This is a genomic window from Pseudomonas sp. 13B_2.1_Bac1, from assembly GCF_025466155.1.
Classification (GTDB): domain Bacteria; phylum Pseudomonadota; class Gammaproteobacteria; order Pseudomonadales; family Pseudomonadaceae; genus Aquipseudomonas; species Aquipseudomonas aylmerensis.
In genome coordinates this window covers 1-115,343 of the sequence record NZ_JANLOH010000035.1, presented here as the reverse complement: position 1 = coordinate 115,343, position 115,343 = coordinate 1, and the positions used below count along the sequence as shown (strand labels likewise).

Annotated in this window: 97 protein-coding genes and 1 pseudogene (1 of these 98 running past the window's edge); 60 read left to right on the top strand and 38 right to left on the bottom strand. The window is 62.6% G+C overall.

Annotated features, from left to right (window positions below; all coding sequences use genetic code 11):
* Window positions 1-1,863, top strand: partial view of a TonB-dependent siderophore receptor gene (locus tag NTD80_RS07310; protein WP_262132898.1) — the 3' portion only. 564 nt of this gene lie to the left of the window's left edge; only the last 1,863 of its 2,427 coding nucleotides appear in the window; its start codon lies beyond the left edge, outside the window; its stop codon occupies window positions 1,861-1,863.
* Window positions 1,864-2,121: 258 nt separating this feature from the next.
* A complete protein-coding gene (gene dacB / locus NTD80_RS07305; protein WP_262132895.1) occupies window positions 2,122-3,579 on the top strand; it encodes a D-alanyl-D-alanine carboxypeptidase/D-alanyl-D-alanine-endopeptidase in 1,458 nt (485 codons plus the stop codon).
* Between the two features lie 6 nt (window positions 3,580-3,585).
* Here dacB and NTD80_RS07300 read toward each other — a convergent pair whose 3' ends face one another.
* Window positions 3,586-4,365, bottom strand: a complete 780-nt coding sequence (locus tag NTD80_RS07300; RefSeq protein ID WP_106805085.1) for an IclR family transcriptional regulator — start codon at window positions 4,363-4,365, stop codon at window positions 3,586-3,588.
* 119 nt (window positions 4,366-4,484) lie between these two features.
* Here NTD80_RS07300 and hmgA point away from each other — a divergent pair, with 119 nt between their 5' ends.
* The 4 genes from hmgA to NTD80_RS07280 all read left to right on the top strand — a co-directional run bounded on the left by hmgA (window position 4,485) and on the right by NTD80_RS07280 (window position 9,239).
* On the top strand, window positions 4,485-5,768 hold the full coding sequence (hmgA, locus tag NTD80_RS07295) for a homogentisate 1,2-dioxygenase (RefSeq protein WP_262132894.1): 1,284 nt from the start codon (window positions 4,485-4,487) through the stop codon (window positions 5,766-5,768).
* A 3-nt stretch (window positions 5,769-5,771) separates the two neighbouring features.
* Window positions 5,772-7,058: a fumarylacetoacetase gene (fahA, locus tag NTD80_RS07290; protein WP_262132893.1), complete on the top strand. Its 1,287-nt coding sequence runs from the start codon at window positions 5,772-5,774 to the stop codon at window positions 7,056-7,058.
* A gap of 12 nt (window positions 7,059-7,070) precedes the next feature.
* Complete coding sequence (gene maiA / locus NTD80_RS07285) at window positions 7,071-7,715, top strand: maleylacetoacetate isomerase (RefSeq protein ID WP_262132892.1); 645 nt, start codon at window positions 7,071-7,073, stop codon at window positions 7,713-7,715.
* Window positions 7,716-7,877: 162 nt separating this feature from the next.
* Entirely contained in the window at window positions 7,878-9,239 is a 1,362-nt protein-coding gene (locus NTD80_RS07280) for an MFS transporter (protein WP_262132890.1), read from the top strand.
* A 246-nt stretch (window positions 9,240-9,485) separates the two neighbouring features.
* On the opposite strand, the gene NTD80_RS07275 is transcribed toward NTD80_RS07280, so the two are convergent.
* Window positions 9,486-10,289 (bottom strand): SirB1 family protein, encoded by an 804-nt coding sequence (locus NTD80_RS07275; protein ID WP_106805080.1) that lies wholly within the window; start codon window positions 10,287-10,289, stop codon window positions 9,486-9,488.
* A gap of 188 nt (window positions 10,290-10,477) precedes the next feature.
* Between NTD80_RS07275 and NTD80_RS07270 the strand changes: the two genes are divergently transcribed.
* Window positions 10,478-11,497: a Glu/Leu/Phe/Val dehydrogenase family protein gene (locus NTD80_RS07270; protein ID WP_065906967.1), complete on the top strand. Its 1,020-nt coding sequence runs from the start codon at window positions 10,478-10,480 to the stop codon at window positions 11,495-11,497.
* A 55-nt stretch (window positions 11,498-11,552) separates the two neighbouring features.
* Here the strand turns inward: NTD80_RS07270 and NTD80_RS07265 are convergent, their stop codons facing one another.
* Window positions 11,553-11,813: a YebG family protein gene (locus NTD80_RS07265; protein WP_012722374.1), complete on the bottom strand. Its 261-nt coding sequence runs from the start codon at window positions 11,811-11,813 to the stop codon at window positions 11,553-11,555.
* Window positions 11,814-12,061: 248 nt separating this feature from the next.
* Here NTD80_RS07265 and NTD80_RS07260 point away from each other — a divergent pair, with 248 nt between their 5' ends.
* Window positions 12,062-12,550: a phosphate-starvation-inducible protein PsiE gene (locus NTD80_RS07260; protein WP_262132886.1), complete on the top strand. Its 489-nt coding sequence runs from the start codon at window positions 12,062-12,064 to the stop codon at window positions 12,548-12,550.
* On the opposite strand, the gene NTD80_RS07255 is transcribed toward NTD80_RS07260, so the two are convergent.
* The 3 genes from NTD80_RS07255 to NTD80_RS07245 form a co-directional block, all read right to left on the bottom strand.
* Window positions 12,547-12,864, bottom strand: coding sequence for a DUF3509 domain-containing protein (locus NTD80_RS07255; RefSeq protein ID WP_065906965.1), 318 nt, complete (start codon window positions 12,862-12,864; stop codon window positions 12,547-12,549). The two genes, NTD80_RS07260 and NTD80_RS07255, sit on opposite strands and share 4 nt — an antisense overlap.
* A gap of 299 nt (window positions 12,865-13,163) precedes the next feature.
* Complete coding sequence (locus NTD80_RS07250; protein WP_262132885.1) at window positions 13,164-14,456, bottom strand: serine/threonine transporter; 1,293 nt, start codon at window positions 14,454-14,456, stop codon at window positions 13,164-13,166.
* Between the two features lie 60 nt (window positions 14,457-14,516).
* Window positions 14,517-15,893 (bottom strand): L-serine ammonia-lyase, encoded by a 1,377-nt coding sequence (locus tag NTD80_RS07245; protein ID WP_106805078.1) that lies wholly within the window; start codon window positions 15,891-15,893, stop codon window positions 14,517-14,519.
* Between the two features lie 137 nt (window positions 15,894-16,030).
* Here NTD80_RS07245 and NTD80_RS07240 point away from each other — a divergent pair, with 137 nt between their 5' ends.
* Window positions 16,031-16,978, top strand: coding sequence for a LysR substrate-binding domain-containing protein (locus NTD80_RS07240; protein WP_065906960.1), 948 nt, complete (start codon window positions 16,031-16,033; stop codon window positions 16,976-16,978).
* 212 nt (window positions 16,979-17,190) lie between these two features.
* On the top strand, window positions 17,191-17,601 hold the full coding sequence (locus NTD80_RS07235; protein WP_065906958.1) for an HPF/RaiA family ribosome-associated protein: 411 nt from the start codon (window positions 17,191-17,193) through the stop codon (window positions 17,599-17,601).
* A 59-nt stretch (window positions 17,602-17,660) separates the two neighbouring features.
* Here the strand turns inward: NTD80_RS07235 and NTD80_RS07230 are convergent, their stop codons facing one another.
* Window positions 17,661-19,172 (bottom strand): MFS transporter, encoded by a 1,512-nt coding sequence (locus NTD80_RS07230; RefSeq protein ID WP_262132881.1) that lies wholly within the window; start codon window positions 19,170-19,172, stop codon window positions 17,661-17,663.
* 104 nt (window positions 19,173-19,276) lie between these two features.
* Here NTD80_RS07230 and NTD80_RS07225 point away from each other — a divergent pair, with 104 nt between their 5' ends.
* Window positions 19,277-20,188, top strand: coding sequence for a LysR family transcriptional regulator (locus tag NTD80_RS07225; RefSeq protein ID WP_106805076.1), 912 nt, complete (start codon window positions 19,277-19,279; stop codon window positions 20,186-20,188).
* A 165-nt stretch (window positions 20,189-20,353) separates the two neighbouring features.
* Here the strand turns inward: NTD80_RS07225 and fecA are convergent, their stop codons facing one another.
* The 3 genes from fecA to NTD80_RS07210 form a co-directional block, all read right to left on the bottom strand.
* Window positions 20,354-22,690, bottom strand: coding sequence for a TonB-dependent Fe(3+) dicitrate receptor FecA (fecA, locus tag NTD80_RS07220; protein WP_262132878.1), 2,337 nt, complete (start codon window positions 22,688-22,690; stop codon window positions 20,354-20,356).
* A gap of 91 nt (window positions 22,691-22,781) precedes the next feature.
* Window positions 22,782-23,723, bottom strand: coding sequence for a FecR domain-containing protein (locus tag NTD80_RS07215; protein ID WP_262132876.1), 942 nt, complete (start codon window positions 23,721-23,723; stop codon window positions 22,782-22,784).
* On the bottom strand, window positions 23,720-24,208 hold the full coding sequence (locus tag NTD80_RS07210; RefSeq protein ID WP_120447691.1) for a sigma-70 family RNA polymerase sigma factor: 489 nt from the start codon (window positions 24,206-24,208) through the stop codon (window positions 23,720-23,722). Before NTD80_RS07210 ends, NTD80_RS07215 begins: the two co-directional genes overlap by 4 nt.
* Before the next feature lie 170 nt (window positions 24,209-24,378).
* Here NTD80_RS07210 and NTD80_RS07205 point away from each other — a divergent pair, with 170 nt between their 5' ends.
* From NTD80_RS07205 to NTD80_RS07185, 5 genes are read left to right on the top strand one after another with little or no spacing between them, the layout of a single operon-like run.
* Complete coding sequence (locus NTD80_RS07205) at window positions 24,379-24,681, top strand: DUF3649 domain-containing protein (protein WP_065906949.1); 303 nt, start codon at window positions 24,379-24,381, stop codon at window positions 24,679-24,681.
* Window positions 24,678-26,252, top strand: coding sequence for a PepSY-associated TM helix domain-containing protein (locus tag NTD80_RS07200; RefSeq protein ID WP_120447692.1), 1,575 nt, complete (start codon window positions 24,678-24,680; stop codon window positions 26,250-26,252). The genes NTD80_RS07205 and NTD80_RS07200 overlap by 4 nt, the downstream gene beginning before the upstream one ends.
* The gene (locus tag NTD80_RS07195; protein WP_262132873.1) at window positions 26,252-26,578 is read left to right on the top strand and encodes a DUF3325 domain-containing protein; all 327 of its coding nucleotides are present in this window, start codon (window positions 26,252-26,254) and stop codon (window positions 26,576-26,578) included. The genes NTD80_RS07200 and NTD80_RS07195 overlap by 1 nt, the downstream gene beginning before the upstream one ends.
* A gap of 9 nt (window positions 26,579-26,587) precedes the next feature.
* Window positions 26,588-27,166, top strand: coding sequence for an RNA polymerase sigma factor (locus NTD80_RS07190; RefSeq protein ID WP_120447694.1), 579 nt, complete (start codon window positions 26,588-26,590; stop codon window positions 27,164-27,166).
* Window positions 27,163-28,140 carry a FecR family protein gene (locus NTD80_RS07185; protein ID WP_213552963.1) on the top strand — a complete coding sequence of 326 codons (978 nt, stop codon included), beginning with the start codon at window positions 27,163-27,165 and terminating at the stop codon, window positions 28,138-28,140. The genes NTD80_RS07190 and NTD80_RS07185 overlap by 4 nt, the downstream gene beginning before the upstream one ends.
* Here NTD80_RS07185 and NTD80_RS07180 read toward each other — a convergent pair whose 3' ends face one another.
* Entirely contained in the window at window positions 28,141-28,494 is a 354-nt protein-coding gene (locus tag NTD80_RS07180; RefSeq protein WP_065906939.1) for a glutaredoxin family protein, read from the bottom strand.
* Complete coding sequence (gene yejK / locus NTD80_RS07175; protein ID WP_010212893.1) at window positions 28,494-29,498, bottom strand: nucleoid-associated protein YejK; 1,005 nt, start codon at window positions 29,496-29,498, stop codon at window positions 28,494-28,496. Before yejK ends, NTD80_RS07180 begins: the two co-directional genes overlap by 1 nt.
* A gap of 397 nt (window positions 29,499-29,895) precedes the next feature.
* Between yejK and NTD80_RS07170 the strand changes: the two genes are divergently transcribed.
* Window positions 29,896-30,177, top strand: a complete 282-nt coding sequence (locus tag NTD80_RS07170) for an HU family DNA-binding protein (RefSeq protein ID WP_003188840.1) — start codon at window positions 29,896-29,898, stop codon at window positions 30,175-30,177.
* A 73-nt stretch (window positions 30,178-30,250) separates the two neighbouring features.
* On the opposite strand, the gene rlmF is transcribed toward NTD80_RS07170, so the two are convergent.
* From rlmF to NTD80_RS07145, 5 genes are all read right to left on the bottom strand, one after another.
* The gene (gene rlmF / locus NTD80_RS07165) at window positions 30,251-31,267 is read right to left on the bottom strand and encodes a 23S rRNA (adenine(1618)-N(6))-methyltransferase RlmF (protein ID WP_065906937.1); all 1,017 of its coding nucleotides are present in this window, start codon (window positions 31,265-31,267) and stop codon (window positions 30,251-30,253) included.
* A 218-nt stretch (window positions 31,268-31,485) separates the two neighbouring features.
* On the bottom strand, window positions 31,486-34,332 hold the full coding sequence (locus tag NTD80_RS07160) for a valine--tRNA ligase (RefSeq protein WP_120447697.1): 2,847 nt from the start codon (window positions 34,330-34,332) through the stop codon (window positions 31,486-31,488).
* 130 nt (window positions 34,333-34,462) lie between these two features.
* The gene (locus NTD80_RS07155) at window positions 34,463-34,861 is read right to left on the bottom strand and encodes a DNA polymerase III subunit chi (RefSeq protein WP_065906933.1); all 399 of its coding nucleotides are present in this window, start codon (window positions 34,859-34,861) and stop codon (window positions 34,463-34,465) included.
* Window positions 34,862-34,868: 7 nt separating this feature from the next.
* A complete protein-coding gene (locus NTD80_RS07150) occupies window positions 34,869-35,297 on the bottom strand; it encodes a DNA polymerase III subunit chi (protein ID WP_106805068.1) in 429 nt (142 codons plus the stop codon).
* 124 nt (window positions 35,298-35,421) lie between these two features.
* Window positions 35,422-36,912: a leucyl aminopeptidase gene (locus NTD80_RS07145; RefSeq protein WP_262132864.1), complete on the bottom strand. Its 1,491-nt coding sequence runs from the start codon at window positions 36,910-36,912 to the stop codon at window positions 35,422-35,424.
* A 283-nt stretch (window positions 36,913-37,195) separates the two neighbouring features.
* On the opposite strand from NTD80_RS07145, the gene lptF reads away from it, so the two are divergent.
* The 10 genes from lptF (at window position 37,196) to tadA (ending at window position 47,757) form a co-directional block, all read left to right on the top strand.
* Entirely contained in the window at window positions 37,196-38,314 is a 1,119-nt protein-coding gene (lptF, locus tag NTD80_RS07140; RefSeq protein WP_016978267.1) for an LPS export ABC transporter permease LptF, read from the top strand.
* The gene (lptG, locus tag NTD80_RS07135; protein WP_065906929.1) at window positions 38,307-39,386 is read left to right on the top strand and encodes an LPS export ABC transporter permease LptG; all 1,080 of its coding nucleotides are present in this window, start codon (window positions 38,307-38,309) and stop codon (window positions 39,384-39,386) included. Before lptF ends, lptG begins: the two co-directional genes overlap by 8 nt.
* Window positions 39,387-39,537: 151 nt before the next feature.
* Window positions 39,538-41,337: a translation elongation factor 4 gene (lepA, locus tag NTD80_RS07130; protein WP_028618986.1), complete on the top strand. Its 1,800-nt coding sequence runs from the start codon at window positions 39,538-39,540 to the stop codon at window positions 41,335-41,337.
* Window positions 41,338-41,342: 5 nt separating this feature from the next.
* Window positions 41,343-42,197, top strand: coding sequence for a signal peptidase I (gene lepB / locus NTD80_RS07125; protein ID WP_262132860.1), 855 nt, complete (start codon window positions 41,343-41,345; stop codon window positions 42,195-42,197).
* A 150-nt stretch (window positions 42,198-42,347) separates the two neighbouring features.
* Window positions 42,348-43,037, top strand: a complete 690-nt coding sequence (gene rnc, locus NTD80_RS07120) for a ribonuclease III (RefSeq protein ID WP_016978270.1) — start codon at window positions 42,348-42,350, stop codon at window positions 43,035-43,037.
* Entirely contained in the window at window positions 43,030-43,932 is a 903-nt protein-coding gene (era, locus tag NTD80_RS07115; RefSeq protein WP_016978271.1) for a GTPase Era, read from the top strand. The genes rnc and era overlap by 8 nt, the downstream gene beginning before the upstream one ends.
* Before the next feature lie 164 nt (window positions 43,933-44,096).
* Window positions 44,097-44,786, top strand: a complete 690-nt coding sequence (recO, locus tag NTD80_RS07110) for a DNA repair protein RecO (RefSeq protein WP_016978272.1) — start codon at window positions 44,097-44,099, stop codon at window positions 44,784-44,786.
* 51 nt (window positions 44,787-44,837) lie between these two features.
* Window positions 44,838-45,581, top strand: a complete 744-nt coding sequence (gene pdxJ / locus NTD80_RS07105; RefSeq protein WP_065906925.1) for a pyridoxine 5'-phosphate synthase — start codon at window positions 44,838-44,840, stop codon at window positions 45,579-45,581.
* A 296-nt stretch (window positions 45,582-45,877) separates the two neighbouring features.
* On the top strand, window positions 45,878-47,260 hold the full coding sequence (locus tag NTD80_RS07100) for a multicopper oxidase family protein (protein ID WP_262132859.1): 1,383 nt from the start codon (window positions 45,878-45,880) through the stop codon (window positions 47,258-47,260).
* A complete protein-coding gene (gene tadA, locus NTD80_RS07095; RefSeq protein WP_065906923.1) occupies window positions 47,260-47,757 on the top strand; it encodes a tRNA adenosine(34) deaminase TadA in 498 nt (165 codons plus the stop codon). The genes NTD80_RS07100 and tadA overlap by 1 nt, the downstream gene beginning before the upstream one ends.
* Before the next feature lie 138 nt (window positions 47,758-47,895).
* Here tadA and cmoB read toward each other — a convergent pair whose 3' ends face one another.
* The 6 genes from cmoB to NTD80_RS07065 all read right to left on the bottom strand — a co-directional run bounded on the left by cmoB (window position 47,896) and on the right by NTD80_RS07065 (window position 54,455).
* Window positions 47,896-48,852, bottom strand: coding sequence for a tRNA 5-methoxyuridine(34)/uridine 5-oxyacetic acid(34) synthase CmoB (cmoB, locus tag NTD80_RS07090; RefSeq protein ID WP_262132857.1), 957 nt, complete (start codon window positions 48,850-48,852; stop codon window positions 47,896-47,898).
* Window positions 48,849-49,592, bottom strand: a complete 744-nt coding sequence (gene cmoA, locus NTD80_RS07085; protein WP_065906921.1) for a carboxy-S-adenosyl-L-methionine synthase CmoA — start codon at window positions 49,590-49,592, stop codon at window positions 48,849-48,851. The genes cmoB and cmoA overlap by 4 nt, the downstream gene beginning before the upstream one ends.
* Window positions 49,593-49,627: 35 nt before the next feature.
* The gene (locus tag NTD80_RS07080; protein ID WP_262132855.1) at window positions 49,628-50,284 is read right to left on the bottom strand and encodes a lysoplasmalogenase; all 657 of its coding nucleotides are present in this window, start codon (window positions 50,282-50,284) and stop codon (window positions 49,628-49,630) included.
* Between the two features lies 1 nt (window position 50,285).
* On the bottom strand, window positions 50,286-50,675 hold the full coding sequence (locus tag NTD80_RS07075; protein WP_106805063.1) for a protease inhibitor I42 family protein: 390 nt from the start codon (window positions 50,673-50,675) through the stop codon (window positions 50,286-50,288).
* A gap of 231 nt (window positions 50,676-50,906) precedes the next feature.
* Window positions 50,907-53,330: an endopeptidase La gene (gene lon, locus NTD80_RS07070; RefSeq protein ID WP_262132854.1), complete on the bottom strand. Its 2,424-nt coding sequence runs from the start codon at window positions 53,328-53,330 to the stop codon at window positions 50,907-50,909.
* 135 nt (window positions 53,331-53,465) lie between these two features.
* The gene (locus NTD80_RS07065) at window positions 53,466-54,455 is read right to left on the bottom strand and encodes a GntR family transcriptional regulator (RefSeq protein WP_065906913.1); all 990 of its coding nucleotides are present in this window, start codon (window positions 54,453-54,455) and stop codon (window positions 53,466-53,468) included.
* A gap of 336 nt (window positions 54,456-54,791) precedes the next feature.
* Between NTD80_RS07065 and NTD80_RS07060 the strand changes: the two genes are divergently transcribed.
* From NTD80_RS07060 to NTD80_RS07020, 9 genes are all read left to right on the top strand, one after another.
* On the top strand, window positions 54,792-56,123 hold the full coding sequence (locus NTD80_RS07060) for an amidase (protein WP_262132852.1): 1,332 nt from the start codon (window positions 54,792-54,794) through the stop codon (window positions 56,121-56,123).
* 11 nt (window positions 56,124-56,134) lie between these two features.
* Window positions 56,135-57,013, top strand: a complete 879-nt coding sequence (locus tag NTD80_RS07055) for a polysaccharide deacetylase family protein (protein WP_065906905.1) — start codon at window positions 56,135-56,137, stop codon at window positions 57,011-57,013.
* A gap of 61 nt (window positions 57,014-57,074) precedes the next feature.
* Window positions 57,075-58,415, top strand: coding sequence for an MFS transporter (locus NTD80_RS07050; protein WP_262132851.1), 1,341 nt, complete (start codon window positions 57,075-57,077; stop codon window positions 58,413-58,415).
* 10 nt (window positions 58,416-58,425) lie between these two features.
* Window positions 58,426-59,187, top strand: a complete 762-nt coding sequence (locus NTD80_RS07045; protein WP_262132850.1) for an SDR family NAD(P)-dependent oxidoreductase — start codon at window positions 58,426-58,428, stop codon at window positions 59,185-59,187.
* 156 nt (window positions 59,188-59,343) lie between these two features.
* Window positions 59,344-60,093 carry an SDR family NAD(P)-dependent oxidoreductase gene (locus tag NTD80_RS07040; RefSeq protein WP_106805060.1) on the top strand — a complete coding sequence of 250 codons (750 nt, stop codon included), beginning with the start codon at window positions 59,344-59,346 and terminating at the stop codon, window positions 60,091-60,093.
* A gap of 13 nt (window positions 60,094-60,106) precedes the next feature.
* Window positions 60,107-60,409: a hypothetical protein gene (locus NTD80_RS07035; protein ID WP_106805059.1), complete on the top strand. Its 303-nt coding sequence runs from the start codon at window positions 60,107-60,109 to the stop codon at window positions 60,407-60,409.
* Window positions 60,410-60,421: 12 nt separating this feature from the next.
* A complete protein-coding gene (locus NTD80_RS07030) occupies window positions 60,422-61,396 on the top strand; it encodes a CobW family GTP-binding protein (RefSeq protein ID WP_262132849.1) in 975 nt (324 codons plus the stop codon).
* Complete coding sequence (locus NTD80_RS07025) at window positions 61,393-62,565, top strand: PotD/PotF family extracellular solute-binding protein (protein WP_106805057.1); 1,173 nt, start codon at window positions 61,393-61,395, stop codon at window positions 62,563-62,565. Before NTD80_RS07030 ends, NTD80_RS07025 begins: the two co-directional genes overlap by 4 nt.
* A gap of 208 nt (window positions 62,566-62,773) precedes the next feature.
* Entirely contained in the window at window positions 62,774-65,110 is a 2,337-nt protein-coding gene (locus NTD80_RS07020; protein ID WP_262132848.1) for a putative bifunctional diguanylate cyclase/phosphodiesterase, read from the top strand.
* Between the two features lie 64 nt (window positions 65,111-65,174).
* Here the strand turns inward: NTD80_RS07020 and NTD80_RS07015 are convergent, their stop codons facing one another.
* Together NTD80_RS07015 and NTD80_RS07010 are read right to left on the bottom strand one after the other, a co-directional pair.
* Window positions 65,175-67,592 carry a glucose/quinate/shikimate family membrane-bound PQQ-dependent dehydrogenase gene (locus NTD80_RS07015; RefSeq protein WP_065906886.1) on the bottom strand — a complete coding sequence of 806 codons (2,418 nt, stop codon included), beginning with the start codon at window positions 67,590-67,592 and terminating at the stop codon, window positions 65,175-65,177.
* A gap of 400 nt (window positions 67,593-67,992) precedes the next feature.
* Window positions 67,993-70,011, bottom strand: a complete 2,019-nt coding sequence (locus NTD80_RS07010; RefSeq protein ID WP_262132847.1) for a TonB-dependent receptor — start codon at window positions 70,009-70,011, stop codon at window positions 67,993-67,995.
* Between the two features lie 212 nt (window positions 70,012-70,223).
* On the opposite strand from NTD80_RS07010, the gene NTD80_RS07005 reads away from it, so the two are divergent.
* The gene (locus NTD80_RS07005) at window positions 70,224-70,457 is read left to right on the top strand and encodes a VF530 family DNA-binding protein (protein WP_012722427.1); all 234 of its coding nucleotides are present in this window, start codon (window positions 70,224-70,226) and stop codon (window positions 70,455-70,457) included.
* Window positions 70,458-70,461: 4 nt separating this feature from the next.
* The gene (locus tag NTD80_RS07000) at window positions 70,462-71,088 is read left to right on the top strand and encodes a Pr6Pr family membrane protein (protein ID WP_262132845.1); all 627 of its coding nucleotides are present in this window, start codon (window positions 70,462-70,464) and stop codon (window positions 71,086-71,088) included.
* 43 nt (window positions 71,089-71,131) lie between these two features.
* Here the strand turns inward: NTD80_RS07000 and NTD80_RS06995 are convergent, their stop codons facing one another.
* On the bottom strand, window positions 71,132-71,899 hold the full coding sequence (locus NTD80_RS06995; protein WP_262132843.1) for a siderophore-interacting protein: 768 nt from the start codon (window positions 71,897-71,899) through the stop codon (window positions 71,132-71,134).
* Complete coding sequence (locus NTD80_RS06990) at window positions 71,896-72,444, bottom strand: PadR family transcriptional regulator (RefSeq protein ID WP_262132841.1); 549 nt, start codon at window positions 72,442-72,444, stop codon at window positions 71,896-71,898. Before NTD80_RS06990 ends, NTD80_RS06995 begins: the two co-directional genes overlap by 4 nt.
* A gap of 519 nt (window positions 72,445-72,963) precedes the next feature.
* On the opposite strand from NTD80_RS06990, the gene NTD80_RS06985 reads away from it, so the two are divergent.
* The 6 genes from NTD80_RS06985 to NTD80_RS06960 all read left to right on the top strand — a co-directional run bounded on the left by NTD80_RS06985 (window position 72,964) and on the right by NTD80_RS06960 (window position 79,384).
* Complete coding sequence (locus NTD80_RS06985) at window positions 72,964-73,455, top strand: CS1 type fimbrial major subunit (protein ID WP_262132839.1); 492 nt, start codon at window positions 72,964-72,966, stop codon at window positions 73,453-73,455.
* Between the two features lie 109 nt (window positions 73,456-73,564).
* Window positions 73,565-76,090 (top strand): CS1-pili formation C-terminal domain-containing protein, encoded by a 2,526-nt coding sequence (locus tag NTD80_RS06980; RefSeq protein ID WP_262132838.1) that lies wholly within the window; start codon window positions 73,565-73,567, stop codon window positions 76,088-76,090.
* Window positions 76,091-76,116: 26 nt separating this feature from the next.
* Window positions 76,117-77,337 carry a hypothetical protein gene (locus NTD80_RS06975; protein ID WP_262132836.1) on the top strand — a complete coding sequence of 407 codons (1,221 nt, stop codon included), beginning with the start codon at window positions 76,117-76,119 and terminating at the stop codon, window positions 77,335-77,337.
* Between the two features lie 15 nt (window positions 77,338-77,352).
* Entirely contained in the window at window positions 77,353-78,093 is a 741-nt protein-coding gene (locus NTD80_RS06970) for a molecular chaperone (RefSeq protein WP_262132924.1), read from the top strand.
* A 68-nt stretch (window positions 78,094-78,161) separates the two neighbouring features.
* Entirely contained in the window at window positions 78,162-78,623 is a 462-nt protein-coding gene (locus NTD80_RS06965; RefSeq protein WP_262132834.1) for a fimbrial protein, read from the top strand.
* Window positions 78,624-78,643: 20 nt separating this feature from the next.
* A complete protein-coding gene (locus tag NTD80_RS06960; RefSeq protein ID WP_262132833.1) occupies window positions 78,644-79,384 on the top strand; it encodes a molecular chaperone in 741 nt (246 codons plus the stop codon).
* Here the strand turns inward: NTD80_RS06960 and NTD80_RS06955 are convergent.
* Window positions 79,374-84,395 (bottom strand): NEL-type E3 ubiquitin ligase domain-containing protein, encoded by a 5,022-nt coding sequence (locus tag NTD80_RS06955; protein WP_262132832.1) that lies wholly within the window; start codon window positions 84,393-84,395, stop codon window positions 79,374-79,376. The two genes, NTD80_RS06960 and NTD80_RS06955, sit on opposite strands and share 11 nt — an antisense overlap.
* Before the next feature lie 118 nt (window positions 84,396-84,513).
* Window positions 84,514-87,645, bottom strand: a complete 3,132-nt coding sequence (locus NTD80_RS06950) for a transglycosylase domain-containing protein (protein ID WP_262132831.1) — start codon at window positions 87,643-87,645, stop codon at window positions 84,514-84,516.
* A gap of 551 nt (window positions 87,646-88,196) precedes the next feature.
* Between NTD80_RS06950 and NTD80_RS06945 the strand changes: the two genes are divergently transcribed.
* Entirely contained in the window at window positions 88,197-89,615 is a 1,419-nt protein-coding gene (locus NTD80_RS06945; RefSeq protein WP_106805036.1) for an amino acid permease, read from the top strand.
* An 81-nt stretch (window positions 89,616-89,696) separates the two neighbouring features.
* On the opposite strand, the gene NTD80_RS06940 is transcribed toward NTD80_RS06945, so the two are convergent.
* The 4 genes from NTD80_RS06940 to NTD80_RS06925 all read right to left on the bottom strand — a co-directional run bounded on the left by NTD80_RS06940 (window position 89,697) and on the right by NTD80_RS06925 (window position 94,091).
* Entirely contained in the window at window positions 89,697-90,836 is a 1,140-nt protein-coding gene (locus tag NTD80_RS06940) for an OpgC family protein (RefSeq protein WP_262132830.1), read from the bottom strand.
* Between the two features lie 132 nt (window positions 90,837-90,968).
* Entirely contained in the window at window positions 90,969-91,265 is a 297-nt protein-coding gene (locus NTD80_RS06935; RefSeq protein ID WP_262132829.1) for a cupin domain-containing protein, read from the bottom strand.
* A 68-nt stretch (window positions 91,266-91,333) separates the two neighbouring features.
* Window positions 91,334-92,953: an FMN-binding glutamate synthase family protein gene (locus NTD80_RS06930; RefSeq protein ID WP_106805033.1), complete on the bottom strand. Its 1,620-nt coding sequence runs from the start codon at window positions 92,951-92,953 to the stop codon at window positions 91,334-91,336.
* A 373-nt stretch (window positions 92,954-93,326) separates the two neighbouring features.
* Window positions 93,327-94,091, bottom strand: a complete 765-nt coding sequence (locus tag NTD80_RS06925) for a helix-turn-helix transcriptional regulator (RefSeq protein ID WP_106805031.1) — start codon at window positions 94,089-94,091, stop codon at window positions 93,327-93,329.
* Window positions 94,092-94,184: 93 nt separating this feature from the next.
* Here NTD80_RS06925 and NTD80_RS06920 point away from each other — a divergent pair, with 93 nt between their 5' ends.
* From NTD80_RS06920 to NTD80_RS06890, 7 genes are all read left to right on the top strand, one after another.
* Window positions 94,185-95,006, top strand: a complete 822-nt coding sequence (locus NTD80_RS06920; protein ID WP_262132828.1) for a carbon-nitrogen hydrolase family protein — start codon at window positions 94,185-94,187, stop codon at window positions 95,004-95,006.
* A gap of 267 nt (window positions 95,007-95,273) precedes the next feature.
* Complete coding sequence (locus NTD80_RS06915; protein ID WP_262132826.1) at window positions 95,274-96,626, top strand: APC family permease; 1,353 nt, start codon at window positions 95,274-95,276, stop codon at window positions 96,624-96,626.
* 100 nt (window positions 96,627-96,726) lie between these two features.
* Window positions 96,727-96,999: a type B 50S ribosomal protein L31 gene (locus NTD80_RS06910; RefSeq protein ID WP_025858669.1), complete on the top strand. Its 273-nt coding sequence runs from the start codon at window positions 96,727-96,729 to the stop codon at window positions 96,997-96,999.
* 164 nt (window positions 97,000-97,163) lie between these two features.
* Window positions 97,164-97,442, top strand: a complete 279-nt coding sequence (locus NTD80_RS06905; RefSeq protein WP_120447727.1) for a type II toxin-antitoxin system RelE/ParE family toxin — start codon at window positions 97,164-97,166, stop codon at window positions 97,440-97,442.
* An 8-nt stretch (window positions 97,443-97,450) separates the two neighbouring features.
* Window positions 97,451-97,756 carry a HigA family addiction module antitoxin gene (locus tag NTD80_RS06900; protein WP_120447728.1) on the top strand — a complete coding sequence of 102 codons (306 nt, stop codon included), beginning with the start codon at window positions 97,451-97,453 and terminating at the stop codon, window positions 97,754-97,756.
* A gap of 177 nt (window positions 97,757-97,933) precedes the next feature.
* Window positions 97,934-99,283: an HD domain-containing phosphohydrolase gene (locus tag NTD80_RS06895; RefSeq protein WP_262132823.1), complete on the top strand. Its 1,350-nt coding sequence runs from the start codon at window positions 97,934-97,936 to the stop codon at window positions 99,281-99,283.
* A 96-nt stretch (window positions 99,284-99,379) separates the two neighbouring features.
* Window positions 99,380-99,793, top strand: a complete 414-nt coding sequence (locus NTD80_RS06890; protein WP_262132822.1) for an NUDIX hydrolase — start codon at window positions 99,380-99,382, stop codon at window positions 99,791-99,793.
* A gap of 14 nt (window positions 99,794-99,807) precedes the next feature.
* Here NTD80_RS06890 and metR read toward each other — a convergent pair whose 3' ends face one another.
* Window positions 99,808-100,725 (bottom strand): transcriptional regulator MetR, encoded by a 918-nt coding sequence (gene metR, locus NTD80_RS06885; protein ID WP_065906818.1) that lies wholly within the window; start codon window positions 100,723-100,725, stop codon window positions 99,808-99,810.
* A 182-nt stretch (window positions 100,726-100,907) separates the two neighbouring features.
* On the opposite strand from metR, the gene NTD80_RS06880 reads away from it, so the two are divergent.
* The gene (locus NTD80_RS06880; RefSeq protein WP_262132820.1) at window positions 100,908-101,927 is read left to right on the top strand and encodes an alpha/beta fold hydrolase; all 1,020 of its coding nucleotides are present in this window, start codon (window positions 100,908-100,910) and stop codon (window positions 101,925-101,927) included.
* A gap of 52 nt (window positions 101,928-101,979) precedes the next feature.
* Window positions 101,980-102,633: a DsbA family oxidoreductase gene (locus tag NTD80_RS06875; RefSeq protein ID WP_262132819.1), complete on the top strand. Its 654-nt coding sequence runs from the start codon at window positions 101,980-101,982 to the stop codon at window positions 102,631-102,633.
* Window positions 102,634-102,684: 51 nt separating this feature from the next.
* Here NTD80_RS06875 and NTD80_RS06870 read toward each other — a convergent pair whose 3' ends face one another.
* Window positions 102,685-103,455 carry a MipA/OmpV family protein gene (locus NTD80_RS06870; protein ID WP_065906810.1) on the bottom strand — a complete coding sequence of 257 codons (771 nt, stop codon included), beginning with the start codon at window positions 103,453-103,455 and terminating at the stop codon, window positions 102,685-102,687.
* Between the two features lie 239 nt (window positions 103,456-103,694).
* Here NTD80_RS06870 and NTD80_RS06865 point away from each other — a divergent pair, with 239 nt between their 5' ends.
* From NTD80_RS06865 to NTD80_RS06840, 6 genes and pseudogenes are all read left to right on the top strand, one after another.
* Window positions 103,695-104,405: an MtnX-like HAD-IB family phosphatase gene (locus tag NTD80_RS06865; protein ID WP_065906809.1), complete on the top strand. Its 711-nt coding sequence runs from the start codon at window positions 103,695-103,697 to the stop codon at window positions 104,403-104,405.
* The gene (locus tag NTD80_RS06860) at window positions 104,398-105,792 is read left to right on the top strand and encodes an aspartate aminotransferase family protein (RefSeq protein ID WP_107338926.1); all 1,395 of its coding nucleotides are present in this window, start codon (window positions 104,398-104,400) and stop codon (window positions 105,790-105,792) included. The genes NTD80_RS06865 and NTD80_RS06860 overlap by 8 nt, the downstream gene beginning before the upstream one ends.
* Window positions 105,789-106,667 (top strand): annotated as a pseudogene (locus NTD80_RS06855) (alpha/beta hydrolase); the annotation flags it as partial. The gene NTD80_RS06860 and the pseudogene NTD80_RS06855, both read left to right, overlap by 4 nt.
* Before the next feature lie 394 nt (window positions 106,668-107,061).
* The gene (locus NTD80_RS06850) at window positions 107,062-108,186 is read left to right on the top strand and encodes a GNAT family N-acetyltransferase (RefSeq protein WP_106805026.1); all 1,125 of its coding nucleotides are present in this window, start codon (window positions 107,062-107,064) and stop codon (window positions 108,184-108,186) included.
* Entirely contained in the window at window positions 108,186-109,955 is a 1,770-nt protein-coding gene (locus NTD80_RS06845) for a HAMP domain-containing sensor histidine kinase (protein WP_262132816.1), read from the top strand. The genes NTD80_RS06850 and NTD80_RS06845 overlap by 1 nt, the downstream gene beginning before the upstream one ends.
* Complete coding sequence (locus NTD80_RS06840) at window positions 109,945-111,342, top strand: sigma-54-dependent transcriptional regulator (protein ID WP_065906804.1); 1,398 nt, start codon at window positions 109,945-109,947, stop codon at window positions 111,340-111,342. Before NTD80_RS06845 ends, NTD80_RS06840 begins: the two co-directional genes overlap by 11 nt.
* Before the next feature lie 358 nt (window positions 111,343-111,700).
* Here NTD80_RS06840 and NTD80_RS06835 read toward each other — a convergent pair whose 3' ends face one another.
* From NTD80_RS06835 to NTD80_RS06825, 3 genes are read right to left on the bottom strand one after another with little or no spacing between them, the layout of a single operon-like run.
* Complete coding sequence (locus NTD80_RS06835) at window positions 111,701-112,039, bottom strand: GlpM family protein (protein WP_065906802.1); 339 nt, start codon at window positions 112,037-112,039, stop codon at window positions 111,701-111,703.
* 10 nt (window positions 112,040-112,049) lie between these two features.
* On the bottom strand, window positions 112,050-113,387 hold the full coding sequence (locus NTD80_RS06830; protein WP_106805024.1) for a sigma-54-dependent transcriptional regulator: 1,338 nt from the start codon (window positions 113,385-113,387) through the stop codon (window positions 112,050-112,052).
* On the bottom strand, window positions 113,384-115,285 hold the full coding sequence (locus NTD80_RS06825) for a sensor histidine kinase (RefSeq protein WP_262132814.1): 1,902 nt from the start codon (window positions 115,283-115,285) through the stop codon (window positions 113,384-113,386). The genes NTD80_RS06830 and NTD80_RS06825 overlap by 4 nt, the downstream gene beginning before the upstream one ends.
* Window positions 115,286-115,343 lie beyond the last annotated feature (58 nt).

Genomic DNA, 115,343 nt, shown 5'->3' with positions numbered 1-115,343 from the left:
ATCACCCAGGCCAACACGTTGGCCAGCACCCAGGATGCGGTGATGCTGCGCGGCTTTGGCGACAACCGTAACGGCTCGATCATGCAGGACGGCATGCCGGTGGTGCAGGGCCGGGCGCTGAACTCCACGGCCGAACGCGTCGAAGTGCTCAAGGGCCCGTCCTCGCTGCTGTACGGCATCCAGGACCCGGGCGGCGTGGTCAATATCGTCAGCAAGAAGCCGCAATTGACCCAGGCCACGTCGCTGACCGTACGCGGCTCGACCTTTGGCGACGGCAAGAATGGCAGCGGCGGCAACCTCGACACCACCGGGCCGATTGGCGATTCGGGCCTTGCCTACCGCCTGATCGTCGACCATGAAGACGAAGATTACTGGCGCAACTTCGGCACCCGCCGCGAATCGTTGGTGGCGCCGTCGCTGGCCTGGTATGGCGACACCACCCAAGTGGTATTCGCTTACGAGCATCGCGAATTTCTCTCGCCATTTGACCGGGGTACCGCCATCGACCCCAAGACCAACCACCCGTTGGATATCCCGTCGACCCGTCGCCTGGACGAGCCGTTCAACAATATGGAAGGCCGTTCCGACCTGTACCGTTTTGAAGTCGATCACGAACTCAATGACGACTGGAAAGCCCACTTTGGCTACAGCTGGAACCGTGAAACCTACGACGCCAGCCAGGTGCGCACGGTGTCCGTCAACGCCAACGGCACCCTGACGCGCAGCATGGACGGCACCCACGGCGCCCTGACCACCGACCGCTTCGCCACGGCGAGTCTGGAAGGCAAGGTCAACCTGGGCGGCATGCAGCACGACCTGGTGTTCGGCCTGGACGACGAGTACCGCAAGATCTACCGCGCCGACCTGATTCGCCAGGCGCAGCGCAGCGTCTTCAGCTACGTCAATCCGGTCTACGGCAGGGACGTGGAAGGCACCGCCGTCAGCGCCAAGGACAGTGCCCAGACCGACCTGCTGCGCAGCGACTCGCTGTTCTTCCAGGACTCCGTTCACCTGACCGACCAGTGGATCTTCGTCGCGGGTGCGCGCTATCAGATGTACGACCAGTACGCCGGCAAGGGCGTGCCATTCAGCGTCAACACCAACGGCAACGGCCAGGCCTGGGTGCCACGTGCCGGCCTGGTGTACCGCTACACCGATGAGCTGTCGTTCTACGGCAGCTACACCGAATCCTTCAAGCCCAACTCCACCATTGCGCCTTTGGCCGATGGCAGCAAACTGACCGGCGACCTGACGCCGGAGCAGTCCAAATCCTGGGAACTGGGCGCCAAGCTCGACATCCCCGGACGCATCACTGCCAGCGCAGCATTGTTCAACATCGACAAGCGTAACGTGTTGGTATCGGTGGGTTCGGGCGCGAATACCATCTACAGCATCGCCGGCCAGGTGCGTTCGCGTGGCCTGGAACTGGACGCCACTGGCCAGTTGACCGACCAATGGAGCGTGATCGGCAGCTATGCCTACACCGACGCCGAAGACGTAAAAGACAAAGACCCGACCCTGGAAGGCAACCGCCTGCAGAACGTGGCCAAGCACACCGGCTCGCTGGCGCTGGCCTATGACTTCGGCAACGTTTTTGGCGGCGACCAACTGCGCGTCGGCACCGGCGCACGGTATGTCGGCGCCCGCGCAGGCGACGCCGCCAACGATTTCACCTTGCCGGGCTACACCGTGGCGGACGCGTTCGCCACCTACGACACCAAGATCGAAGGGCAGAAGGTCAAGTTCCAGCTCAACGTGAAGAACCTGTTCGACCGCACCTACTACACCTCGGCGGCCAGCCGGGTGTTTGTATCCCTTGGCGATGCGCGACAGGTATCGGTCTCGAGCACGCTGGAGTTCTAAAGATCCACCGTTGTGGAGAGCGGGCTGCCTGTGGCAAGCAAGCCTTTTTTGGGGCCGACATGCTTCCTGTGGTGAGCGGGCTTGTCCCGCGTTGGGCTGCGCAGCAGCCCCAAATCCAGGCACCGCGATACCCCTGAAAAAAACGCGGTGGCTTTATTGGGGCCGCTTCGCCGCCCAACGCGGGGCAAGCCCGCTCGCCACAAACACCTTGAGCTGTTAGCGTTGCCGCCACCTGGAGCTTTGCGGAACACGATACTGATGCACTTTGGACGATGGTTACACACCGGCACGCTGTGGGTCGGCTTGAGCTTTTTACTGGGAGGTTGCGCGAGTGTTTCGCCGACCTCCACCCCAGCGACCCTGGACCAACTCCTGGCCGACCCGGCCCTCAACGGCGCCACCGTCTCAGTGATGGTGCGCGACGCCCGCAGTGGCACCACCCTCTATCAGCACAACCCGCGCACGCGGTTGATCCCGGCCTCCAACCTCAAGCTGCTGACCACTGCTGCAGCGATGGATGTGCTCGGCCCGCAATATCGCTTTTCCACCCAGCTCTTGAGCAACGGCACCCGCCAAGGCGAGCGCCTCAGCGGCAACCTGTACCTGCGTGGCCTGGGCGACCCGACCATGCAGTTCGCCGAATACCAGGCGCTGGCCGCCCAGCTGGCGAGCCAGGGCGTGCGCCAGGTGCAGGGCGATTTGGTGTTCGACGACACCTGGTTCGACGCCGAGCGCCTCGGCGTGGACTGGGCCCAGGATGACGAAAGCACCTACTACGGCGCACAGATTTCGGCGCTGACGGTGTCGCCCAACAGCGATTTTGATGCGGGCACTTTGCTCGTTACCGCCCGCGCGCCGGTGGCAGTCGGGCAACCGGTGAGTGTCGCGGTGAGCCCGGCCACCGATTATGTGCAGCTCAGCAATCGTGCGGTGAGCGGAGCGGGCAACAGCTACGCGATCACTCGCCAGCACGGCACCAACCTGCTGCAACTCAGCGGCGCGTTGGCGCCGGGCAAGCAAAGCCGGCAGTGGGTGAGTGTGTGGGAGCCGACACAACTGGTGGCCAATCTGTTCGAACAGGCGCTGGCGCAGCAGGGCATCCAGGTGCTGGGGCGGCGTGTGATCGGTGGGAGCAGCCCTGCGACGGCCACTGTGCTGGCGGAGCATCAATCGGCACCGCTGCAGGACCTGATCACGCCGTTGCTCAAGCTCTCGAACAACAACATGTCCGAAGCCTTGCTCAAGGCCATGGGCCGCAAGACCTCCAATGCCGGCACGGCAGCGGCGGGCGTGGCGGCGGTGGCGGGCTTTCTGCAGCGCCAGGGGCTGGACCCGGCGACGCTGAGCCAGGTGGACGGCTCGGGCTTGTCGCGACGCAACCTGGTGTCGTCGCAGACCCTCACCGACCTGCTGCTGGCCACGTCCAGACAGCCGTGGTTCGAGGCCTGGTACAACGCCTTGCCGATTGCCGGGAATGCCGACCGCATGACCGGTGGCAGCCTGCGTTATCGCCTGCGTGGCAGCGCTGCCGAAAACAACCTGCACGCCAAGACCGGCTCGATGGCCGGCGTGTCATCGCTGAGTGGCTACATCACCGACGCCAAGGGCCGGCGCCTGGTGTTCTCGATGATCAGCAATAACTACGTGAGTGATGCCGCGCCTATTCGCGCTGTGGAAAACCGCGTGGCGCTGGCCTTGAGCCAATGGCACGAGTGAGTTGACTCAGGGCTGATAGCCCATGCGCCAACTCACGGCCCGAGTGGCGGCCAGCAAGTGCTGGGCCGCCGGGCCATCTTCATCGGCGTGAAACAGTGAGGTGGGGCCGACCACGGTCATCACCGCCGCCACTTGCCCGACCGCGTTGAACACCGGCGCCGACAACGCATCCACCCCTGGCATCAGCAGGCCGTGCACAAAGTGCAGGCCGCGCTGGCGGATCTGCTCGCAGGTGCGCGCATAGGCCTGATCGTCTGCCAGGGCATGAGCGATGCCGGCCTGGACCTCACGCTCACGCAACTCCACGGTTTCCCGCGAAGGCAGGAAGGCGCTGAATACCAGCCCGGTCGACGAACTGAGCAACGGCAACACCGACCCCAACTGCGTCACCACGGTGATGGCGCGCACCGCCGGCTCGATGTGCACGACGGTCGCGCCTTGATTGCCCCACACCGCCAAAAAGCAGGTTTCATTCAATTCATCGCGCAGTTCCGCCAGCGGCATCGCGCCGACTTTCAGCACATCCATGCTGCCCAGCGCGGCCAGGCCGACACGCAGCGCCTCGCGGCCGAGACCGTAGTGGTTGGTGGCGGTGTTCTGTTCGGCAAACCCCGAGGCGATCAGCGCCTGCAGGTAACGGTGCACCTTGCTCGCCGGCATTTGCACATGATCGGCCAGGCGTGACAGCGACGTGGCCGGCGACAATTCGGCCAGGGCCTTGAGGATATCGGTGCCCACTTCGGCCGAGCGGACTTTCTGTTTACCGGTGTCGCGGGGCTTTTCCATGGAGGGGCGAGAATCCGAGAGATGAATGGGCGTCTTTATAGCTTGACGGTCGACAGTGATCAAATTACGTTATGCGTAACTGGATTACGATAAAAACAACTTCCGTCAGAGGATGATCCATGAACCTCGAATACCTCTCGGGCTTCGGCAATGAATTCGCCAGCGAAGCCCTGCCCGGCGCATTGCCGGTCGGCCAGAACTCCCCGCAAAAAGCGCCCTACGGGCTGTACACCGAACTCTTCTCCGGCACTGCCTTCACCATGGCGCGCAGCGAAGCCCGCCGCACCTGGTTGTATCGCATCCAGCCGTCGGCCAATCATCCGGCGTTCGCCAAGCTGGAGCGGCAATTGGCCGGAGGACCATTGGGCGCGGTAACGCCCAATCGCCTGCGCTGGAACCCGTTGGATATTCCGAGTGAGCCGACGGACTTTATCGACGGACTGGTCGGCATGGTCGCTAACGCCGGCTCGGAAAAGCCTTCAGGTATCAGCATCTACCACTACCGCGCCAACCGCTCGATGGACCGCGTGTTCTTCAACGCCGATGGCGAGTTGTTGCTCGTCCCCGAGCAGGGGCGCCTGCGCATCGCCACCGAACTCGGTGTGCTGGACGTCGAGCCGCTGGAAATCGTGGTGCTGCCGCGCGGCCTTAAATTCCGCGTCGAACTGCTGGATACGCAAGCGCGCGGCTACGTCGCCGAAAACCACGGCGCACCGCTGCGCCTGCCGGACCTGGGGCCCATCGGCAGCAACGGCCTGGCCAATCCACGCGACTTCCTAAGCCCCGTCGCCCACTACGAAGACTTGAAACAGCCGACAACGCTGGTGCAGAAATTCCTCGGTGAACTGTGGGCCTGCGAGCTCGACCACTCGCCGCTGAACGTGGTGGCCTGGCACGGCAACAACGTGCCGTACAAGTACGACCTGCGCCGCTTCAACACCATCGGCACGGTGAGTTTCGATCACCCGGACCCGTCGATCTTCACCGTGTTGACCTCGCCCACCAGCACCCACGGGCTGGCCAACCTCGACTTCGTGATCTTCCCGCCGCGCTGGATGGTGGCCGAGAACACCTTCCGTCCGCCGTGGTTCCACCGCAACCTGATGAACGAATACATGGGCCTGATCCAGGGCGCCTACGATGCCAAGGCCGAAGGTTTCCTGCCCGGCGGCGCCTCGCTGCACAGCTGCATGAGTGCCCACGGCCCGGACGGTGAGACCTGCACCAAGGCCATCAATGCGGACCTGGCGCCGCACAAGATCGACAACACCATGGCCTTCATGTTCGAGACCAGCCAGGTCCTGCGGCCCACGCAATTCGCGCTGCAATGCCCGCAGCTGCAACCTTCCTACGACGCGTGCTGGGCCTCGTTGCCTGCCACCTTCAACCCGAATCGGAGATAACCCATGACGCAATCAACCCTCACCCGCAGTTGGGTAGCCTCCGCCAACGGTCATCGCGATTTTCCCCTGCAGAACCTGCCGCTGGGCGTGTTCAGTATCAACGGCTCGGCACCGCGCAGTGGTGTGGCGATCGGCGACGCGATCCTCGACCTGCACGCGGCCGTGGACGAGTTCGACGGTGAAGCCCGGCGTGCAGTTGAAGCCACCGCCGGCGGCCAACTGAACGCCTTTTTCGAACTCGGCCGAGGCCCGCGCGTGGCGTTGCGCGAACGGCTGCTGGAACTGCTCGCGGAGGGCAGCAAACTGCAAACCCGTGAAGCGCAGGTGTTGCATCGCGCCGCTGATTGCCAGATGCACCTGCCAGCCAAGATCCACGACTACACCGACTTCTACGTCGGCATCGAGCACGCGCAGAACGTTGGCAAACTATTCCGCCCGGATAACCCGCTGCTGCCGAACTACAAGTACGTGCCGATTGGTTATCACGGACGTGCCTCGACCATTCGCACCTCGGGCGCCGAAGTCCGCCGTCCCAAAGGCCAGACCCTGCCGGCCGGGCAGACCGAACCCAGCTTCGGCCCCTGCGCACGCCTGGACTATGAGTTGGAACTGGGCATCTGGATCGGCCAGGGCAATGCCATGGGCGACTCGATTGCGATTGGCGATGCGGCCGAGCATATCGCCGGTTTCTGCCTGCTCAATGATTGGTCGGCGCGGGATATCCAGGCCTGGGAATACCAGCCGTTGGGGCCGTTCCTGTCGAAAAGCTTTATCACCACGATCTCGCCCTGGGTAGTGACGGCCGAAGCGCTGGCGCCGTTCCGCAAGGCGCAACCGGCGCGTCCCGAAGGCGACCCGCAACCGCTGCCGTACCTGCTGGATAAGCGCGACCAGGCGGGCGGGGCCCTCGATATCGAACTGGAAGTGCTGCTCACCACCGCATCGATGCGTGAGCAGAACCTGCCGGCCCACCGCCTGGCCCTGAGCAACAGCCTGCATATGTACTGGACCGTGGCGCAGTTGGTTGCGCACCACAGCGTCAACGGCTGTCAGTTGCAGGCCGGTGACCTGTTCGGTTCGGGCACCTTGTCAGGGCCGCAGGCCGGGCAATTTGGCAGCCTGCTGGAGATGACCGAAGGTGGCAAAAAACCGATCGAATTGCCCTCCGGCGAGGTGCGCAAGTTCCTCGAAGATGGCGACGAAATCATCCTGCGTGCGCGTTGCAGTCGCGAAGGCCATGCCTCGATTGGCTTCGGCGAATGCCGCGGCACCGTGGTCGCCGCGCGCTAGGAGGGCAGGGCGATGGAACTCTATACCTACTACCGCTCCACCGCGTCGTACCGGGTGCGCATCGCCCTGGCGCTCAAGGGCCTGGATTTCACTGCGCTGCCAGTGAATCTACTGGTGCCGGCGGGCGGCGCCAATCGCCAGCCGGAGTACCTGGCCATCAACCCGCAGGGCCGCGTGCCGGCCTTGCGCACGGATGACGGCGAGTTGTTGATCCAGTCTCAGGCGATCATCGAATACCTGGACGAACGTTATCCACAGGTGCCGCTGTTGTCCGAAGACCTGGCCACCCGTGCGCACGAGCGCGCGGTCGCCTCGATCATTGCCTGTGACATTCACCCGCTGCACAACTCCAGCACACAGAACCTGCTGCGCCAGTGGGGACATGACGAGGCGCAGTTGCTGGAATGGATCGGGCACTGGATCAGCCAGGGCCTGGGCGCGGTGGAGCAGTTGATTGGCGACGAGGGTTATTGCTTTGGCGCGCAGCCGGGGCTGGCGGATGCGTTTCTACTGCCGCAGGTGTATGCGGCAGAGCGCTTCAAGGTGGCGTTGACGGCGTACCCGCGTATCGGGCGGGTAATGGCGTTGGCGGCTGGGCATCCGGCGTTCCTTCAGGCTCATCCCGCAAATCAGCCGGATACCCCTGCCACCCCGTGAATCTGAAGGCTTGCACCGATCAAATGTGAGAGCGGGCTTGCTCGCGAATGCGCTGTATCAGTCACAGAGTCGACGACTGACAATCTGCTTTCGCGAGCAAGCCCGCTCCCACATGGGGTCTCCAGCGTGTCCAGAATATAAAAACAATACAGGTACCTTGCGATGCACAATCAGATTGCCAGCTTTCGCGCGGCACTCGACGCCCGTCCGGTGTCGCGCTATCAGTGGTTGATCCTCCTGTTGCTGGCGCTGCTGCTGGTGACCGATGGCTACGACGCCCAGGTGCTGGGCTATGTAGTGCCTGCGCTGGCCAAGGATTGGGGCCTGGAAAAAGCCGCCTTCGGCCCGGTGTTCAGCGCCAACCTGTTGGGCCTGACCCTCGGCTCGCTGCTGGTGACGCCCCTGGCGGATCGGTTTGGTGTGCGGCGCATCCTGCTCGGCTGCGTCCTGATCTACGCCAGCCTCACGGTACTGATGGTGTTCGCCAACTCGTTGACGACGCTGATGGCCGCGCGGTTTATCTGCGGCATTGGCATGGGCGGGGCGATGCCCAGCGCCATGGCCTTGATGTCGGAATATTCGCCGCCGCGCCTGCGCACCCTGATGGTGACCCTGGCGGCGTGCGGTTTCTCGTTCGGCGGCGCCGCGGGCGGGTTTGTGGCGGCGGGCTTTATCGAGGGGTATGGCTGGCAGGCGGTATTCCTGGCGGGCGGTGTCACGCCGTTGCTGCTGTTTCCTTTCCTGGTGTGGCTGCTGCCGGAATCACTGCCGCGCCTGCTGCGTGATGCGCCGCCGTATGCGCGGCTGCAGAAGGTCACCGCGCACATGCTGCCCGGCTGGCAGGCCCCGCCGGCAAGCGCGGCGGAAAACGCTCAAGAGCAAGTCAGTAAGCTGACGGTGGTGGAGTTGTTTCGCAATGGCTACGCGCGTCCGACCGTGCTGATCTGGGCGACCTTCTTCGTCAGCCTGATCCTGCTGTACTTCATGATCAGTTGGTTGCCGTCGCTGTTGCTGGAAAGCGGCCTGGCCCTCAAGCAAGCCAACCTGGTGACCTCGATGTTCCTGTTTGCCGGCACCTTGGGCGCGATTGGCATGGCGTGGTTTGCCGACCGGTTGAAGAGCAAGGTCCGGCTGTTGTCCGGCGTACTCGCGGCAGCAGCCGTGTGCACTGTGCTGCTGGGCTTGAACCACGACAATCCGCGTTACCTGGTGGCCTGCGTGTTCGCGGCCGGGTTCTGCATCATCGGTGGGCAACTGACCCTGAATGCCTTCGCCAGCAACTTCTACCCGGCGCACGTACGCGCCACGGGCACCGGCTGGGCATTGGGCGTGGGGCGGTTTGGCTCGATCCTCGGGCCGCTGTTTGGCAGCATGCTGCTGGCGATGCAGATTCCGGTGCAGCAGATTTTTTTCTTCTGCGCGATTCCGGCGGTGATTGCCGCATTACTGATTATCCAGGTGCGCTCGCCGGGTGTGGGGTCGGCGGAACGCCCGGTGCCGGGCGATATTCTCAAGACCCCTTGAGGCCAGGCGCGAGTCACGGTGGCGAGCGGGCTTGCCCCGCGTTGGGCGGCGAAGCCGCCCCAAACCTGACGCCGGGGTATATCTGACACTCCGCATGGGTTTTTGATGGGGCTGCTGCGCAGCCCAACGCGGGGCAAGCCCGCTCGCCACAACAAGCCCGCTCGCCACAGTCATTGATATAGCCACAGTCACTGCCATAGCCACTGCCTCAGCACCCAGAACTCACCACCAACGGATCCGGCAGCGTCAATGCACCACTGTATTCGGCGGTAAGTGTCCCAGGCGCTCCGTCAGGCGCAGGCGCTGGATCGGATCTTCACTGAGCAGCAGTGCGTGTTCCAGGTCAAAGCGCTCGGCGTTCGGGCAGTCCAGGCGCTGATACAGGCTGGCACGGGCGAGGTAGTCGGCGGCACTCGCATTGCCCAGTTCCAGCACGCGCTCGGCGTCGATCAGGGCTGACAACGGGTTGTCATTGGAAAGGTGCAGCTGGCGCAGGTTGCGCGACAGGCGCTGCAGGATCGAGCGCGGTCCGGCGGTGTGCAGATGGTCGGCCTGCAACTTGAGGTTGGGGCCGTATTGGCGTTGCAACAGTTCGCGGCAATCATTGGGGTACAGGCGCCGACCGCCGCAAGGGTCGAGCAGGTGATCGGCGCCGGGCACGCGCAGCAGGAAGTGGCCCGGAAAGTTGACGCCGACCATGGGGATGTCCAGGCGTCGCGCCAGCTCCATTGCAATCAACCCCATGGCCAGCGGCTGTCCGCGCTTGCGCTGCAGGACCTTGTCCAGCAGGGCGGCGGCGGGGCGCAGGGGGGTGAAGTCATCCTGGGCGAATCCGAGGTCATTCATTCGCCGCAGCAGTGGTTGACCCAGTTCATCGGCCGGCAACATTGGCATGCCCAGGCTCACCTGTTGTTGCAGCAACCCCAGCTCCTGGAGGATCACCAACGGCTGCACCGCCGGGTCATGCTCGGCAGCAATCCACAGCGCGGCTTCAAACAGCGCAGGGGGTGAACGTTCCAGGCAGGCGAAAAAGGCTTTGCGGGGGTTCATTGCATTCTCCGGCGGATGCCCTCCCGTTTTAGCCTTGCTGGGAATTTTCGTCCAGTGGCTTAGAAAATATCCTCCGTGCTTATGTCGCAAGCCCCGTAAAACCGGGCGGCTTATTCCAGCGTACTTCGGCAGTTTTCTGCCGCACGCCTATACTTGGCGACTACAAAGAGTGATTCGGGAGCTCGACGATGTTTGCTCTCATGCACAGCACCCGCCTTGAATCGCTGCACCTGAGCATTGACCCGGTGACGGGGTTGAAGGCGGTCATAGCCATTCACAACAGCCGCCTGGGCCCTGCCCTGGGCGGCTGTCGCTACCTTGCCTACCCCGACGACGAAAGCGCCGTGGCCGATGCCGCGCGCCTGGCCCAGGGCATGAGCTACAAGGCTGCCCTGGCCGGGCTGGCGGTGGGTGGCGGGACGGCGGTAATCATCCGCCCCGTGCACGTGGAAAGCCGCGCCGCCTTGTTTGAAGCCTTTGGCCGTTGCATCGAAAAACTCGACGGCCGCTTCATCACCTCGATTGACAGCGGCACGTCAGTCGCCGACATGGATTGCATCGCCCAACACACGCGCTTCGTCACCAGCACCACGGCGGCAGGTGACCCGGCTCCGCATGCCGCCATGGGTGTATTCACCGGCATCCGCACCACCGCCATGGCCCGCCTGGGCAGCGACAACCTCGAAGGCCTGCGCGTAGCGGTGCAGGGCCTGGGCAATGTGGGTTATGCCCTGGCCGAACAGCTGCACGCCGCCGGCGCCGAACTGCTGGTCAGCGACATCGACCATGGCAAGGTGCAACTGGCCATGGAGCAATTGGGTGCGCATCCTATCGCGAATGACGCCTTGCTCAGCACACCCTGCGACATCCTTGCGCCGTGCGGTGTGGGGGCGGTGTTCAATCGGCACAGCGTTGGCCAACTGCGCTGCGCCGCCGTGGCCGGCTCCGCCAGTGCGCAACTCACCAACCTGCAAGTGGCCGACCAACTGGAAGGGCGCGGCATCCTCTACGCCCCGGACTACGTGATCAACTCCGGCGGCCTGATCTACGTCGCTCTCAAGCACGGCGGCGCCGAGTTGCCGACCATCACCGCGCACCTGTCCAACATCGGCACGCGCCTTACCGAAATCTTCGCCCACGCCCAGGCCGAAAAACGCTCGCCTGCACGGGTCGCGGATGAGCTGGCCGAGCGCCTGCTGTACAAATAGGCCGGGTATTAAAAAGGCCCTGAATCCATGATTCAGGGCCTGTTCAATTCGGGCTTTATTCCGCCGGCGCGTTGAGCAATTCGGACAGCGCGTCCGGTTGGCTCTTGAACGCCTTGGCAAATACATCGCGGTTCTTCGCCATGTAGATCCCGGCTTCTTCAACCTGCTGCTCGCTCAGCGACGGCACGGCTTTTTGCAACACTTCTGCCAGCAACTCAGCGAGTTCAAGCATCTTGTCATGACGGTCAGCTTCGGCTTTATCCATGAACAAACGCTCCAGATCTCGGCTGCTGCGGTATACCACTTCGACGGCCATTCACCACCTCACATGCCTTCACGATAGTTGTCTTTTGCGACTACTGTATTTATATACAGCGAAAAGGGTAAGCCAAACCACGGGGTTTGGGTAGCAGTTTTTTAATCTAGCCCGTAAATACAGGTTGAGCGTGCCTCATGTCACCCCGCCATCATCTTATACCTGCCTCTGGCCTTTTTTCTGCATGCAGAACAACCGTCACGTCCAACCCGCATTATCCGGTCGAGTCGACCTAAGGAAGCATCATCGTGAAAATCAACTGGGCCGAAAAGCTGCGCCAGAACGTCCATGGGCTGGCTGAGTCCCTGGGCAATCTGTTTGTCGAGTCATTCCACTACCTGGCGCTGTTCGCCATTGGTGCAGTGACCGCCTGGGCAGCGGTGATGGAGTTTCTGGGGATGCTGGAAACCGGGCACATCAAGATCGATGACATCTTGCTGTTGTTCATCTACCTGGAATTGGGGGCGATGGTCGGGATCTACTTCAAGACCAACCACATGCCGGTGCGCTTCCTGATCTACGTGGCGATCACCGCGCTGACGCGCCTGCTGATTTCCAACGTGTCGCACCACAACCCGCCCGATATCGGCATCATCTACCTGTGCGGTGGGATTCTGCTGTTGGCGTTCGCGATTCTGGTGGTGCGCTATGCCTCGTCGGCCTTCCCGTCGGTGAAGGTCGAAAGCCCGCGTCGCAAGGGCGAGACGAGCCTGGAAACCGAGAAGGGCGAGCTTTAAAGCCCGACGCTGAAGGGCAGGGCGCGGGTCGGTGGCCGCTGCAACAGTTTGTGGCTGTCGCCGTCGGTCATCACCGCGAGGATTTCCATGGCGCTGTGGCCCTGCTCGATGGCAATTCCGAATTGGATGCTTTGCACCAGGCGTTTGAGGCGTTGCGGGTCGTTGCGCTGTTCGGCGCTGATCATGCGCTTGGCGACGACGCCGGTGTCATCCGAGAGGGTGAGCATGATGCTGCCATCCAGCCGCTGGATGCTCAGGTTGACGCGGTACTGGGGGGTGAAAGTGTCGGTGATGATCTGAAAAGGATTGTCCATGGTGCGTTACCGCCTGATAAGAACATGCAGTCATTGACGACCGGTGTCTGGATTAGTTCGCATTGCCTGACCACCGGCCACTCCGTCGCTGAGGGTGTACAAATTCCGTTTGCCTCATAAGCTGTACAGCAAGGGGCGTGCCGTACAGCGACTTCCCAGGCTATGGGGCCTGAATGTGGGAGCGGGCTTGCCCGCGAATTCGGTCCTTTAGCTGAGTATTTATTAGCTGAAAGACTGCATTCGCGAGCAAGCCCGCTCCCACATTTATCTTGGGTTGATCTTCAGGTCTGTGGGCTATTTCAGGGCAGTACCGAGAAAACGATCGCAGACAGCGCAATCAGCCCGATCACCACCACAAACACGTTCGACAGCTGGCCCGAATACTGGCGCAGGGATGGCACGCGGCGGATCGCGTACATCGGCATCAGGAACAGCAGGCACGCGATGATCGGCCCGCCGAGCGTCTCGATCATGCCGAGGATGCTGGGGTTGAACGTCGCCACGGCCCAGCAGGTCAGCACCATGAACAGCGCGGTGCAGCGCTCCAGGCCTTTGGACGACATCGAACGGTTGCGCCCGCGCAGGGATTTGACGATCAACCCCTGGAAGCCTTCGCTGGCGCCGATGTAGTGGCCCAGGAAGGATTTGGTAATCGCTACCAGCGCGATCAATGGCGCGGCATAGGCAATGACCGGCGTCTGGAAGTGGTTGGCCAGGTACGACAGGATCGAGATGTTCTGGGCCTTGGCCGCCGCCAGGTCAGCCGGCGACAGCGCCAGCACGCAACTGAAGCAGAAGAACATCACGGTCAGCACCATCATGCCGTGGGCTGTGGCCAGGATGCCGCTGCTCTTGCGCTCGGCCTGCGCGCCGTACACGCGTTTCTGGTCGACGGCAAAGGCGGAGATGATCGGCGAATGGTTGAACGAAAACACCATCACCGGGATTGCCAGCCACAGGGTCTTGAAGAACATCGGCAGCGGCATGCCGTCGCCCGCTGAGGCGAAGAATGCACCGTTCCAGTTGGGGATCAGGCTCACCGCCAGCAACAGCAGGGCGGCGACGAACGGGTAGACCAGCACGCTCATGGCCTTGACGATCACACCCTGGCCGCAGCGTACGATGGCCATCAGGCCGAGGATCAGCACCAGCGACAGGATCGCCCGGGGCGGCGGCGCCATGTGCAGTTGATGTTCCATGAAGCTGCCGAGGGTGTTGGTCAGCGCCACGCTGTACACCAGCAGGATCGGGAAGATCGCGAAGAAATACAGCAGGGTGATCAGCTTGCCCGCACCCACGCCGAAATGTTCTTCGACGACTTCTGTGATGTCACCGGATTTGCCCGACAGCACAAAGCGCGTCAGCCCACGGTGGGCGAAGAAGGTCATCGGGAAGGCCAGCAGTGCCAGCACGATCAGCGGCCAGAAACCACCGACGCCGGCGTTGATCGGCAGGAACAGGGTGCCCGCCCCGATGGCGGTGCCGTAGAGGCCAAGCATCCAGGTGGTGTCGTGTTTGTTCCAGCCTTTTGTAACGGGGGTCGTCAGGTCTACAGCGGGATTTTCGGCAGCAGGTGTACGTACATCGGTCATCGTTATTGCCTCGTTATTATTTTTGCGCGGGCTCACGTTGGGGCGGTCAGGGAATGCTCCTCAGCACTCCACCCAGTTCACGGCCAGGCCGCCCCGTGAAGTTTCTTTGTATTTGTCATGCATATCGGCGCCGGTATCGCGCATGGTGCGGATCACCCGGTCGAGGGAAATGAAGTGTTTGCCGTCACCGCGCAGGGCCATCTGCGTGGCATTGATCGCCTTGACTGCCGCGATGGCGTTGCGCTCGATGCACGGCACCTGTACCAGGCCACCGACCGGGTCGCAGGTCAGGCCGAGGTTGTGCTCCAGGCCAATTTCGGCGGCGTTTTCCAGTTGCTCGGGCGTGGCGCCCAGCACATCGGCCAAACCGGCGGCGGCCATGGCACAGGCCGAGCCGACCTCGCCCTGGCAGCCGACTTCGGCGCCGGAGATCGAGGCGTTTTTCTTGCAGAGGATGCCGACGGCGGCCGCAGCCAGGAAGAAATTGACTACGTCGTCGTCAGACGCGTCGGGGTTGAACTTCATGTAGTAATGCAAGACCGCCGGGATGATGCCGGCCGCGCCATTGGTCGGCGCGGTAACCATACGCCCGCCGGCGGCGTTTTCTTCGTTGACGGCGAGGGCGAACAGGTTGACCCATTCCATCGCCGACAAGGTCGAAGTGATCACATTCGGTTTACCGATTTCCAGCAGGCTGCGGTGCAATTTCGCAGCGCGGCGCGGCACGTCCAGGCCGCCGGGCAGGATGCCTTCATCGCGCAGACCCTGCTCGACGCATTCGCGCATCACCGACCAGATATGCAGCAGTCCGCTGCGGATCTCCTCGTCACTGCGCCACGCGCGCTCGTTGGCCATCATCAGTTCCGAAACCCGCAGCCCGTGCTGGTTGCACAGGGCCAGCAGTTCGACAGCGCTGGAAAAGTCGTAGGGCAACTCCACGTCACTGGTCGGCGCAATGCCCGAAGCCGCTTCAGCCGCTTCGATGATGAAACCGCCGCCCACCGAGTAATAGGTTTGTTCGCTCAGCAGGCCATTGTCGCCGTAGGCATGCAGGGACATGGCGTTGGGGTGGTAGGGCAGGCTTTCGTCGAGCAGCAACAGGTCGCCGTGCCAGTTGAAGGCAATGTCCTGCTGGCCGGCGAGCAGCAGCCGGCCGCTCTCGCGCAGTTGCTGGATACGGGCGTTGATCGAGGTGGGGTCGATCTGGTCTGGCCATTCGCCCATCAGCCCCATCACGCAGGCGCGGTCGGTGGCGTGGCCCACGCCGGTCGCCGACAGCGAGCCGTACAAGCGCACTTCGACGCGACGGGTTTCGCTGAGTAGCTGTTGGTCGATGAGGGCTTGGGCAAACGTCGCCGCTGCGCGCATCGGGCCGACGGTATGGGAACTGGATGGGCCGATGCCCACCTTGAATAGATCGAAAACACTGATAGCCATGCTAAAGCCTTACAAGCAATGGAGTAGAAATCGCTGCCATGTTTTGTAGGACGAGCGCAATTGGCGCGATACTGAGCCTCTGGAACGGCACTGACCAACGAATTATCCTAAGACACCCTTTAGCAGGACTAAACCCTATGACCCGGCCCCTTCATGGCCAGACGTATGTCTGGTTGCACGTTTTTTCCTGCGCGGCGCGGCATTTGTCGTTCACTCGTTGCGCCGAGGAACTGCACATCACGCCGGGGGCGGTGAGCCAGCAGATTCGCCAGTTGGAAGAGCGCCTGGGTTTCCGCCTGTTCCATCGGCGCGCGCGCGGCGTGGAGTTGAGCGCAGAGGGGCAGCGGCTGGCGACCACGGTGGGGGAGGCCTACGGCAGCATTGATGCCGAGTTGCAGCGCCTGGATGCAGGGATGATCAGCGGCACCTTGCGCCTGCGTTCGATCCCCTCGTTTCTGGGCAAATGGCTGACGCCGCGCTTGCCCCGCCTGCAGCAGCGGTTCCCGGATATTCAGCTGCGCATGGTTGCCGAAGACAGCAGCATTGCGCTGCACGAGGGCGACTTCGACCTGGCGATCGACCTGAACGACGGTAGCTACCCCGGCCTGTTATCCACAGCCTTGCTGGATGAACAGATTTTCCCGGTGTGCGCGCCCAGCCTGCTGCGCGGCCGTCCGCCGTTGCATGGGCCGGCTGACCTGGTGCATTTCCCATTGCTGCATGACATTACCGCGTGGCGTGGGAGTTATGAGTACGCCGAGTGGGAGTTTTACCTGAATGCCATCGGCTATCACCACGCCGACGTACGGCGCGGGCACACGTTCAACCGCAATCACCTGACCATCGAGGCCGCCATCGCCGGCATGGGCGTGGCCATCGCGCGGCGCACCTTGCTCAACGATGAGTTGGAGCGCGGCACCTTGATCGTGCCGTTCGGCCTGGCCGTGCCCAACCATAAACGCTACGTTCTGCTGTATGCACCGGGCGCGCTGAGCCATCCGGGCGTGCGGGCAGTGCATGATTGGCTGGTGGAGGAAGCAGGGATTTTTCGCAGCTTGCACCCGTTGGGAGAGGGGCAATTGTGAGGATTGTCGGGCGTAAGAAGATGTAACTAACTCCCCACCCTACCAGCGTTTTTGCTCGTAGTCAGAGTTAATTTGTAATGTGTGATTTATCTTTGCAAAGGGGTTGAATTGTTCTGCTGACTGCTCAATTGTGTAATCAAGAGGTCATGGTTTCACCACACCGGTGTTGCAGTTGTGACCTCTCGCGAGCTAGCTGAAATAAGGGAAGAACTATGCAAATCCAAGTCAATAGCGATAACCATATTGAAAGCAGCATCCGACTGGAGGAGTGGGTACGTAATACCATTGAAAGCACGCTCGAACGTTATGAAGAAGACCTGACCCGTGTCGAGGTCTACCTGCGGGATGAGAACGGCGACAAGCCCGGTCCCCACGATCTGAGTTGCCGCCTGGAAGCGCGGCCAAAAGGCCATCAACCGCTGTCGGTGCTGCACAAGGCCGATACCTTGGAGCAGGCGATCGACGGCGCTGCGACCAAGCTGGACCATGCGTTGGAACATTTATTCGGCAAACTGCAAGGCAAGCCACGCGCTGCCGGGAAAAGTCTGTCGGACACCAAAGTGAATGAAGATGAGCTTGAACAGGAGTTTCTGGAAAAAGAACGTGCCGTGTTTAACAGCTGATCGCTGAAGGTTTTTACCCTCCGACTGAAACGGGCCTGCACATGCAGGCCCGTTTTCGTTTAGCGGCCGCGTCGGAAGAAATACCCGCTGAGCAGTGCCAGGACGCCAGCCCCCAAGCCGGCAAAAAGCATCGCCCATCCGGCCCCTTGGCGCAGCCCCGCCTGTGCCTGGGAGACTGCCAGCCCAGGCACTTCCAGTTTGCCTGCCGCAATCTCCTGGCTGAGGGCCGGCCACTGTGAGGCCGTGGTGGCGGGCAGTACTTCGGCCAGGTAATGGCTGATCCCCAACAACAGCACCAGTCCCATCAACGCGATGTTGAGTGCCAAGGTAATCAGGCGTGCACTCAGGTCGATGCCCGAGGCCATGCCCGCGCGATCAGCCGAGACTGCGCCAGTGGTGGTGTTGGTGGTTGGTGAGTTGGTCAACGCCAGGCCCACGCCGGCGATCACACAACTGGCCAGCATCCAGGAGAGGCTCGGATGCCCGGTTCCATTCGCGGTGGCCATGGCCAGGAAGCCTGCGCCCATCAGGCCCAACCCCAGCGGGATAATGCGCTCGGCACCGTAGCGCAGCGCCAGGCGTTCGGCGAGCGGCGGCACCAGCAAGGTGGGCAAGGTGTAGGCGAGCAGGGCGCCGCCGGTGGTCAAGGTGTCGTAGCCGAGGCCGGCCTGGAAGTAGAGCGGCAGGTAGATCATGAACGGCCAGAAGCTGAAGTTCATGCCGATGGAGCCCATCAGCGCGCCGTTGAAACGCTGGATTCGAAACACCGAGAAATCGAACATCGGCTGCGCACTGCGGCGCTCGACCACGATGAACAGCAGTAACCCGCCGATCGCCAACCCGGCCCAGCCGAGCATGGCCGCCGTGCCGAAGCCTTGCTCGGTGCCCTGGGTAATGAAGTACACCAGCGCAAAGACCGACAGCGTCAACGTGAGCATGCCGGCGATGTCCAGCCGATGGGCCGCCGGATCGCGGGATTCCTGCACGCTGATGTGCAGCAGCGCCAGGGTGAACAACGTCAGAGGCACATGCACGAGGAAGACCCAGCGCCAATCCGCGATCGCCAGGATCAACGCGCCCACCATCGGCCCGAAACCCAGGCCGATGCCGGCAATCACGCCCCATATCGCAAACGCCCGCGCCCGTGCCGCCGGCTCGCGGAACAGGTGCGAAAGAATCGCGAACTGGCAGATCATCATCGCCCCGGCGCCCACGCCTTGTACGAAACGTGCCGCGATCAGTGTCGGCGCATGATCGGCCAATCCACAGGCCAGCGATGCCAGGCCGAACACCCATAGACACAGCACCAGCATGCGCCGCCGCCCGAAGCGGTCGGCCAGCGTGCCCGCCGCCATCAGCACACTGGTGCAGGCCAGGGTGTAGGCATTCATGATCCACTGAGCATCCTGAAAGCCGGTGCCCAGCTCTCGTTCAAGCGTCGGGAGGATGACGGGCACACTGGAAATCTCCAGGCCGAACATGAGGGCGACGAGGCACACGGCGGTGAGGGCCAGGCCGTTCCTGGCGGTAAGCGCAGGCGTGGCGGCGGATAACGTAGCGGCGGGTGGCATGGGATTCTCCTGTCGATGGCAATCGGGTTATTTTCAGGGGAATCTGTTTCTTTATTCGTGATAAGTTTTCTTCTTATCAGGGAATCAAGAGCGACAATCGAATCATGGCCACTCCGCGTTTTGATGGCGTCGAGCTGTTTTTACAGATCGTCGAAAGCGGCAACCTGACCGAAGCCGCCGAGCGGCTTAACCTCACGCGCTCTGCGGTCGGCAAAGGGCTGGCGCGATTGGAGGCGCGCCTGGGCACCTGTTTGCTGCAGCGTTCCACGCGCCGCCAGCGGTTGACCGAGGACGGCCAGGCCTATTACGAGCATTGTCTGCGCGCGCTGGCGGAGCTGGAGGCCGCCGAGTCGGTGCTGGAGAGCGGTCGGCAGCAGCCACGCGGACGCCTGCGCGCGAGCCTGCCGCTGGCGTTCGGGCACCACTATGCCGCGCCTGCGCTGTGGCGGTTGATGGACCGGTTTGCTGAGCTGGAGATCGAGATTTCGTTCTCGGATCGGCTGATCGATGTGGCGCAGGAGGGTTTTGACCTGGCGGTGCGTATTGGCCCGCTGCCCGACACTGATCGCTTGAGTGCTCGCCGCCTGGGCGAACAGGCCATCGGCCTGGCGGCGTCATCTGCGTATTTGCAGCGCAGCGGCCGGATCGAGTGCATCGAGGATTTGGCGGGGCATCGCGGTATTGCCTACCGCTGCAGTGCTCCACGCCTGGAATGGGAGTTGAAGGATGCGCAAGGGCGCGCGCACCGTGCGCGGGTGGCCTCGCCGTTGATGATGGACGACCTCCAGGCCGTGGCCGATGCCGCGATCGCGGGGGTGGGCCTGGCCTGGTTGCCGAGTTGGTTGATTGCCCACTATGTTTTGCGTGGGCAACTGGAGGCGGTTTTGCCGAGCTACCGCGACCAGCCTGCGCCCATCCATGTGATTTGGCCGACGGCGGCGCATATGCCTGCCAAGACGCGTTGTGCCATTGATGCCTTGGTTGCTGCGACGCCTAGTTGTTTGGCGGGGAGTTAGATGTCAGGGCTTTTTGGGGTTGCTTCGCAACCCAACGCGGGGCAAGCCCGCTCGCCACAGGAAGCCTTCTCACCACAGGAAGCCTTCTCACCACAGGAAGCATGCTCTCCACAGTAAGCCTGCTTGCCACGGGAGGCCCGCGTGGGCTTTGCTCTCTGGCGGCAGTCAGAACGCGATAGACGTTTGCACGTATACCGTACGCGGCTCGCCGACATACTTGCCCTTGTTGTTGTCGTCGAACGAACGGGTGAAGTACTGGGTGTTGAAGATGTTTTTTACCCCGACGGCCACGTTCAAGTCCGATAGTTGCGGGCCGAAGTCATACGCCGCGCGGCTGCTGAACAGCATGTAGCCGGGGATGCGACCGGTAGCACCGTTGGCGCTTTCGGCCTCGGTGTTGGCGTTGTCGGCGAACTGGCTGCTCTGGAAGCTGCTGTCCAGGTTGAGCTTCCAGCGGCCTTCGGTGTAGCCCACGCCGAGGGTGCCTTTGTGCTTGGACGAGAAGGGCACGCGGTTGCCTTTGTTCGGGCCGTCTTCGCGGATGGTGGCGTCGACATAGGCATAGGTGGCGTACACATCAAACCCCGCCAGCGCCGGGCTCAGGCCGTCGAGTGCATAGTTGACGCTGGTCTCGATGCCCTGGTGGCGGGTTTCGCCACGGGCGATCACCGAGTCATCGGTCTGGTTGCTTTCGTACTGGTTGTCGAAGTTGATCAGGAACGCGCCGATCTCTGCACGCAAGGTGCCGTCGTCGTAGCGGGTACCGAGTTCCCAGGTGCGGGCCTTTTCCGGTTGCACTTCGCCCTTGGGCACGCGCTTGGCCATCTGGCTGTATTGCACGCTGCCGAACGAACCTTCGGTGTTGGCGTACAGGTTCCAGCTGTCGGTGAGGTGATAGAGCACGTTCAACGCCGGCAGTGCGGTGTTGTAGTCACCTTTGTAGTTCAGGTTGTTGATGTGGTCGGTCTGCTCGGACTTGATCATTTCGTAGCGCACGCCCGGGGTGATGGTCCACTTGCCGATATCAATCCGGTCATCGAGGAACAGTGCATTGGCCTCGGTGCTGCCGCGGGTGTCCCGGTCGTTGCGGCTGTCGGTGGTGGGGATCTGCTGGTTGGCGGCGATCGGTGTGCGGTAGCGCAGTTCGTGGCCGGCTTCGTTGATGTAGCGGTAGCCGATGCCCACTTCGTGGCTGGTCGGGCCGAGGTCGAAGCCTTGGGCGAAGCGCGTTTCGAGGCCGCGCACCCAGTATTCGCGTGGCGACAGCGAGAGGAAGTTGCCCTGGTCCAGGTAGCCGTTGCGCAAGGTGGTGGTGAAGAAAGTGTTGGCGGTGAATTCGCGGCGATCTTCCTGGTAGCGGTAGCCGGCGTTGAACATGGTGCGCCGGCCCCAGAACTTGTCGTAGGGACGGGTGGATTGGTACGGGTCGGCCTTGTAGTCCTTGACGTTCAACCCCCCAGGCATATCGGCCTGGCCTTCGTAGTATTGCGCCATGGCGTTGAAGCTGTTGGCGTCGTCGAGCTGGTATTTGCCTTTGAGAATGAGGTCGTCAATGCGCGTATTGCTGTTTTCGCGCCAGTCGCCGCCACGGGTCCCAGAGTACAGGATCGCGCCGCCGAGGCCGTTGTCGGCAGTGCCGCCGGCGAGCAAATTGCCGGTGGTCTTGAACCCGTCGTGGCTGGAGGACGGGCTGGTTTCAGTCTGCAGGCCGCCTTTGACGGTTGGCGCGTCGGGAATCGCGCGGGTCACGAAGTTGACCACGCCGCCGACGTTCTGCGGGCCATAGCGCACGGCGCCGCCGCCGCGCACCACGTCCACCGCGTCCATGTTGCCCATGCTGATCGGTGCAAACGACAGTTGCGGCTGGCCATACGGCGCGAATGGCACCGGGATGCCGTCCATCAGCACGGTCGAACGTGAGGCCAGGCGCGGGTTGAGGCCACGAATGCCGAAGTTCAGCGCCATGTCATGGCTGCCGGTGCCGTTGTTTTCCGGAGCGTTGACGCCGGGAATACGGTTGAGCACATCACGGGCCTGGGTCGCGCCCTGGCGTTCGAATTCTTCGCGACGGATCACGTCGCGGGCGCCGGGGTGTTCGAATACGTTGGTCTGCGCTGCATCGCCGAGCCAGTCGCCCACCACGCTGGAGGTGCCCAGTTCAATGCTGGCCGGGGCGTTGGCCGGTTGCAGGCTGTAGGCATTGTCGCCTTCGGCACGCGCTTGCAGGCCGGTGCCTTCGAGAAGTTTCTGCAGGCCGTCAGCGGCGCCGTAATTGCCCGACAACCCGCGACTCTGCATGCCCGCCGTGACTTCGGAACCGAAGGAAATCAGCACGCCGGCTTCGCGACCAAACTGGTTTAGTGCGGCTTCCAGCGACGCCGGGGCGATGTGGTAGGGCTTGGCGTCAGCGGCCATTGCCGGTGGCAGCACGGTCAGGCCGAGGCTGGCGCCGAGCAGGAGTTGGCGCAGGGTGCGGGCGAGAAGGGTGGGTTGCTGGGGCATGAAGAGCGGTCCTGAGAAGGAAGGATCAAGGTGGCTTTCCTTCTCTGTCACGCGAGGTGTGGAAAACGGCTCACAGGGATTGAAAATAATTTCAGGCGCGTGCCTGCACGGTCACCCAGTAGCGGGTAAAGCGCCGCACTTTCACCGGCAGGCTGACTTCGAGCAGGTCGAGAATGCGCTCGCTGTCGTCCAGCGGGTAGCTGCCGGAAATCAGCAAATTGGCGACTTGCGGGTCACAGTTGAGCTGGCCACGGCGGTAGCGGCCCAGTTCGGCGAGGAAGTCCTCCAGGCGCATGTGCGCGGCCATCAGCATGCCATCGGCCCAGGCGCCGCTGTTGGCGTCGGTGGCGCGCGGGGTGTCCCAACCCTTGCGGGTAAAGTTGACCTGGCGCGCGGCCTCGACCGTCAGCGGCAGGCCGCTGTAGTGGTTGGGCATCACCTCGACACGCCCGCTGAAGACCGCCACTTGGGTGTGGTCGTTGAACTGGCGCACATTCAGGCGCGCTGCCTGGCTGCTGAGCAGGCCCTGGCCGGTCAGCACGTGCAGCGGTGTCGCGCCGGCGATGCCCGTCAGCAGGATCTCGCCTTCGAGCAGGCGGATCAGCCGTTGCTGGCCATCGAAATGTACATCCACCGCGCTGCCGGTATTGAGCTGCAACTGACTGCCATCGGCCAATTGCACCTTGCGCCGCTGGCCGACGGGGCTGCGGTAATCGGCCGTCAGCGGTGGCAGGATATGTTGCTGGCGCAGACTCCAGGCCGCCGCCGAGCCGGCCCCCAGGATCAACAGCAACTTCAGTGCCTGGCGCCGGCTGGTGGACGTCGGCGCGTTCAACGCCGCGTGCGCCAGTGGCGAGGGCATGCCGCGCAGGCGCTGGTTGACGCGCTGGATATGGTCCCAGGCGCGCTGGTGTTCGCTGTGGGCATTCAGCCAATGCTGCCAGGCCGCCTGCTGGCGCGGGTTGAGTGCGCCTTGCTGCATTTCCATCAGCCAATGCACGGCTTGTTCGGCAACCTGGGTCGAGAAGTTCATAGGGCGAAGTAGCAGCGCATCGCTGCTTTATTCAGGTGGCGCTTGACGGTGGCGATGGAGATGCCCAGCTCCGCGCCAATTTGTGCGTAGGTGAGGCCGTCGAGCTGGGCCAGCAGGAATGCACGCTTGACCTGCACGGGCAGGCCGTCGAGCAATTGGTCCAGTTCAATCAGGGTCTGCAGGATGATCGCGCGTTCTTCTTCCGACGGCGCCACGTGCTCAGGCATTTGCGCCAGTGCATCGAGGTAGGCGCGCTCGAGGTCCTGGCGGCGGTAGAAATTGAACAGCACGCGCTTGGCGACGGTGGTGAGGAATGCGCGCGGTTCGATCAGCGTGGGGGCTTCCCGGGCGGTCAGCACGCGGATGAACGTGTCTTGTGCCAGGTCGGCGGCACTTTCCGGGCAGCCGAGCTTGCGTCGCAACCAGCCGGTGAGCCAGTGGTGATGGTCGTGGTACAACACTTCGACGGTGTGGGACGGGCTCAACGAAGACACTCCACAAGCACCCATGTACTTTAGAGAACAAGAATTGTTCGCATTGTAGGGCGCGAGACCGGCTTCGGCAATCGGCCTGGGCAGGTGATTCATCCGTTCTGTTTTGCTTATGAGAATATTTATCATTAATATTGCGCGCTGATGAACCTGGCGCCTCCCGCATGAAAAGCAAAACCTCGCTGCCTGTCTCTTATCGTCTTGCCGTGACCTCCCGCGTGCTGGCTGCCGTGGTCGGCGGCTACCTGATGGCTTCGCTCGCCAGTATCTGCCTGGCGCTGTGGATGCCCACCAGCCGCGCCGATGCGGTGATCACCGGGATGATGAGTTCATTTGTGTTCTATCTGCTGGCGGTGCTCTGGTGTTTCGCCTGTCGCAGTGCCGCGCGCGCCTGGTTCGGCGTGATGTTGCCGAGTGCGGCGTTTGCCACCCTGGCGGGTGTGGGGTTCTGGATGACACGCACATGAAAGAGGGATTTCGCCAGGCCATGGCCTGGCTGCACACCTGGGCCGGCTTGATCTTTGGCTGGCTGCTGTTCGCGATTTTCCTGACCGGCACCTTGTCGTATTTCAAGGATGAGATCAGCCACTGGATGCAGCCTGAAGTGCAGGCGCATCCGCTGGACGATGCGCGCAGCCTGAGCGTCGCGCAAACCTACCTGCAGCAGGTGGCGCCGTCCGCCGCGCGCTGGTTCATCACCTTGCCCGACAGCCGTGACCCCGGCCTGTCCGTGATGTGGCAAGACAAGGTCGACCCCGGCAAGCGTGGCAACTTCATCCAGAAAACCCTCGACCCGGTCAGCGGCCAGGCAGTGCAGGCCCGCGAAAGCATGGGCGGCGAGTTCTTCTATCGTTTCCATTTCCAGCTGCAGATGCCTCATCCCTGGGGACGCTGGCTGTCGACGATTGCCGCGATGGTGATGTTTGTCGCGTTGATCACCGGCATCATCACCCACAAGAAAATCTTCAAGGACTTCTTCACCTTCCGCCCCCGCAAAGGCCAGCGCTCCTGGCTCGACGGGCACAATGCGGTCGGGGTGCTGGTGCTGCCGTTCCACTTGATGATCACCTACAGCAGCCTGGTGATTTTCATGAGCCTGGTCATGCCGGCGCCGATCCTGGCCTCCTATGGCAATGACACCCGTGCCTTTTTCAATGAGGTGTTCCCGGCCTCCAACAATGCGCCCGCGCTGGGCCAGCCCGCCGAACTGCTGCCGCTGGTGCCGATGTATGAGCAAGCGCGGGCGCAGTGGGCGGGCGGTCATGTCGGGCGGTTGGCGGTGAATAACCCCGGTGATGTCAACGCGTCGGTGAATGTGTTCCGCGCCGGCTCCGACCGCGTGGTCCATGATTTCGGCAGCACCGTGTCGTTCAACGGCAGCACCGGCGAGCTGCTGCGGGTGAGCGGCGAGCAGTCGCTGCCGGCGGTGATCGGCGGCAGTTTCTACGGTTTGCACATGGGTCATTTCGCCGGCCCGGTGCTGCGCTGGTTGTACTTTATCTGCGGCCTGGCGGGCACGGCGATGATCGGCACGGGGCTGGTGATCTGGCTGGGCAAGCGCCAGCTCAAGCATGCAAAGGCCTCGGTCATGCCGTTTGAATTGCGCCTGGTCGAAGTGCTGAACATGGCCAGCATGTCCGGGCTGATGATCGCGATCGCGGCATTTTTCTGGGCCAATCGCCTGTTGCCGGTGAGCTTCGCCGAACGCTCCGACTGGGAAGTACAAACCTTCTTCATCGCCTGGGGCTTGAGTCTGTTGCACGCGATCCTGCGTCGCGGCCGTCAGGGTTGGGTCGAGCAGTTGAGTGTTGGCGCGCTGCTGTTTGTCGCCATCCCTGTGCTCAACGCACTGACCACGTCCAGCCACCTGGGTGTGTCCCTGGTCACCGGCGACTGGGCCATGGCCGGTTTCGACCTGACTTGCCTGGCCAGCGGCGTGTTCCTGACCTGGGCCGCCTGGAAGATGCAACACCGCACTGCGCCCGTGGCCAAGGCCGAACGTGCGCGCCCGATGACCCTCAAGCGCGAGGCGAACTGATGCTGCTCGCCCTGTTGATGTGCTACGCCGGTTTCACTGCCTTGTGCCTGTCCACCGACCGTCATCATGGCGAATTGCTCCACAGCAAGCCTTCGGCGCGTCGGCGTGTGGGGCTGCGGGTGATCGGCTGGTTGCTGTTGAGTGTGTCGATCTGGCCGGCCGTCAGCATCGCCGGTTGGGGCCAGGGCCTGGTGGAGTGGTGCGCCGTGTTGATGCTCAGCGCACTCCTGCTGGTGCTGTTGTTGCCGTATCGGCCACGGCTGGCCTTGATCCTGGCGGGTGTCGGACTGCTGGCCAGCCCCGTCGCGGCCTTTGCCACCCTCTGAGCCCCAGCCATGATGATCAGCACGCCGCCCGAATCCCAGGACAGCCAGCACGCTGAAGCGGCGGGCGGGCGTGCGCATTTTCTGCAAGTGTTCCTGTCCCAGCGTTCGCAGATGGAAGCCCTGGTGAGCCGCCGCGTCGGCTGCCGTGCGACAGCGGCCGACCTGGTGCAGGACTTGTTCCTGCGTTTCTGGCGCCGGCCGCTGGTGCAGGTCGAAGAACTCAGCACCTACCTGTTGCGCTGCGCCGGCAATATCGCCATCGACCACTTGCGCAGCGAAGGCGCGCGGGTGCGCAGCAGCGAGGGCTGGTTGCCCGAACAGCAGGATAACCAGGGCTGCGAGCCCCAGGCTGCACTGGAAGCGGGCAATGACCTGCGCCATGTCGAGGCCGCGCTGCGCAGTTTGCCGGAGCGCACCCGACAGATCTTCCTGCTCAACCGCATCCATGGCCGCAAATACGCACAGATCGCCAAGGCGATGGGCTTGTCCCAAAGTGCCGTGGAAAAACATATGATGCGTGCCCTCGAAGCCTGCAAGGCCAGCCTTCGCGAACCCTCACCCCCACGCACGCCAGGGAAAGCACCGTGAACGCCAGCCCCACGCCCGACCAGGAACAGGCCGCTCTCGCCTGGCTGAGCCTGCTGCATGATCAGCCCAGCAGCGGCGACCAGGCCACGTTCAGCCGCTGGCTGCGCGCCGACCCCGCGCACGTCGAGGCCTATTCCCAGGCCCAGGTCCTGTGGGAACTGAGCGAAGTGCCAGCGCGCAAGCTGGCGGACGAAGACGCCCTGGCGCTGCAGGGCTACCTGAATGCAATGAACGCTCCGACGCGTTCGCGAGTGCTGCGCTGGTCCGGCGCCCTGGCCATGGCCGCCTGCTTGCTGGTGATGGTGTCGATGGGCGCTGGCTGGCAGCCTTCGCGCTGGGTCGATGACTTCGGCGCGGACTACGTGACCGCGCCAGGCGAGGTGAAGACCGTCACCCTGGCTGATCAATCCCAGGTCACCCTGGATGCCGACAGCGCCATCGCCGTGGATTTCAGCCACGGCGAGCGGCATATCCAGCTACGTCGAGGCGCAGGATTTTTCCGCGTGACCCACACCGGCGAGTCGTTTGTCGTGGGCGCGGGCAGTGGCGAGGCGCGGGTGTTGGGCACGCAGTTTGAAGTGCGCCTGCAACCGGCGGGGGCCCAGGTGACGGTGTTGTCGGGGCGGGTTGGGGTGACGCCGTCGAAGCAGGGCCAGCAGCAAATACTGACGGCAGGCCAGCAAGTGGCCTACGCCGATGGCATCGCAGAGCCCCTGCATGCGGTCGACAGCGAGTCACGCCTGGCGTGGCGCGACGGCTGGCTCAACTATTACAAGGCGCCGCTGGCGGACGTGCTCAAGGATCTGGGCCGCTACTACCCTGGCCGCATCCTGTTGCTCAACGAAGAGATGGGCGCCAAGCGCGTCAGCGGCAGCTTCCCGAGCAAGGACCCGCAAGCCGTATTGAATGCCTTGCAGGCGGTGTTGGGCTTTGAACAACACCAGCTGCTGGGCCGGATGATCGTGGTGCGCTGATTACTGAGTCAGCGCCGCCATGATTTTCTCGGGGCTGTACTCGCGGATCAGCGTGCCGTTCACCGCCACAAACGGAATTCCGCCGCCGCCCAGCGCCTCATACGCCTTGCGGGCCTGGGCGTCCTTTTCGATATCAAACGCCTGGTAGGGAATGGCTTTCTGGTCGAGGAAGCGGCGAATCTGCTTGCAGTAGCCGCACCACTCGGTGGTGTAGAGCACCACCTGCGCCGACTCACGCAGGTGTTCGGGCGCCACCTGCGAAGGGTTGAACACCCGCTCGATCTTGCCCCAGTTCTGGATCACCACGACCACCAGCAACACCAGCAGGACTTTCTTGAAAACCCCGCCGAGCATCAGTTACGGCGCTTGAGCTGATCGGTCAGTTGCGTTGGCAGGCCCTTGATGATCAAGGTGCCAGCGGCTTCGTCGTACTCGATCTTGTCGCCCAGCAGGTGCGCTTCAAAGCTGATGGACAGTCCCTCGGCGCGTCCGGTGAAACGGCGGAACTGGTTGAGAGTGCGCTTATCCGCCGGGATTTCCGGCGACAGGCCGTAGTCCTTGTTGCGGATGTGGTCGTAAAACGCCTTTGGCCGATCTTCATCGATCAAACCCGATAATTCTTCAAGGCCCATCGGCTCGCCGAGCTTGGCCTGGCTGCTGGCGTAATCGACCAGGGTCTTGGTTTTCTCGCGGGCGGACTCGTCCGGCAAGTCTTCGCTTTCGACGAAGTCGCTGAAGGCCTTGAGCAGGGTGCGCGTCTCGCCCGGGCCGTCGACACCTTCCTGGCAGCCGATGAAGTCGCGGAAGTACTCCGAGACCTTCTTGCCGTTCTTGCCCTTGATAAACGAGATGTACTGCTTGGACTGCTTGTTGTTCTGCCACTCGGAGACGTTGATGCGCGCCGCCAGGTGCAACTGGCCCAGGTCGAGGTGGCGCGAGGGGGTCACGTCCAGCTCGTCGGTCACCGCCACGCCTTCACTGTGGTGCAGCAGGGCGATGGCCAGGTAATCGGTCATGCCTTGCTGGTAGTGGGCAAACAGCACGTGGCCGCCGGTGGACAGGTTGGACTCCTCCATCAGCTTTTGCAGGTGCTCGACAGCGGTGCGGCTGAAGGTGGTGAAATCCTGGCCACCGTCGAAATATTCCTTCAACCAGCCGCTGAACGGGTGCGCGCCGGACTCGGCATGGAAGAAACCCCAGGCCTTGCCTTGTTTGGCGTTGTAGCTCTCGTTGAGGTCGGCAAGCATGTTCTCGATGGCGGCCGACTCGGCGAGTTCGGAGTCGCGGGCGTGGAGAACTGCGGGTGTGCCGTCGGGTTTTTTGTCGATCAGGTGGACGATGCAATGACGGATCGGCATAGGCTTCTCGGCTGGTTGAGCGGGGAGCGGTTGGCCTCCCCGAAAAGTCGCCCAGTGTACCGCACCCATTGGCCAAGACACCTGTCGAAGGGCATTTTGCAGGCTCTCCGACGGGGCATATGCCTTTTTTTCACGGTTTAGAGCGATAAAGCTGACCAAATGGGTAGGTAGAAGCGGATATTTCCCCGTCTCTGTGCTAGTTTTGCCCCGTCTTACGCCAAGTCTCGGCGATAAGCGTGCATTCAGCATCTGTCAGGTCGAACCAATCCCCGTTTCAAGCATCTATAACCCCGATCTCCGTGGTTATAGCCGGGGGTGCCAGGCCATGACGGCCAGGCTCGACGGCTGACACTGCACTCTGCAATCCATATGAATTTGATAGGGAAGGAACACCACAATGGCTATTACTAAAGACCAACTGATCGCTGACCTGGCTGAAGCAGTAGACGCACCGAAAACTACCGTGCGCGCTCTGCTGGACCAACTGAGCCAAGTTGTTGCTGACCAGCTGGAAAACGGCGGCGAAATCACTCTGCCAGGCGTTGGCAAACTGAAAGTGACCGAGCGTCCTGCCCGTACTGGCCGTAACCCTTCGACTGGCGCTGCCATCGAAATCGCTGCCAAGAAAGTTATCAAGCTGGTTGTGGCCAAAGGCCTGACCGACGCTGTTAACAAGTAAGACGCAGCAAAAAAAACCGTGCTCCGGAGCGATCCGGGCACGGTTTTTTGTTGCCTGCGATTTGTTGCCGGTCCTAGCGAACCCAGCGCTGGCGCCAGATCTGCTGTTCGTTCTTGGTCTGGAAAGTCCAGGCCACGAAGCGGCTTTGCTTCTGCCCCTGGGACATTTCCACCACCTGGCTTTCCAGCACGCCAGCCTTTTTCAGGGCTGTCTCGATCGCGGGCAAATTTGACGCTTTTGACACCAATGTGCTGAACCACAACACCTTGTGGGCAAAATGCGCACTCTCGGCAATCAGTTGCGTCACAAACCGCGCCTCGCCGCCTTCACACCACAACTCGGCCGATTGGCCGCCGAAGTTCAGCACCGGCAACTTCCGCTTGGGATCCGCCTTGCCCAGGGCGCGCCACTTGCGCTCACTGCCCTTGGTGGCTTCGTCCATGGACGCGTGGAACGGCGGGTTACACATGGTCAGGTCAAAGCGCTCACCCGGCTCCAGCAGGTTCAGCAGGATCTGCTTGGGGTTGGTTTGCTGGCGCAGCTGGATGACCTTGCTCAGGTCGTTGGACTGCACGATGGCCTTGGCGGCGGCCACGGCGGTAGGGTCGACCTCCGAGCCGAGGAAGTTCCAGCGGTACTCCATGTAGCCAATCAGCGGGTAGACGCAGTTGGCGCCCATGCCGATGTCCAGCACCTTGACGATCGAACCGCGCGGGATCTTGCCGTCATTGCCGCTGGCCAGCAGGTCGGCGAGGAAGTGCACGTAGTCGGCACGCCCCGGCACCGGTGGGCACAGGTAATCGGCCGGGATGTCCCAGTGCTGGATGCCATAGAAGCTTTTCAGCAGCGCGCGGTTGAAAACTCGCACCGCGTCCGGGCTGGCGAAGTCGATACTTTCCTTGCCGTACGGGTTGATGATCACGAATTGCGCCAGTTCCGGCGTGGTCTTGATCAGCGCCGGGAAGTCGTAACGGCCTGTGTGGCGGTTGCGCGGGTGCAGGGTGGCCTCTTTGCGCGGTACCACGGGCTTGGCCGGGGTGGCGGTTTTAGGCTTCTTGCGCGGAGGTTTTGGCGTGCTGGGGGCGGTCATGTTGATTCTGGTGTTGGCTCAAAGTGGTGGGCATTGTCACACATCCTGAGGCCAACTCGTTCAAATCTGGGCGCTGGCTTGCCGGCGATGTTGGCGACTCTGTCCATCCGCCATACCCAGGTGATGCTATCGCCGGCAAGCCAGCGCCTACATTGATTGGATTTTCAAGGCAAAAAAAAGGGACCCGAAGGTCCCTTTTTTTTACACGGTTCGCACCCTTACAGGCTGGAAATCCGCGCATGTTGCTCCGCCAGCTTGCCCAGGGCCTGTTCAGCCTCGGCCAGCTTGGCGCGTTCCTTCTCGATCACTTCGGCCGGCGCCTTGTCGACGAATGCCGCGTTGGACAGCTTGCCGCCCACCCGCTGCACTTCGCCTTGCAGGCGCAGGATTTCCTTGTCGAGACGTGCGAGTTCCGCACCTTTGTCGATCAGGCCGGCCATCGGTACCAGCACTTCCATGTCGCCCACCAGCGCGGTGGCGGACAGTGGTGCTTCGGCGCCGTCGGCCAATACGGTGATCGACTCCAGCTTCGCCAGCTTCTTGAGCAGAGCGTCGTTCTCGGTGAGGCGACGCTGGTCTTCGGCGCTGGCGTTCTTGACGAACACGGCCAGTGGCTTGCCCGGACCGATGTTCATTTCGGCGCGGATGTTGCGCGTGCCGAGCATCAGGGTCTTGAGCCACTCGATGTCGCTTTCGGCGGCTTCATCGATGCGTGCTTCATTGGCCACCGGCCAAGGCTGCAGCATGATGGTCTTGCCGTCGATGCCGGCCAGCGGCGCGATGCGCTGCCAGATTTCTTCAGTGATGAACGGCATGAACGGGTGCGCCAGGCGCAGCGCCACTTCCAATACGCGTACCAGGGTGCGACGGGTGCCGCGCTGGCGTTCGACCGGCGCGTTTTCGTCCCACAGCACTGGCTTGGACAGTTCCAGGTACCAGTCGCAATACTGGTTCCAGATGAACTCGTACAAGGCTTGTGCGGCCAGGTCGAAACGGAACTGGTCGAGTTGGCGGGTCACTTCGGCTTCAGTGCGCTGCAGCTGCGAGATGATCCAGCGGTCAGCCAGGCTCAGCTCATAGGCTTCGCCGTTCTGGCCACAGTCTTCGCCCTTGTCCAGCACGTAGCGCGCGGCGTTCCAGATCTTGTTGCAGAAGTTGCGATAGCCTTCGACGCGACCCATGTCGAACTTGATGTCGCGACCGGTGGACGCCAGCGAGCAGAAGGTGAAGCGCAGGGCATCGGTGCCGTAGCTGGCGATGCCGTCGGCGAATTCGTCGCGGGTCTGCTTCTCGATCTTCTTCGCCAGTTTCGGCTGCATCAGGCCCGAGGTGCGTTTCTGCACCAGGGTTTCCAGGTCGATGCCGTCGATGATGTCCAGCGGGTCCAGGACGTTGCCCTTGGACTTGGACATCTTCTGGCCCTGGCCATCACGCACCAGGCCGTGCACGTACACGGTCTTGAACGGTACCTGCGGCGTGCCGTCCTCGTTCTTCACCAAATGCATGGTGAGCATGATCATCCGGGCAACCCAGAAGAAAATGATGTCGAAGCCGGTGACCAGCACGTCGGTGGAGTGGAATTTCTTCAGGAATTCGGTCTGCTGCGGCCAGCCCAGGGTCGAGAAGGTCCACAGGCCCGAGCTGAACCAGGTGTCCAGCACGTCGTTGTCCTGTTGCAGCGCAACGTCAGCCCCCAGGTTGTGCTTGGCACGCACTTCGGCTTCGTCGCGGCCGACATAGACCTTGCCCGACTCGTCGTACCAGGCCGGGATGCGGTGGCCCCACCACAGCTGACGGCTGATGCACCAATCCTGGATGTCGCGCATCCACGAGAAGTACATGTTTTCGTACTGCTTGGGCACGAACTGGATACGGCCGTCTTCCACGGCAGCAATGGCCGGCTCAGCCAACGGCTTGGTCGACACGTACCACTGGTCGGTCAGCCACGGCTCGATCACGGTACCGGAGCGGTCGCCTTTCGGGACTTTCAGGCCGTGGTCGTCAACGCTGACCAGCAGGCCGGCGGCGTCAAAGGCCGCAACGATCTGCTTGCGTGCTTCAAAGCGGTCGAGGCCGGCGTATTCGGCCGGGATCTTGCCGTCGATGCTGTCGTTCAGCGTGCCGTCGAGGTTGAACACCTGGCAGGCCGGCAGGACAGCGGCATTCTTGTCGAAGATGTTCAGCAGCGGCAGGTTGTGACGCTTGCCGACTTCGTAGTCGTTGAAATCGTGGGCCGGGGTGATTTTCACGCAGCCGGTGCCGAATTCCGGGTCGCAGTAATCATCCGCGATGATCGGGATGCGGCGGCCGACCAGCGGCAGCTCGACGAACTTGCCGATCAGTGCCTGGTAGCGCTCATCGTTCGGGTTAACGGCCACGGCGGCGTCGCCGAGCATGGTTTCCGGACGGGTGGTGGCGACGATCAGGTAGTCGTTGCCTTCGGCGGTCTTGGCGCCATCGGCCAGCGGGTACTTGAGGTTCCACAGGAAGCCTTTCTCGTCGTGGTTTTCCACTTCGAGGTCGGAAATCGCCGTGTGCAACTTGGTGTCCCAGTTGACCAGGCGCTTGCCGCGGTAGATCAGGCCGTCTTCATGCAGGCGCACGAAGGCTTCTTTCACGGCTTCCGACAGGCCGTCGTCCATGGTGAAGCGCTCACGGCTCCAGTCGACGGACGAACCCAGGCGGCGGATCTGACGGCTGATGTTGCCGCCGGACTGGTCTTTCCATTCCCAGATCTTCTCGAGGAATTTCTCGCGACCGAGGTCATGACGGTTCTGGCCGGTGGCTTCGAGTTGGCGTTCCACCAGCATCTGGGTGGCGATACCGGCGTGGTCGGTGCCGGGCTGCCACAGGGTGTTGCGGCCCTGCATGCGGCGGAAACGGATCAACGCATCCATGATCGCATTGTTGAAGCCATGGCCCATGTGCAGGCTGCCAGTGACGTTCGGTGGCGGAATCATGATGGTGTAGGAATCGCCCGCGCCTTGCGGAGCGAAATAATTCTCGGACTCCCAGGTCTGGTACCAGGAAGTTTCAATAGCGTGCGGTTGGTAGGTCTTATCCATGCGCGGCGGGACCCTAGTTGGCATTAATTCAGGAAAGCCGACAAGTATAGCGGGGGGGAGCAGCTGCAAGCTACAAGCGACAAGCTGCAAGTTGATCGCGGTGCTCTGACTTGCAGCTGGAGGCTTGAGGCTAGTTGCTTGTGGCCGCGGCGATCAGCCGCTCCATGCGCGCATCCAGCCGGCGCTTGATCTCGGTCTCGATATGCGGGGCAAAGTCGTCGATCACGTCTTGCATGATCAATTGCGCGGCGGCGCGCAGTTCGTTGTCCAGGTGCAGCAACAAGGCGTCCGGGGACTTCTCGGCGACAGGCTCTGCAACGGGGGCGGCTGGCGCGACGGGCGCCGCAACCGGCTCAGGTGCGGCAGGTTTGCCACCGACCATGTCGAACAACAGCGGAATCTGTACCTCGCCATTGACCGACTCGGTCAGCAGCGGCGGTTGCAAGTCATCATCACCCAGCAACTGACGGATCGACTCGAGGTCGTCCAGCAGGTGGTCGTCTTTTTTTATAGGGTTTGGAGTGTCCATCATGTGCTCAAAGTCGTTGTAGCCGGTGATCTTGCAAAGGATAGCCCTGTTCGCGGTAGAAGCGGAAACTCTCCCGCGCGGCCTGACGAATAGCCGGATCTTCGACCACCACTTCCGCCACGCGGGCGAATGCCTTGGCAAAGGGCGGCACTTTCAGGTCCAGGTTGACCAGCAGGTCATGGTGATCGCCACAGCTGTCGCCCAGGCCCAGGACGATCAGGCCTTCGGGTTCGGATTCGGCGGGGCCGTGCGGCACGAAGCTTTCACCCTTGAAGCGCCAGAGGCGGGCGTCGAGTTCATCGCGTTGGGTCGCGTCGCTGCAATGCAGGTAGATGCGGTGGCCCATGCGCCAGGCTTTTTCGGTGAGTTTGCAGGCAAAGTCCAGGCGCGCGGAGGGATCGGCGCTGGGCAATATATAGAAGTCGACTTGGGTCATTACAGTTCCTGGGCATGCGCATACCCCTTGTAGGAGCCGGCTTGCCGGCGATGAGGCCCTTGAGTCGCGTGGCGATTTCAAGGCAGCCATCGCCGGCAAGCCGGCTCCTGCGCAGGGGGTGCGTTTAGGCCTTGGCGCGATCCAGCAGGTACTGGGTCAGCAGGGGCACCGGACGGCCGGTGGCGCCCTTGTCCTTGCCGCCGCTGGTCCAGGCGGTGCCGGCGATGTCCAGGTGTGCCCAGTTGAAGTTCTTGGCGAAGCGCGACAGGAAGCAGGCCGCGGTGATGGTGCCGGCTTTCGGGCCGCCGATGTTGGCGATGTCGGCGAACGGGCTGTCCAGTTGCTCCTGGTACTCATCGAACAGCGGCAATTGCCAGGCACGGTCGTCGGCAGCCTTGCCGGCGCTGAGCAGTTGCTCGACCAGCTCGTCGTTGTTGCCCAGCAGGCCCGAAGTGTGGGCGCCCAGGGCCACCACGCAGGCGCCGGTCAGGGTCGCGATGTCGATCACGGCCTGTGGCTTGAAGCGCTCGGCGTAGGTCAGTGCGTCGCACAGCACCAGGCGGCCTTCGGCGTCGGTGTTGAGGATTTCGACGGTCTGGCCGCTCAGGGTGGTGACGATGTCGCCCGGACGGGTCGCGCCGCCGCTCGGCATGTTCTCGGCGCAGGCCAGGATGCACACCAGGTTGATCGGCAGTTTCAACTCGAGCACGGCGCGCAGGGTGCCGAACACGCTGGCGGCGCCGCCCATGTCGTACTTCATCTCGTCCATGCCCAGGCCCGGCTTGAGGCTGATGCCGCCGGTGTCGAAGGTGATGCCTTTACCCACCAGGGCGTAAGGCTTCTCGGACTTCTTGCCGCCGTTGTATTGCATCACGATCAGGCGTGGCGGCTGGTCGCTGCCCTGGCCCACGGCATAGAACGAGCCCATGCCCAGTTCCTTGATCTTTTTCTCGTCCAGCACTTCGACCTTGAGGCCCTTGAACTCTTTGCCCAGCGCCTTGGCCTGTTCGCCCAGGTAGGTCGGGTGGCAGATGTTCGGCGGCAGGTTGCCCAGGTCGCGGGTGAACGACATGCCGTTGGCGATGGCCTGGGCGTGGGTCACGGCGCGCTCGACTTCAGCCTGGGCAGCCTTGATGGTCAGCAGGGTGATTTTCTTCAGGGCGCGCGGTTCGGCTTTCTGGCTCTTGAACTGGTCGAAAATGTAACCGCCGTCTACAAGAGTCTCGGCCAGCAGGCGGGTCTTGCCGTAGCTGTCACGGCCCTTGACGACGATTTCGTCGAGTGCCAGTGCCGCGTCGCTGCCGCCCAGGCCCTTGAGGGTGCTGAGGATGCTGCTGATGATCTTGCGGAATGGACGGTCGCCGAGCTCGGCGTCCTTGCCCACGCCCACCAGCAATACGCGGTCGGCCTTGAGGTTGGGCAGGCTTTGCAGCAGCAGGCTCTGGCCGACTTTGCCGGCCAGGTCGCCGCGCTTGAGCACGGCGCTGATCGCACCGCCGCTGAGTTCGTCGAGTTGCTTGGCGGCGACGCCGAGCTTGCGGCCTTCGCCGATGGCGACCACGAGGGTGGCGGTTTTCAACGTTTCGGGGCTAACGCTTTTTACAACCAATTCCATTTTCGGGTCCCTTATAAAGGTCTGAGAGCCGTGCGTCTGTACGCCGGCTTTAAGGCTGGGCAGCGGTGTAAGCCGCCCGCGACAAAGGCCGCAGTTTGAACCTCGCCGGCGGAGCCTGACAACCCTTGCCACGTGCTTTGTGCATGCGCATGAGGTTGCGCAGTGACAGGCGCGGTCAATCACAGGATAATGCGCCATCTTTTTAGCCGGCCCGCTGTAAACGGGCTGACTCGGTATGCTGCTTGTTTGGCCGCCTTAGCCTGACAACCCTGGAGTGTCTGGTTTGATCGTCTTCCGTTATCTGTCCCGCGAAGTCCTGTTGACCCTGAGTGCCGTGAGTGCGGTGTTGCTGGTCATCATCATGAGTGGTCGTTTCGTCAAATACCTGGCCCAGGCTGCCTCCGGCGCCCTGGACCCAGGCTCGCTGTTCCTGATCATGGGCTTTCGCCTGCCGGGGTTCCTGCAGCTGATCCTGCCGTTGGGCCTGTTCCTCGGGATCCTGCTGGCCTACGGCCGCCTGTACCTTGAAAGCGAAATGACCGTGCTTTCGGCCACCGGCATGAGCCAGCAGCGCCTGTTGGGCATGACCATGATCCCGGCCGCCGGCGTCGCGCTGATCGTGGCCTGGTTGAGCCTGAGCCTGGCCCCGCAAGGTGCCATGCAGTTCCAACTGGTGCTGAACAAGCAGGACGCGATGACCGAGTTCGACACCCTCGAACCTGGCCGTTTCCAGGCCCTGAACGACGGTTCACGGGTGACCTACACCGAAACCCTGACCGACGACCGCGCCAACCTCGGCGGTGTCTTCATCTCTGAAAAACGCTTGGGCCAGGACAAGAAAGACCGCGGCATTTCCGTGCTGGTAGCCGATTCCGGCCGCCAGGAAGTCCGTCCGGACGGCAGCCGCTACCTGATCCTGGAAAATGGCTATCGCTACGATGGCAGCCCGGGCATGGCAGATTATCGCGCGATCAAGTACGACACCTATGGCGTGATGCTGGCTCGTCCGGACATCAGCGACGAAGTCACTGACCGCGACGCCATCCCCACCACCGACCTGTTCGGCAGCAAGGAGCTGCGCTCGATCGCCGAGCTGCAATGGCGGATTTCCCTGCCGCTGCTGGTGTTCATCGTGACCTTGATGGCCGTGCCGCTGTCGCGCGTCAACCCGCGCCAGGGCCGTTTCCTCAAGCTGTTGCCGGCGATCCTGCTGTACATGGCTTACCTGACCATCCTGATTTCCGCCCGTGGCTCCCTGGAGAAAGGCAAGCTGTCGCCGACCCTGGGCCTGTGGTGGGTGCACGGTATCTTCCTGGTGATCGGCCTGGGGCTGCTGTATTGGGAACCTATACGCTTGAAAATGATGAGCCGTCGTGGCCAGAAGGAGTTGGCTCGTGGCTAAGCTCGATCGCTACATTGGTAGCAGCGTACTGATCGCCATCCTGGCGGTATTGGGCATCATCCTGGGCCTGGCCTCGTTGTTCGCCTTCATCGATGAAGTCGGCAACGTCAGCGACACCTATACCGTGTGGGACGTGCTGAGCTACGTCGCCCTCACCGCGCCGCGTCGCCTCTACGACATGATGCCGATGGCCGCGCTGATCGGCTGCCTGATCGGCCTGGGCAGCCTGGCCAGCAACAGCGAACTGACCATCATGCGCGCCGCCGGGGTGTCCATCGGCCGTATCGTCTGGGCGGTGATGAAGCCCATGCTGCTGCTGATGCTGTGCAGCGTGCTGATCGGCGAATATGTCGCGCCACCGGCTGAAACCACGGCCCAGGCCAACCGCGCCCTGGCCCAGGGCTCGGGCGATGCGCAAAGCTCCAAGCATGGCTTGTGGCACCGCCAGGGTGATGAATTCATCCACATCAACGCCGTGCAGCCGGGCGGCCTGTTGATCGGGGTCACGCGCTACACGTTCGACAAGGAACGTCACTTGCTGGCGTCCAGCTTCGCCAAACGTGCACAGTACGGCGATGAAAAGTGGCAACTGAGCGACGTCACCACGACTTATTTCCGCAATATCGGCCAAGGCACCAAGGCCAGCACCGAAGTGATCAATGTGCCAAGCGAGGAGTGGGATATCGCCCTCAAGCCGCAATTGCTCAATACCGTGGTGATGGTCCCTGAAAGCCTGCCGATCTCCGGCCTGTGGGGTTACATCCACTATCTCAAGGACCAGGGCCTGAACAACGGCCGCTACTGGCTGGCGTTTTGGGTCAAGGTGCTGCAGCCGGTGGTCACCGCCGCGCTGGTACTGATGGCGATTTCGTTCATCTTCGGCCCACTGCGTTCGGTCACCCTCGGCCAGCGCGTGTTTACTGGCGTGCTGGTCGGCTTCACCTTCCGGATTGCCCAGGACCTGCTGGGCCCGTCGAGCCTGGTGTTCGGGTTCTCACCCCTGTTTGCGGTGCTGGTGCCGACCGGTATCTGCGCCCTGGCTGGGTTCTGGCTGTTGCGCCGCGCCGGTTGATGCCGCGCTTATGAACAAAAAATGCCCCGCTCGCGAGATCGGGGCATTTTTGTTCTGGTCAGCAAAGATGACGCCTGGCCTGAGCATCAGGTACAATTCCCGGCTATTTTTCAGCGGGCAATCTGCCTGCAGCCTTTTTGAGTGTTGATCCGTGAGTGATTTGAGTCATATCCGCAATTTCTCCATCATCGCCCACATTGACCATGGCAAGTCGACGCTGGCCGATCGATTCATCCAGATGTGCGGCGGCCTTGCCGAGCGTGAAATGGAAGCCCAGGTCCTGGACTCCATGGACCTCGAACGCGAGCGCGGGATCACCATCAAGGCCCACAGCGTTACTCTGTATTACAAGGCCAAAGACGGCATCACCTACCAGCTGAACTTCATTGACACCCCGGGCCACGTCGACTTCACCTATGAAGTCAGCCGTTCCCTGGCGGCCTGTGAAGGTGCCTTGCTGGTGGTCGACGCCGGCCAGGGCGTTGAAGCGCAGTCGGTTGCCAACTGCTACACCGCGATCGAGCAGGGCCTGGAAGTCATGCCCGTGCTGAACAAGATCGACCTGCCACAGGCCGAGCCCGAGCGCGTCAAGGAAGAGATCGAGAAGATCATCGGCATCGACGCCACCGACGCCGTCACCTGCAGCGCCAAGACCGGCCTGGGTGTCGACGAAGTGCTCGAGCGCCTGGTGCAGACCATTCCCGCGCCGACCGGCAACTACGAAGATCCGCTGCAAGCGCTGATCATCGACTCCTGGTTCGACAACTACCTGGGCGTTGTGTCCCTGGTCCGCGTGCGCCATGGCCGCGTGAAGAAGGGCGACAAGATCCTGGTCAAGTCCACCGGCAAGATCCACCTGGTGGACAGCGTGGGTGTATTCAACCCCAAGCACACTGCGACCGTTGATCTGAAAGCCGGTGAAGTGGGCTTCATCATCGCCGGTATCAAGGACATCCACGGCGCGCCGGTAGGTGACACGCTGACGCTCAGCTCGACGCCAGACGTCGATGTGCTGCCGGGCTTCAAGCGCATTCAGCCACAGGTCTACGCCGGTCTGTTCCCGGTCAGCTCCGATGACTTCGAGGATTTCCGCGAAGCCCTGCAGAAGCTGACCCTCAACGACTCGTCGTTGCAGTACACCCCGGAAAGCTCCGACGCCCTGGGCTTCGGCTTCCGCTGCGGGTTCCTGGGCATGCTGCACATGGAAATCATCCAGGAGCGCCTCGAGCGCGAATACGACCTGGACCTGATCACCACCGCACCGACGGTTATTTTTGAGCTGTTGCTGAAAACCGGTGAAACGATTTACGTCGACAACCCGTCCAAGCTCCCGGATCTGTCGGCAATCGAAGACATGCGCGAGCCTATCGTGCGGGCCAATATCCTGGTTCCGCAGGAGCACCTGGGCAACGTCATCACCCTGTGTATCGAAAAGCGTGGCGTACAACGCGACATGCTGTTCCTCGGTACCCAGGTGCAAGTGACCTACGACATGCCGATGAACGAAGTGGTCCTGGACTTCTTCGACCGCCTCAAATCCACCAGTCGCGGCTACGCTTCGCTGGACTACCATTTCGATCGTTACCAATCGGCTAATCTGGTGAAACTGGATGTGTTGATCAACGGCGACAAGGTAGATGCCCTTGCACTGATCGTGCACAAGGACAACGCGCACTACAAAGGTCGCCAGTTGACCGAGAAGATGAAAGAACTGATTCCGCGCCAGATGTTCGACGTCGCGATCCAGGCCGCCATCGGCGGGCAGATCATTGCGCGGACCTCCGTCAAGGCTCTCAGAAAGAACGTACTGGCCAAATGCTACGGCGGTGACGTAAGCCGTAAGCGCAAGCTGCTTGAGAAGCAAAAGGCCGGTAAAAAACGCATGAAGCAAGTAGGTAACGTGGAAGTTCCACAAGAAGCCTTCCTTGCGGTGCTCAGGTTGGATAGTTAGGTCCTATGTCGCTAAATTTCCCGCTGTTGCTGGTCATCGCCGTTGCCGTTTGCGGTCTCTTGGCGTTGCTCGATCTGGTGTTCTTCGCCCCGCGTCGGCGGGCGGCTATCGCGTCCTATCAGGGCAGCGTCAGCCAGCCCGATGGCGTGGTCATCGAGAAGCTGAACAAAGAGCCTTTGCTGGTTGAATACGGCAAGTCGTTCTTCCCGGTGTTGTTCATCGTGCTGGTGCTGCGTTCGTTCCTGGTGGAACCGTTTCAGATCCCTTCGGGGTCGATGAAACCCACCCTGGATGTCGGCGACTTCATCCTGGTGAACAAGTTTTCCTACGGGATCCGCCTGCCGGTGATCGACAAGAAGGTCATCGAGATCGGTGACCCGCAGCGCGGCGACGTGATGGTGTTCCGCTATCCGAGCGATCCGAACGTCAACTACATCAAGCGTGTAGTGGGCCTGCCGGGCGACGTGATTCGCTACACCAGCGACAAGCGCCTGTTCATCAACGGCGAATCGGTGGCCGAGAAGTTGATTGGTTCCGAACCGAACAGCCTGGGCAGCGCTGAGCTGTACGAAGAAAAACTCGGTGCGGTAGAGCACGAAATCCGCAAGGAAATGAGCCGCTACCGTGCCCAGCCTGATGGTGAGTGGAAAGTGCCGGCCGGGCACTATTTCATGATGGGCGACAACCGTGACAACTCCAATGACAGCCGCTACTGGGATGATCCCACCATTCCCAAGGACCTGCTGGGCATGGTTCCCGACCAGAATATCGTCGGCAAGGCCTTCGCGGTCTGGATGAGCTGGCCGGAACCCAAGCTCAGCCACCTGCCGAACTTCTCGCGGGTCGGGCTGATCAAGTAATACAGGCGGCGCTGTGAACACAGCGCCGAATGCTTTTCTGGGGTTGGGACAAATCGGTCCCGCCTCATGCAGCACCAACCAGGATTTGAATTTGAACACTGCGTCAATCGTCGATGGCCGCCGGTGCCACCAAACAGATATGGGTAAACCGTGAGCGTTTCTTTAAGCCGTCTCGAGCGTCAGCTCGGCTACACCTTCAAGGACCAGGAATTGATGGTCCTTGCCCTTACACACCGCAGCTTTGCCGGGCGTAATAACGAACGCCTGGAATTCCTCGGTGATGCCATCCTCAATTTCGTCGCCGGTGAGGCCCTGTTCGAGCGCTTCCCACAAGCCCGTGAAGGCCAGCTGTCGCGCCTGCGTGCGCGCCTGGTGAAGGGCGAGACCCTGGCGGTGCTGGCCCGTGGCTTCGGCCTGGGCGAGTACCTGCGCCTGGGGTCCGGCGAGTTGAAGAGTGGCGGTTTCCGGCGTGAATCGATCCTCGCCGATGCCCTCGAAGCGCTGATCGGCGCGATCTACCTCGATGCCGGCATGGAAGCAGCCAAGGAGCGCGTCACCGCGTGGCTGACCTCCGAGATCGAAAGCCTCACGCTCGTCGACACCAACAAAGATCCCAAGACCCGCCTGCAGGAATTCCTCCAGTCGCGCGGGTGCGAACTGCCACGCTACGAAGTGGTGGATATCCAGGGCGAACCGCATTGCCGCGTGTTCTTCGTGGAATGTGAAATCACCTTACTGAATGAAAAAAGCCGAGGTCAGGGTGTGAGCCGTCGTATTGCCGAACAGGTAGCGGCCGCTGCAGCACTGATTGCCCTGGGCGTGGAGAATGGCCATGACTGATTCAACCGCAACACGCTGTGGCTATGTTGCCATCGTCGGCCGCCCCAACGTGGGCAAGTCCACGCTGCTGAACCACATCCTCGGCCAGAAGCTCGCGATCACCTCGCGCAAGCCGCAGACCACCCGCCACAACATGCTGGGCATCAAGACCGAAGGCAACGTGCAAGCGGTCTACGTCGACACCCCGGGCATGCACAAAGGCGGCGAGAAAGCCCTCAATCGCTACATGAACAAGACCGCTTCGGCGGCGTTGAAAGACGTCGACGTGGTGATCTTCGTGGTCGACCGCACCAAGTGGACCGATGAAGACCAGATGGTCCTCGAGCGTGTGCAGTACGTCACCGGCCCGTTGATCGTCGCGCTGAACAAGACCGACCGCATAGAAGACAAAGCCGAGCTGATGCCGCACCTGAGCTGGCTGCAGGAACAACTGCCGAACGCGCAGATCATCCCGATCTCGGCCCAGCACGGGCATAACCTCGATGCCCTGGAACGCGTGATCGCCGAGCACCTGCCGGAGAACGAGCACTTCTTCCCGGAAGACCAGATCACCGACCGCAGCAGCCGTTTCCTCGCCGCCGAACTGGTGCGCGAGAAAATCATGCGCCAGATGGGCGCCGAGCTGCCGTACCAGATCACCGTCGAGATCGAAGAGTTCAAGCAGCAGGGCAAGACCCTGCACATCCATGCGCTGATCCTCGTCGAGCGTGACGGCCAGAAGAAAATCATCATTGGCGACAAGGGCGAGCGCATCAAGCGCATCGGCACTGAAGCGCGCAAGGACATGGAATTGCTGTTCGATTCCAAGATCATGCTCAACCTGTGGGTGAAGGTGAAGGGTGGCTGGTCCGATGACGAGCGCGCACTGCGTTCGCTGGGCTACGGCGACCTGTAAACGGCCTTCGGTAACGCCGCAAGTCAAAATGTGCGAGCGGGCTTGCTCGCGAATACGGTCTATCAGCGATGAATGTATCGACTGACACTCCGCCTTCGCGAGCAAGCCCGCTCCCACATTGGATAGTCGCAGTTTTCAAGACCGTGCTTGTCAGCGAGAACCCAATGTCCCAATCCCCACCTCCCAGCCAACTCGCCTACGTCCTGCACAGCCGCGCCTACCGCGAGACCAGTGCGCTGGTGGATTTCCTCACGCCCCAAGGTCGCCTGCGCGCAGTGTTGCGCAGCGCGCGGGGCAAGGCGGGTACATTGGCGCGGCCCTTCGTGGCGCTGGACGTGGAGTTTCGCGGCAAGGGCGAGCTGAAGAACGTCGGCCGCATGGAAAGCGTCGGCACCAGCGCCTGGCTCAATGGCGAGGCGCTCTTCAGCGGCCTCTACCTGAATGAACTGCTGATCCGCCTGCTGCCCGCTGAAGACCCGCACCCCGCGGTCTTCGATCACTACGCTGCCACCTTGCTGGCCCTCGCCGAAGGGCGCCCGCTGGAGCCGTTGTTGCGCGCTTTCGAGTGGCGCCTGCTGGATGACCTCGGCTACGGCTTCGAACTGGCCAACGACCTGCACGGCGACCCCATCGCCGCCGACGGCATGTACCGCCTCCAGGTCGATGCTGGCCTGGAGCGCGTTTACCTGCTGCAACCGGGGCTGTTCCAGGGCACTGAGCTGTTGGCCATGAGCGAAGCCGACTGGACCGCCCCCGGCGCGTTGTCCGCCGCCAAGCGCCTGATGCGCCAGGCGCTGGCCGTGCACTTGGGCGGACGGCCGCTGGTCAGTCGCGAGTTGTTTCGAAAGCCCTGACATCCCCGTGTATGCTGTGCACCGATTCTTTCCCTTTTCAGGAGCGCTTCCGTGACCACCAGCAATCGCATTCTTCTTGGCGTCAACATCGACCACGTCGCCACCCTGCGCCAGGCCCGGGGCACCCGTTACCCTGACCCGGTCAAGGCCGCGCTGGACGCCGAAGAAGCGGGCGCCGACGGCATCACCGTGCACCTGCGCGAAGACCGCCGCCACATCCAGGAGCGCGACGTGCTGCTGCTCAAGGACGTGCTGCAAACCCGCATGAACTTCGAAATGGGCGTCACCGAAGAAATGATGGCGTTCGCCGAGCGCATCCGTCCGGCGCACATCTGCCTGGTGCCCGAAACCCGCCAGGAACTGACCACCGAAGGCGGCCTCGACGTCGCCGGTCAGGAAGCGCGGATCAAGGCCGCGGTGGAGCGCCTGTCGAAGATCGGCAGCGAAGTCTCGCTGTTCATCGACGCCGATGAGCGCCAGATCGAAGCGTCGCGCCGCGTCGGCGCGCCGGCCATCGAGCTGCACACCGGCCGTTATGCCGATGCCACCACGCCGACCGAAGTCGCCGACGAACTGCAACGCATCATCGACGGGGTCAATTGCGGGTTGAATGAAGGCCTGATCGTCAACGCCGGCCACGGCCTGCACTACCACAACGTCGAGGCCGTGGCTGCGATCAAGGGCATCAACGAGCTGAACATCGGCCATGCGCTGGTGGCGCATGCGCTGTTTGTCGGCTTCAAAGGTGCCGTGGCCGAGATGAAGGCGCTGATCCTGGCTGCTGCCAAGGCCTGATACCGCCGCCCAAGCTCAGCCGTGCCACCTGTGGTGAGCGGGCTTGCCCCGCGTTGGGCTGCGGAGCGGCCCTGAAACCTGCGATTCCGATCTCCCTGACACACGGCGGCGATTGAACTGGGGCTGCTGCGCAGCCCAACGCGGGGCAAGCCCGCTCGCCACAAAAGGCGTGCTCGGGACGCGACCCAATGAAATCAGCAACTGCGGCAATGCGAAGCCTTACTGTTTAGCCGATGCAGGTGTATCGTATCTGCCCTTTGCGGGCCTCTGGCCTGCGGCAGATTCGTGAGGTTGTTGTGTCCCGATCCTTTTCCCGTCGACAAATCCTGGGTGGTCTTGCAGGCCTGGCCGTTGTGGGCGTCGGTGCCGGTGGTGCCTATCGCTACTGGCTGGGGAAAGTCGCCGAGGCCGAGGCGGGGCACGATTACGAACTGATCGCCGCGCCGCTCGACGTGGAGTTGGTGCCAGGACACAAGACCGAAGCCTGGGCGTTCGGCCCGTCGGCGCCAGGCACCGAGTTGCGTGTGCGCCAGGGTGAATGGCTGCGGGTGCGCTTTATCAACCACCTGCCGGTCGCCACCACCATTCACTGGCACGGCATCCGCCTGCCGCTGGAAATGGACGGCGTGCCCTACGTCTCGCAACTGCCGGTACTGCCCGGCGAATACTTCGACTACAAATTCCGCGTACCCGACGCCGGCAGCTACTGGTATCACCCCCACGTCAACAGCAGCGAAGAACTCGGCCGAGGCCTGGTCGGTCCGTTGATCATCGAAGAGCGCGAGCCCACCGGTTTCAAGCACGAACGCACCCTCAGCCTGAAAAGCTGGCACGTGGACGAAGAGGGCGCCTTTGTTGCCTTCAGCATCCCGCGTGAAGCGGCGCGTGGCGGGACCGCCGGGCGCCTGTCGACGATCAATGGCGTGTCCCAGGCGGTGATCGATTTGCCGGCCGGGCAGATCACCCGCGTGCGCCTGCTCAACCTCGACAACACCCTGACGTATCGCCTCAATATTCCCGAGGTTGAAGCGCAGATCTATGCGCTGGACGGCAACCCGGTCGAACCGCGGCCGTTGGGCAAGGAATACTGGCTGGGCCCGGGCATGCGCATCTGCCTGGCGATCAAGGCGCCAGCGGCGGGTGAAGAGCTGTCGATCCGCAATGGCCCGGTGCGCCTCGGCACCTTCCGTTCCGTCGCCAACAACGACGCTCCCACCGAGTGGCCGCCCGCTTTGCCAGCCAACCCGATTGCCGAGCCGGACCTGGCCAATGCCGAGAAACTCAACTTCAATTTCGAATGGGTCGGCTCGGTTTCCGTCGACGTCGACAACGGTAAGCCGCCGAGCCTGTGGCAGATCAACGGCAAGGCCTGGGACATCACCGACAAGACCTGCGCCGACCGCCCGATTGCCAAGCTGGAAAAGGGCAAGAGCTATATTTTCGAATTGAAGAACATGACCCAGTACCAGCACCCGATCCACCTGCATGGCATGAGCTTCAAGGTGATCGCCTCGAACCGCCACAAGGTGATCCCGTACTTCACCGACACTTACCTGTTGGGCAAGAACGAGCGCACGCGCGTGGCGTTGGTGGCGGATAACCCGGGGGTGTGGATGTTCCACTGCCACGTGATCGACCACATGGAAACCGGCCTGATGGCCGCCATCGAGGTGGCGTGATGCGCCAGTTTCGGCCCACGGCGATCATCGACCGCAGCCGCGACCAGGACTTCATGCGCGAAGCCCTGGCCCTGGCCGCCCAAGGTGCTGCGCTGGGCGAGGTGCCGGTGGGCGCAGTGCTGGTGCAGGACGGCGAAATCATCGGTCGCGGCTTCAACTGCCCGATCAGTGGCAACGACCCCAGTGCGCATGCCGAAATGGTCGCGATCCGCGCCGCCGCGCAAGCGATCAGCAACTATCGCCTGGTCGGCAGCACGCTGTATGTGACCCTCGAACCGTGCAGCATGTGCGCCGGCCTGATCGTGCATTCGCGGGTGGCGCGGGTGGTGTATGGCGCGCTGGAACCCAAGGCCGGGATCGTGCAAAGCCAGGGGCAGTTCTTTACCCAGGGCTTTCTCAATCACCGCGTGCTGTTTGAAGGCGGGGTGCTGGCTGAGGAGTGTGGGACTGTCTTGAGCGAATTCTTCAAGGCGCGCCGCGCAAAACCATCGGTTTAAACAACACTGAAAACCAATGTGGGAGCGGGCTTGCTCGCGAAAGCGGTAGGTCAGCCACCCTCTGCATAGCTGAACCAGTGCTTTCGCGAGCAAGCCCGCTCCCACCTTTTGACCTGCATTTATCCAGGGCGATTGGGTTTATTTCTTGGCGATGATGACGGCGCGCATCGGCGCCGGCAGCCCTTCGATCGTCTTGCTGTGATCCTGCGGATCGAGGAAGTCGCTCAGCGACTGATACTTCATCCACTCCGTCCCACGCTGTTCCTCGACCGTCGTCACGCTCACGTCCACGCAACGCACCTCACTGAAGCCGGCGCGGCGCAGCCACAGCATCAGCGCCGGCACCGACGGCAGGAACCACACGTTGCGCATCTGTGCGTAGCGGTCTTCCGGCACCAGCACTTGCTGCTGGTCGCCTTCGACCACCAAGGTTTCCAGCACCAGTTCGCCGCCCTTGACCAGGGTGTCCTTCAGCGCCAGCAAATGCTCGATCGGCGAGCGACGGTGGTAGAACACACCCATGGAAAACACGGTGTCAAAGCCTTCCAGATTGGGCGGCAGGTCTTCGAACGGGAATGGCAGGTGCCAGGCATTCGGCGCGGACAAATAGCGCTGCACGGCCTGGAACTGACAGAAGAACAGCCAGTTGGGGTCCACGCCAATCACGCTGTCGGCGCCGGCGCCGAGCATGCGCCACATGTAGTAGCCGTTGCCGCAGCCCACGTCGAGGATGCGCTTGCCCTTGAGGTCCAGGTGCGGTGCCACGCGCGACCACTTCCAGTCCGAGCGCCATTCGGTGTCCACATGCACGCCGAACAGGTGGAACGGCCCTTTGCGCCAAGGGCTCAGGCCCATCAGCGCGGCATGCATCTGCACGCGGGTGTCTTCGTCGCAGTCGGTATCGAGTGTCAGGCCGTTGAGCAAATCCACTTCGCTGGGCTGGATTTTTGGCAGTGCATCCAGCGCACTCTGCCAGCGCTCCAGGTCGCCATGACCCTTTTCCATCTTGCTATCGAGTTGTGCTTGCAGGCCCTGAGCCCACACGGCCAAAGGAGTGCCAACCAGATGGCGGGCGAGGGGAGACAGATCAATCATGGCAAGGCAATCAACGAGGCAAAGTTAAGACACTGGAACCACGGCACGACTTTCGAGAACCCGGCCGCCAGCAGGCGTTCGCGGTGTTCTTCGAGGCTGTCGGGCTTCATGACGTTTTCGATGGCGCTGCGCTTCTGGGCGATTTCCAGTTCGCTGTAGCCATTAGCGCGTTTGAACGCGATGTGCAGGTCGGTGAGCAGCGCGTGTTCTTCAAGGTCATTGAAGCGCAGCTTTTCCGACAGGATCAACGCACCGCCCGGCAACAGCGACTGGCGGATGCGGCCGAGCAGCGCCAGGCGCTCCTCGGGGGCGATAAATTGCAGGGTGAAGTTCAGCGCCACCACCGAGGCCGGTGCAAATTGCAGCGCGAGGATATCGCCCTCCACCACCTCGACCGGCAACAGCTCCTGGAACATCGAGTCCTGGCCATTCAGGTATTCGCGGCAGCGCTCGACCATGGCCGCCGAGTTATCCACAGCGATCACCCGACAACCGTCGGTGCGCACATGGCGGCGCAGGGCCTGGGTGACCGCGCCAAGCGAGGATCCCAGGTCATACAGCACGCTATTAGGTTGTGCGAACTGCGCGGCGAGTACGCCGAGGTTCTCGACGATGGTCGGGTAACCCGGCACCGAGCGCTTGATCATGTCCGGGAACACCCGCACCACGTCCTCGTTAAAGGCGAAGTCCGGCACCTGGGGCAGGGGCTGGGCGAATAGGCGATCGGGTTCTTTGCTCACGGCTGTTCCGGCGACGAGGGGGAAAAGCCGGCATTTTAGCCAACTTGGCCCTCGGATGCGCGGGTTGTCTGATGGAAAGCCGAGGCTGTGATACCCCACTGGCCAAGCCAGTAAGTGACGATCAACAGATACGGTGCCGCCTCGAACGACAGCACAAACCGATTGATGCCGATCAGCGTGTCGGAAAACACAAACGACACCGCACCGGCCGCCGCCAGCAGCGCCGAGCGTTTCGGCACGTCACTGCCCAGTCGCGCCAACGCACGCCAGAGCATCGCACTGATCACGGTGGCATAAACCACTACAGGCATCAGCAGGTCACCCAGGCCGTGGGAAATCAGGATGCTCAGCAGGATCGCGCCCACGCCCAGCGCCAATACCAATGGCAGCAGCGCCAAGCGGCGGCAATCGCTGAAGTAGGCTTTCAGATACGCCAGGTGCGCGAACAGGAACGCGCCGAGGCCGAAGATGAACAAGTCGCCCGGCCACGCCAGCAGCACATCGCCGACCAGCGAGAAAATCAGCCCCAGGCTGATCCAGCGTCGATAGTCGGTGGGCGGCGCGTCATGCAGCCAGCCCAGCAGCGCGAGTACCGGCAGCGGTTTGACCAACAGGCACAACAAGGTGGCGTGGGTGGTCAGGCCGTAGATAAAGGTGCCGGCGCCCATCAACGCAAGAATCAGCCATGGCATATCAGTTCACCGTAATGGCGCAGTCGAAGGTTTCGGCGGGTTCGGCTTCCGGCTCCCAGGGTTGCTGGGAGGTCAGGCGCAAACGTCCCTGGCCGGCCGCAAAGGCCTGGAAGCGCCAGGTGGACTGGCCGCCGCCACCAATCACGCCGGATTCCGAGCTGCTGTAGACCTCGGGGCTCAGCGCGCGCAATACGCCGCCGGCCGAATCCTGGATGGCCCAGCGGTAACCGGTGGTGGGATTGCTGGGCAGGGTCAGGATCAGATTCTGCCCGGACTTGAGCTGGAGCGGGCAGGCGCCCTGATCTTCCACGGTGACGTTTTGCTTGGGGGCACTGGCGCAGGCGGCCAGCAGGGCAAGGCTCAGGGGAAGCAGCAGGCGGGCAGCGGTCATGGAGGCTCCGTTGATTAGCGACGAAGGGCGAGCATAACCGAAGATGAGACAAGGTGTGACAAGAGGACCGCAGAGTGCCCTGCGTTGGGCTGTGGAGCAGACCCAGAACTGACGACCCCATTCTTTCGCAAAGAATGGGGTCTATTTAAGCGGGGCTGCTACGCAGCCCAACGCAGGGCAAAACCTGCTCACCACAGGGGGGGCACTCGGGGCACTCGGGCTAGTGAGCTATCAGAAGAGCACCTTCGCCACGTCGGCAAAGCGCTTGGCAAAGTGCACGGTCATGCCTTCCTTCAGGTAGTCCGGCAACTCCTCGAAGCTGCCACGGTTTGGCTCCGGCAGGATCAGCTCGTGAATCTTCTGGCGTCGCGCCGCAATCACCTTCTCGCGCACCCCGCCAATCGGCAGGACATGCCCGGTCAGCGTCAGCTCACCGGTCATCGCCACGCCTTTTTTCGGCGGCTGGTTGCGCGCCAGCGACAGCAGCGCGCTGGCCATGGTCACCCCGGCACTCGGGCCGTCTTTGGGCGTGGCGCCTTCCGGCACGTGCAGGTGCACGAAGGCCTCGTCGAAGAACTTCGGATCACCGCCAAACGACTTCAGGTTGGAGCTGATGTAGCTGTAGGCGATTTCGGCAGACTCCTTCATCACCTCACCCAACTGCCCGGTGAGCTTGAAACCACGGTTGAGCGTGTGGATGCGCGTCGCCTCGATCGGCAACGTGGCGCCGCCCATGCTGGTCCAGGCCAGGCCGGTGATTACCCCGGTGCCGGACAGCACTTGCTCGTTGCGGAACACGGGAATGCCCAGTGAGCTTTCCAGGTCCTTGTTGCCGATCTTGATCACCGAGTCGGGCTCATCCAGCAGCTTGACCACGGCTTTGCGCACCAGTTTGCCCAGCTGTTTCTCCAGCTGGCGCACGCCGGCTTCCCGCGCGTAGCCGTCGATCAACGCGCGCAGGGCGCCGTCGCTGATGCTCAGGCTGTTTTTCGACACGCCGGCTTTTTCCAGCTGCTTGGGCCACAGGTGACGCTTGGCGATGGCGACTTTTTCTTCAGTGATATAGCCGGACAGGCGAATCACTTCCATCCGGTCCAGCAGCGGGCCGGGGATGGAATCCAGGGTGTTGGCGGTGCACACGAACAGCACCTTGGACAGGTCCAGGCGCAGGTCCAGGTAGTGGTCGAGGAATTCGACGTTCTGCTCAGGGTCGAGGGTTTCCAGCAATGCCGACGCCGGGTCGCCCTGGAAGCTCTGGCCCATCTTGTCGATCTCGTCGAGCATGATCACCGGGTTCATCACTTCCACATCTTTGAGCGCCTGCACCAGCTTGCCCGGCAGGGCGCCGATGTAGGTGCGGCGATGGCCCTTGATCTCGGCCTCGTCGCGCATGCCGCCGACACTGAAACGGTAGAACGGCCGGCCCAGTGACTCGGCGATGGATTTGCCGACGCTGGTCTTGCCCACGCCCGGCGGGCCCACCAGCAGCACGATGGAACCGGCGACTTCGCCTTTATAAGCGCCCACCGCGAGGAACTCGAGGATGCGGCTCTTGATGTCGTCCAGCCCCGCATGGTGTTTATCCAATACCTTGCGCGCGTGCTTGAGGTCGAGCTTGTCCTCGCCATACACCCCCCACGGCACCGAGGTGGCCCAGTCGAGGTAGTTGCGGGTGACCGCGTACTCCGGCGAGCCGGTTTCCAGGATCGACAGTTTGTTGAGTTCTTCATCAATGCGTTTTTTCGCCTGGGCCGGCAACACTTTGCCTTCCAGGCGTTGCTCGAACTGCTCGACGTCCGCGCTGCGGTCGTCCTTGGTCAGGCCCAGCTCCTGCTGGATGACCTTGAGCTGTTCCTTGAGGAAGAACTCGCGCTGGTGCTCGCCGATCTTGCGGTTCACTTCGGCGGAGAGTTCTTTTTGCAGGCGCGCGACTTCGACTTCCTTGCGCAGCATCGGCAGGACTTTTTCCATGCGCTTGAGCATGGGTACGCAGTCCAGCACTTCCTGCAACTCGTTGCCGGTGGCCGAGGTGAGGGCAGCAGCGAAGTCGGTCAGCGGCGACGGGTCGTTGGGGCTGAAGCGATTGAGGTAGTTCTTCAGCTCTTCGCTGTACAGCGGGTTGAGCGGCAGCAGTTCCTTGATTGCATTGATCAGCGCCATGCCGTAGGCCTTGACCTCGTCGGTCGGATCGCTCGGCTGGTGCGGGTATTCGACTTCCACCAGGTACGGTGGGCGATGGTGCTTGAGCCAGGTGCGAATCCGCACGCGGGTCAGGCCCTGGGCGACGAATTGCAGTTTGCCGTTCTCGCGGCTGGCGTGATGCACCTTCACCAGGGTGCCGTACAGCGGCAGGCTGGAGGTGTCGAAATGCCGGGGATCTTCGGGCGGCGTGTCCATGAAAAACAGGGCAAGCGAGTGGTGATCGGATTTGCTCACCAGCTCCAGGGTTTCCGCCCACGGTTCTTCATTGACGATCACCGGCAGCACTTGCGCCGGGAAGAACGGCCGATTGTGGATCGGAATAATGTAGACCTTGTCCGGCAGGTTTTGCCCAGGCAGGGCAAGGCCGGTGTTGGATGAAGCTGCGTGTTCAGCGTTTTCGGGATCGGCGTAATCATTGAGGTCGATGTCCGGGAATTCTTGCTGGTCGCTCATGGGGCACCTGCATAAGGAAGTATGCAGGTTAGATGGGGCAGGGTAGTGGTGGTTTCAATGGCGGGGGTGAGATAGCAACATATTGCATGATATTTTCGAAACCCGTAGGCGCCAGCAAGCCGGCTCCTGCAGGGGTCAGCTGATTTTGTGGAGATAGGCGGGCAGTGGCTGTTCCGGCAGCACCGACAGCACTTTCAACCGCTGCAACATGCGTTGTCGGGCCCGTTGCAGGTGCTCGCGCAGGTTCAGCGCGGCCGCATCGACGGCGCCGTGCAGCAACAACTCCAGAATCAGGCGATGTTCGGCAAGCATGGCTGGATCGGCGCCGATCCCCAGCAAACGGTAGAAAATCCGGCTGATGATCATCGGGCTCTGGCCCTGGCGAATCAACGCGGCGATCTTGCGATTCTGCAGGCCGGCGAGGCAGCGCTGGTGCAAATCCTCTTCGATCTGTTCGATGGCTTCCAGGCTGCAATGGGGGCTGTCCTGGGCGTCCAGCACGCGTTGCAACATGGCTTCGAGCAGCTCGCGGTCCAGGTTCGGTGCGCTCTGGCGCAGGGCTTCGGGCTCCAGGCAGGCACGCAGTTCGTAGTCTTCGGTGACTTCCCGCGCGGTCAGCGGCCCGGCCAGCCACTGGGAGTACGGCTCTTTTTCTACCAGGCCTCGGTCGCGCAGGCGCATCAATGCTTCGCGCACCACCGCGCGACTGACGCCGTAGTGGTCGGCGGCGGCCTGCTCGTCCAGGCGGTAGTGGCCGAAGGCGATGCAGGTGGACAGCGCCGCGCCGATCTCCTCGACGATCCGCTCGCCCAGCGGTCGGGTATCCACCAGCTCATCTTCGCCATTCAGGCCCAGGTGCGCATGGCTCAGCGGCAAGCGCAGCGGCTCCATGGCCAGCCCTTCGGGATTGATCAGGTAGCCGCGGCCATTGAAGCGGCAAATCAGCCCTTCGGCGTGCAGCAGGTCCAGGGCCTTGCGCACCGGCACGCGGCTGGTGCCGAACAGTTCGGCCAGCGGTGCCTCCAGCAGGACCAGCCCGTGGCGCGCGGTGCCGTTGACGATCGCATCACGCAACAGCTGATGAATCATCGCGTAACGGGAGGCCGAGGCGGACACTGCTTTCATTGCTTTCTCAAGAGGATGTAGGACGGTGGCCGGGGATTCTCTCATAGATGCGCCTGTCACTCTGCGCCACATCGGTGGCACTTTTTTGGGGCCTGGACAGCGGGAATGTTACTTTTCTGCACCAAAATGTACTTATTCATAAAAGATACATTATTTCTTTTAAGCACTACGCCGGATGTCTTGCACGCTTTTTTTTCCAGACTCAGGAGCATCTATCCCGTGGATCCTGACGCAAACATCTGATCTGCGGGTTACGCGCGTTCACAGACTGGCACGAAACCTGCCTTTGTAAAATGTACATTTTATTAATATGTACGTTTTTTGAGGGTCATCTTGATGTCAGACGCCACTTCAATGGCCGAGGATTTCGCCAGCGGTCGCAACGACCCGGTGCAAGCCCTCGAGCAGGCACTCGACAAGGCCAGCCAGGTCCCCGCGGTATTTATCAGCCTGACCGCCGAGCGCGCCCGCCGTGAAGCCGAAGCTGCCGCCGCGCGCTGGCGGGCCGGCCAGCCATTGAGTGGGTTGGATGGCGTGCCCGTGGCCTGGAAGGACCTCTATGACGTGGCCGGCAGCGTCACCACTGCAGGTGCCGCCTACCGACGCAATGCGCCTGCCGCCTTGCTCGATGCGCCCAGCGTAGGGCTGCTGTGCCGCGCGGGGATGGTCAGCGTCGGCAAGACCAACCTCAGCGAACTGGCCTATTCCGGGCTCGGCCTCAATCCGCACTTCGGCACCCCGCACAACCCGCACGGCACTGACCAGCCACGTATTCCGGGTGGCTCATCGTCCGGTTCGGCAGTGGCCGTCGCCGCCGACATTGTGCCCATCGCGATGGGCACCGACACCGCCGGTTCGATCCGCATCCCCTCGGCATTCAATGGCCTGGTGGGCTACCGCAGCAGCAGCCGGCGCTACAGCCGCGACGGCGTGTTCCCCCTGGCTCACACCCTCGACAGCCTTGGCCCGCTGACCCGCAGCGTGCGCGATGCGCTGGCCATCGACGACCTGCTCCACGGCCGCCGGCAAACCCATGTCGCGCGAAGCCTCAAGGGCCAGCACTTTGTGCTGGAGCAAGGCGCCCTGGAAGGCATTGAACCCGCCGTACGCAACAACCTGCTGCGCGCGGTGGACCAACTCAAGGCCGCCGGTGCGCGGGTCGAGTTGCGCCCCTCGCCAACGTTCCAGGCCACGCTGGAGCTGATCAAGCACCAAGGCTGGCTCGGCGCCTTCGAAGCCTTCGCCCTGCACCAGGCGTTGCTCGACAGCGCCGACGCCGAGCAACTCGACCCCCGCGTACGCCGCCGTCTCGAAGCCGCCCGCGCGTTGCCGGCCAGCCAACTGATCGCCCTCACCGATGCCCGCCGCCGCCTGCAACAGCAACTGATCGACGACCTCGACGGCGCCATGCTGATCACCCCCACCGTTGCGCATGTCGCCCCGGCCCTGGCACCCCTGGAAGCCGACGACGCGCTGTTTGTCAGCACCAACCTCGCCACCCTGCGCCTGACCATGCCCGGCAGTTTGCTCGACATGCCCGGCGTGAGCCTGCCCAGCGGCCGCGACGCCCTGGGTTTACCCACCGGCCTGCTGCTCAGCGCCCCCAGCGGCGAAGACGCACGCCTGCTGCGGGCCGCTTTGTCGGTCGAAACCGCCCTGACTTTTTAAGGAGACACACCATGGCTAAAGACATCCTCTGTGCATTTGGCGTCGACGTCGACGCCGTCGCCGGCTGGCTCGGTTCCTACGGCGGCGAAGACTCGCCCGATGACATCTCCCGCGGCCTGTTCGCCGGGGAAGTCGGCGCGCCGCGCCTGCTCAAACTGTTCGAACGCTACGGCCTGCGCACCACCTGGTTCATCCCCGGCCACTCGATGGAAACCTTCCCCGAGCAGATGAAGGCCGTGGCCGACGCCGGCCACGAAATCGGCGTGCACGGCTACAGCCACGAAAACCCGATCGCGATGACCGCCGAGCAGGAAGAAATCGTCCTCGACAAGTCCATCGAGCTGATCACCCAGGTCACCGGCAAGCGCCCCACCGGCTATGTCGCGCCGTGGTGGGAATTCAGCAAGGTGACCAACGAGCTGTTGCTGAAAAAAGGCATCAAGTACGACCACAGCCTTATGCACAACGACTTCCATCCCTACTACGTGCGCAAGGGCGACACCTGGACCAAGATCGACTATAGCCAGCACCCCGATACCTGGATGAAACCCCTGGTGCGCGGCGAAGAAACCGACCTGGTGGAGATCCCGGCCAACTGGTACCTCGATGACCTGCCGCCGATGATGTTCATCAAGAAAGCCCCGAACAGCCACGGCTTCGTCAACCCGCGTCACCTCGAGGAAATGTGGCGCGACCAGTTCGACTGGGTCTACCGCGAGCACGAACACGCGGTGTTCACCATGACCATCCACCCCGACGTGTCCGGCCGCCCGCAAGTGCTGTTGATGCTGGAGCGCCTGATCGAGCACATCCAGAGCCATGCCGGCGTGCGCTTCGTCACCTTCGACGAAATCGCCGACGACTTCATTCGCCGCCAACCCCGTACCTGAACCCCACCCTGCAGGAGCCGGCTTGCCGGCGCCTGCCGGTCAAATCCTTGAGGCGCGCCCCATGTCCATCTACAACAAGCTTGACCTGACTGGCTGGAAACCCCGGCAACTGAGGTCCCAGGAAGTGCGCTTCGCCACCTGGATCGCGTTTTTCGCCTGGGTGTTTGCGGTGTATGACTTCATCCTGTTCGGCACGTTGCTGCCGGAGATCGGCCGGCACTTTGGCTGGGGTGAAGTGGAGCAAGCTGAAATCGCGACCTGGGTGGCGGTGGGCACGGCGGTGGTCGCGTTTGCCATTGGCCCGGTCGTGGATAAGTTGGGTCGGCGCAAAGGCATCATCTTCACCGTGGCCGGTTCGGCGCTCTGCTCGGCACTCACCGCGATTGGCGGGGCGTGGGGCAAGTCGCCGCTGATTCTGATCCGGTCGCTGGGCGGCCTGGGCTATGCCGAGGAAACCGTCAACGCGACCTACTTGAGCGAGCTGTATGGCGCTTCCGAAGACCCGCGCCTGACCAAGCGCCGCGGGTTTATCTACAGCCTGGTGCAGGGCGGCTGGCCGGTCGGGGCGTTGATCGCCGCCGGGTTGACCGCGCTGTTGCTGCCGGTCATTGGCTGGCAGGGCTGCTTCATCTTCGCCGCGATCCCGGCGATCGTGATCGCGATCATGGCGCGCAAGCTCAAGGAGAGCCCGCAGTTCCAGATCCACCAGCGCATCAGCGAGCTGCGTAAAAGCGGCGCGGTGAAGGACGCGCAGAATGTCGCCGCGACCTACGGCGTGGACTACGACGAACACAGCAAGGCCGGCCTCAAGGCGGCCTTCCGTGGTCCGGCGCGCCGCGCCACGCTGGTGATCGGCGCCGCGCTGCTGCTCAACTGGGCGGCGATCCAGGTGTTCAGCGTGCTGGGGACTTCGGTGATCGTCAGCGTGCACCACATCTCGTTCGAGAACTCGCTGATCATCCTCGTACTGTCGAACCTGGTGGGTTACTGCGGCTACCTCAGCCACGGTTGGATGGGCGACAAGATCGGCCGCCGCAACGTGATCGGCCTGGGCTGGATGCTCGGCGGGCTGTCGTTCGCCGGCATGCTGTTTGGCCCGAGCAACATGGCGATGGTCGTCGGGCTTTACAGCCTGGGCCTGTTCTTCCTGATCGGGCCGTACTCGGCAGCGCTGTTCTTCATCAGCGAAAGTTTCCCCACCAGCATCCGCGCCACCGGTGGCGCGATCATCCATGCCATGGGGCCGATCGGCGCGGTGGTCGCAGGTTTTGGCGCGACCCAGGTGTTGTCCGCCGGCAGCGACTGGCAGACCGCCGCGCTGTGGTTCGGTGCACTGCCGTGCTTTTTGTCCGGTGCCCTGATGTTTGCCGCACGCCACGTGCGTCCGGAAACCGTTCAGTAAGGAGTGTTTGATGAGCCGTAAAGTTGCCTTGATTACCGGTGCCGCCAGCGGCATCGGCCAAGCCCTCGCCGTGGCCTATGCGCGCAACGGCGTGGCGGTGGTCGGCGGGTATTACCCCGCCGACCCCCATGACCCGCACACCACTGTGGCCCTGGTGGAAGCGGCCGGCGGCGAGTGCCTGATGCTGCCACTGGACGTGGGCGAGAGCGCCTCGGTGGACGCCCTGGCCGAGCAGGCCGTGCAACATTTTGGCCGCCTCGATTACGCAGTGGCCAACGCGGGTCTGCTGCGCCGCGCGGCGTTGCTGGAGATGACCGATACGCTGTGGGACGAAATGCTCAATGTCGACCTGACGGGGGTGATGCGCACCTTCCGCGCGGCGACCCGGCATATGCACGAGGGCGGCGCGCTGGTGGCGATTTCATCGATTGCCGGCGGCGTGTATGGCTGGCAGGAGCACAGTCACTACGCGGCAGCCAAGGCCGGTGTGCCGGGGCTGTGCCGGTCGCTGGCGGTGGAGTTGGCGCCCAAGGGCATTCGCTGCAACGCGGTGATTCCCGGGTTGATCGAGACGCCACAGTCGCTGGATGCGAAAAATTCGCTGGGGCCGGAAGGCTTGGCGAAAGCGGCGCGCGCAATCCCGCTGGGCCGGGTAGGGCGGGCGGATGAAGTGGCGTCGCTGGTGCAGTTCCTGACCAGTGAGGCATCGAGTTATTTGACCGGGCAGAGCATCGTCATCGACGGTGGCCTGACCGTGCGCTGGCCGGACTGATGCGGATTCAAGCCTGATGCACATCAAATGCGGGAGCGGGCTTGCTCAAGAATGCGGCGCAACAGTTCTGCATGCATCGACTGACACACCGCTTTCGCGAGCAAGCCGCTGCCATATTTAACGGCGTTCGCAACTCGATTATTCAAGGAGTTCACCATGCCTCAACTCACTCATCGCCGCGCCGTCATCACCGGCGCCGGCAGCGGTATCGGGGCCGCCATTGCGCGCGCCTATGCCGTCGAAGGCGCACGCCTGCTGCTGTCCGACCGCAACGCCGCCAGCCTGGCTGAAACCGCGATCACCTGCCGCAACCTTGGCGCCGAAGTGGTCGAGTGCCTGGCCGATGTCGGCACGGTCGAGGGCGCTCAGGCCAGTGTCGATCGCTGCGTCGAGCATTTCGGCGGCATCGATATCCTGGTCAACAATGCCGGCATGCTCACCCAGGCGCGCTGCGTCGACCTCTCCCTCGAAATGTGGAATGACATGCTGCGTGTCGACCTCACCAGTGTGTTCATCGCCAGCCAGCGCGCCCTGCCGCACATGCTCGCGCAGCGCTGGGGGCGGATCATCAACGTCGCCTCGCAACTGGGTATCAAGGGCGGCGCGGAGCTGACCCACTACGCCGCCGCCAAGGCCGGGGTGATTGGCTTTACCAAATCCCTCGCGCTGGAAGTGGCCAAGGACAATGTGCTGGTCAACGCCATCGCGCCGGGCCCTATCGAAACGCCGCTGGTGGGCGGCATCAGTGCCGACTGGAAACGCGCCAAGGCTGCCGAACTGCCCCTGGGCCGCTTCGGCCTGGCGGATGAAGTCGCGCCCACCGCCGTGCTGCTGGCCAGCGAGCCGGGTGGCAACCTTTTTGTCGGCCAGACCCTGGGCCCCAATTCCGGCGATGTCATGCCATGAGCGGGGTGTAGGCATGTGCGGACTCTGCGGACTGCTCGGCGAAGACCTGCACTGGAGCGACCCCCTGGGCGACGAACTGCCCAGGCGCCGCGAACGCCTGCGCCGTATCGCCGCCATCAACCAGGTGCTGGCGGTGTTCCGGCTCAAGGTCGAAGACTTCCAGGGCGCGTCCTACCTGCTGCTGGGCGCCACCGGCAAACAGGCGTTGGCGAGCGGCCTGGATCAACTCTGGCAGGCCGCTGAAACCATGCTCGGCCGCCCGCTGGACCCGCTCGATCCGCACTTGCTCGATCACCTGGACCTGCAGGCGTCATGAGGTAAGAAGAAAATGAGCATCGCTCTAAATGTGATCACCGGCTTCCTCGGCAGTGGCAAGACCACCTTGCTCAAGCGCCTGCTGCAGCACGAAAGCCTCGGCGATACCGCGTTGCTGATCAACGAATTCGGCGACGTCGGCATCGACCATCTGCTGGTGGAAGAAGTGGCGCCCAATACCGTGTTGCTGCCCAGCGGCTGTATTTGCTGCTCGATCCGCGGCGAACTGAAAGACGCGCTGCTTGGCCTGTTGCAACGCCGCGAGCGCGGTGAGATTCCTGCGTTCAAGCGTGTGATCCTGGAAACCACCGGCCTGGCCGATCCGGCGCCGATCCTCGCGACCTTGAACAATGACGTGCAATTGCGCGGGCGTTTTCATATCGGCCTGGTGATCACCCTGGTCGACGCCAGTCACGCCGCGCTGCAGGAACGCCTGCACCCGGAATGGCTGGCCCAGGTCGCGGCGGCGGATCGCCTGTTGCTGAGCAAGACCGACCTGGTGCCTGATTGCGCGGCGCTGCGTGCGCACCTGCAGGGGCTGAATGCCGGTACGCCGATCCTCGATACACAGGGCATTCTCAGCGGCGATCAACTGCTGCTCGGCGAAGGCCTGCGCAGCGCCGAGCCCGCCGTGGAAGTCAGCCGCTGGCAACTGCATCAAGCCACCAACGTCACCCACGGCGCCGCGCAGGTGTGCAGCCTGACCTTCGACCAGCCGCTGGACTGGGTGGGTTTCGGGGTGTGGTTGTCGATGCTGTTAAGATGCCACGGCGAACGAATCCTCCGCGTCAAAGGGCTGCTCAACGTGAACGCCAGTAACGCCCCCATCGTCATTCATGGCGTGCAGCATTGCCTGCACGCCCCGGTGCACTTGCCCGCGTGGCCGGGCAGCGACCGCCAGTCGCGCCTGGTGTTTATCCTGCGCGGGCTTGACCCCGCGCTGCTGCGGCGCTCCTTCGACGTGTTCTCGCGACGGTTCGCCGCATGATCACATTGCGCGTTCTCGGCACCTCGGTGACCCTGCTCGAATGCCTGCGCGTGCGCGCCGAACAGGAACTGGGTATTCGCCTGGTGTACCAGGTGCACGACGTCGAACAGGCCCAGCGCATCGCGGTGATGCAGCCCGACAGCTACGACCTCTACGACCAGTGGTTTCACAACGTCGACTTCGTGTGGCCGGCCCGCGCGATCCAGCCCATCGACACGCGACGCCTGGCGCTGTGGCACGAGATCAACGACTTGCCCAAGCGCGGGCGCCTGTCGCCGAACGACCGCCTGGGCAGCGGCAGCGTGCCCAGCGAACGTCTGTTCGTGCAACACGATGGCAGCCTCGGCAGCACCGTCACCGAGCGCATCAGCATGTTGCCGCTGACCCACAACGCCGACAGTTTTGCCTACCGCCCCGAACGCTTGCCCGAGGGTTTTTGCCACGGCAATGAAAGCTGGGGCTGGTTGCTCGATCCGGCGTGGCGCGCACGCACGGCGCTGCAGAGTGACGCCGCCATCGGCGCGCTGGACGCCGCGCTGGCGGTGCAGGGCGCGGGGCTGGCCAACTTCAAGGACATCGGCAACATGAGCATCGAAGAGATCGATGTGCTGGCCGACATTCTGGTGCGCAAACAGAAGGAAGGGCACTTTGCGGCGTTCTGGTCCGATGACGAGGAGGCGGCGCAATTGATGCTCAGCCCGAGCATCGATATCCAGAGCCTGTGGTCGCCGACCTTGATGCGCCTGCACCGCGCCGGGGTGAAATACCGCCTGGCGGTGCCGCGTGAAGGCTATCGCGCCTGGTTCGGCGGCTTGTCATTGTCGCGCCATGCCCAGGGGCCGGTGCTGGATGCGGCGTATGCCTATCTCAATTGGTGGCTGTCCGGCTGGCCCGGTGCGGTGATGGCGCGCCAGGGTTACTACATCGGCAACCCGGCGCGCACGCGTGATCACCTGAGCAGCGCCGAATGGGATTACTGGTATGCCGGCAAGCCTGCGCGGGAGGAGTTGCTGGGCAGCGACGGCTTGCCGCTGATTGATATCGGCGAGGTGCGCGATGGCGGCTCCTATGAGCAACGCATGGGGCATATCGCGGTGTGGAACTCGGTCATGGATGAGCACAACTACCTGGTGCGGCGGTGGGGGGACTTTATGCGGGCGCGCGGCTGAGCGCCGGTCAAGCGCGTGTCGCCAATAAAATGACTGTGAAATCCCCGTATTTATTGAGTGCGCTTATGCTTTTCCCCAGCTAATCTGCTCAAACCAAATATTCATGCAAAATGGATATTTTTTTGACGCCAGTCAGCAGTTGCCAGGAAAGCATATGACAAAGGGACCGAGTGGCAGAGAACGGCGAAGGCAGCCAGAGGGCACTGCAATGAGCTGGCGCCACACCTTTCAAACCCGCATTGCGGGGGTGTTGGCGCTGTTGCTGCTGGTGGTCGTCGCAGCCACTTATTTCGCGGTCAAGACCGCGACGTCCCGCGCCGTGGAAAACCAGGCGCAAGTCCAACTCAAGACCGGCAGCCAGGTGTTCGAACGCCTGCTGGACCTGCGCGGCCGTCGCCTGCAATACGGCCTTGACTGGCTGACCGTCGACGGCCCGTTCAAACAAGCCGTGGCCGAGGGCCAGACCGTGCCGATCCTCGCCGCCCTGCGGCGTCATGGCACCGGTATTCGTTCCAGCGAAGTGTTTGTGCTTGGCCTGGATGGCAAGGTCATGGTCAGCACCTTGCCCGTCCTGTCGCGCGGCCAGGTGTTCCCCTATAACAACGCCCTGCGCCTCGCGCGGCGCAGCGGCCTGCAGATGTTGATCGTGGCCATGGACGGCCGGCCGTACCTGCTGGTGCAGGAGGAAGTACTCGACCCGTTGCCCATCGCACGGGTGGTGATGGGCTTTCCCATGGACAAGCTGTTCGCCAATGAGCTGCGTTCCATGAGCAACCTGGAGGTGTCGTTCCTCAGTGTGCAGGAGGGCAAGCCGGGTCCGCTGTTCAGCACCCAGCCCGATGCGTACCAGGCCTCCACTTTCAGCTTGCTGCGCGAAGCGCCTATCGACCCCGAGCCGCAGATCCACCTGTTCTACGGCCAGCGCGTGCTCAGCCAGGTACTGCCGCTGGCCAATACCGGTGACGGCAATGAAGTGCGGGTCCTGCTGCAAAGCCCGCTGGACCATGCGCTGGAATCCTTCGCGCCGCTGGACCGGCAGTTCCTCGGGATTGCCCTGGCGGTGCTGCTGGTGTCGTTGGCCGGCGCGCTGTTCCTCGCGCGTCGCGTGTCGCGCCCGCTGAATGCGCTGGTCGAGGCGGCGGGGCGGATCGGTGCCGGCGATTACCGCACGCCGGTGCGGGTGCGCGGTCATGACGAGTTCGGCCTGCTGGCGCGCGCCTTCAACGCCATGCAAAGCGGGATCGCCGTGCGCGAACGGCAACTGGCGCATAACGCCCTGCATGATCCGCTCACCGGCCTGCCCAATCGGGCCTTGGCCATGGAGCGCCTGGGCAGCGCGATCAGCGCGCGCCGGCCGGTGGTGTTGTTGTACCTGGGCATCGAGAACTACCGGGTGATCAACGAAGGCTTCGGTCCCGAGGGCGTCGAGGAGATGCTCCGCGAAGCCAGCCGCTGCCTGTCCATGAGCCTGTTGGCCAGCGACACGGCGGCACGCATCACCGGCAGCGAGTTCCTGCTGTTGCTGGAAAACACCGAGATCGACCGCGCCGTGGCCCGCGCCGACCGCCTCTACGCGTTGCTCACCGAACCCCAGCGCATTGGCAATGACGAACTGCGCCACGAAGTCAGCATCGGCATCGCTGCCTACCCTGCCGACGGCCAGCAGGTCGAAGAGCTGATCAGCCGCGCCGCCATCGCTCGCCATGATGCGGCGGCGCTGCCGGGCTACCTGCAGATCTACCAGCAGGACCGCGATCTCGCCCACCAGCGCCAGATCACCTTGATCCGCGACCTGCGCCGGGCGGCCGTCGAAGGCGAGTTGTACCTGTGCTACCAGCCCAAACTCGACCTCAAGCACGGCTATGTACGCCAGGCCGAAGCCCTGCTGCGCTGGCAGCATCCGAGCCTGGGGCTGGTCTCGCCCGCCGAATTCATCCCCCTGGCCGAGCGCACCGGCAGCATGGGCGGCCTCACGCAATGGGTGATCGAAGAAGCCATCCGCCAGGTCGGCGAGTGGGCGCAGCGTGGGCTGCATATTCAATTGTCGGTGAATATCTCGGTGGATGATCTGGCCGATGATGACCTGGCGATCCGCGTCACCACCTTGCTGATGCACTACGGCGTGTCGGCCCAGCAGCTGCTTTTCGAGATCACCGAGAGCGCGATCATGCACAACCCTCAGCAGGCTCTGAGCGTGCTGGAGCAATTGCGTGGTTGCGGTATCAGCCTCTCGGTGGATGACTTCGGCACCGGCTATTCCTCGCTGGCCCAGCTGCAACGGCTGCCGGTGCAGGAGTTGAAGATCGACCAGTCCTTCGTGCGCAACCTCGACAGCACCAGCGGCGACGGTGTGATCGTCCGTTCCACCATCGAGATGAGCCACAACCTGGGGCTCAAGGTGGTGGCCGAAGGGGTCGAGTTCGAGCCCAGTCTCAAGCTGCTCAAACTGTGGAATTGCGACACGGCCCAGGGCTACCTGATCAGCCGTCCACTCAACGCCATGGCCTTCGAGATGTGGATGCGCCGCGAGCGCACTCCGGTTTAATCAGGCGCAATAAAAAGGCGGCTACCCCTGGGGGTAGCCGCCTTTTGTGTACCGCCGATGTTGCTTAATCCGGCAGTTTGAACGCCATCACGTAGTCACCCTGCTTGGTGCCCAGCGAGCCGTGACCGCCAGCCATGACCAGCACGTATTGCTTGCCGTCCTTGCCGGTGTAGGTCATCGGTGTGGTCTGCGCGCCTGCAGGCAGGCGGCCTTCCCACAGCTGCTTGCCGTTTTTCACGTCATAGGCACGCAGGTACTGGTCTAGGGTACCGCTGAGGAACGCTACGCCACCGGCGGTGGTGAAGGTGCCGCCCAGGCTTGGTACGCCCATGGTCAGGGGGATTGGAACCGGCGAGCTGTCACGCACGGTACCGTTTTTGTGCATCCAGATGGTTTGGTGGTTGGTCAGGTCGACCGCCGCCACATAACCCCACGCCGGTGCCTGGCACGGCAGGCCCAGGGGCGACAGCAGTGCTTCGAGGATCACGCCGTACGGCGCGCCTTTGTTCGGCTGCACGCCTTCGGTTTCACTCACACGCGGACCTTGCTTGGCGATATCGGCCGCCGGGATCAGCTTGGATTTGAACGCCATGTAGCTCGGGTTCACGAAGGCGATCTGGCGTACCGGGTCGACGGAAATGCCACCCCAGTCGAACACGCCGAAGTTGCCTGGGTAAACGATCGAGCCTTGCAGCGAAGGCGGCGTGAACGGGCCGTCGTAGCGCATGGATTTGAAATCGATGCGGCACAGCAGCTGGTCGAACGGCGTCACGCCCCACATGTCACGCTCCTTGAGGGGCGGTGGCATGAAGTTCAGCTCGGACTTCGGTTGGGTCGGCGAGGTGTGGTCGCCAGCAACAGCGCCTTGCGGCACGGCGACTTCGTGGATCGGCACCACCGGCTGGCCGGTAGCACGGTCGAGCACGTAGATGCTGCCTTGCTTGGTCGACGCCATCACCGCCTGCTTCACGCCGGCTTCGGTCTTGATGTCGATCAGCGAAGGCTGGCCGCCCACGTCCATGTCCCACAGGTCGTGGTGGGTGAACTGGAAGGTCCATTTCACGTGGCCGCTGTCGATGTCCAGGGCGGTCAGGCCGGCGCTGTATTTTTCCGAATCTTCGGTACGGTCGCCGCCGTATTGGTCGGGCATCTGGTTACCCATCGGCAGGTAGAGCATGCCGAGTTTTTCATCCACGCTGAACATGGACCACATGTTCGGCGAGTTGCGGGTGTAGGTCTTGCCCTCGGCCAACGGGGTAGTGTCGTCCGGGTTGCCGCTGTCCCAGTTCCACACCAGCTTGCCGGTGTGCACGTCGAACGCGCGGATCACGCCGCTAGGCTCGTCGGTGGAGACGTTGTCGGTCACGTGACCGCCGATCACCACGAGGTTCTTGGTCACGGCCGGTGGCGAGGTGGAGTAGTAACCGCCGGGGGCGAAGCTGCCGATATTGGCACGCAGGTCGACCTGGCCTTTGTCGCCGAAGTCTTCGCACATCTTGCCGGTGTCGGCGTTCAGGGCGATCAGACGGGTGTCGGCGGTCGGTACGAAGATGCGTTTCGGGCAGGCATTCGGCGCGGCGGCCGGGCTGGCGCTGCCGGTAGGGCTCTGCTCGGAAGCGTAGACGGCGTCATCGTGATACGACACGCCACGGCAGGTCATGTGCGCCCAGCCCTTGAAGTTCTCGGCACCTTCGGTGCTGATCTTCGGGTCGAAACGCCAGATTTCCTTGCCGGTGTCCGGGTCCAGCGCGATCACCTGGCTGTGCGGCGTGCACACGTAGAGCATGCCGTTGACTTTCAGCGGGGTGTTTTCCGCGGTGGTTTCACCCGGATCGCCAGCACCAGGAATGTCGCCGGTGCGGAAGGTCCACGCCGGGACCAGCTTGTGCGCGTTCTCCGGGGTGATCTGCGCCAGCGGCGAGTAGCGATCACCATGGGCCGAACGGCCGTAGGAGTTCCAGTCGCCATCGGCCTGGGCCGGCGCAGAACTGGCCATGCCAGGTACCGCGTCGCGGTCCAGTTGGCCGGTCTTGACCATCTCACCCGGGTTGGTGAATTGGCTGGCGAGGGCGGCAGCACCGGCCAGCACCACGGCCACGCTCAGCGCGCCAGTGCCCAGCGGGGCAGGCTGGCCACGCAGCAACGGACGGCGAAACCACGGGAGCAGCAGGACGATGCCCAGGGCAAACAGCAGTGCCAGGCGCGGCACCAACTGCCACCAGTCCAGGCCGACTTCCCACAAGGCCCATACGGTACTGGCGAACAACACCAGTGCGTACAAGCCCAGCGCGGCGCGGCGGGTAGCCAGCAGCAACACGCCGGTCAGGGCGATGCCGATACCGGCCAGCAGGTAGTACAGCGACCCGCCGAGCATGCTCAGCTTGACGCCGCCGGCCAGCAAGGCCAGCCCCATGATCAGCAGCAAGATCCCCAGCAGCCTGGGCAGCAGGCGGCTTGGGCTTGAAGCACCATCAGTGCTCATAGTGTGTTTCTCCGTTACGTTGGAATTATGTAACCCCGTGCTTCACTGTAGATGACGATTCGGCGCGGGCTTGGTTCAGCGTTAATTCGGTTTTTCTGGGGACAGGGGCTTATCCACAGGCGGGCGATAGACCTTCAGGCGCAGGTCGGTGCAAGACAGCGCTGTCTTCGAGGAGAGGGTAATTCGGCAAAATGGGATCGACCGCGGGAGTGAAACGTTTCAGTTTGTTGCGGCAAGGATAAAGTGCTGGTGCACCAAGAGAAAGCACAAATCGCAAGATGCATCATTTCCGATTTGGTAACAGTGACAGAACGTCGCTGCACAAAGTGTAGGCGCCGGCTTACAGGCGAGGGGCCCTTGAGGCCGCCATCGCCGGCGAGCCGGCGCCTACAGGCGTGGGTTAGAAGGTGGTGCGAATACCCACTTGCACGCTTCTGCCCGGTGCCGGCGCGATGTCACGCAGGATCGAGCTGGCGTAGCGCACGGTCTGGTTGGTGAGGTTTTCGCCGTTCACAAATGCCAGCCATTGGCTGCCGCCGACGTTGAAGCGATAGCCTGCGCTCGCGCCCAGCGTGGTGTAGCCGTCGGTGCCGCTCTCGTTATCCGGCACCCGGCCCTGGCCGGCGGCATGTTCCACATCGATACGTGCCTGCCAGCGGTCGAGTTCCCACAGCAGGCCGCTGTTCAAGCGTAGCGGCGCAATGCGCGGCAAGGCTTCGCCGGTGTCGAGGTTGGTGGCGCGGGTGTAGTCGCCCGACAGCTCCAGGGCGAACTTGCCGAAGGCGCTTTCACCAAGTTTCCAGTGGTCCTGGGCTTCAAAGCCGGCAAATCGCGCACGTACGCCGGAATATTCGTACTCAGGGATACCGCCGGCGTCTTCTTCACCTTCATCGTTCAGCGTACGACCGGTGCCCAGCAAGCCGATGTAATTGGAGAAGTGGCTGTAGAACACGCCGAAGCTGCCCTTGTGGGTGCCGTTGTCGAAACGCAGGGCCAGGTCGCTGGACACGGCTTTTTCTTTCTTCAGGTTGGCGTTGCCCAGCTCATAGGTACCGGTGGCGACATGCGCACCGTTGGCGTACAGCTCGTAGAACGTCGGCGCGCGCTCGGTGTAGCCGAGGGTCGCGGCCAGCGACCAGATCGGCGTGAGGGTGTACACCGCACCCGACGACAGGCTGCCGGCGGTGAAGTCATTGCTTTTGTCGGCGCCGGCAAAGCGCTCGTTGCCCTTGGCGTCCGGATCGACGCTGGTGTGTTCCAGGCGTCCGCCGAGGCTGAGTTTCAAGCGCTCGGTGGCCTGCATTTCTTCGAGGATAAACAGCGCGCCGGCCGTGGTGTCGGTCTGCGGCACGAACGCTTCTTCACCGAGGGCGGAGAACTCGTTGCGGGTGACCTGTGCGCCGACCACCCCGTCGAGCGGGCCAAGTGGCTGGTGACGGGCTTCAACCCGTGCCTCATACCCCTTGTTCTTGAAGATCGTGCCGGTCTCGCCGCCTTCGATCTCGCGGTGCTCGTAGTCGGTGTAGCCCGCGTCGACTTTCACCGAGGTGAACGGGCCTTGCAGGTTGCGGACTTCGGAGGCGAACGCGTAGTGATCCTGCTTCATGCGGATGCGCACGTCCTGCTCGGCGGGGGAGCCGTAGTTGGCGTCGTAGCTGCTGTAGGACAGCCCCGCGTAACCGTCATCCCAGGTGTAGGAACCGCCCACCGCGCCGCCGTCCTGGCGTCCGTCGCTGTTGCCCAGGCGACCGTTCTTGCCGGGGGCGTCATCGGTTTCCGGGGCGTGGCGACTGCGTGCCTGGCCGGGGATTTTCAGGTCGTTGAATTCCCGCGCATTCGCATCCAGGTGCAAGGCGAAGGTACCGTTGCCGGCTTCCAGCTTGCCGGCGCTGCTGCGCGTGGTGTCGGCGCCGCCGTAGCGCAATTCACCGGCACCGTGGATGCCTTCGATGGCTTCGGTGGGAATGCGGTTGTCGAAGGTGTTGACCACGCCGCCGATGGCGCTGCCGCCATACAGCAGCGCTGCCGGGCCGCGCACGATTTCGATGCGGTCGACGTTGACCGGGTCCAGTGGCACCGCGTGGTCGTAGGACAGCGACGAGGCATCCAGCGCGCCCACGCCGTTGCGCAGGATGCGGATGCGGTCACCGTCCTGGCCACGGATGATCGGCCGGCTGGCGCCCGGCCCGAAGTACGAAGACGACACGCCGGGCTGCTTGTTCAGGGTTTCGCCGAGGCTGCCTTTTTGCTGCAGGGTCAGGTCATCGCCTTCCAGCACGGTGGTCGGCGAGGCGAGTTGCTCGCTGCCCAGCGGGTTGCCGGTGATGACTTGGGGTTGCAGTTCCAGGGCGTGGGCTTCGGAGCAGATCAACAGGGCGGCGGCAAGCGGGGTCAAGCGCCACAGGGAGGAGAGGGACATCGGACATTCCTTGGCAAAACGGCAAAAAAGAGAAGGCTGCAGACGGTATCGAACGGCTTACTTTTGATAAGTATCGTTACAATATAACATCTCTTTTTTTGCTGAAAAGGGGAACTTTCTCCCACGGGCTATATTCAATGCAGTGCTTCCACCGGTACGCCCCGTCGGCTAAGGTGCGCGGCTGTATTTCCTCTTATTGCAAAAGGCCCGGCATGACCGCGACAAGCAACGACCCACTTCACGGCGTGACCCTGCAGCACGTCCTCACCACCCTGGTGGAACATTACGAATGGGAAGGCCTGGCCGAGCGCATTGACATCCGCTGCTTCAAGAGCGACCCGAGCATCAAGTCGAGCCTGACCTTCCTGCGCAAGACGCCGTGGGCGCGGGAAAAAGTCGAAGGCTTGTACGTCAAGCTGATGCGCACCAAACGCCCGCTGGACTGACCTCATGAAGCGGTATGTGGCGGCAGCGGCGCTGGCCGGATGGATCGGCTTGGCAATTCAGCAATACCTGATCTTTTATTCGCGCTGGGACGCCGGCGCCAGCCTGCTGGGCGGGCTGATCAACTTTTTCAGTTTCTTCACCGTGCTGACCAACACCCTGGCGGCGGTGGTGTTGAGCTATGCGTGGGTCAAGCGCGACTCGCCGGTGAAGCGGTGGTTTCTCGCGCCCGCGGTCAGCAGTGGCATCGCAGTGAGCATCGTGGTGGTGGGCCTCGCCTACAGCCTGTTGCTGCGGCATTTGTGGCAGCCCGAGGGCTTTCAATTTATCGCCGATGAGCTGCTGCACGACGTGATGCCGGTGTTGTTCGTCGTGTACTGGTGGCGGTATGTGCCCAAGGGCCATCTGCGCCTGAAACACATCGGCCTGTGGGTAATCTACCCGCTGGTGTACTTCGGCTATGCGCTGCTGCGCGGGGATTTGCTCGGGCAGTATCAGTACCCGTTCATCGATGTCGGCACCCTCGGTTATCCACAAGTGTTCGTGAATGCCGGGGGGATTCTGGCGGGGTTTGTGCTGGTTGCACTGGCGGTGCTGGGGCTGGACAGGATCAAGAAATCCTCCCGAGTCTGAAGGGGAAGCGGGGCAAGCCCGCTCTCCCATGACCGAGTCGGTTTCACTCTTCTGCGCTGCCGTCCGCACGCCAGTAGCCCACGGCCTTGAGGAACTCCTCATTGACCTTGTGGGTGTCCAGCAACACCCGTCGCAGCTGGCGCGACAGCTTGGTTTCGGTGGCGACAAAGCTGTACAGCGAACCGCCCGGCAGCGTCAGCTGCTGCACGGTGCCGAGCAGGTCATCCTGGCCACGCACCACCCAGATCACTTCCACATCGGCAGCACTGTGCAGTGCCTGCTGTTCCGCCGCATTCTCTATCTCGATCACCGCCAGCACCTTGCGCCCCGCCGGCAGTTCTTCCAGGCGGCGGCTGATGGCCGGCAACGCGGTTTCGTCGCCGATCAGCAGGTAGCTGTCGAAGATGTCCGGCACGATCATCGAGCCGCGTGGCCCGCCGATGTACAGGTGCTGCCCGACCTTGGCCTGGTCGGCCCAGGTGGAGGCGGGGCCATCGCCGTGCAATACGAAGTCGATGTCCAGTTCACCGACGTCCAGGTCATAGCGGCGCGGCGTGTAGTCGCGCATCGCCGGCTGCGGGCCTTCGCCCTTGATGCTGAAGGTCGGGCTTTCCAGCGCGGCCTGTTCGGCAGCGTTCTGCGGGAACAGCAACTTGATGTGATCGTCGCTGCCCAGGCTGATAAACCCGGCCAGTTCCGGCCCGCCGAGGGTGATGCGGCGCATGCGCGGGGTGATGTCGACCACGCGCAATACCTGCAGGCGGCGGCGTTTGATCTCGTGGGTCACGCGGTGGATGGCTTGAGTATTCATTGAGCTTTCCCGTCGGCAATGGCTTGGGCGGTGCTGTTGAGCAGCGCCGCGACACGAACGATTTCTTCCGGGCTCCAGCGCCCGTGGTGCGAATGCAAGGCGTGGCGCAGGTTGTGCACCGCCTCGTGGATTTCCGGCGGTCGGTCATGGCCGCGCAGCGAGCGCTTGCTCACCTCCATGCGCAGGCGAATGCCGTCGAGGGCCACCGTCTGTTCGCTTAAGAAGAGACGACCGGCGTCGGTGATTGTGTAGCGTTTTTTTCCGCCTTCGGCGTCGCCGGCGATCAACTCGCTTTCTTCCAGGAAGGTCAGCGTGGGGTAGATCACCCCGGGGCTGGGGCTGTAGGCGCCGTCGAACAGGGTTTCAATGCGGCGGATCAGGTCGTAGCCGTGGCACGGCTGTTCGGCGATCAACGCCGGCAGCAGCAATTTCAGGTCGCCCGGCGCAAAGACGCGCGGGCCGCGCCCACCGCGTTCGCGGCCAGGGCGTTTTTCGAAGCCATCGCGGTCGTCACCGTGGTCTCGGTGGTGATGAGGGGCTCTCACTGTCGTGTTCTCCTGTCTGATTTAGATATAACTTAAGATATATCTTACGTAAAGCGCAAAGCCGTCTGACGAACGGTAGCGACAGGAAAACGCGGCTGCGCAAAGCGGGGAGCAGGGCCCGGACAAGGCCTCGCCGTATTAACTAATCCTCGGAGGGAAGTAGCAGTTTCATGAATAACTTATAAACTGGTTGATTGGAGTTGTTGCTCTAACCCCGGCCATCGCTAGTTGAGAGACGCTGTGTAGTTAATGTCCTACAGATGAATTTTTTATATAAGTAGTACGGTGAGCTCGAGGGTGTAATATCGGGATGACAGTTAATATTCATTATTTTGAATATTATGAGTTTTTTCTTTCTTGAAGTGTCGTGATTAATTACGTATCAACGCGAAAGTGCCGGCATCGCTAAATGGTTTTTCGAGGGATTATTTACCTGCTTCGCAAGACTTGGTTATTTGGGTTTGCGCCGCGAGAAAACAGTTCCTCAACTAAACATTGATGTATAAACAGGTACTTAACATGCTTAAAAAGACCGCTTTCCTTCTGCCACTCGTCGCCATGGCTATCGGCTCATCCAGCGTATTTGCGGCCGGCGAGGCCACCAGCGTCGTCAACATCAAGGCGACGATCCCAACCAAGCAGTTCCATGTACTGCCACGTGATCCGAACTTCGGTCGCGATGAAACCATGAACTACAACCCCGTCAGTGGTGAGCTGAGTTCGTTGCGCGCTACCTACGACCTGAAAAACACTGACGGTTCGATCAAGGCCTACATCGAAGGCGGCCCGGCTTCGTTGACCAATGGCACTTCGGCCATCGCACTGACCAACACGTTCAACGGTGTAGTGCTGACCGCGTTGCCACTGCAAGTGGCCGATGACGCCAGCACCACGCCTGGTACTCAGGCTGACCTGGTCGTGACTGCTGCCAAACCGGCGGATGGGGTCTCCGGGCTGTTCACGACCAACTACACCATCGTGTTCGATCACGAGCCACGCGTGACCCCGTAAATCCAGATAAGCACCAACTTATTTTGGGTCGCGATACCGGTCGACAGGCAGTCGCTGTCGGTCGATCGGTGTTTCCCCTATTAAAGTCCGAAATCAGAGTATTCCGTTCATGTTCCCGATGACCTCCATCGCGGCAGCGCTTGCCTTGTTGTTTTGTGCGGGCGCGTTGGCGGCAGGTACCGCCGACGGCACGACACCTCGCAGTTTGCTTTCCCAGGCCAAGGGATTGCCGGCGGACTTTGAAGAGCATTTTTTTGATGTCCCCCTGGCCGTCAGGGTTGAACTGGACCAGGAGTTTGTCTCCGAGGCGATGATCGTCCTGACCCGTGACGACCGCCTGACCCTGCTCGACTTTACCGACCATGACGGCAGCGTCATCAAGGATGAAGAACGCGATCACTGGGCTGACTACCTCAAGCAGGGCGTAGCCCTCGGCGCCTGCGCCAGCAACTGCCCCTCCGGCCTCATGGCCGTGCACTACAACCTGGAAAACTCCACGGTGTCCCTGCTGACCGAAAACGCCGAGCGTGATGCCCAGGAGCAGCGTTATTACTTCCTGCCCACCGGCGGCAGCACCGGCCTGATCGTGCGTAACCAATTGAACCTCAGTGGCGGCGAAGGCCAGGACCTCGGCGGGCGCTTCGGCATTGACGCGAGCAGCAGCCTGGGCCTGTGGAGCCAGACCCTGAACATGCAGTTCTCACGCCTTGGCGGCCCCGACGACAGTGACCTGAACCACGCCGTGTACGCGCTCTACACCCAGCGTGAACTGGAGGGCAACTTCCTGCGCCTGGGTTACTTCACGCCCAATGCCGAAGGTTTGACGCGCCAACTGCGCACCTTCGGGGCCAGTCCAGACACCGCCGTCGGCGTGATGTACGGCAGCTCCGACAGCCTGGTGATCAACAATTCCAAACCTGCGGTGTACCCGATCTACGTCACCGCCAGCCGCCAGGCATCGGTGGAGATTTACCGCAACGGCCTGTTGATCAATACCCAACCGGTCGGCAGCGGCTTGCACAGTCTCGACACACGAGCGCTGCCCGGCGGTATCTATGAAGTGGAAGTGCGCCTGGTCGAAGACGGCCAGATCACCAGTACCACCCAGGAGTTGGTGTACAAGCCCAACAACTGGCGCAACCATGATGAGCGCTGGCGCTACAACCTGTTCGCCGGCGAGGAAAGCAAACTGCTGAGCAACTTTGACGAGCAGAGCAGCGGCAGCCCGACTGCCGGTGTCTCGCTCAATTACCTGGCGCATCCGCGCGTGGTACTCGGCGTGTCCGGGCGTCAGATCAAGGACAACATGCAGTACGGTTCCTCGCTCGACTGGACCCTGGCCGATCAGGCCAGCCTGTACGCCAATGTTTACTGGACTGAAAAGTACGGCACCGGCCTCGACTTCAACGGCTTGTACAACTACGGCATGGGCAGCGTGGTGTTCAACCACACTCGCAGCTGGCTCGACACCCGCAACACCTACGAAACCCTGCCTGATGGCACGCGAATCCGCCAGCGCGACGTCTTTGTCGGCCAGACCAGCAACTCGTCGGTTTCGGTCAACCACCGCCTGAGCAACCTGCGCTCGATCAATGGCCGGCTGTTCTACAGCGAGGGCAACAACGAAGGTGTCGGCCTGGACCTGGGCTGGACCGAACGTACCCACCTGTTCGGCAACGACGCCAACTGGCGCTTGTCGGTGTTTGACCGGCCCGCCAGCTTCGCCACGGGCGAGCGGCGCAATCGCGGGGTCGACCTGAGCATCAGCCTGGCCCTCGGCGCGCCGGGCGAGCAATGGTCTGCCAGCATCGGCACGCGGACGTCCCGCGATGGCACCCGGGACAACAACGCCTCGCTGACGTACCGCAAGGACCTGCAGGACCACCTGCTGCAAAGCGTGTCCGCCACGGCAACCACCGACACCTACGGCATCGGTTTATCCGGCATGGCCAGTTTCGAAAACGAGGTGGTCAACGGTGACGGTTACCTCCAGCGCTCCTCGTTCAACAACGACCTGAGCGGCGGCCTGAACCTGGACAGCACGTTTGCCGTCGGCCAGCAAAAAATGGTGATGACCAGCCAGTACCACGGCACTGGCTCCGGGTTGATCGTGGACGTGGAGACCGACGTCGACGATATCGCCCTGCGCGCCGACGACATGAGTGGCGGCAGCACGGCCCTGCGTCCCGGTCGCAACTTCATCCCGATCACCGCCTACAAAGGCAGCTCGGTGAGTTTCGACTTCGAAGGCAACCATGCGCCGTCGGCCTCGATCCAGCCGCCGCGTACGCGCTACCACTTGAACAAGGGCGGGGTGGAATACCGCAAGATCAGCGTGATGCAAACCGTCACCGTGCTCGGCCGCCTGGTCGACCCCCAGGGCAAACCGCTCAAGGGCCTGCACGTAATCAATCACGCCACCCGTGGGGTGAGCGAGGTCGACGGCTTCTTCTCGCTGGAAATGAACGCCAGTTCACCGACCCTGGAAGTGCGCCGCAATAACCAGTTGCTCTGCCAATTCCGTCTCGATCCTTCCACGGCGCGCAGTGAAAACAATGTGCTGATGATCGGCGATTTGCGCTGCACGCCGGACACCCTGGCCGAGTCCACCGCCACTGAACAGATTGCCGGTTGAGCATGATGAGGAGAAACCCCAAGGTCATGAAAAGCTTCCTTTTGCGCACCACGGGCACGGCGATGCTGCTGTATTCCTTCGCGGCGTTGGCTGACGAGGACATTACCGCGCGCTTCAGGCCGGACCCCAGCAACCCTATGGTGAACAAGTTCGAGAACACCACGCCGATCAGTTCGATCTGCGGTTACCACATTGCAGCGCGCTGCAAGGCGATGGGGATTTTCAGCCTGCGGGATGTGAACCTCAGGATCACCAGCATTGCGCCGATCATTGCCAACCATGAGGAGGAGCGCCAGGGCTTCATGGTCAAGGTGCCGTCCGATTGGCGTGATTTGACCGTAACGCATACTGCCACCCGGGAAACCGAGATCGTTCAAGTGCGAATGGCCGGGATCGGTGGGCTCTGGACCGTGCCCAGTCCAGGTGTGTCGGCGTGGGCACAGCCTGGGATCGCCTGGACAACGATGTGGCGGTCTGCGCCTCCCCCTTGCCAAAGCACCAACCACCTTGCAGCGGGTACCCGGACGGCTTCGTACTTCTGGCTGACGCCTGAAGGTGCTGGCCCTTGCAGCCGGAAACCGTCCCAGGAGCTGCGCAGTATGAGCGTCAACACCATGGAGTACGCCTACGAACTGCGCACACCCAATCCGCTGGGCATGTCCAGTGGGCTGTACACCGGCAGCATCACCTACAGCATGGGCCCGGGCGCCGATTACGATTTTGGTGACATCATGCTGCCCTCGAAAAACGCCTTCACCCTCAACTTCACCTTGAGCGTGGAGCATGACCTGAAGATCGACGTGCCGCCCGGTGGCAATCGCGTCGAACTGCTGCCACAGGGCGGCTGGCAAGCCTGGCTGAACCAGGGCCGCAAACCCGCGCGGTTGTTCCGTGACCAGACCTTCCACATCTCCGCTTCATCGCGTTTCAAGATGCAGATGGCCTGCGAGCGCGTCATCGGCGACACCTGCGCCCTGCGCAACACCACCGATGGCCACGAAGTGCCGGTGGATGTCAGCGTCAGCCTGCCCCATGGCTTGAACCGGGAAGACGGCGGCGCCGTGATTCGTCAGCCGCTGCTATTGAGCGGCGCCGGTACCGAGCAGTTTCAGCCAGGGTTTTATGTCAACCGACGCCCCGGCACCTTGCACTTCGAGGTCCAGAAGCAATACGCCGACCAGATGGTCGAGCGCGGCGGCAGCACGTACGCGGGGCAGGTTTCGGTGATTTGGGATTCGGATCTCTAGATGAGGCTCATGACAATGAAACATGTGTTGGCGCTGTGTGCGCTGTGCTGGTTGCCGCAGTCGGTACCGGCGGCTCCGAATATCAATGTCGGGGTGTTTTATGACTATCTGGACGCCGATAAAAGTACCTACCTGAAACGGGTGTTCAACAGTGGTGACAGCACGGCCTTCATCAAGGTCGCGGTGATGGAAATCCTCTACGACAGCGACGGCGGTTCCAAGGAAGTCGAGCTCAAGAGCGATGCCCAGACCGGTGTCCGCGATGGCCTGATGGCCACGCCGTCACGCCTGATCGTGCCGGCCAATGGCGTGCAGGGCACGCGCTTGCTGTACCTCGGTGAGCGGGAAAAAGAGCGCTATTTCCGCGTGCGTTTCGTGCCGGTGATGCCGGAGCAGGGCGACGAGTTTGCCGTGTCCGAGGAGGAGCGCGACGCCTACAAGACCCGCTTGTCGGCCGGCGTCACGGTGCTGGCCGGGTTCGGCACGGTGTTTTTCGTGCGGCCCAAGGTCACGCGGTTTGCCACCCGCGTCGACGAACAACCCGTTGAGTACGGGCTGCATAACGACGGTAACAGCGTGGTGGTGGTCGATGAGTTCAAGGACTGCGCCAGCGGCGATGACCGCGATTGCCAGCCGATCACCAAGCATCACATTTTGCCGGGCCGCGCCTTCGGTTTTACCAGGCAGGCCGGGCGTACCTATCGCTTCACCCTGATCGAGGGCAGCGAGAAAAAAACCTATGAGGTCAAAGGCTGATGGTCAGTGAAATAGCCCAGGCGCGCGCCTACCGTCCGTGCAGAAGGTGCAGAGTCGTTTCGGCCGCATTGCTGCTGACAATACTTGCCTTGCTGAGTACCCAGGCCCTGGCAATTCGTGAGGAGCACGTGTTTGACGTGTCGGTGACGATTCCCACCAGCGACTTCTATGTGCTGCCGATCACTCCAGGGTTTCTGGAGCGTGAGCAGCAACTGGTCTGGGATCTGGTGCCAGGGCGACTGCGCCCATTGCGCGAGCATTTTGATGTGAAAAGTTCGGCGGGCGGCATCAACGCACGGTTGGGCGCGTTGCCGACCTTGTTCAACGGCGGGCGTACCTATATCGACTTGAACGTGACGTTCAACGGCCAGGTGTTGAGCCTCGACGACACCCTGGTGGTGCCTCAGGCCGAGGCGAGCCAGGGCAAGCGCGTGTTGCTGGATATCTCGGCGGTCGAGCCGGCGGATGGTTATACCCCAGGTGAGTACTACGGCAGCGTCGAGCTGCTTTTCGATGCGGTGCGGCCGTGATGAATATGCGAGGAATGGTTATGAAATCCCTAGGTGTACTGTTGGGCTTGTTGCTGTGTTCACTGAATGTCCAGGCCGGGCCCAGCATCAATGTGGGCGACTTCTACGATTATCTGCCTGGCGATAAAAGTACCTACCTGAAACGAATTTTCAACGGCGGCACAAAGACCGCTTTCGTCAAGGTCAACATCAGCGAAATGCTCTACAAGCCGGATGGCACCTACGATGAGGTACCGCTCGGCACCGAAGCCGACGGCAGCGTGCGCAACGGCTTGATCGCCAGCCCGGCGCGTCTGATCGTGCCGGCAGATGGCATGCAGAGCACACGTTTTGTGTTCATCGGCGAACGGGATCGCGAGCGTTACTTTCGCGTGCGCTACTTGCCGGTGGCACCCGAGAAAGACGACGGGTTTGACCTGAGCGATGAGGACCGCAAGGATTTCGAAAACTCCCTGGTGGGCGGCGTGCAAGTGATGTCGGGTTACGGCACAGTGTTTTTCGTGCGGCCTACCGGCAGCCGGTTTGATACCCGGCTCGAAAACGGTGGGCAGCGCTACACTCTGCGTAACGCCGGCAACACCGTGATCGTGGTGGATGAGTTCAAGGATTGCGCGGTGAACGACCGCACCGCCTGCGCGCCCACCACCAAGAACCATATCTTCCCCGGCCGGGTCTTCAGCTTTGAAAAACAGGCCGGGCGGATCTATCGGTTTTTCCTGGTGGAAGGCACCAGCGAGAAAATCATCGAGATCAGTGGCTAGGGCGATTGCTTAAGGTGTATGCCGCCATCAGCGCTGCGCGGGTGCGGTCACGCATCCATGCCTGGGCGATGTAGCCGAGTTCTTCCTCGCGCTTTTCGCAGGCGGCCTGGAATGCTGCCGGGTCAGCGGGGTTCAGTCCGCTCATGCCCCACTCACTGGCCAGGGCATCGACCTGTGTTTGCAGCGCTGCGGTGTCGGGCGCCTGCGGCCACTGTTCGCCCAACTCCAGCAGGTCGAACAAGCGGTTGTGTTGCGTCTTGAGCCATTGCTGCTGTTGGGCATATTGGCCGGCATATCGACGTTGCAGCCAGGCGCACCAGTGGGGGTCGAGCAGCATGCGGTTGACCAGGCCGTCGCCCTCGCCAAGCTCGAGCACCTTGGCATACGCCGCGTCGATCTGCGCGTCGCTGACCCCGGCCGTGCTGCGGTAGAGCATATGCTCGGCGATCCACGGCAAGTCCAGGCGCTCGGCGAGGGCAGTCTGGTAGGCCAGGTAGATTTCCACTTCATCCACCTGGCCGGGCACGCCGTCGATGACGTCGGTGAGAAACCGCAAGCCCTGGCCTCCTTGGGCGACCGGCGCCAGGCGCTGTTGGACGTCGGCCCGGATCACATCGTTGAGCTGCTGCAGGCGCGCACGGCCCTTGACCAGGGTGACCAGTTGCCGCTCATGGGCTTCTGGCGTCGGCGCCTGATGCTCGATCTGGTAGAGCAGCACCTCGACCCCCATTTCGTTGAAGATCTGCGTGCCGGCATCCGGGCAATTGCTGGGGAAACTGGCAATCTCGAACAGCCGTTTGCGCAGCGGGGTGTCGACGGCGGCCGCCTGCAGCAGGGTCCAGACCTGCCGGGTCAGGGTGCGGTGGTTGGCGCGGTAGCGTTGCTGATCTTCGTCTGTCTGGAACCGCTCCGGTATTTCCAAAGCCTTGATCACCTCGAACAATCCCTGGGAGCCGTGTTCGTGCTCCAGGGCATCCCAGACTTTGCGGGCGTCGTCCTGGCCTTGCGGTGACAGGTAGTCCAGCCACGGCGTGCTGTCGCCCTGGGGTTCATAGGTGCGCTCGGGGTCCAGCCCGACTGACGCGCGGTAGGCCTTGAATCGTTCACGCTGCAGGGCGTCGAGTGCGGCGCGATTGAGGTAGGTCGCGGCGACAAGCCGGGCCTCGGCACTGCCGAGGGCGACCTCGGGCACATGGGTAATGGCGGTGCCCTGCAGGTTGAGGACAAATCGCGAGGACCGGGGCACCTCGAACAGCCCATCGGGCCACTGTGCGACAGGGCTGTGGCTGAGGTCCAGGTGAACCAGGTCGCGCATGCGCCCGATATCCGGGGCCCTGTGGCTGCGGGTGTTGTTGAGTTTCAGGCGCCGCAGGTAGCGCAGGTTTTTCAGGCGGGTGACATCCACCGCCTGCAACGCCAGCGGGCACCAGGCCAGGTCGAGGTTTTCCAGGTGGCGCAGGTCGCGGATCGCTTCCGGCAGGCGGGACAGCGGGTTATCCGCCAGATACAGGCTGGACAGCTGCGGGAAGTGTTGCAGGAATTCACCATGGGCCGTGTTGAACTGACTGTGGATCAGGTTCAGCCGGGTGACATGGCTGAAGTCGGCGCGCAGCGGTGGCAGGGTCTCGGGCAGCGTTATGCCGCTCAGATCCAGGCGCGTGCCGGAGGGGCTGGTGGAGGCGCGGATCTGATCCTGCCAGCATTCAAGGAGTTTGCCGCGAATGAACAGGCGCAGCTCAAGCTCCAGGTCCGGCGGATGCTTGCCTGGCTGGCGCGACCAGTGCGCCAGGTCAGCGTCCAGGCGGTAATGCTCGACGATCAGTTGGTTGACGCGGGGGCTGAGGTGCTCGCTGCCGACTTTTTCCATAAAGGCCAGGATGTGCGCCTCGCTCTGGTGCGTAAACACGGTTTTCAAGGCGTTCAGGATCACCACCTGCTCACTCCTGACGACCAGCTTCGACGTGCGCGCAGGCGTGGGGGAGCCGAGCAGCTTGAGTGTCTCCACGTCAGCCTGGCTGCGCACGGGGGATTGGGCCAGTGCGCTGCGGCGTTCGGCCAGCGGTTCCAGGGTGGTCAGCAGCCAGTGCCGCAGGCCTTCGCCTTGGCCGGGAGAGAGCCCGACCGCCTGGCGGCTATCGGCGGGCGCGGCGTGCAACAGGGCTTCGTACAGGGTGTCGGGGCCATGCAGCTTGCGGTGTGCGCCGTCGCGGACCTCATAGCCCAGGGTGTCTTTCCTGACCAGGATGCGCCGGGTGCCGGCATTGACGGGGCCGGCCTCGCAGCGCAGCGGACCGTCGGCGGTGTGCTGGCGAATCTGCAGGTGCAGGTCGGCGAAAAAGTCGCTGTGCCGCTTCAGGGTATTGAGCAGCATGCGTTCGCTGTCGGCGGTCTGGCGCCAGGGGAAATAGAAACTTTCATAGGCGTGGCTGGTGCCGGCGGCGAAATTCAGTTCGCGCGCCAGGTTTTCCAAACGCAGCGGCAGGCGCCGGTGGTCCAGCATCAGGCCGCGCTCGGCGGCGTCCGCGCTGTCGAGCAGAACCCGTGCGACGCTGGAGTCCATCTGCGGGAAATGCTCGCGCAGCAGGCGGATGCCCGGCTCATCGGACAGCTCACGCACATGGTGGGCGTACTGGCCGATCTCGGGGGCCTGGCGGGTGACGTAGGCGGCCAACAGCTCGCGCAAGTGCTGCACTTGCCCGGCCTTGGGCACCTGGGCGCCGAGCAGCAGGCGCGCCTGGGCTTCATCGAGAAATCCCAGCACCCGCTCCGGCAACTGCCCGGACATCACCTGCGCCACACTCATCTTGAGGGTGTCCGCCGGGGCGGCGTCGAGCCTGCCATAGCGGTGGGAGTCGCCGCTCAGGCTGGGGCTGAGGAACACTTCCAGGGCCTTGTCCTGTGGCCAGCCCTCGAGTTCGGTAACGGTTTGCTCGAACCAGGCGGCAGCCGGGTCCAGCGGCATGCCCGCGCGGATCTGATCACTGGCCGACTGCGCGCTGGCGTAGGCCTCGAAGCGGTTGAGCGTGTCGGCGAGCAGCGGTGGCAGCGGCTGGTCCTGCAGATACGCGCCGCGTAGCACGTCGTCGTCGCAGCCACTGGTGAGGCGGATGCGTTCCAGTTGCTCATCGCTGAAGGCCGCGACCCTGGGCCCGAGGCGACGCATCAACGTGCGGCTGTCCCAGGTCTGCGGCTGGTCGGCTTCATGCACGACAATCCCGTTGGCCTGGCGATACAGCTGTGGCCGATACGCTTGCGGGCGGCGTGGGTGGACGATGCGCGCGTGTTGAACCCGATACTGCGCGCCTTCGTGTATCAGCCGTTGCGCGGGATCGAGTGTGCCCTGGTCGTCGACATAGGGCGCAAGGTCCGGGTTCCACAGGCGTTGACGACCGTCTGCAGTCTGCACCGGCTTGAGCCCTTCGACGAACGCCGAGAGTTTCAGGCGCAGTGGCGCGGCCAAGGTGGTACCGGCGGCGAACAGGCCGAACTGGACAACGTCCTGCGCCACCCCGAGCAGATGATCCGCCGCCTCCGCGCCTCGGCCCTGGGCCCAGTCGACCACGCCTTCGAACACCTCGTCGGTGATCTGGTAGGCGGTGTAGGCGAGCATCACTTCGCCCAACCCCGGCACGAACGGCGTGAGTACCTGCAGGGCGGCGTTGAAGAGGTCGCCAAGGATTTTCCCCAGGTTGTCCCACCAGGCCTGGCGCGCCAGGGTATCGGCGCGAAGGGTGGAAACGGCGATGTCCTGGGCGTCGTTGAGCACCTTGTTCAGGTGCACGCGGTAGCGGTAGTGCCACAGGTCATCTGCGCCGCCGTTGCTGGCGCGGTTGGGGTGGTCTGCTGCGATGGGCTGCACATGAAATTGCAGGTGGGGGTTGTCCAGCGGGGTGTCTTGCCAGGTGGGCTGGCTGTCGGTGGGCGCTTTGATGCGCCACTGCACCCGGCTCAGGCGGGTGTTGAGGTTGGCGAAAAAAAAGCCGCGCTGGTCATGGTCGACAAACCGGCTGAAGAACACCTGGTAGTGCTCGGCATCCCGCAACTGGCGGGTCACTTGCGTCATGAAGGCCATCGGCGTCGGGTATTGCTTGAGCGGGTGCTCGGGGTCGTCCGGCACATAAGCGATCACCCGCGCTGCCGAGGGCGGCGTCGCGCAGAACAGCAGGATGCCGGTGAGCCGGCTGTTCATCATGTCCAGGGTATGGGCGGCCAGGGTCTGGCCGTCGAGGCGCAGTGTCGAGTTTGCATGGATCAGACCCAGTACGGCGGTGCAGGCATCCTCGGCAATATCGCCCTTGACCAGCGCCAGGTGGGCGGCGGCTTTCAACCCGGCTTTGTGCTGGTCGATCACTTGCCGGCGCAGGTCGCGGGCGACCGTGGGGGTGTAGACCCCCATGACGATCTTCAGGTGCTCGCGGTAGTGGCGGCCGATGTCCAGGCCACGACACAGTTGCTTGAAGCGCTCGGCAGTGAGGACGGTGCCATTGGCCTTGTGCTTGAACGTCAAGCTGCGTTGCTGGCCACGGGCATCGGCGGCGGACAGGAAGGCATAGTCGACGAAACGTTCTGAGGCGGCAAAGTTGTGCAGCGCTGCGTCCAGCAGGGACACCGTGCGGCTGGTCACGGCTTGCTTGAAGTCATGCACCCACCAGGCGCTGCTGGCTTTGACATACACGCGCAGGAAGGTGTTTCTCACATCGATCGGGCCGTAGTCCGCCAGGGCGCTGCCCAGCACCCGCTCGGCGTAGGCATACACGTCATTGAGCTTCTGCAGGCGCTGGTCAAGGGTGTTGAGGGTGTGCCAGTGGTCGGCAATCGCCTGCTTGAGGCCGGTGTGCTGGTCTGGCGTGGCGCGGGGGTATGGCGCCGGATCCTTGAGCCCGACGGCGCGCAAAGCGTGCAGGCGGGCCAGGGAGGTGCTTTTGAACCAGGGCGGCAAGGCATGCTTGAGCAGCGGGTAGTGCCGACCTTGAAACGCGGTAGTGAACGGGACAGGGGAAATGACGACCATGCAACAGATCCTGAAAAGAGCCATGAAAGCGCTTCAGTCTATTGAGGCCAGGGGCCGGGAATAAGTTTGAATACTGGGTCGGACAGGCCGGATAACCGCACCTTCCGTTCAACAAATGTCACCTCGAAAACAGCCGGCTACCGCCTTCGGTGACCGCCATCGTGGCGGGGGTGCACAAGGTATGGCTGCCCGGTTGCAGGTACGGCATCAGCACCGGTGCCATGCCCTTGAGCACCTGGACAGGCAACGCCGAGGTAAAGGTGAAATTCTGCGCGCCGCTGCCGGGGACGAAGGCGGTGAGGGTGCCGAAATGCCGGTCGCCGATGTAGAACACAAAGGTCGCCGTGCGGTTGATCGCCTTGGAGCTGAGGATGCGTCCACCGGCGCCGATCGCTTCGATACGGTTGTCGCCGGTGCCGGTCTTGCCGCCCATGGCCAGCGGTGTGCCGTCGGCCAGTTTGAAACTGCCCGACACGCGTTTCGCCGTACCTGCATCCACCACCTGCGACAACGCCCCACGCAATGCGGTGGCAACTTCGCTGGGCATCACCCGCTTGCCTTTGTCGGGGTTGTTCACCAACCGGGTTTCATACGGCGTGTCGGCGGCAAAGTGCAGGCTGTCGATGCGCAGCGTCGGCTCGCGTATGCCGTCGTTGAGGATGGTGCCGACCAGTTCCGCCAGCGCCGCCGGGCGGTCGCCCGAGCTGCCGATGGCGGTGGCCAGGGACGGCACCAGATGGTCGAACGGGTAGCCGACCGCCTGCCAGCGCTGATGAATATCCAGGAACGCTTCGATCTCCAGCATGGTGCGGATACGGCTGTCGCGCGCGCTTTTGTGCCGGCTCTTGAACAGCCAGCCGTAGACTTCCTGGCGCTCATGCTCGCTGGCGGCGACGGCCTGGGTGAAGGTAGCGTCGGGGTGGTTCAACAGGTAGCCGAGCAACCACAAGTCCAGCGGGTGGACCTTGGCGATATAGCCTTGGTCCGGCAGGTCGTAGGCGCCAGGGCCGTAATCTTTATAGAGCTTGGCCAGGCGTTCGTCGGTGAGTTTTTCCGAGGCTTTTTGCGTGTTCAGGTGCGCCCGGACAAAACGGTTGAAACTGTCCTGGCTGGCCTGCGGCAGCAGGTAACGGTGCACGGCAGCCAGGCGCATGGCGGTTGGGCGCATGCCGTCCAGGAAGGTGTCGAGCCGGGCCTGGGTGTCCTTGTTGCGGTACTTTTTCCAGAAGCGCAGCAGGAAGGTGGTGCCTTCGCGGTCGGCGAACTGGGCCAGGTATTCCTGGCGGCGTGGATCGCTGTCGTCCTTGAGCAGCTCGGCACTGTTGTTGGCGCCGTGATAGGTGCTGTAGCGCACCAGGTCGCGCATCAGGCGAATGAACGGCAGATTGATCGACTCACGCAGGGCGTCGCGCAGGCTCGGGCTGCGGCCGTTGTCTTCGTTGCGAAAGTTGTGAAAGTGATGCATCCCGCCACCGGTAAAAAAGCTCTCGCCGGGGCTGGCGGAATACTGCCGGTCAAGTGCCGCATCGAGCATCTTCGGCAGACTCTGGTCGCTGTTTTGCGCCAGGTAGTCCACCGCCCAGCGCGACAGGCGATCCTGTTCGTCGATGTCGACTTTCTTCAAGGCCGCAGGCGTCTGGCCGGCATAACGATCGTGCAGCTCGCTGATGATTTGCAGGTAGGTGGTGAGCACGCGCAGCTTCGCGGTGGAGCCGAGTTCCAGCTTGCTGCTCTCGTTGATATCGAAGGGCTGGTCGGTGTTGTCGGTCTGCACCCGCACGCGGGCGCCGTCGCCGGTCATCTCATACAACGTGAAGCTGTAGCGCACCTGGGCGGTGCTGGCGGGCGTCAGCAGGCGCGGGCCGAGCAGGCCGAGCTGGCCGGCGAAGGCGGGGTCGGCCAGGTGCTTGAGGTAGGCGGTGGCCTGGGTCTGCAGGTCATTTTGCAGGGTGCTGGTGGCGGACAGGTCGAGGCGGTCGAGGTCGTACAGCGGACGGTTGAGGAGGGCGGCCAGGCGACTGCGCGCGACGCTGATGCCTTTGTTGGTTTCAATCGGTTGCAACGTCGGTTGCTGCAGCCAGTCGCGGTAGGTGATGTTGCTCGCCAGCGCGGCCTTGGCCAGGGCCGGCTCGACCACGCCGTTCTGCTCCAGCAGGCGGATATGGCTGTCGGTCAGGCTCGTCAATTCGTCGCGGCCCTTGGACAAGTAATGCGAAGGCCGGCGCTGGGCAATCATCAACGACAACACTTCGCGCAGTGCCAGGCCTTTTTGCGCGAGGTGTTGCGTGCCGGGTTCGGCGAGCAGGGCGTTGGTTTTGTCAAAGTCGGCGCCGTACCACACCCGCAAACCTTCGGCCATGCCGTGCACTTCACCATGACCGGGCACGGCGGACAGCGGCACGCTGTTGAGGTAATCGCGCACAATATTCTGCCGGGCCTGCAAGGTTTGCGGGCCGGCCTGATAGGCGCGCACGCTGGCGGAAAACATCTGGCGCAGTTTCTCGCCGCCGGACAGGGTCAGGCCGTCGGGGGAGTGGCGGTATTTTTCCAGTTGCGTGGCCAGGGTACTGCCGCCGGCGCTCTGCCCGGGCAAGTGCAGCAGCCTGGCCACTTGTGACCATGCCGCCTTGGCGAAGCGCGGCCAGTCCACCGCCGGGTTGGCCTGGGGTTGGGCCGGGTCGAGCAGGTCGCGGTTCTCGATGAACAGCAGGCTGTTGACCACTACTGGCGGAATGGCGCTGAACTGCTGGTACGCCTGCTGCGGGTAGGTGAACTGGTACAGCGGCTCGGCCCGGCAGTCATTGATCGACAGGCCCGCCTGGATCTTTTCCGCATAGGGCACGAACAGGCCGCGCCCGACATACGTCATGAGTGGCGCGGAAAAGCGCACCTGGCTCTGCACCTGGTAATTGCGCTTGAGCAGGCGCGGCAGGAATTGATCGAGGTCGCTGTAGCCCAGGCGCTTGTCGAAGGGGCCATCACCGGGATACACGATGGCATCGCTCGCACCGGCTTGCAGCGTGTAGCCGAGAGTGCCCGCCAGCCGGCTGAGTTCGCGCGCCTGCCAGTGCGCGGTGCGCATCTCGCGCTGGGCGGCAAACCCTGCGGCGATCAGGCCGATCACCAGCAGCAGCCACACCAGGCGCCAGCGGTACGCGGGTCTGCGTGGGCGTCGTGGCAATGGTTGTTCATCCGCGCTGTCGGTGGGAACCGCAGCCTGGGTTGAATCGGTTTGCCATAAAGCGCCCATAGTCGATTGATCCCATCCCGGCAGATTGATCGGACTTGAATGAAGCTTAGACGCTGATTGGCGCCGTCGAAGAATTTGTCTGGGTGGGGTATCCGGTTACCACCGACTGTCGCGGCACTTCCCTACCGTTGGGGCTTATCGGACCCACTTCCATCGCATTACAGCCCGTTCGCCGATGGGGTGCTGGTGTGCCCGGCGCCGAGCCGACGCGTTATGTCGAGGATTCACACCCAGTGTCTTGTACCCGCGCAAATTGCTCTTCGACGCACCGCTGTGGACGCCCGGTGGATAGGCCGGGCTTGAAATGGCGCACCATTGCTGTGCGATACTCCAACCGCGCAATAGGATTTATACGGGAATTACCTCTGAATATTGCCGTTTATAGAGTGAAAATCACTGGGTTGAGCTTTTTATACTGCACCCCCCCTGATCTGGCCCGGCCAGACCGATTGACCCAAAAGGCCAAGCGGAAACGGTACGCCATGGCAGACCCGTCGTGACGTACCGGACTCAGAGGCTCATATCCAATAACAAGACGAGGTTGTATCCCTATGCCAGTCGGCAACCACCTGCCCCATGGCGAGACCGCTTCGGGCGGCCCGCTCAAACGCGAACTGGGCGAGCGGCATATCCGCCTGATGGCCCTCGGCGCCTGTATCGGTGTCGGCCTGTTCCTAGGCTCGGCCAAGGCCATCGAAATGGCCGGACCGGCCATCATGCTGTCCTACATCATCGGTGGCCTGGCCATCCTGGTGATCATGCGCGCACTCGGCGAAATGGCCGTGCACAACCCGGTGGCCGGCTCCTTCAGCCGCTATGCCCAGGATTACCTCGGGCCGTTGGCGGGCTTCCTGACCGGCTGGAACTACTGGTTCCTGTGGCTGGTGACCTGTGTGGCCGAGATCACTGCCGTGGCGGTGTACATGGGCGTGTGGTTCCCCGATACGCCACGCTGGATCTGGGCCCTGGCGGCCCTGATCAGCATGGGCACCATCAACCTGATCGCGGTGAAAGCCTTCGGTGAGTTCGAATTCTGGTTCGCGCTGATCAAGATCGTCACCATCATTGCGATGGTGATCGGTGGCGTCGGCATCATCGCGTTCGGTTTTGGCAACGACGGCGTGGCACTGGGGATTTCCAACCTGTGGGCCCACGGCGGCTTCATGCCCAATGGCATCCAGGGCGTGCTGATGTCGCTGCAAATGGTGATGTTCGCCTACCTGGGCGTAGAGATGATCGGCCTCACCGCCGGTGAAGCAAAGAACCCGCAGAAGACCATCCCCAGCGCCATCGGCTCGGTGTTCTGGCGCATTCTGCTGTTCTACGTGGGCGCGTTGTTCGTGATCCTGTCGATCTACCCGTGGAATGAAATCGGCACCCAGGGCAGCCCGTTCGTGATGACCTTCGAGCGGCTGGGTATCAAGACCGCCGCCGGCATCATCAACTTCGTGGTGATCACCGCGGCGTTGTCGTCGTGCAACGGCGGTATCTTCAGCACCGGGCGCATGCTCTACAGCCTGGCGCAGAACGGTCAGGCCCCGGCCACGTTCGCCAAGACCTCGAGCAACGGCGTGCCGCGCAAGGCGCTGCTGTTGTCGATCTTTGCGTTGTTGCTCGGCGTGTTGCTCAACTACCTGGTGCCGGAAAAAGTCTTCGTCTGGGTGACGTCGATTGCCACCTTCGGGGCGATCTGGACCTGGCTGATGATCCTGCTGGCCCAGCTCAAGTTCCGCAAGAGCCTGAGCCCGGCCGAACAGAAAGCCCTCAAGTACCGCATGTGGCTGTACCCGGTCAGTTCCTATCTCGCGCTGGCGTTCCTGGTGCTGGTGGTAGGCCTGATGGCGTACTTCCCGGACACCCGCGTGGCGCTGTATGTAGGGCCGGTGTTCCTGGTGCTGCTGACGGTGCTGTTCTACGTGTTCAAGCTGCAGCCGACCCAGGTCGGCGTGGGCTCACAGCGTTCGGCGTGACCCCTTGAACCTGGCCTGCCGGTGGTCACCACAGGCAGGCCAGCTAGGGTTCAAGTGTGCGGCAAGGTCAGCTACGTGCCCTCAGCCAACTGACGTGCTTGGCAGTGCAGTGCCCTGGACCAGGTTCAAACGCTTGTTGAACTCCAGCCATGCCGCCAGCCCCGCCATCAGTGCCAGCCCCAGCAGCGCACTGAAAATCTGCATGCTCCAGGCATCGTCAGCCATAGCGTTGAGCATGTCCGCCAGTGGCGCCAGCAACACGCCGAGGCAGAAGACTTCCAGGGAATAGCGGCCCATGCGGCAACTTTGCTGCGCCCACCAGTTCTGCGTCCAGCCGCGACCGGGCAGCAACTTGGCGGTGACGTAGGCCAGGGCCAGGAAGTGCAGCAGGCGCAGCGGCGACAGGTCGGTCTTGCTGATGGGGTAGATCACATCGCTGAGCCACGCGGGCATCAGCGCGTCGTGCACCTCGGGCCAGCGCCAGGATAGCGTCAGCACCGCGGCAGCCACGGTGTAGAGCGCTGCCGTGACGAACAGCGGTTGGCGCAGCAGCGGACGGTGTTCAGGCGCACGCGCCCGTCCGGCATGAAGCGCGGCCGCGCCACCCAGGATAAACAGAAACTGCCAGGTCACCGGGTTGAAGTACCACACGCCGTCGGCAATCGCCCGCAGGTTCCAGCCCATCCATGGCGCCAGCAGGTACACCGTCGCCGACGCGCCCACCACCAGCCAGGTCTTGCGCAACAGCAACGGCAGCACCAGCGGCAGCCCGGCGAGCAGCACGATGTACAGCGGCAGCGGGTCCATCAGGTTGGGTTTGAAACGCAGCAGCAGTTCATCGGTAAGGGCCTGCTGCGGGTGCGTGATGAAGTGCGTCAGGCCCATCTCCTCGACCAGGTCACGGGTTTCCACGTGGCTGTTGGCGAAGAACACGATGCCCATGAGCATCGCCAGCAAAAAGATATGCACCACATACAACACCCAGGTGCGGCGCAGGATTTTCAGCGAGGCCATCCAGTAGCCGTCGCGTTGCAGGATCTTGCCGTAGGCGAGCACCGCGGCGTAGCCGGCGAGGAACACGAACACTTCCGCGGCATCGCTGAAACCGACGTTGCGCAGGGTGATCTGGCCGAGGGGGTTGTGGGGGACGTGATCCCAGAAAATGAAGATCAACGCCAGGCCCCGAAAAAAATCGATGCGTGGGTCGCGTCCGTTCAGCATGGCAGCGGGCTCTTGAACAATAGGTTTAGTAATGACAGGCGAACGCGCACATCGTCGTACGCCGCACGTCGGGCGGGCGCAGGTTGGCGGTATTTATACGCAATTGCAAAGGTTGGGTATTACTGAATGTCTCTAGACATCAATGATCACCAGCGTGCCCTGGCTACCGGCGAGTACAGCGTGAGGGGTGCCGGCGTGCACGAGGTACATCTGGCCGGCTTGCACACGGATTTCTTCTGCGTCGATGCGCAGGCGTAACTGGCCGCTCACCACCAGCAGCCCTTCGTTGTAGTCGTGGGTCTCTTCCTCGTACGCGCGCTCATCCATGCGCAACACCTTGATCCGCGCCGGGCCGACCTGGCCCAGGCGCGTGGATTTCCAGGTATCGGGCAGCTGTGCGGCGATGGCGGAAAAGTCCAATAACGGCATGTGAATCTCCTTGTTTCAACGATGCCGTTCGGTGGTCCGGTTCAGCGGGGTGGGGGTGTGTCTCTCGGTCAGGCGGCGGCCACTTCGTTGGGCTCGAAACTGTCCGCCCGCGCCATCTGCCACATGCGCGAATAAAACTCGCCGTTCACTTCGCCGGTGAGCAATTCGCCAGGTTTCAGGAACACATGCAGCTGCGAGAACAGCTTGATTTCGGTGGCCGACATACGCCGCACCAGGTGTTTGGCCGACAGTTGCGACGGATGATCCAGGCCGGCTGCCGCAAGCATTTCAGCCAAGGCTTTCAGCGTGTTGCGATGGAAGTTGAACACGCGCTGGGCCTTGTCCGGTACCACCAGGGCGCGCTGGCGCAGCGGGTCCTGGGTCGCGACGCCGGTCGGGCATTTGTTGGTGTGGCAGCTTTGCGACTGGATGCAACCAATGGCAAACATGAAGCCACGTGCCGAGTTGGCCCAGTCGGCACCGATGGCCAGGACGCTGGCGATATCGAAGGCGCTGACGATCTTGCCGCTGGCGCCGAGCTTGATCTTGTCGCGCAGGTTCAGGCCCACCAGGGTGTTGTGCACGAACAGCAGGCCTTCACGCAGCGGCACGCCGATATGGTCGGTAAACTCTACCGGCGCGGCACCGGTGCCGCCTTCCTTGCCGTCGACCACGATAAAGTCCGGGAGGATGCCGGTTTCGAGCATGGCCTTGGCGATGCCCATGAACTCCCACGGGTGACCCAGGCAGAATTTGAAGCCCACCGGTTTGCCGCCGGACAGTTCACGCAACTGCGCGATGAACTGCATCATTTCGACCGGGGTGGAGAAGGCACTGTGGCGCGACGGCGAGATGCAGTCTTCGCCCATCAGGATGCCGCGGGTATCGGCGATTTCCTGGGTGACTTTGTGCTTGGGCAGAATCCCGCCGTGGCCCGGCTTGGCACCCTGGCTCATCTTGATTTCGATCATGCGCACTTGCGGGTTCTGTGCCTGCACGGCGAAGCGCTCGGGGTCGAAGCGCCCGTCGCTGGTGCGGCAGCCGAAGTAGCCGCTGCCCAATTCCCAGGTCAGGTCGCCGCCGTTTTCGCGGTGATAAGGGCTGATGCTGCCTTCGCCGGTGTCGTGGGCAAAGTTGCCGAGCTTGGCGCCCTGGTTCAGCGCGCGGATGGCGTTGGCGCTCAACGAGCCAAAGCTCATCGCCGAGATATTGAACACCGAGGCCGAGTACGGCTGCGTGCACTGCGGGCCGCCCACCATCACGCGAAATGCGCTGGGGTCGCTCAGCGGCGCGGGGCGCATGGAGTGGCCGATGAATTCGAAGCCCGACTGGTACACGTCGATCAGCGTGCCGAAGGGTTTGTCGGCGGTTTCGTTCTTGGCGCGCGAATACACCAGCGAGCGTTGGGCCCGCGAAAAGGGCAGGGCGTCGCTGTCGGACTCGAGCAGGTACTGACGGATTTCCGGGCGGATGGCTTCCACCAGGTAACGGATATTGCCCAGGATCGGGTAGTTGCGGCGCACCGCGTGGGGGCTTTGCAGCAGGTCGAACAGACCGATCAGGCTCAGTACACCGGTGACCAGAGTGATGGGCCACAGCCATTCATGTTCGATAAAAGGAAGGCTGGCGAGGGTGAAAATGACACAGGCAGCAAAGAACGCGTAACGGCTTAACAAGGACAGGCTCATACGGTTTTTCCTTGGTTCAACTCTGAAGGTCGATCACCCATTCTGCGCCTGTTGCGAAACCGCGGACAAGGTTTGAGCGCGCAGAGGCCCATTTCAGAGGGCTTGGCGCGCGGAACCCATCGGTTGACCAGAGCCACTTAAACACACGTTCTCCAACCTCTCCCAAAGTGAGCCGACCTTGAATATGCGGTGGGTCTCCTGACACGCCTGACCCAGGCGCAGACGGGCCTGGTCACGGCGGCTCTGGAGGCTGCGAGGGGCGATTGGATGGCGGTTGCCGATGGCTGCACGCAAGCGGTGGCCCATAACGAATCCACGCCCGACTCGGTCAAGTCGACGCTGGCGCTGTCCCACTCAGCGAGGAGCGTCGCGGCTAGTTCCGCTGCGCTTGCAGGAAAATAGAGAACAGTTCCGACTGGGATTTGATCCCCAGCTTGCTGTACATGTGCTTCTTATGGACTTTCACGGTTTCCACCGAGATTTCCAGCTTGCGCGCGATCTCCTTGCTGGAGCAGCCGCTGAGCATCAGGCGGCCCACGTCCAGCTCGCGGGCGGTGAGTTGGGCGCCCCAGTCGTCATTCTGGATCGGCGGCTGTGGGGTGCTGACCTGGTTGAGTTCAAAGGGCAGGCGCTGGCGCAGCAGGCTCAGCACCCAGGGCTGGATCAGCGATAGCAGGGCAATCTGCTGCGGGTCGAAACGCTGCTTTGAGCCCAGGGAGAGGCACAGGGTGCGCCCGTCCGGCAGGTGGCAATTGAACTGAATTTCATCGGCCACCACATTGAGGCGGAAGTAACGCTGGTAGTACTCGGTGAGTTCGAAATGCTCGGGCGCCACTTCAGCCAGGCGTAACAGGCCGGTGTGCGAGTGCTCGCGGCTGGCGATATAGAAAGGGTCGAGCAGGTAGAGGCCGTTGAGATAATCCTGGAACAAATGGTCCGGGGTGCCGTCGGCGCCCGGGCATTCGGCGAACACCAGCGGGCGGTGCTCGCTGCTGAACAGCAACACCACCCAACTGTCGAACGGCACGTACTGGTCGAGCAGGCGCACCAGTTGGGTCCAGAAGTTGGCCTGGTCGAGGGCGTCTATCATTTGCCCGACTGAACGGTGCCAGGCGATGTCTTGCAGCGAAACGGTCATGCGTCTACCCCCATAGGGTTACCCCGGCGGCGTGATTTCCCCGGCGTGTGCGGCTGCGCATACTGCGCCACAGATAAAACCACAGGATGTCCCATGAAGGTCGAATTTGCCCAGTTGGCAGGCCGCGATAACGGCACAGCTTACAACCTTGAGCGCGCGTTGGCGGCGATTGCTGCAAGTGCAAGCGACACGCAGCTGATCGTATTCCCGGAAACCCACCTCATGGGCTTCCCGACAGCCGAGACTGTCGCCGCCATCGCCGAGCCGGTGGATGGCCCTACTGTGCAGGCGATTATCCAGGCTGCCCAGGCGCGCGATATCGCGGTGGTGATCGGCATGGCCGAGAGCGACGGCGGCCAATTCTATAACACCACTTTGCTGATCACCCCCGAAGGCATCGCGCTGCGTTATCGCAAGACCCACCTGTGGGCCTCGGACCGGGGTGTGTTCACCCCGGGCGATCGCTACGCCACCTGCGTGTGGAACGGCGTGCGCGTGGGCCTGCTGATCTGCTACGACATCGAGTTTCCGGAAAGCGCCCGCGCGAATGCGCAGCTGGGTGCTGAATTGCTGATCGTCACCAACGGCAACATGGACCCGTATGGCCCCACGCATCGCACCGCGATCATGGCCCGGGCCCAGGAGAACCAGGCGTTTGCGCTGATGGTCAACCGCGTGGAAGAGGGTGATGGCGGCCTGCTGTTCGCCGGCGGCAGCGCCCTGGTGGACCCGTTCGGCACCTTGCTGTTCGAAGCCGGGCGCGAGGCCGGGCAATTTACCGTCGAGCTGGACCTCGACCAGTTGGTGGCGGCGCGCAAGGACTACCGCTACCTGGATGACCAGCGCTTGAAATTGCCCGGTGAGGTGATTGAGCACCCTGACGGCACGCGCGAGCTGCTGATCCCTGGAAACTGATGGAGCTCCTGTGGCGAGCGGGCTTGCCCCGCGTCGGGACGCGAAGCGTCCCCAAAACCTGCCACCGCGGGTTGCCTGGAGAAATGCGCTGAGTGCAATGGGGGCTGCTGCGCAGCCCAACGCGGGGCAAGCCCGCTCGCCACAATAAAACGGCTGGGCCTATCAATCGGCTTGGCCTTGTAAATCGGTTTGACCATAAGAAAAAAGACGTCCGCTTCACCGACTTCAGTTCTGCCATAAATCTAATAAATCAGCGGAGAATCGCTCATGGCTCGTTTGCAACGCACCCTGTCGTTAGGGTCGGTGGTGCTGTTTGGCATCGCCTATATGACGCCGATCATTGTGCTCGGCACCTTCGGCATCCTCGCGCAATCCACCGCCGGCATGGTCCCTGCCGCCTACCTGGCAGCGCTGGTGGCAATGTTCTTTACCGCCATGAGCTACGGGCGCATGGCCTCGGCGTTCCCGGTGGCCGGTTCCGCCTACAGCTACGTGCGCAAGGCGATCAGCCCCAAGCTGGGTTTTATCGCCGGCTGGGCGGTGTTGCTCGATTACCTGTTCCTGCCCATGGCCATCTGGCTGATCGGCGCGGCGTACCTCAACTCGGCGTTCCCTGCGGTGCCGCAATGGGTCTGGGTGTTGGCGTTTATCGGCATCACCAGCGTCATCAACATCATTGGCCTCAAGCTGGCGAATGGCATCAACGCCTTGCTGATGCTGGTGCAGTTTCTGGTGCTGATCGCGTTTGTCGCGCTGTGCATCCACTACATCGGCGGTGATGCGAGTAAGCCCTTGTGGACCGTCGCCCCGTTCTTCAACGGCCAGATGCAGATGCCGCTGATCATGAGCGGCGCTGCCATCGCCTGCTATTCGTTCCTGGGCTTTGACGCGGTCAGCACCCTCACCGAAGAAACCCGCGACCCTCGCCGCACCATCCCGCGGGCGATCATGTTGATCACGTTGATCGGCGGGCTGATTTTCGTGGCGGTGTCCTATTTCGTGCAGATCGCCCATCCGTCCTTCGAATTCGCCAATGTCGATTCGGCGGCGTATGAAATCGCGCGCAACATCGGCGGCGACCTGTTCGTGTCGATCTTCCTGATCGGCCTGATCGTCGGCCAGTTCGCCTCGGGGCTGTCGGCCCAGGCCAGTGGTTCGCGCCTGCTGTTTGCGATGGGCCGCGATGGCGTGTTGCCCAAGTCGTTCTTTGGCACTTTGCATGCGCGGTTCGGCACGCCGGTCAACAGTATCCTGCTGTGTGCAGCGGTGGCGCTGCTGGCGTTGAAGCTGGACGTAACCACCTCCACGTCGTTCATCAACTTTGGCGCGTTCCTGGCGTTCAGCCTGGTGAACCTGTCGGTGATCTTTCACTACTGGATCGGCGCCCAGCAGCGTGGCGTCCGTGAGTTGATCCTGTTCCTGGTGTTCCCGACCATTGGCTTGCTGGCGGACCTGTGGCTGATGATCAGCCTCGACCACCTGGCGATCTACCTGGGCCTGGTGTGGTTGGCGATCGGCCTGGGCCTGGTGTGGTTGGCGATCGGCCTGGTTTACCTGGGTTTCCTCACGCGCGGCTTCTCCCGACAGCCGCCGGAAATGGACTTCCAGGAGGCCGCATAGAAGCGTACGGCCTATTCTTATTGCAATCGGTTCTCGTTTGGGTGCATGATTTGTGTTACTGTATAACAAATCAAATGCACCCAGACGCCCCGGAGGCCTTATGAAAGCTGGTATCCATCCTGACTACCGTACCGTGTTGTTCCATGACACTGCCGCCGATGTGTTCTTCCTGATCGGCTCCACCGCCGACAGCGACCGCACGCATAAACACAGCGACGGCAACACCTACCCTTACATCCCGCTGGACGTGTCCAGCGCCTCGCACCCGATCTACACCGGCCAACAGCGCAAGACCCAGGCCGAAGGTCGTATTGCCGGGTTCAACAAGCGTTTCGCTTCGTTTGGCTCCAGCCCGAAAAAAACCGAGGCGTGAGGGCTCCGCGTTTCACCTCGAAGGCCGCTCCAGAGAATGGAGCGGCTTTTTTTTGCGCTACTGACCACTCGTCGCCGTATTCCAGTGCTTTTCCAGCCTTGCGTTGAATATCTCGAAAACCAATGTAGAGTTGGGGTTTAACGAATAACGTTAAGCGTTAACCAATGATAAGAAGCTTTAAATGCGCTGATACCAGAACCGTTTTTGAGACCGGTCGATCCAGGCGCTGGTCCGCCATCCTGTCGGTGGTGGAGCGAAAGCTGAGCATGCTCGATGCAGCGGTAGAACTCGCTGACTTGCGCTCCCCACCTGGGAACAGGCTCGAACCCTTGTATGGCGACCGAGAGGGGCAACACAGTATCCGAATCAATGGTCAATTCCGGGTCTGTTTCGTTTGGGGCCCTAACGGTCCGGAAAACGTTGAAATTGTGGATTACCACTGAGGTGAATCATGTTTAAGAACGGCATGCGACCTGTGCACCCTGGAGAAATTCTCAAGGAGGAGTACTTGGAGCCGCTGGGCCTGACGGCCGCCGCCCTTGCAAGGGCGCTGCACGTTTCTGCGCCGACGGTGAATGACATTGTGTTGATGCGTCGCAGCATCAGTGCGGATGTAGCATTACGCCTGGCAGCTGCGTTGGAAACGTCCGCGCAGTTCTGGCTGAACCTGCAGACGGCCTATGATCTGCGCACAGCGGAAATCGCCAAGGGCGACCAGATAGCCAAAGAGGTCGAGAAGGTTGCGCATTGTGCGTAGTGCTGGATCTGCCTTTATCCGAACCCGGTGAAAAAACCGGGTTTTTAATGCCTGATGGAAATGCGTGATATCGAAGGGCCATCAGCTTTCAAAAAACCAACTAAACTCCTCAGTAATCGCCAAGGAGGCCGTGAACCACAACAACAAGGAAACCCAACCGACGATCCGAGGTGTGCCATGGGAGAGTCAGTGGCTTTCACCGATACCGAACGCGCCGTAGTGCTGCTGATCGATGCCCATCCGCAGGTGCTGCACAGCCTGACGCACCTGCTGCGGCTGGAGCCCTTCGAAATGCACAGCGCCACTTGCGCGGCCGATGCCCTGGCCATTCTCGCCAGCCAACCCGTCGACCTGGTGATGAGCGCTGCGCGCCTGCCCGACATGGACGGCGCGTCATTGCTGGCGCATATCCACCAGCACTATCCCCACACCGTGCGCATCCTGCTGACCAGCGAGACCGACCTGACCCTGATCATCAAGGCCATCAACGAAGGCGAGATCTACCGTTACCTGAGCAAACCCTGGAAGGATGAAGAGTTGTTGCTGGCGCTGCGCCAATCCCTGGCGCATCAGCATTCGGAGCGTGAACGTGCGCGGCTGGAGCAACTGATCCAGCAGCAGAACGACGCACTCAAGCAGCTCAACACGACCCTGGAAAAACGCGTGGCCTCGCGCACCAGCGAGCTGCAGCAAACCGCCGACATGCTTGACCTGGCCTACGAAGAACTTAAGCACAGCTATGCCACCGGCGCCGAGGTGTTCTCGCTGCTGGCCAACCTGCGCCTGCCGCGCGCGAAGCAGACCAACCGGCAGATCATCGAACTGGTACGCACCTGGTGCGTGGCCCATGGCGAGGACTGCGCCAGCAATCGCGACCTGACCATGGCCGCCGCGCTCTACAACATCGGCAAGTTGAGCTGGAGCGACAGCATGATGGCCTCGCCCTCGGACTTGCTGCACAGCAGCGACCGCGAACGGTATCGCGCCTACCCGGCCCAGAGCGAATCACTGCTGATGACCCTGGAGCCGATGAAAGATGCCGCGCGCCTGATCCGCCATCATCAGGAGCGCTGGGACGGCAGTGGCTTCCCCGATCACCTCAAGGGCGAAGCGATTCCCGCCGGGTCGCGGCTGTTGAAGTTGGCGGTGGATTTTATCGAGCTGCAAAAGGGCCTGATCCTCGAGCGGCAGATGAACAGCGATGAAGCGCTGCTGTATATCCGCAAGTACGCCGGGCGGCTGTATGACCCGCTGTTGGTCGAAGACTTTGTGCAGGTCTGCGCGACCTACTTGAATGACGTGACCTTGGGCGACCCCAACGTCAAAGTGCTCGGCACCCGCGAGCTGGAGGAGGGCATGGTGCTGGCGCGCAATCTGAATGCCGACAACGGCATGCTGCTGCTCAATGCCGGCAAGGTGCTGAACCTGCCGCTGGTGGACAAATTGATCGCATTCGAAACCATGGAAGGTGCGCGCTACAGCGTGTTTATCAAGGAGCACACCGAGATCGCGGCTCAACACCCTTGAACGGATAGGCGCAGGCAAGCCAGCTTTCGGATTGATTGCGGCGTTCGCGCCGATCATGTGATCCTTGCGCCCTTTGCCTTCAAGGACGTCTTATCCATGACCTCGACCATCCGCATCGCCGCCGCCCTTTTGATCGGCAGTGACGGCCAGACCCTGCTGGTGCGCAAGCGCGGCACCCAGGCGTTCATGCAACCTGGCGGCAAGATCGACGCCGGCGAGCAACCTGCCGAAGCGCTGGCGCGTGAGCTGTTTGAGGAGCTGAACCTGCGTATCGAGCCCGGCGCTGCGACCTACCTCGGCCAGTTTTCGGCTCCTGCCGTCAACGAACCGGGTTTCACCGTGGAAGCCGAGCTGTTCCAGGTGCAGATCGACGTCCCGGTCACCCCCGCCGCCGAGATTGAAGAGGTGCGCTGGATCGACCCCGCCGGCGATGGCGGCTTGCTGTTGGCGCCGTTGACCCGTGATCTGATCCTGCCGTTCTATCGCGCGTCGCTGACCACCCCGGCCTGATCGCTCCTCGCGCGTCAGCGCACCGCGCTGACGCCATCCAGGGTGGAAAACGAGGTGTCCTTGGCCGTCAGCAGGAAGTCGCGCATATACGGCGCGTCCAGCATGTCCGCGCGGATGCCCGCATACAGCGTGGCAAACAGGCCTTTCTCGCCCAGGCGCTTGGCCTTCACGTAACCCCGTGAGCTGTATTCATGCAGCGCCCAATGGGGCATGCCGCACACGCCGCGGCCGCTGGCGACCAGTTGCATCATCATCACCGTCAGCTCCGAGGTGCGCACCTGGGCCGGTTCCACATCGGCCGGCTCGAGGAAGCGCGTGAAGATGTCCAGGCGGTCGCGCTCCACCGGGTAGGTGATCAGGGTTTCGGTCAGCAGGTCTTCGGGCACGATGTAGGACTTGTGCGCCAGTGGGTGTTGATTGGCCACCGCGAGCATGGCTTCGTAGGTGAACAACGGCACGTAGGTGATGCCCGGCAATTCCAGTGGATCGGACGTCACCACCAGGTCCAGGTCGCCACGGGCCAGGGCTGGCAGCGGCGCAAAGGCGAAGCCCGAGGCCAGGTCCAGCTCGACTTCCGGCCAGGCATCGCGGAACTGGTCGATGGTCGGCATCAGCCATTGGAAGCAGCTGTGGCACTCGATGGCCATGTGCAAACGCCCGGCGGTACCGCCGGCCAATCGTGCGATGTCACGTTCGGCGCCGCGCAGCAGCGGCAGGGTCGCATCGGCCAGTTGCAGCAGACGCAGGCCGGCGCTGGTGAAGCGCAGCGGCTTGGTCTTGCGCACGAACAACGGCATGCCCAGGCGTTCCTCCAACTCCTTGAACTGGTGGGACAGCGCCGACTGCGTCAGGTGCAGGCGCTCGGCGGCTTCTACCAGGCTGTCGGCTTCGCGCAGGGCGTGCAGGGTCTTGAGGTGGCGGATTTCGAGCACGGGCTCTCCATGAAGACAATTTGTGAAGAATTGGAATGGCGTGAGTTTGTCTCATGTTGCAGGCCGTGTCGACCATGACCACTGGGCACTCTTCATCAAACTGTCACGCAACTGTGGCAGCGCGCTCGAACAAACTTCATCAGACTCGCGCTCTACTGGGGTTCTGTGTTTCGGTGTTTTCCATGCGCGTGTTGCTTTTATTGGCCGCTTTTATGTTCGGCCTGCCGTCTTTTGCGGCGTCTCGATGTGATGTCAATGTCCCGACCCAAACGGTCGACCTGGAAACGGTCAGCATCGCCTACCAGAGCATCGGGCGGGCGTCCGATCCCGCGTTGCTGCTGGTCATGGGCCTGGGCGGGCAGTTGATCCACTGGCCAGATGAAGTGGTGGTGGCGTTGTGCGAACAGGGCTTTCGGGTGATCCGCTACGACAACCGGGATGTCGGCCTGTCCACCTGGCGACAGGCACCTGCCAGCGCCAACCTGACCTTCGAAGTGCTGCGCTACAAGCTCGGCCTGCCGGTGGCGGCGCCCTACACGCTGACTGACATGGCCGACGACGCCCTGGGCCTGATGGACGCGTTGCAGATCCGCCAATTCCATGTGCTGGGCGCGAGCATGGGCGGCATGATCGCCCAGCACCTGGCGGCCATGGCGCCGCAGCGGGTCGAAAGCCTCACGCTGATCATGACCAGCTCCGGCGCCGAAGGGTTGCCGGCGCCGAGTGCGGCGTTGGTGCAATTGTTGTCGCGGCGCAGCGCACCGAACCGTGAAGTCGCGCTGGAGCAGCAGGCGGATTTGTTGGCAGCCCTGGGCAGCCCGTCGGTGAAAGATGATCGCCAGGTGCTGCTGCAGCAGGCGGCGCTGTCCTACGACCGCGCTTTCAACCCCGACGGCGTGAAGCGCCAGATCATGGCGATCCTCGCCGAGCCAAGCCGGGTACCGTTGCTCAACCAGTTGCGCGTGCCCACCCTGGTGGTCCACGGCACGGCCGACCCGTTATTGCCGGTGATGCACGGCGTGCATTTGGCGGCGCATATCCAGGGCAGCCAGCTGAAACTGATTCCAGGCCTGGCCCATCGGTTCCAGGAAGCCTTCAAGGCGCCGCTGCTGGCGGCAGTGCTGCCGTACCTGCAAGCCCATCGCGAAGATGCCGCCCATTGGGCGCAGATTGACCTGGGCGAGCCTTCGAAGGTGTTGTGACATTGGTGTATCGTGCAACTTTTGCGGCGCATTGCCAGCGAGGTTGCCTACCATGAGTACTCCCCTGAAAATCGATTTCGTCAGCGACGTGTCCTGCCCCTGGTGCATCATCGGCCTGCGTGGCCTGACCGAAGCCCTCGACCAGCTTGGCGCCGAGGTGCAGGCCGAGATTCATTTCCAGCCGTTCGAACTGAACCCGAACATGCCGGCCATCGGTCAGAACATCGTCGAGCACATCACTGAAAAGTACGGCTCCACTGCCGAAGAATCCCAGGCCAACCGTGCGCGCATCCGCGACTTGGGCGCAGCGTTGGGCTTTGCCTTTCGTACCGATGGCCAGAGCCGCATCTACAACACGTTCGATGCGCACCGCCTGTTGCACTGGGCCGGGCTGGAAGGCTTGCAGTACAACCTCAAGGAAGCGCTGTTCAAGGCATATTTCACCGACCAGCAGGACCCTTCCGATCACGCCACGCTGGCAATCATTGCTCAAAGCGTCGGGCTGGATATCAAGCGGGCGGCCGAGATTCTCGCCTCCGACGAATACGCCGCCGATGTCCGCGAGCAAGAGCAGTTGTGGATATCCCGGGGCGTGACCTCGGTGCCGACCATCGTGTTCAACGATCAGTATGCGGTCAGCGGTGGCCAGCCGGCCGACGCCTTCGTGGGCGCGATTCGCCAGATCATCCGCGAGGCGAAGGGCTAAGCCTGTGGGCGGTGGCTGGCAAGCCAGCGCCTGCAGGGGGGCGCGGGTTCTTCAGTCAAACTTGTAGCTGATCGCGGTCTGCACCTGGCCCTGGTTCACATCCCCGGTGTCCTTGACGATGGTGCTGTTGGCCGCCGAGCCCACCAGGTGGACCCAACTGGCGCTGGTCAGCAGCGACCAGTTGTTCGCCAGGGGGAATTCGAAACTCTGGGTCAGCGTCAGGTTCTGGAAGCCGGCACTCGCGTTGTAGGCGCGAATGCCCGAGGCCGCGGATTCCTTGTCGTCGACGCCGAAAAAGGTCTGGGTCTGGCGGGCGTCGGCAAAGTGCGCCAGCAAGCCGGTGCTGCCAATGATCCCGCCGCCGAGCGGGTAGCCGAGTTCGCCGCCGACCTTGCCCAGCACGCCGCTTTGATCACGTCCGCCGCCGACGGCCTGGCCCATCTGGGCGTATACACGCCAGAAGTCGGCCGGCGCGTATTGGATGAAACCGCCCACCTCGGCCATGTCCGAGACATTGCGCAGACCGCGCAGTGAGCCGTTGGCGGTACGCCCCGGCAGGTAATTGATGTACGGGCCGGCGGTGAAGCCGTGGGTGTCCAGCGCGCTCCAGGTCAGGCCATCGTCGGTGCCCAGGCTGACCGGGCCCCAGTCCAGGTCGAAGTAGGGAATGGGCCGGGTTTCGTAGCGACTGCCCGTCGGGTCGTGGGGTTGATAGCTGACGCCCGCGCCCATCTCGCCGGTAATGCCTTGGGCCAATGCCGTGCTGGAAAAGCCCCACAGCCCCAACAGGCCGGCGAATACAGCAGAAGTCACCTTGAACATGCAGCGGTTTCCTTATCTGGACATACGCGCATTCACGCGCGAAGGGCATCCCTGGCGCAAGCACTCATCTTGTTTGTAGCGAGCTACAAAAATTGTAGCTTGCGCGACACATATCGCCCGACAAATCCACGCAAAGCCCAGCCCCGCTGGGTTTGCGCCAGTTGGCACGCTCCCTGCTCTACTCCAGTGGCAAGCGCAAAGAGCGCTCTTCTTCAAGCCCTCCAACTCAAGGAAAGGCAATGATCCACTGGCATATCGTGTGTGACTTCGACGGGACCATCACCCCCACCGATGTCATCGACAACGTCCTCCAACGCTTCGCCGGCCCCGAGTGGGAAACCATCGAACAGGAATGGCTGGATGGGCATATCGGTTCCCGCGAATGCCTGAGCCGCCAACTGGCACTGATCAAGGCGACCCCGACTGAACTGCTGGCGTACTTCGACAGTGTCGAGATCGATCCGGACTTCCCGGATTTCGTCGATCACGTCATGGGCCTGGGCGCGACCATCGAAGTGGTCAGCGACGGCATCGAACAAGGCATCGCGCGCATCCTGTCGCGCAACTACGTGACCTTGCTGCCGATCCTCGCCAACCGCCTGCGCCAGGTCGACCAGAACAGCTGGCGCATCGACTTCCCGTATGCCAGCGATGCCTGCCGTGCCGCTTCCGGCAACTGCAAGTGCAAGTCGACCCCGCGCAACAAGCGCGTGCTGGTGATCGGCGACGGCAAGTCCGACATGTGCGTGGCCTCCACCGCCGACTTCGTGTTTGCCAAAGGCAGCCTCGCCGACTACTGCGTGGCCAACAACATTCCTCACGCGCGCTTCGACACCTTCGCCGAAGTGCCTGCATTGCTGGCGCAACTGCCGCAGGGCATCGCCGCCAACGCCAGCGCTTTTGCTGGCGAACTGTCTACCGAAAATCAGGAACTCTTCCACCATGTCTGATATCCGTATCGCTACCGCCGAAGACCAGGTCCTTCTGGATAAAGAAGCCAAGTATTGCTCCTACGGTGACACCGTTCACTACATCGAGCCGCCGCGTATTTTCAGCCGTTGCGAAGGCTCCTATGTGTGGGACACCGAAGACCAGGCCTACCTCGACCTGCAAATGTGGTACTCGGCCGTCAACTTCGGTTACGCCAACCCGCGCCTGAACAATGCGTTGAAGCAGCAGATCGATACCCTGCCGCAAATCGCCAGCCAGTACCTGCACAAAGGCAAGATCGAGCTGTCGGAAATGATCGCGGTCGATGCCAAGAAAAAATTCGGCCTCGACGGTCGCGTGCACTTCAACGTCGGCGGTTCGCAGTCGATCGAAGACTCGCTGAAAGTGGTGCGCAACGCCACCAACGGCAAGAGCCTGATGTTCGCCTTCGAAGGCGGCTACCACGGGCGTACCCTCGGTGCGTCGTCAATCACTTCCAGCTACCGCTACCGTCGCCGCTACGGCCACTTCGGCGAGCGTGCGCAGTTCATCCCGTTCCCGTACCACTTCCGCGGCCCTAAAGGCATGACCAAGGAAGAGTACGGCAGCCACTGCGTGCAGCAATTCGCCCGTCTGTTCGAGACCGAATACAACGGCGTGTGGGACCCGAAAGTCGGCCAGAGTGAATACGCCGCGTTCTACGTCGAGCCGATCCAGGGCACCGGCGGTTACGTGATCCCGCCGATGAACTTCTACCGCGAACTCAAGCAGGTGCTCGACCAGCACGGCATCCTGATGGTATCCGACGAAATCCAGATGGGCTTCTACCGTACCGGCAAGCTGTGGTCGATCGAGCACTTCGACGTGCAACCGGACGTGATCGTGTTCGGCAAGGCGCTGACCAACGGCCTCAACCCACTGGGCGGCATCTGGGCTCGTGAAGAGTTGATCAACCCGAAGATCTTCCCGCCAGGTTCGACCCACTCCACCTTCGCCTCCAACCCACTGGGTACGGCGGTCGGCCTGGAAATGTTCAAGATGACCAACGAAGTCGACTACGGCGCGATGGTCATGGCCAAGGGCAAATACTTCCTGGAAGGCCTGCAGGACCTGCAGAAACGTTTCCCGATCATCGGCGACGTCGACGGCCTGGGCCTGGCCCTGCGCTGCGAAATCTGCGGTCCGGATGGCTTCACCCCGGACAAGGCGACCCTGGACTACATGGTCGAGGAAGGCATGAAGGGCGACATGGTCGTTGATGGCCAGAAACTCGGGCTGATCCTCGACGTGGGCGGCTACTACAAAAACGTAATCACCCTGGCACCGTCGCTGGAAATCAGCTATCCGGAAATCGACCTGGGCCTCAAGCTCCTCGAGCAACTGCTGGTGCGGGCGACCAAACGGTGAACAGCCTCGGGATCGACCTCGGTGAAGGTGATGCCGGCTTCGTTCTCGGTGAAGGTCCGGTCGGGATCCTGTTGATCCACGGCCTGACCGGCACCCCGACGGAATTGCGCCAGGTCGCCAAGGGCCTGGCCAAGGCGGGTAACTGCACGGTCTACGTGCCCACCCTGGCCGGGCACTGCGGCGATAACAGCGACCTGCAGGCCACCGGCTGGCTGGACTGGTACGAAGGCGTGCGCAAGACCTTCGTCCAGGTCAAGCAACGTCACGCGCAAGTCTTTGTCGGTGGCTTGTCCATGGGCGCGGTGATGTCGATGTACGTGGCCGCCGAGCACCCTGGGCAAGTCGCCGGGCTGTTGATGTATTCCACCACCTTGAAGTACGACGGCTGGAGCATTCACAAACTGGCGTTTCTGACGCCATTGCTGATGAAGATTCCGTTCGGCGTGCACATCTGCCGCTTCGAAGAGAAGCCGCCGTATGGCATCAAGAACGAACGCCTGCGGGCGATCGTCGAGCGCCAGATGAAGGAAGGGGAGAGCAGCGAAGCCGGTCTGCTGACCATGGAAGGCATCACGGTGCGCGAGTTGCATCGGATGAACGCCGTGGTCAAGAAACGCATGCCCGAGGTCAAGGTACCGGCGCTGGTGCTGCACTCCATCGAGGACGACATCACCAGCCGCTGGAACGCCGATTACGTGGAACGCCACCTCGGCGGGCCGGTGACCAAGATCCTGCTGGACAACTGCTATCACATGATCACCGTCGACCTGCAATACCGCCGGGTGATCGAGTTGAGTGCCGAGTTTGTCGAGCAGCATGCGCGCATCAGTGGTGAGCGGGTTTCGCAGGGGCAACGAGCTTCTGCGGCTGAATCTGGTTTCCAGGGTGAGGCAGCTTCCCATGCTGGAGCTGGTTTCCAGGCTGAACCTGCTGCTCATGCTGAACCTGTTTTCCAGGGTGAGGCAGCTTCCCATGCTGGGTCTGTTTTCCAGGCTGAACCTGCTGCTTATGCTGAACCTGTTTTCCAGGCTGAACCTGCTCCTCGTGGCGAGCGGGCTTGCCCCGGGTTGGGCGGCGAAGCCGCCCCCTCGCTGACACTGCATGCTTCCCGTTAGGACTGGGGTGGCTGGGTTTGGGGCGGCTTCGCCGCCCAACGCGGGGCAAGCCCGCTCGCCACAATAGAGCGGTTGCCACAAGAGGATTGCTGCCACACCACGCCCGATCATGACCACAGGCCGGCTCGCTCAAGAAATAGAAAAAGGGAAATCCGTGATCACCGCCCAAGCCTTCTCGACCATCCGGGCCATCCAGCGCAGTGCCTGGAACGACTGTTTTCCCGGTGCCCTGGAGGATTGGGATTTTTACGTGGCCGTGGAAAACGCGGCCATTGATGATTTCAAATGGCGTTACCTGGCGGTCTACGACAGCGGGTCGCTGGTGGCGGTTGCGCCCGCGTTCATCACGCAGTATCGACTCGACACCACGGTGTCGGGCACCGGCAAGCGCTTTACCGAGCGCCTGGAGCGACTGTGGCCGGGTGTTTTACAGTTGCCGTTGTATGCCATCGGCTCTCCGGTGGCCGAGCGCTGTGATGCGGGCATTGCCAGTAGCGTGCCCGAGGCGCGGCGCCCGTTGATGATCACGCACGTACTCAAGGCCGCGCGCCAGGATGCCAACGCATTCGGCATCGGCCTGGTGGCGGTCAAGGATGTGCCCACCCACGATACGCAGTGGGCCGCCAGTTGCCGTGTTGCCGGGTTTCAGAGCATGCCGAGCCTGCCCAGCGGCTGGCTGACGGTGCCGTACGGTTCGGTGGACGCCTACCTGGGTTCGCTGTGCAAATCGACCCGCAAGGACCTGCGCCGTAAACTGCGTGCGCCGGGGCCACGGGTGGAATGGCGGCACAACATAGATGATGTGTTGCCGCAGGTGATGCGCCTGTATGAAGACACGCTCAGCCGTGCGGATTTACAGTTCGAACGCCTGCCGGCGAGTTACTTCACCGGTATCCTTGAACGGCTTGAAAAACGCGCGGTCTGTGCACTTTATTGGGTGGACGAGCGCCTGGTGGCGTTCAACCTGATGCTGGTGGATCAGCACCGCTTGGTCGACAAGTTTTTCGGGCATGACCGTGAGTTCAGCCGTGAGTACAACCTGTACTTCAGGTGTTGGCTGACCAATGTCGACTATTGTATTCAGCACAATATCCCCGTGTATGAATGCGGCCAGGAGGGCTATGCCAGTAAGCTGCGCCTGGGGTGCGAGTTTCGCGGCAACAACCTGTTTTTTCGTCACCGTAATCGGCTGGTCAACGGCCTGCTCAAACTTGTGAAGATGTACCTCCGACCGGATCGTTCCGACCCTGCCATGGCTGCTGCGATAAGCGAAACCTGATGATCACCAAGACCCGCCAGAAAGCCCGCCCCTTTGCCATTTCGCGTTGGAGCGTCCAGCGCAAGCTGGTGTTGGCGTTTTGGCTGGTCAGCGTCATTCCCACCATGATCGCGGCCGAACTGGCGGCGACCACGCTGTCGCAGATTTTCGACAGCAACGTGCGGATCTGGCTGCAGGAGTCGACCAAGATCGTCAAGGACGAAATCGGCGACATCCTTCATGACAACGCGCGCATGGCCAAGCTGTTCCTGCGCTACACCAGCCCGCCGTCGAACAAGCAGGCGGCCAAGCACGACCGGCTCACCGCCGACATCGCCGATGCCACCGACATCGACGTGGTCGCACTGATTCGCGTCAGTGACCACAAAGTGGTGTTCAGCACGGCGGCCGACGACGTCGTCAAACAGATCGACCTGACCAGCAACGCGGTGCTGCAGACGGTCAAGGTCGCGGGGGTGAGCACCGGCCTGGTGGTGTCGACCTTCGAAACCACCCAGGAGGGCGTCGACTATCTGCTGCTCGTGGCCACTTACCTGGACAGCAGCTTCCTGACCAGCGTGGCCGATGTGCATTCGCTGGATTTGCGCTTGTACCTGGCCAACCCCGACGGTTTCTCGGAGATCTTCTCGACCCAGCGTTTCGAGGATCACCCTTCGCGCATCCCGAAAAATGTCGAAGCCGCAATGCGCAGCACCAGGCAGCCCAGCGAGCAATTCACCAATAACTACAGCGGTCTGTACTGGCCGATCTTCAACGATGCCGGCGACCTGCAAGGCGTGATCTTCAGCGGCCTGCTGCGCCACACCAGCCTGGTCGGGCTGGTGAACCAGAGCAACCTGTTCGTGCTGATTTTCCTGCTCAGCTCGGCGCTGTCGCTGGCGGCCGGGGTGTTGGTGTCGCGGCGCCTGACCAAGCCGCTGCGGGATTTGTCCCAGGGCGTGGACGCGGTGATTTCGGGCAACTACGAGCACCGGGTGCTGGTCAGCGGTGGCGACGAACTGGCGCAGTTGAGCAGCACCTTCAACCACATGACCGAGCGCCTCGGCGAATTGCATCACCTCGAGGCCCAGTTGCGCCGCCGTGATCGCCTGCACGCCCTGGGCGAAGTCGCCATGGGCCTGGCCCACGAGATCCGCAACCCGCTGGGTATCATCAAGACCGCCACCCAGTTGCTGCACCGCCGCGCCGACCTGGCCGAGTCCGATAAGCGCCACCTGGAATACGTGATCAGCGAAGTCAGCCGCATCAACGACCTGATCACCGAGTTCCTCGACTTCGCCAAGCCCAACCCGCCACTGCGTGTACTGCAGCCGGCCCGGCCGTTGGTGGAGGAGATCCTGGGCTTCTGCTCGCCGGAACTGGCCACCCATAACATTGATGCACAGATCGACGACCAGGCGCCGGGGGCGACGATCTACGCGGACGCCAAGCAGCTCAAGCAGGCCTGCCTCAACCTGATTCTCAACGCCATCGATGCCATGCCCGAAGGCGGCCGCCTGACCCTGGGCATTCGCAGCGTGGGCGACAATACCCTGATCAGCATCGGCGACACCGGCCAGGGGATCCCGGCGGAGATGATCGAGCGCATCTTCACGCCGTTTGTCACCACCAAGGCCTCGGGCACTGGCCTGGGCCTGGCAAAAGTCTATTCGATCATGGAAAGTCACGACGGCAGCATCGAATGCGCCAGTGAGAAAGATGCCGGCGCCACCTTCAGCCTGTACATTCCGGCGATTGGCGAAGACGACGAGGACAGTCATGACGCATAACATTCTGGTAGTCGACGACGAACCCAAGCTCTGCGACCTGCTGGCCTCGGCCCTGGGCCAGAACCACGTGCAGGTGTTCATTGCCGGTAATGGCCTGCACGCGCTCAAGGTGCTGGAGCAGGAAGACATCGACCTGGTGATCAGCGACTGGCGCATGCCGGGCATGGACGGGCCGGCCCTGTTGGCGGAGATCAAGGTGCGCTACCCCCAGGTGCCGGTGATTGTGATGACCGCCTACAGCACGGTGAAAAACGCCGTGCAGTCGATGCGCAACGGCGCCTATGACTACATCGCCAAGCCGTTCGATATCGACGAGCTGGACATCACCGTGGCCAAGGCCCTGCAGTTTCGCGAGATCATGCGCGACAACGCGCGCATGCGCGCCGAACTGGACGAGCACGCGCAATTCGACAGCCTGGTCGGCGACAGCCCGGCGTTTCGCAAAGTGCTGCAGGCGGTGGATTCGGTGCGCGACAGCGCTGCTACCGTGCTGCTGACCGGTGAAAGCGGCACCGGCAAGGAAATGGTCGCCCGCGCCATCCACAAGCACGGTAGCCGCGCCGACAAACCGTTCGTGGCGGTCAACTGCGCCGCCATTCCCGAGGGCTTGCTGGAAAGCGAGATGTTCGGTCATCGCAAGGGCGCCTTTACCGGCGCCGTGACTGACCGGGTCGGACGCTTCCAGCAGGCCGACAAGGGCACGCTGTTTCTCGATGAAGTGGGCGACATGCCGCTGGCGCTGCAGGCCAAGATTCTGCGGGCGTTGCAGGAGCGGGTGATCGAACCGGTCGGCGACCCGCGCGAGCGCAAGGTGGACGTGCGGGTGATTGCCGCCACCAACAAGAACCTGCTCGATGCGGTGGCCAATAAAGAGTTTCGCGAAGACCTGTATTACCGCCTCAATGTCTTCCCGATTCCGCTGCCGGCGCTGCGCGAGCGCGCCGAAGATATCGTGCCGCTGGCCCGTCACTTCGCCCAGACCCTGAGTGCCACCGCGGGTAAACGCATCACCGGCTTCAGCCCGGAGGCGCTGCAGGCCATGGCCGCCTATCACTGGCCGGGGAATATTCGCGAACTGCAAAACTGTGTGGAGCGCGCGACCATCGTGGCGGCCTCGCCGGTGATCGAGGATATCGACCTGCCGGCGTACCTGTTTGCTTCCCGGCCTGGCGAAGGCGGCGTCACCGCGCTGCTGGGTGACACACCAGGCGTGCCTGCTGACCTGGACGCGGCCCTGGCCGAAGTCGAGAAAACCTACATTCTGGCAGCGCTGAACGAAAGCAACGGCGTGCAGGCCGCAGCGGCGGCGAAAATCGGGATATCCGAGCGCAGCTTCTGGTACCGCCTGAAAAAGCTGGGCATCCAGGTCGACAAGATCGTGCGCTGATCTCGCTGTAGCCACCGATCAAATGTGGGAGCTGGCATGCCTGAGATGGCGTTATGTCTGTGTCAGATGAGTTGGCGGGTAGACCGCTATCGCAGGCAAGCCAGCTCCCACATTTGAATCGGGTAGAGTCAGGTGTGAATGCGCGGCGGCGGAATCGGGATATCCGAGCGCAGCTTCTAGTACCGCCTGAAAAAGCTGGGCATCCAGGTCGACAAGATCGTGCGCTGATCTCGCTGTAGCCACCGATCAAATGTGGGAGCTGGCTTGCCTGCGATGGCGTTATGTCTGTGTCAGATGAGTTGGCGGGTAGACCGCTATCGCAGGCAAGCCAGCGCCTGCAGTTTTTGAGCGGGTTGGGTCAGGCGTGAATGCGCACCCAGATGCTGACCAATATCGTCGCCGCCATCAGCCACGCCACCGCCGCCACGGCGAGTGATGCTTCCAGGCGCATCCGATCGACCATCAGATACAACGTCGCCAGGTACACAAAGTACGGAATGATCGACCACATCCCGAACAGGATCGTAGTCTTCAAGTCGTCCAGCGAACGGCCCTTGCCGACGATGTAGTGGGCGATCAGCGCAAAGGTTGGAAACAGCGGCACCAACCCGGCGATGTAATAGTTTTTGGTCTTGGCCAATGCAGCCAATATCAATACCACCGCCGCGCCGAGGGCGGCCTTCAATACCAGATCCACAACGCGCTCCTTAGTGGCTCAAGCCATATTTCTTGACCTTGTCGAACAGGGTGGTCTTGGCCATCCCCAATTCCTGGCTGGCCTGGGTCAGGTTGCCGCCGCTGCGTTGCAGGGCATCGTTGAGCAGGTTGCGTTCAAAGGCTTCCACTGCTTCGGTGAAGGCCAGGCCATGGCTGCCGCTGCTCGCGCCGCTCTTCTTGAAGGCGGGCAGGCCGAGGGCGAAGCGTTCGGCGACGTTGCGCAGTTCGCGCACGTTGCCGGGCCAGTCATGGCTCATCAGGCTCGAGACGGTCTGGTTGTCCAGCTCCGGCGCTGCGCGGTCAAAGCGCAGGGACGACTGCTGCAGGAAGTGCTCGAACAGTTGCAGGATGTCTTCACGGCGTTCGCGCAGGGGCGGCAACTCCAGGGTCACCACGTTGAGGCGGTAATACAGGTCGCTGCGGAACTGGTTGGCGCGGCTCAGTTCGTCGAGGTCGGACTTGGTGGCGGCGATCACGCGGCAATCCACGGCCACGCTCTGGTTCGAGCCCAGGCGTTCGAGGGTGCGCTCCTGCAGGACCCGCAGCAATTTGATCTGCAGGTTGATCGGCATGCTTTCCACTTCATCGAGGAATAGCGTGCCTTCATGGGCGTGCTCGATCTTACCGATACGGCGCTTGCCGGCACCGGTGAAGGCGTTGGCTTCGTGGCCGAAGATCTCGCTTTCGAAGAGGTTCTCCGGCAGGCCGCCGCAGTTCAGCGCGACAAACTGGTGGTCGTGGCGTCGGCTGAAATCATGCAGGCAGCGCGCCACCAGCTCCTTGCCGGTACCGGTCTCGCCTTCGATCAATACGTTGGCCGAAGTGTCGGCGACGTTGGCGATCAGCTCGCGCAGATTCTGCATGGCCGGTGAACGGCCGATGATGCGGCCTTCCAGCGAGTCGCGCTCGGCCAACTGGCGGCGCAGCGACCAGACTTCGCGTGCCAGCCCGCGTTGCTCCAGGGCGCGGCGGGCGACGTCGACCAGGCGCTCGGGGGAGAAGGGTTTTTCCATGAAGTCATAGGCGCCGTTGCGCATCGCGCCCACCGCCATGGAGATGTCGCCATGCCCGGTGATCAACACCACCGGCAGGCTTTTATCCAGGGCCTTGAGGCGCGTGAGCAGCTCCAGGCCGTCGATGCCCGGCAGGCGAATATCGCTGATGACAATGCCGGCGAAGTTCTCGCCGATGCGCTTCAACGCCTCTTCGGCGCTGCCCACGCCGACGCTGGGAATATCTTCCAGCGCCAGGGCCTGCTGGCAGCCGAGCAGCACATGCGGGTCGTCTTCGACGATCAGGACGGTGAGGTCTTTCGGATCTGTATTCATGTCGACTCAACATGTTGAGCGCCCACCAGTGGCAGGCACAGGACAAAGGCAGTACCACCACTGGCCGGGTGTTCGACGGCGAGGTTGCCGCCGGTGGCCGCCGCGAGGCTGGCGGACAGGGTCAGGCCCAGGCCCAGGCCTTGCTCGCCGGGCTTGGTGGTGAAGAACGGTTCGAATAAATGCTTGCGGGCCTCGGCGTCGATGCCGTGGCCATTGTCACGTACCAGCAGGCGGTATTTACCGTCGGCGGCGCTGCCTTCCAGCCACAGTTCGGGGGCCGGTTGCGCTTGCATGGCGTCGAGTGCATTGCCGATCAGGTTGACCAGGATCTGTTCCAGGCGTGTCTGGTCGATCTGCAACTGGGCCGGCGCGAAGTCGCGGTGCACGGTCAGCGACAGGTTGTCCAGGCGTGCGCCCATGACCTGGAATGCCGCGTCGACCGCCTTGCCCAGGCTGGCTTCGCCCTGGTCGTCGCCGCGCCGCGCAAAGGAGCGCAGGCTGGCGGTGATGCGGCCCATGCGGTCGATCAGTTCGTTGATGGTCTTGAGGTTGGCGCTGGCGGTGTCCAGCGCGCCGCGTTCGAGGAAGCGCACGGTGTTGCCGGACAATGTGCGCAGTGCGGCCAGCGGCTGGTTCAGTTCGTGGGCGATGCTGGTGGACATCTGGCCGATGGCGGCGAGCTTGCCGGCCTGCACCAGTTCATCCTGGGCGCGACGCAGGGTCTCTTCGGCCTGGCGGCGTTCGCGGATCTGGCTCTTGAGCCTTTCATTGCTGGCGCGCAAGTCGGCGGTGCGCTCGGCAATCCGGCGTTCCAGCTGGCTGTTGGCTTCCTGCAGCGCTTCGCGCGCGGCCAGGCGAGTGGCGATGACCTTGCGCCGCTCGTTCCAGGCAATCAGCAGGAAGGCCACCAGGCCAAAGGCCACGGCCACCAGGATGCCCTGGTTGATCGCCGCGCGGCGCAGGTCGTTGAGTGGGGTGAGCAGGGTGAAATTCCACGGCGTGTCGTTGAGCGGACGGGTTTGCGCGAGGTAGCTGACCTCGTGCTCGTCGTTCACCACTTCGCTGTTGGCGGGGAAGGTCAGTTTCTCGCTGCCTTCGTTGATACGCTCGCGGGCCAGCGGCTCCAGCTCGTTCAGCGTCGCCCAGTAATATTGCAGGCTGTGGGCCAGGCGTTCCTTGGTGTCATCGCTGAGCGGGCGCACGGCCTTGAGGCGGCGGGCCGGGTCGCTGGAGAGGATGATGATGCCGTTTTCGTCGCTCACGAATGCTTCGAGACGCGCGCGCTGCCAGCGCTCTTCCAAGGCTTCGAGGCGCACCTTGACCACGGCGACGCCAATGATCTTGCCGTGCTCTTCCAGGCCATGGGCCAGGTAGTAGCCGGGTTCGCCGTTGGTGCTGCCGATGCCATAAAAGCGCCCTGGCTGACCGCGCACGGCATTCTGGAAATAGGCACGGAAGGACAGGTCTTCACCCTGGTAACTGTCGGCATCGCGCCAGTTACTGGTGGCCAGCACGCGGCCGGTGGTGTCCATCACATAGATGGCCCGACTGCGACTGCGTCGGTTCAGGCCTTCGAGGTAATCGTTGACTGTCTGCCGGGTCTCCTGGTTGGGGTCGGCAAGCAGCTTGGAGACGCTGGACTCCAGCTCCAGCAGGCTGGGCAGGTAGGTGTATTTGCTGAGTTCGCTTTCGACGGTGCGCGCATGCAGCTCCAACTGGCGTTCGCCGTTGTCGCTGAGGGTGCGGATGCCGTAGTGCTCACTGACCCAGAAGCCGATATAACCCAGGCCGATCATCAGGGCGATGATCAACGGCGGCAGGAACAGTTGGCGAATCAGACGAGGTTTCACGGCAAGTGATGGCGGTGCGGCGCGAAATTGGTTGGGGTCGCATTTCATCACAGATGCCTTGGGTCAACCAGCGCTTGCCAGCCTGCGGGGTCCAATGTGGGAGCGG

Coding starts and splice junctions, on each gene's coding strand:
- dacB (WP_262132895.1), top strand. CDS start 2,122: ATGCACTTTGGACGATGGTTACACACCGGCACGCTGTGGGTCGGCTTG.
- NTD80_RS07300 (WP_106805085.1), bottom strand. CDS start 4,365: ATGGAAAAGCCCCGCGACACCGGTAAACAGAAAGTCCGCTCGGCCGAA.
- hmgA (WP_262132894.1), top strand. CDS start 4,485: ATGAACCTCGAATACCTCTCGGGCTTCGGCAATGAATTCGCCAGCGAA.
- fahA (WP_262132893.1), top strand. CDS start 5,772: ATGACGCAATCAACCCTCACCCGCAGTTGGGTAGCCTCCGCCAACGGT.
- maiA (WP_262132892.1), top strand. CDS start 7,071: ATGGAACTCTATACCTACTACCGCTCCACCGCGTCGTACCGGGTGCGC.
- NTD80_RS07280 (WP_262132890.1), top strand. CDS start 7,878: ATGCACAATCAGATTGCCAGCTTTCGCGCGGCACTCGACGCCCGTCCG.
- NTD80_RS07275 (WP_106805080.1), bottom strand. CDS start 10,289: ATGAACCCCCGCAAAGCCTTTTTCGCCTGCCTGGAACGTTCACCCCCT.
- NTD80_RS07270 (WP_065906967.1), top strand. CDS start 10,478: ATGTTTGCTCTCATGCACAGCACCCGCCTTGAATCGCTGCACCTGAGC.
- NTD80_RS07265 (WP_012722374.1), bottom strand. CDS start 11,813: ATGGCCGTCGAAGTGGTATACCGCAGCAGCCGAGATCTGGAGCGTTTG.
- NTD80_RS07255 (WP_065906965.1), bottom strand. CDS start 12,864: ATGGACAATCCTTTTCAGATCATCACCGACACTTTCACCCCCCAGTAC.
- NTD80_RS07250 (WP_262132885.1), bottom strand. CDS start 14,456: ATGACCGATGTACGTACACCTGCTGCCGAAAATCCCGCTGTAGACCTG.
- NTD80_RS07245 (WP_106805078.1), bottom strand. CDS start 15,893: ATGGCTATCAGTGTTTTCGATCTATTCAAGGTGGGCATCGGCCCATCC.
- NTD80_RS07240 (WP_065906960.1), top strand. CDS start 16,031: ATGACCCGGCCCCTTCATGGCCAGACGTATGTCTGGTTGCACGTTTTT.
- NTD80_RS07235 (WP_065906958.1), top strand. CDS start 17,191: ATGCAAATCCAAGTCAATAGCGATAACCATATTGAAAGCAGCATCCGA.
- NTD80_RS07230 (WP_262132881.1), bottom strand. CDS start 19,172: ATGCCACCCGCCGCTACGTTATCCGCCGCCACGCCTGCGCTTACCGCC.
- NTD80_RS07225 (WP_106805076.1), top strand. CDS start 19,277: ATGGCCACTCCGCGTTTTGATGGCGTCGAGCTGTTTTTACAGATCGTC.
- fecA (WP_262132878.1), bottom strand. CDS start 22,690: ATGCCCCAGCAACCCACCCTTCTCGCCCGCACCCTGCGCCAACTCCTG.
- NTD80_RS07215 (WP_262132876.1), bottom strand. CDS start 23,723: ATGAACTTCTCGACCCAGGTTGCCGAACAAGCCGTGCATTGGCTGATG.
- NTD80_RS07205 (WP_065906949.1), top strand. CDS start 24,379: ATGAAAAGCAAAACCTCGCTGCCTGTCTCTTATCGTCTTGCCGTGACC.
- NTD80_RS07200 (WP_120447692.1), top strand. CDS start 24,678: ATGAAAGAGGGATTTCGCCAGGCCATGGCCTGGCTGCACACCTGGGCC.
- NTD80_RS07195 (WP_262132873.1), top strand. CDS start 26,252: ATGCTGCTCGCCCTGTTGATGTGCTACGCCGGTTTCACTGCCTTGTGC.
- NTD80_RS07190 (WP_120447694.1), top strand. CDS start 26,588: ATGATGATCAGCACGCCGCCCGAATCCCAGGACAGCCAGCACGCTGAA.
- NTD80_RS07180 (WP_065906939.1), bottom strand. CDS start 28,494: ATGCTCGGCGGGGTTTTCAAGAAAGTCCTGCTGGTGTTGCTGGTGGTC.
- yejK (WP_010212893.1), bottom strand. CDS start 29,498: ATGCCGATCCGTCATTGCATCGTCCACCTGATCGACAAAAAACCCGAC.
- NTD80_RS07170 (WP_003188840.1), top strand. CDS start 29,896: ATGGCTATTACTAAAGACCAACTGATCGCTGACCTGGCTGAAGCAGTA.
- rlmF (WP_065906937.1), bottom strand. CDS start 31,267: ATGACCGCCCCCAGCACGCCAAAACCTCCGCGCAAGAAGCCTAAAACC.
- NTD80_RS07160 (WP_120447697.1), bottom strand. CDS start 34,332: ATGGATAAGACCTACCAACCGCACGCTATTGAAACTTCCTGGTACCAG.
- NTD80_RS07155 (WP_065906933.1), bottom strand. CDS start 34,861: ATGGACACTCCAAACCCTATAAAAAAAGACGACCACCTGCTGGACGAC.
- NTD80_RS07150 (WP_106805068.1), bottom strand. CDS start 35,297: ATGACCCAAGTCGACTTCTATATATTGCCCAGCGCCGATCCCTCCGCG.
- NTD80_RS07145 (WP_262132864.1), bottom strand. CDS start 36,912: ATGGAATTGGTTGTAAAAAGCGTTAGCCCCGAAACGTTGAAAACCGCC.
- lepB (WP_262132860.1), top strand. CDS start 41,343: ATGTCGCTAAATTTCCCGCTGTTGCTGGTCATCGCCGTTGCCGTTTGC.
- era (WP_016978271.1), top strand. CDS start 43,030: ATGACTGATTCAACCGCAACACGCTGTGGCTATGTTGCCATCGTCGGC.
- recO (WP_016978272.1), top strand. CDS start 44,097: ATGTCCCAATCCCCACCTCCCAGCCAACTCGCCTACGTCCTGCACAGC.
- tadA (WP_065906923.1), top strand. CDS start 47,260: ATGCGCCAGTTTCGGCCCACGGCGATCATCGACCGCAGCCGCGACCAG.
- cmoB (WP_262132857.1), bottom strand. CDS start 48,852: ATGATTGATCTGTCTCCCCTCGCCCGCCATCTGGTTGGCACTCCTTTG.
- NTD80_RS07080 (WP_262132855.1), bottom strand. CDS start 50,284: ATGCCATGGCTGATTCTTGCGTTGATGGGCGCCGGCACCTTTATCTAC.
- NTD80_RS07075 (WP_106805063.1), bottom strand. CDS start 50,675: ATGACCGCTGCCCGCCTGCTGCTTCCCCTGAGCCTTGCCCTGCTGGCC.
- lon (WP_262132854.1), bottom strand. CDS start 53,330: ATGAGCGACCAGCAAGAATTCCCGGACATCGACCTCAATGATTACGCC.
- NTD80_RS07065 (WP_065906913.1), bottom strand. CDS start 54,455: ATGAAAGCAGTGTCCGCCTCGGCCTCCCGTTACGCGATGATTCATCAG.
- NTD80_RS07060 (WP_262132852.1), top strand. CDS start 54,792: ATGTCAGACGCCACTTCAATGGCCGAGGATTTCGCCAGCGGTCGCAAC.
- NTD80_RS07055 (WP_065906905.1), top strand. CDS start 56,135: ATGGCTAAAGACATCCTCTGTGCATTTGGCGTCGACGTCGACGCCGTC.
- NTD80_RS07050 (WP_262132851.1), top strand. CDS start 57,075: ATGTCCATCTACAACAAGCTTGACCTGACTGGCTGGAAACCCCGGCAA.
- NTD80_RS07045 (WP_262132850.1), top strand. CDS start 58,426: ATGAGCCGTAAAGTTGCCTTGATTACCGGTGCCGCCAGCGGCATCGGC.
- NTD80_RS07040 (WP_106805060.1), top strand. CDS start 59,344: ATGCCTCAACTCACTCATCGCCGCGCCGTCATCACCGGCGCCGGCAGC.
- NTD80_RS07035 (WP_106805059.1), top strand. CDS start 60,107: ATGTGCGGACTCTGCGGACTGCTCGGCGAAGACCTGCACTGGAGCGAC.
- NTD80_RS07030 (WP_262132849.1), top strand. CDS start 60,422: ATGAGCATCGCTCTAAATGTGATCACCGGCTTCCTCGGCAGTGGCAAG.
- NTD80_RS07025 (WP_106805057.1), top strand. CDS start 61,393: ATGATCACATTGCGCGTTCTCGGCACCTCGGTGACCCTGCTCGAATGC.
- NTD80_RS07020 (WP_262132848.1), top strand. CDS start 62,774: ATGAGCTGGCGCCACACCTTTCAAACCCGCATTGCGGGGGTGTTGGCG.
- NTD80_RS07015 (WP_065906886.1), bottom strand. CDS start 67,592: ATGAGCACTGATGGTGCTTCAAGCCCAAGCCGCCTGCTGCCCAGGCTG.
- NTD80_RS07010 (WP_262132847.1), bottom strand. CDS start 70,011: ATGTCCCTCTCCTCCCTGTGGCGCTTGACCCCGCTTGCCGCCGCCCTG.
- NTD80_RS07005 (WP_012722427.1), top strand. CDS start 70,224: ATGACCGCGACAAGCAACGACCCACTTCACGGCGTGACCCTGCAGCAC.
- NTD80_RS07000 (WP_262132845.1), top strand. CDS start 70,462: ATGAAGCGGTATGTGGCGGCAGCGGCGCTGGCCGGATGGATCGGCTTG.
- NTD80_RS06995 (WP_262132843.1), bottom strand. CDS start 71,899: ATGAATACTCAAGCCATCCACCGCGTGACCCACGAGATCAAACGCCGC.
- NTD80_RS06985 (WP_262132839.1), top strand. CDS start 72,964: ATGCTTAAAAAGACCGCTTTCCTTCTGCCACTCGTCGCCATGGCTATC.
- NTD80_RS06980 (WP_262132838.1), top strand. CDS start 73,565: ATGTTCCCGATGACCTCCATCGCGGCAGCGCTTGCCTTGTTGTTTTGT.
- NTD80_RS06975 (WP_262132836.1), top strand. CDS start 76,117: ATGAAAAGCTTCCTTTTGCGCACCACGGGCACGGCGATGCTGCTGTAT.
- NTD80_RS06970 (WP_262132924.1), top strand. CDS start 77,353: ATGAAACATGTGTTGGCGCTGTGTGCGCTGTGCTGGTTGCCGCAGTCG.
- NTD80_RS06960 (WP_262132833.1), top strand. CDS start 78,644: ATGAAATCCCTAGGTGTACTGTTGGGCTTGTTGCTGTGTTCACTGAAT.
- NTD80_RS06955 (WP_262132832.1), bottom strand. CDS start 84,395: ATGGTCGTCATTTCCCCTGTCCCGTTCACTACCGCGTTTCAAGGTCGG.
- NTD80_RS06950 (WP_262132831.1), bottom strand. CDS start 87,645: ATGGGCGCTTTATGGCAAACCGATTCAACCCAGGCTGCGGTTCCCACC.
- NTD80_RS06945 (WP_106805036.1), top strand. CDS start 88,197: ATGCCAGTCGGCAACCACCTGCCCCATGGCGAGACCGCTTCGGGCGGC.
- NTD80_RS06940 (WP_262132830.1), bottom strand. CDS start 90,836: ATGCTGAACGGACGCGACCCACGCATCGATTTTTTTCGGGGCCTGGCG.
- NTD80_RS06935 (WP_262132829.1), bottom strand. CDS start 91,265: ATGCCGTTATTGGACTTTTCCGCCATCGCCGCACAGCTGCCCGATACC.
- NTD80_RS06930 (WP_106805033.1), bottom strand. CDS start 92,953: ATGAGCCTGTCCTTGTTAAGCCGTTACGCGTTCTTTGCTGCCTGTGTC.
- NTD80_RS06925 (WP_106805031.1), bottom strand. CDS start 94,091: ATGACCGTTTCGCTGCAAGACATCGCCTGGCACCGTTCAGTCGGGCAA.
- NTD80_RS06920 (WP_262132828.1), top strand. CDS start 94,185: ATGAAGGTCGAATTTGCCCAGTTGGCAGGCCGCGATAACGGCACAGCT.
- NTD80_RS06915 (WP_262132826.1), top strand. CDS start 95,274: ATGGCTCGTTTGCAACGCACCCTGTCGTTAGGGTCGGTGGTGCTGTTT.
- NTD80_RS06910 (WP_025858669.1), top strand. CDS start 96,727: ATGAAAGCTGGTATCCATCCTGACTACCGTACCGTGTTGTTCCATGAC.
- NTD80_RS06905 (WP_120447727.1), top strand. CDS start 97,164: ATGATAAGAAGCTTTAAATGCGCTGATACCAGAACCGTTTTTGAGACC.
- NTD80_RS06900 (WP_120447728.1), top strand. CDS start 97,451: ATGTTTAAGAACGGCATGCGACCTGTGCACCCTGGAGAAATTCTCAAG.
- NTD80_RS06895 (WP_262132823.1), top strand. CDS start 97,934: ATGGGAGAGTCAGTGGCTTTCACCGATACCGAACGCGCCGTAGTGCTG.
- NTD80_RS06890 (WP_262132822.1), top strand. CDS start 99,380: ATGACCTCGACCATCCGCATCGCCGCCGCCCTTTTGATCGGCAGTGAC.
- NTD80_RS06880 (WP_262132820.1), top strand. CDS start 100,908: ATGCGCGTGTTGCTTTTATTGGCCGCTTTTATGTTCGGCCTGCCGTCT.
- NTD80_RS06875 (WP_262132819.1), top strand. CDS start 101,980: ATGAGTACTCCCCTGAAAATCGATTTCGTCAGCGACGTGTCCTGCCCC.
- NTD80_RS06870 (WP_065906810.1), bottom strand. CDS start 103,455: ATGTTCAAGGTGACTTCTGCTGTATTCGCCGGCCTGTTGGGGCTGTGG.
- NTD80_RS06865 (WP_065906809.1), top strand. CDS start 103,695: ATGATCCACTGGCATATCGTGTGTGACTTCGACGGGACCATCACCCCC.
- NTD80_RS06860 (WP_107338926.1), top strand. CDS start 104,398: ATGTCTGATATCCGTATCGCTACCGCCGAAGACCAGGTCCTTCTGGAT.
- NTD80_RS06845 (WP_262132816.1), top strand. CDS start 108,186: ATGATCACCAAGACCCGCCAGAAAGCCCGCCCCTTTGCCATTTCGCGT.
- NTD80_RS06840 (WP_065906804.1), top strand. CDS start 109,945: ATGACGCATAACATTCTGGTAGTCGACGACGAACCCAAGCTCTGCGAC.
- NTD80_RS06830 (WP_106805024.1), bottom strand. CDS start 113,387: ATGAATACAGATCCGAAAGACCTCACCGTCCTGATCGTCGAAGACGAC.
- NTD80_RS06825 (WP_262132814.1), bottom strand. CDS start 115,285: ATGAAATGCGACCCCAACCAATTTCGCGCCGCACCGCCATCACTTGCC.